At 65.4% G+C, this 115343-nt stretch carries 94 protein-coding genes and 1 CRISPR repeat array (2 of these 95 cut by a window edge); of the genes, 25 read left to right on the top strand and 69 right to left on the bottom strand.

Annotated features, from left to right (window positions below; genetic code table 11):
• The 6 genes from EXZ48_RS04740 to EXZ48_RS35745 form a co-directional block, all read right to left on the bottom strand.
• On the bottom strand, nt 1-1012 hold the 5' portion of the coding sequence (locus EXZ48_RS04740; protein WP_130514497.1) for an ABC transporter ATP-binding protein. The gene continues 125 nt to the left of window position 1, outside the view; 1012 of the gene's 1137 nt are visible here — the first part of the coding sequence; it begins with the start codon at nt 1010-1012; its stop codon lies beyond the left edge, outside the window.
• Nucleotides 1012-3048, bottom strand: a complete 2037-nt coding sequence (locus EXZ48_RS04735) for a DUF5107 domain-containing protein (protein ID WP_130514496.1) — start codon at nt 3046-3048, stop codon at nt 1012-1014. Before EXZ48_RS04735 ends, EXZ48_RS04740 begins: the two co-directional genes overlap by 1 nt.
• A complete protein-coding gene (locus tag EXZ48_RS04730) occupies nt 3045-3890 on the bottom strand; it encodes a carbohydrate ABC transporter permease (protein ID WP_130514495.1) in 846 nt (281 codons plus the stop codon). The genes EXZ48_RS04735 and EXZ48_RS04730 overlap by 4 nt, the downstream gene beginning before the upstream one ends.
• A gap of 1 nt (nt 3891) precedes the next feature.
• Nucleotides 3892-4776: a carbohydrate ABC transporter permease gene (locus EXZ48_RS04725; RefSeq protein ID WP_081870758.1), complete on the bottom strand. Its 885-nt coding sequence runs from the start codon at nt 4774-4776 to the stop codon at nt 3892-3894.
• A 94-nt stretch (nt 4777-4870) separates the two neighbouring features.
• A complete protein-coding gene (locus tag EXZ48_RS35750) occupies nt 4871-5281 on the bottom strand; it encodes an extracellular solute-binding protein (RefSeq protein ID WP_165909276.1) in 411 nt (136 codons plus the stop codon).
• Nucleotides 5233-6135 (bottom strand): ABC transporter substrate-binding protein, encoded by a 903-nt coding sequence (locus EXZ48_RS35745; protein ID WP_130514493.1) that lies wholly within the window; start codon nt 6133-6135, stop codon nt 5233-5235. Before EXZ48_RS35745 ends, EXZ48_RS35750 begins: the two co-directional genes overlap by 49 nt.
• A 241-nt stretch (nt 6136-6376) precedes the next feature.
• Between EXZ48_RS35745 and EXZ48_RS04710 the strand changes: the two genes are divergently transcribed.
• Complete coding sequence (locus tag EXZ48_RS04710) at nt 6377-8377, top strand: CocE/NonD family hydrolase (protein WP_130514492.1); 2001 nt, start codon at nt 6377-6379, stop codon at nt 8375-8377.
• Between the two features lie 56 nt (nt 8378-8433).
• Here the strand turns inward: EXZ48_RS04710 and EXZ48_RS04705 are convergent, their stop codons facing one another.
• Genes EXZ48_RS04705 through EXZ48_RS04695 form a run of 3 tightly spaced genes read right to left on the bottom strand, consistent with a single transcriptional unit; the run spans nt 8434 to nt 13821 of the window.
• Nucleotides 8434-11628 (bottom strand): error-prone DNA polymerase, encoded by a 3195-nt coding sequence (locus EXZ48_RS04705; protein WP_130514491.1) that lies wholly within the window; start codon nt 11626-11628, stop codon nt 8434-8436.
• Nucleotides 11625-13148, bottom strand: coding sequence for a DUF6504 family protein (locus EXZ48_RS04700; protein ID WP_130514490.1), 1524 nt, complete (start codon nt 13146-13148; stop codon nt 11625-11627). The genes EXZ48_RS04705 and EXZ48_RS04700 overlap by 4 nt, the downstream gene beginning before the upstream one ends.
• Nucleotides 13060-13821: an ImuA family protein gene (locus EXZ48_RS04695; RefSeq protein ID WP_130514489.1), complete on the bottom strand. Its 762-nt coding sequence runs from the start codon at nt 13819-13821 to the stop codon at nt 13060-13062. The genes EXZ48_RS04700 and EXZ48_RS04695 overlap by 89 nt, the downstream gene beginning before the upstream one ends.
• A gap of 174 nt (nt 13822-13995) precedes the next feature.
• Here EXZ48_RS04695 and EXZ48_RS04690 point away from each other — a divergent pair, with 174 nt between their 5' ends.
• Nucleotides 13996-14301: a hypothetical protein gene (locus EXZ48_RS04690; RefSeq protein ID WP_023514350.1), complete on the top strand. Its 306-nt coding sequence runs from the start codon at nt 13996-13998 to the stop codon at nt 14299-14301.
• Nucleotides 14302-14401: 100 nt separating this feature from the next.
• On the opposite strand, the gene EXZ48_RS04685 is transcribed toward EXZ48_RS04690, so the two are convergent.
• The 3 genes from EXZ48_RS04685 to EXZ48_RS04675 form a co-directional block, all read right to left on the bottom strand.
• On the bottom strand, nt 14402-14728 hold the full coding sequence (locus tag EXZ48_RS04685) for a hypothetical protein (RefSeq protein WP_023514351.1): 327 nt from the start codon (nt 14726-14728) through the stop codon (nt 14402-14404).
• An 88-nt stretch (nt 14729-14816) separates the two neighbouring features.
• The gene (locus EXZ48_RS04680; protein WP_023514352.1) at nt 14817-15836 is read right to left on the bottom strand and encodes a GlxA family transcriptional regulator; all 1020 of its coding nucleotides are present in this window, start codon (nt 15834-15836) and stop codon (nt 14817-14819) included.
• A gap of 130 nt (nt 15837-15966) precedes the next feature.
• Nucleotides 15967-16830: a DMT family transporter gene (locus EXZ48_RS04675; RefSeq protein ID WP_037409247.1), complete on the bottom strand. Its 864-nt coding sequence runs from the start codon at nt 16828-16830 to the stop codon at nt 15967-15969.
• Nucleotides 16831-17026: 196 nt separating this feature from the next.
• On the opposite strand from EXZ48_RS04675, the gene EXZ48_RS04670 reads away from it, so the two are divergent.
• Nucleotides 17027-18427 (top strand): PLP-dependent aminotransferase family protein, encoded by a 1401-nt coding sequence (locus EXZ48_RS04670; protein WP_130514488.1) that lies wholly within the window; start codon nt 17027-17029, stop codon nt 18425-18427.
• Here the strand turns inward: EXZ48_RS04670 and EXZ48_RS04665 are convergent.
• The 6 genes from EXZ48_RS04665 to EXZ48_RS04640 form a co-directional block, all read right to left on the bottom strand.
• A complete protein-coding gene (locus EXZ48_RS04665; protein ID WP_023514355.1) occupies nt 18424-19206 on the bottom strand; it encodes an ABC transporter permease in 783 nt (260 codons plus the stop codon). The two genes, EXZ48_RS04670 and EXZ48_RS04665, sit on opposite strands and share 4 nt — an antisense overlap.
• A gap of 3 nt (nt 19207-19209) precedes the next feature.
• A complete protein-coding gene (locus tag EXZ48_RS04660) occupies nt 19210-20388 on the bottom strand; it encodes an ABC transporter permease (RefSeq protein WP_130514487.1) in 1179 nt (392 codons plus the stop codon).
• Nucleotides 20385-21458, bottom strand: a complete 1074-nt coding sequence (locus tag EXZ48_RS04655) for an ABC transporter ATP-binding protein (RefSeq protein ID WP_051758796.1) — start codon at nt 21456-21458, stop codon at nt 20385-20387. Before EXZ48_RS04655 ends, EXZ48_RS04660 begins: the two co-directional genes overlap by 4 nt.
• Before the next feature lie 219 nt (nt 21459-21677).
• On the bottom strand, nt 21678-22706 hold the full coding sequence (locus EXZ48_RS04650) for an ABC transporter substrate-binding protein (RefSeq protein WP_245461950.1): 1029 nt from the start codon (nt 22704-22706) through the stop codon (nt 21678-21680).
• A gap of 231 nt (nt 22707-22937) precedes the next feature.
• On the bottom strand, nt 22938-23678 hold the full coding sequence (locus tag EXZ48_RS04645; protein ID WP_023514359.1) for an SDR family NAD(P)-dependent oxidoreductase: 741 nt from the start codon (nt 23676-23678) through the stop codon (nt 22938-22940).
• Between the two features lie 72 nt (nt 23679-23750).
• Nucleotides 23751-24431 (bottom strand): GntR family transcriptional regulator, encoded by a 681-nt coding sequence (locus EXZ48_RS04640; protein WP_130514485.1) that lies wholly within the window; start codon nt 24429-24431, stop codon nt 23751-23753.
• Between the two features lie 186 nt (nt 24432-24617).
• On the opposite strand from EXZ48_RS04640, the gene EXZ48_RS04635 reads away from it, so the two are divergent.
• Nucleotides 24618-25667, top strand: coding sequence for a phosphotransferase (locus EXZ48_RS04635; RefSeq protein ID WP_130514484.1), 1050 nt, complete (start codon nt 24618-24620; stop codon nt 25665-25667).
• Between the two features lie 2 nt (nt 25668-25669).
• Entirely contained in the window at nt 25670-26986 is a 1317-nt protein-coding gene (locus EXZ48_RS04630; protein WP_130514483.1) for an aspartate aminotransferase family protein, read from the top strand.
• Between the two features lie 86 nt (nt 26987-27072).
• Nucleotides 27073-31442: a CRISPR direct-repeat array (repeat unit 31 nt; unit sequence GTTTCAATCCACGCCTCCGCAAGGAGGCGAC).
• Between the two features lie 207 nt (nt 31443-31649).
• Here the strand turns inward: EXZ48_RS04630 and cas2 are convergent.
• From cas2 to EXZ48_RS04545, 17 genes are all read right to left on the bottom strand, one after another.
• Entirely contained in the window at nt 31650-31940 is a 291-nt protein-coding gene (cas2, locus tag EXZ48_RS04625; protein WP_130514482.1) for a CRISPR-associated endonuclease Cas2, read from the bottom strand.
• A 7-nt stretch (nt 31941-31947) separates the two neighbouring features.
• Complete coding sequence (cas1c, locus tag EXZ48_RS04620) at nt 31948-32982, bottom strand: type I-C CRISPR-associated endonuclease Cas1c (protein ID WP_130514481.1); 1035 nt, start codon at nt 32980-32982, stop codon at nt 31948-31950.
• Nucleotides 32979-33644 (bottom strand): CRISPR-associated protein Cas4, encoded by a 666-nt coding sequence (gene cas4 / locus EXZ48_RS04615; protein WP_130514480.1) that lies wholly within the window; start codon nt 33642-33644, stop codon nt 32979-32981. The genes cas1c and cas4 overlap by 4 nt, the downstream gene beginning before the upstream one ends.
• 3 nt (nt 33645-33647) lie before the next feature.
• A complete protein-coding gene (gene cas7c / locus EXZ48_RS04610; protein WP_130514479.1) occupies nt 33648-34598 on the bottom strand; it encodes a type I-C CRISPR-associated protein Cas7/Csd2 in 951 nt (316 codons plus the stop codon).
• The gene (gene cas8c / locus EXZ48_RS04605; protein ID WP_130514478.1) at nt 34595-36367 is read right to left on the bottom strand and encodes a type I-C CRISPR-associated protein Cas8c/Csd1; all 1773 of its coding nucleotides are present in this window, start codon (nt 36365-36367) and stop codon (nt 34595-34597) included. The genes cas7c and cas8c overlap by 4 nt, the downstream gene beginning before the upstream one ends.
• Nucleotides 36364-37032, bottom strand: coding sequence for a type I-C CRISPR-associated protein Cas5c (gene cas5c / locus EXZ48_RS04600; protein WP_130514477.1), 669 nt, complete (start codon nt 37030-37032; stop codon nt 36364-36366). Before cas5c ends, cas8c begins: the two co-directional genes overlap by 4 nt.
• 28 nt (nt 37033-37060) lie before the next feature.
• Nucleotides 37061-39331: a CRISPR-associated helicase Cas3' gene (gene cas3, locus EXZ48_RS04595; protein WP_305850225.1), complete on the bottom strand. Its 2271-nt coding sequence runs from the start codon at nt 39329-39331 to the stop codon at nt 37061-37063.
• Nucleotides 39332-39493: 162 nt separating this feature from the next.
• Complete coding sequence (locus EXZ48_RS04590) at nt 39494-39832, bottom strand: RidA family protein (protein WP_050744879.1); 339 nt, start codon at nt 39830-39832, stop codon at nt 39494-39496.
• 22 nt (nt 39833-39854) lie between these two features.
• A complete protein-coding gene (locus EXZ48_RS04585) occupies nt 39855-41648 on the bottom strand; it encodes an alanine racemase (RefSeq protein ID WP_130514475.1) in 1794 nt (597 codons plus the stop codon).
• Between the two features lie 57 nt (nt 41649-41705).
• Nucleotides 41706-42953, bottom strand: coding sequence for a D-amino acid dehydrogenase (locus EXZ48_RS04580; RefSeq protein WP_130514474.1), 1248 nt, complete (start codon nt 42951-42953; stop codon nt 41706-41708).
• Between the two features lie 123 nt (nt 42954-43076).
• Nucleotides 43077-44093, bottom strand: a complete 1017-nt coding sequence (locus EXZ48_RS04575; RefSeq protein ID WP_130514473.1) for a C45 family autoproteolytic acyltransferase/hydolase — start codon at nt 44091-44093, stop codon at nt 43077-43079.
• A 6-nt stretch (nt 44094-44099) separates the two neighbouring features.
• Nucleotides 44100-45554: a biotin carboxylase gene (locus EXZ48_RS04570; RefSeq protein WP_050744987.1), complete on the bottom strand. Its 1455-nt coding sequence runs from the start codon at nt 45552-45554 to the stop codon at nt 44100-44102.
• 118 nt (nt 45555-45672) lie between these two features.
• Nucleotides 45673-47118 carry an aldehyde dehydrogenase family protein gene (locus EXZ48_RS04565; RefSeq protein ID WP_130514472.1) on the bottom strand — a complete coding sequence of 482 codons (1446 nt, stop codon included), beginning with the start codon at nt 47116-47118 and terminating at the stop codon, nt 45673-45675.
• A gap of 10 nt (nt 47119-47128) precedes the next feature.
• Nucleotides 47129-48751, bottom strand: a complete 1623-nt coding sequence (locus EXZ48_RS04560; protein ID WP_130514471.1) for a 5-guanidino-2-oxopentanoate decarboxylase — start codon at nt 48749-48751, stop codon at nt 47129-47131.
• A gap of 2 nt (nt 48752-48753) precedes the next feature.
• Nucleotides 48754-49707: an agmatinase gene (gene speB / locus EXZ48_RS04555; protein ID WP_023517217.1), complete on the bottom strand. Its 954-nt coding sequence runs from the start codon at nt 49705-49707 to the stop codon at nt 48754-48756.
• A 97-nt stretch (nt 49708-49804) separates the two neighbouring features.
• The gene (locus tag EXZ48_RS04550) at nt 49805-50677 is read right to left on the bottom strand and encodes a universal stress protein (RefSeq protein ID WP_023517218.1); all 873 of its coding nucleotides are present in this window, start codon (nt 50675-50677) and stop codon (nt 49805-49807) included.
• Nucleotides 50674-52167, bottom strand: a complete 1494-nt coding sequence (locus EXZ48_RS04545) for an APC family permease (RefSeq protein ID WP_130514470.1) — start codon at nt 52165-52167, stop codon at nt 50674-50676. The genes EXZ48_RS04550 and EXZ48_RS04545 overlap by 4 nt, the downstream gene beginning before the upstream one ends.
• A gap of 279 nt (nt 52168-52446) precedes the next feature.
• Between EXZ48_RS04545 and EXZ48_RS04540 the strand changes: the two genes are divergently transcribed.
• Both EXZ48_RS04540 and EXZ48_RS04535 read left to right on the top strand, forming a co-directional pair.
• The gene (locus EXZ48_RS04540; protein ID WP_023515030.1) at nt 52447-52989 is read left to right on the top strand and encodes an Lrp/AsnC family transcriptional regulator; all 543 of its coding nucleotides are present in this window, start codon (nt 52447-52449) and stop codon (nt 52987-52989) included.
• Between the two features lie 20 nt (nt 52990-53009).
• Nucleotides 53010-53921 carry a carbon-nitrogen hydrolase family protein gene (locus EXZ48_RS04535; RefSeq protein ID WP_207900359.1) on the top strand — a complete coding sequence of 304 codons (912 nt, stop codon included), beginning with the start codon at nt 53010-53012 and terminating at the stop codon, nt 53919-53921.
• 27 nt (nt 53922-53948) lie between these two features.
• Here EXZ48_RS04535 and EXZ48_RS04530 read toward each other — a convergent pair whose 3' ends face one another.
• Genes EXZ48_RS04530 through EXZ48_RS04510 form a run of 5 tightly spaced genes read right to left on the bottom strand, consistent with a single transcriptional unit; the run spans nt 53949 to nt 59040 of the window.
• A complete protein-coding gene (locus tag EXZ48_RS04530; RefSeq protein ID WP_130514469.1) occupies nt 53949-54878 on the bottom strand; it encodes a phosphatidate cytidylyltransferase in 930 nt (309 codons plus the stop codon).
• The gene (locus tag EXZ48_RS04525) at nt 54878-55531 is read right to left on the bottom strand and encodes a lysophospholipid acyltransferase family protein (RefSeq protein ID WP_023515033.1); all 654 of its coding nucleotides are present in this window, start codon (nt 55529-55531) and stop codon (nt 54878-54880) included. The genes EXZ48_RS04530 and EXZ48_RS04525 overlap by 1 nt, the downstream gene beginning before the upstream one ends.
• Nucleotides 55528-55965 (bottom strand): hypothetical protein, encoded by a 438-nt coding sequence (locus tag EXZ48_RS04520; RefSeq protein ID WP_130514468.1) that lies wholly within the window; start codon nt 55963-55965, stop codon nt 55528-55530. Before EXZ48_RS04520 ends, EXZ48_RS04525 begins: the two co-directional genes overlap by 4 nt.
• Nucleotides 55962-57296: a phosphatase PAP2/dual specificity phosphatase family protein gene (locus EXZ48_RS04515; RefSeq protein WP_130514467.1), complete on the bottom strand. Its 1335-nt coding sequence runs from the start codon at nt 57294-57296 to the stop codon at nt 55962-55964. Before EXZ48_RS04515 ends, EXZ48_RS04520 begins: the two co-directional genes overlap by 4 nt.
• Nucleotides 57297-57303: 7 nt before the next feature.
• Nucleotides 57304-59040 carry a bifunctional alpha/beta hydrolase/class I SAM-dependent methyltransferase gene (locus EXZ48_RS04510; RefSeq protein ID WP_130514466.1) on the bottom strand — a complete coding sequence of 579 codons (1737 nt, stop codon included), beginning with the start codon at nt 59038-59040 and terminating at the stop codon, nt 57304-57306.
• A 119-nt stretch (nt 59041-59159) separates the two neighbouring features.
• On the opposite strand from EXZ48_RS04510, the gene EXZ48_RS04505 reads away from it, so the two are divergent.
• Nucleotides 59160-59756, top strand: a complete 597-nt coding sequence (locus tag EXZ48_RS04505; RefSeq protein ID WP_130514465.1) for a CDP-alcohol phosphatidyltransferase family protein — start codon at nt 59160-59162, stop codon at nt 59754-59756.
• A 3-nt stretch (nt 59757-59759) separates the two neighbouring features.
• Here EXZ48_RS04505 and EXZ48_RS04500 read toward each other — a convergent pair whose 3' ends face one another.
• From EXZ48_RS04500 to EXZ48_RS04415, 18 genes are all read right to left on the bottom strand, one after another.
• The gene (locus tag EXZ48_RS04500; protein WP_130514464.1) at nt 59760-61076 is read right to left on the bottom strand and encodes a replication-associated recombination protein A; all 1317 of its coding nucleotides are present in this window, start codon (nt 61074-61076) and stop codon (nt 59760-59762) included.
• A gap of 129 nt (nt 61077-61205) precedes the next feature.
• Nucleotides 61206-61976, bottom strand: a complete 771-nt coding sequence (locus EXZ48_RS04495) for an ABC transporter ATP-binding protein (protein ID WP_130514463.1) — start codon at nt 61974-61976, stop codon at nt 61206-61208.
• Between the two features lie 8 nt (nt 61977-61984).
• Nucleotides 61985-62959 (bottom strand): ABC transporter substrate-binding protein, encoded by a 975-nt coding sequence (locus tag EXZ48_RS04490; protein WP_130514462.1) that lies wholly within the window; start codon nt 62957-62959, stop codon nt 61985-61987.
• Nucleotides 62960-62994: 35 nt separating this feature from the next.
• A complete protein-coding gene (locus tag EXZ48_RS04485) occupies nt 62995-63846 on the bottom strand; it encodes an ABC transporter permease (protein ID WP_050744863.1) in 852 nt (283 codons plus the stop codon).
• A 9-nt stretch (nt 63847-63855) separates the two neighbouring features.
• Nucleotides 63856-65208 (bottom strand): LLM class flavin-dependent oxidoreductase, encoded by a 1353-nt coding sequence (locus EXZ48_RS04480; protein ID WP_130514618.1) that lies wholly within the window; start codon nt 65206-65208, stop codon nt 63856-63858.
• 123 nt (nt 65209-65331) lie between these two features.
• Nucleotides 65332-65871 (bottom strand): flavin reductase family protein, encoded by a 540-nt coding sequence (locus tag EXZ48_RS04475; RefSeq protein ID WP_130514461.1) that lies wholly within the window; start codon nt 65869-65871, stop codon nt 65332-65334.
• Nucleotides 65872-66070: 199 nt separating this feature from the next.
• Nucleotides 66071-66463 (bottom strand): RidA family protein, encoded by a 393-nt coding sequence (locus EXZ48_RS04470; RefSeq protein ID WP_023513952.1) that lies wholly within the window; start codon nt 66461-66463, stop codon nt 66071-66073.
• 73 nt (nt 66464-66536) lie between these two features.
• Nucleotides 66537-67625 (bottom strand): D-TA family PLP-dependent enzyme, encoded by a 1089-nt coding sequence (locus EXZ48_RS04465; protein ID WP_130514460.1) that lies wholly within the window; start codon nt 67623-67625, stop codon nt 66537-66539.
• A gap of 108 nt (nt 67626-67733) precedes the next feature.
• Nucleotides 67734-68483, bottom strand: coding sequence for an SDR family NAD(P)-dependent oxidoreductase (locus EXZ48_RS04460; RefSeq protein ID WP_130514459.1), 750 nt, complete (start codon nt 68481-68483; stop codon nt 67734-67736).
• Nucleotides 68484-68493: 10 nt separating this feature from the next.
• A complete protein-coding gene (locus tag EXZ48_RS04455; RefSeq protein ID WP_050744858.1) occupies nt 68494-69267 on the bottom strand; it encodes an SDR family NAD(P)-dependent oxidoreductase in 774 nt (257 codons plus the stop codon).
• Nucleotides 69268-69374: 107 nt separating this feature from the next.
• Complete coding sequence (locus EXZ48_RS04450) at nt 69375-70655, bottom strand: FAD-binding oxidoreductase (RefSeq protein ID WP_130514458.1); 1281 nt, start codon at nt 70653-70655, stop codon at nt 69375-69377.
• 66 nt (nt 70656-70721) lie between these two features.
• On the bottom strand, nt 70722-71480 hold the full coding sequence (locus tag EXZ48_RS04445; RefSeq protein ID WP_130514457.1) for an ABC transporter ATP-binding protein: 759 nt from the start codon (nt 71478-71480) through the stop codon (nt 70722-70724).
• A complete protein-coding gene (locus EXZ48_RS04440) occupies nt 71477-72418 on the bottom strand; it encodes an iron chelate uptake ABC transporter family permease subunit (protein WP_024271431.1) in 942 nt (313 codons plus the stop codon). The genes EXZ48_RS04445 and EXZ48_RS04440 overlap by 4 nt, the downstream gene beginning before the upstream one ends.
• Entirely contained in the window at nt 72411-73388 is a 978-nt protein-coding gene (locus EXZ48_RS04435; protein ID WP_130514456.1) for an ABC transporter permease, read from the bottom strand. Before EXZ48_RS04435 ends, EXZ48_RS04440 begins: the two co-directional genes overlap by 8 nt.
• Nucleotides 73385-74287, bottom strand: a complete 903-nt coding sequence (locus tag EXZ48_RS04430; protein ID WP_050744855.1) for a siderophore ABC transporter substrate-binding protein — start codon at nt 74285-74287, stop codon at nt 73385-73387. The genes EXZ48_RS04435 and EXZ48_RS04430 overlap by 4 nt, the downstream gene beginning before the upstream one ends.
• 33 nt (nt 74288-74320) lie before the next feature.
• On the bottom strand, nt 74321-74620 hold the full coding sequence (locus EXZ48_RS04425) for a DUF2218 domain-containing protein (RefSeq protein ID WP_130514455.1): 300 nt from the start codon (nt 74618-74620) through the stop codon (nt 74321-74323).
• Nucleotides 74621-74719: 99 nt separating this feature from the next.
• Entirely contained in the window at nt 74720-76327 is a 1608-nt protein-coding gene (locus EXZ48_RS04420) for an alpha/beta hydrolase-fold protein (protein ID WP_245461933.1), read from the bottom strand.
• Nucleotides 76327-78528 carry a TonB-dependent siderophore receptor gene (locus EXZ48_RS04415; RefSeq protein ID WP_130514453.1) on the bottom strand — a complete coding sequence of 734 codons (2202 nt, stop codon included), beginning with the start codon at nt 78526-78528 and terminating at the stop codon, nt 76327-76329. The genes EXZ48_RS04420 and EXZ48_RS04415 overlap by 1 nt, the downstream gene beginning before the upstream one ends.
• Before the next feature lie 189 nt (nt 78529-78717).
• On the opposite strand from EXZ48_RS04415, the gene EXZ48_RS04410 reads away from it, so the two are divergent.
• From EXZ48_RS04410 to EXZ48_RS04390, 5 genes are all read left to right on the top strand, one after another.
• Nucleotides 78718-79593 carry an AraC family transcriptional regulator gene (locus EXZ48_RS04410; RefSeq protein WP_081870759.1) on the top strand — a complete coding sequence of 292 codons (876 nt, stop codon included), beginning with the start codon at nt 78718-78720 and terminating at the stop codon, nt 79591-79593.
• Between the two features lie 229 nt (nt 79594-79822).
• Complete coding sequence (locus EXZ48_RS04405; protein ID WP_130514452.1) at nt 79823-80338, top strand: RNA polymerase sigma factor; 516 nt, start codon at nt 79823-79825, stop codon at nt 80336-80338.
• Nucleotides 80339-80431: 93 nt separating this feature from the next.
• Complete coding sequence (locus EXZ48_RS04400) at nt 80432-81409, top strand: FecR family protein (RefSeq protein ID WP_130514451.1); 978 nt, start codon at nt 80432-80434, stop codon at nt 81407-81409.
• Between the two features lie 133 nt (nt 81410-81542).
• The gene (locus EXZ48_RS04395; protein ID WP_245461932.1) at nt 81543-83852 is read left to right on the top strand and encodes a TonB-dependent receptor; all 2310 of its coding nucleotides are present in this window, start codon (nt 81543-81545) and stop codon (nt 83850-83852) included.
• 44 nt (nt 83853-83896) lie between these two features.
• On the top strand, nt 83897-84802 hold the full coding sequence (locus EXZ48_RS04390; protein ID WP_050744850.1) for a siderophore ABC transporter substrate-binding protein: 906 nt from the start codon (nt 83897-83899) through the stop codon (nt 84800-84802).
• Between the two features lie 3 nt (nt 84803-84805).
• Here the strand turns inward: EXZ48_RS04390 and EXZ48_RS04385 are convergent, their stop codons facing one another.
• From EXZ48_RS04385 to EXZ48_RS04360, 6 genes are all read right to left on the bottom strand, one after another.
• Nucleotides 84806-85870 (bottom strand): ABC transporter ATP-binding protein, encoded by a 1065-nt coding sequence (locus EXZ48_RS04385; protein WP_130514450.1) that lies wholly within the window; start codon nt 85868-85870, stop codon nt 84806-84808.
• A complete protein-coding gene (locus tag EXZ48_RS04380) occupies nt 85867-86790 on the bottom strand; it encodes a carbohydrate kinase family protein (protein WP_023516315.1) in 924 nt (307 codons plus the stop codon). The genes EXZ48_RS04385 and EXZ48_RS04380 overlap by 4 nt, the downstream gene beginning before the upstream one ends.
• On the bottom strand, nt 86791-87807 hold the full coding sequence (locus EXZ48_RS04375) for an SIS domain-containing protein (RefSeq protein ID WP_130514449.1): 1017 nt from the start codon (nt 87805-87807) through the stop codon (nt 86791-86793).
• 2 nt (nt 87808-87809) lie between these two features.
• Nucleotides 87810-88655, bottom strand: coding sequence for a carbohydrate ABC transporter permease (locus EXZ48_RS04370; protein WP_130514448.1), 846 nt, complete (start codon nt 88653-88655; stop codon nt 87810-87812).
• Nucleotides 88655-89539, bottom strand: a complete 885-nt coding sequence (locus EXZ48_RS04365; protein WP_130514447.1) for a carbohydrate ABC transporter permease — start codon at nt 89537-89539, stop codon at nt 88655-88657. The genes EXZ48_RS04370 and EXZ48_RS04365 overlap by 1 nt, the downstream gene beginning before the upstream one ends.
• Before the next feature lie 69 nt (nt 89540-89608).
• Nucleotides 89609-90847, bottom strand: coding sequence for an extracellular solute-binding protein (locus tag EXZ48_RS04360; RefSeq protein WP_130514446.1), 1239 nt, complete (start codon nt 90845-90847; stop codon nt 89609-89611).
• Between the two features lie 218 nt (nt 90848-91065).
• Between EXZ48_RS04360 and EXZ48_RS04355 the strand changes: the two genes are divergently transcribed.
• Nucleotides 91066-92271, top strand: coding sequence for an ROK family transcriptional regulator (locus tag EXZ48_RS04355; RefSeq protein ID WP_130514445.1), 1206 nt, complete (start codon nt 91066-91068; stop codon nt 92269-92271).
• A gap of 243 nt (nt 92272-92514) precedes the next feature.
• Here the strand turns inward: EXZ48_RS04355 and EXZ48_RS04350 are convergent, their stop codons facing one another.
• From EXZ48_RS04350 to EXZ48_RS04340, 3 genes are read right to left on the bottom strand one after another with little or no spacing between them, the layout of a single operon-like run.
• On the bottom strand, nt 92515-93291 hold the full coding sequence (locus EXZ48_RS04350; RefSeq protein ID WP_130514444.1) for an SDR family oxidoreductase: 777 nt from the start codon (nt 93289-93291) through the stop codon (nt 92515-92517).
• An 11-nt stretch (nt 93292-93302) separates the two neighbouring features.
• A complete protein-coding gene (gene dgoD / locus EXZ48_RS04345) occupies nt 93303-94451 on the bottom strand; it encodes a galactonate dehydratase (RefSeq protein WP_130514443.1) in 1149 nt (382 codons plus the stop codon).
• 34 nt (nt 94452-94485) lie between these two features.
• Nucleotides 94486-95256, bottom strand: a complete 771-nt coding sequence (locus EXZ48_RS04340; protein WP_130514442.1) for a FadR/GntR family transcriptional regulator — start codon at nt 95254-95256, stop codon at nt 94486-94488.
• Between the two features lie 188 nt (nt 95257-95444).
• On the opposite strand from EXZ48_RS04340, the gene EXZ48_RS04335 reads away from it, so the two are divergent.
• The 8 genes from EXZ48_RS04335 (at nt 95445) to EXZ48_RS04300 (ending at nt 107863) form a co-directional block, all read left to right on the top strand.
• Nucleotides 95445-96428 carry an arabinose ABC transporter substrate-binding protein gene (locus EXZ48_RS04335; RefSeq protein ID WP_130514441.1) on the top strand — a complete coding sequence of 328 codons (984 nt, stop codon included), beginning with the start codon at nt 95445-95447 and terminating at the stop codon, nt 96426-96428.
• An 80-nt stretch (nt 96429-96508) separates the two neighbouring features.
• Nucleotides 96509-98023, top strand: a complete 1515-nt coding sequence (araG, locus tag EXZ48_RS04330; protein ID WP_050744841.1) for an L-arabinose ABC transporter ATP-binding protein AraG — start codon at nt 96509-96511, stop codon at nt 98021-98023.
• Complete coding sequence (araH, locus tag EXZ48_RS04325; protein ID WP_023514737.1) at nt 98020-98970, top strand: L-arabinose ABC transporter permease AraH; 951 nt, start codon at nt 98020-98022, stop codon at nt 98968-98970. Before araG ends, araH begins: the two co-directional genes overlap by 4 nt.
• A 443-nt stretch (nt 98971-99413) precedes the next feature.
• Nucleotides 99414-101030, top strand: coding sequence for a heparinase II/III family protein (locus tag EXZ48_RS04320; RefSeq protein ID WP_165909275.1), 1617 nt, complete (start codon nt 99414-99416; stop codon nt 101028-101030).
• A 113-nt stretch (nt 101031-101143) separates the two neighbouring features.
• The gene (locus EXZ48_RS04315; RefSeq protein WP_130514439.1) at nt 101144-101584 is read left to right on the top strand and encodes a hypothetical protein; all 441 of its coding nucleotides are present in this window, start codon (nt 101144-101146) and stop codon (nt 101582-101584) included.
• Nucleotides 101581-103800, top strand: coding sequence for a glycosyltransferase (locus tag EXZ48_RS04310; protein WP_130514438.1), 2220 nt, complete (start codon nt 101581-101583; stop codon nt 103798-103800). Before EXZ48_RS04315 ends, EXZ48_RS04310 begins: the two co-directional genes overlap by 4 nt.
• Nucleotides 103801-103808: 8 nt before the next feature.
• A complete protein-coding gene (locus EXZ48_RS04305) occupies nt 103809-105686 on the top strand; it encodes a methyltransferase domain-containing protein (RefSeq protein ID WP_165909274.1) in 1878 nt (625 codons plus the stop codon).
• An 86-nt stretch (nt 105687-105772) separates the two neighbouring features.
• Nucleotides 105773-107863: a caspase family protein gene (locus EXZ48_RS04300; RefSeq protein ID WP_165909273.1), complete on the top strand. Its 2091-nt coding sequence runs from the start codon at nt 105773-105775 to the stop codon at nt 107861-107863.
• Here EXZ48_RS04300 and EXZ48_RS04295 read toward each other — a convergent pair.
• Nucleotides 107856-108143: a hypothetical protein gene (locus EXZ48_RS04295; protein ID WP_130514435.1), complete on the bottom strand. Its 288-nt coding sequence runs from the start codon at nt 108141-108143 to the stop codon at nt 107856-107858. The two genes, EXZ48_RS04300 and EXZ48_RS04295, sit on opposite strands and share 8 nt — an antisense overlap.
• Nucleotides 108140-110434, bottom strand: coding sequence for an FdhF/YdeP family oxidoreductase (locus EXZ48_RS04290; protein ID WP_130514434.1), 2295 nt, complete (start codon nt 110432-110434; stop codon nt 108140-108142). The genes EXZ48_RS04295 and EXZ48_RS04290 overlap by 4 nt, the downstream gene beginning before the upstream one ends.
• Before the next feature lie 163 nt (nt 110435-110597).
• On the opposite strand from EXZ48_RS04290, the gene EXZ48_RS04285 reads away from it, so the two are divergent.
• From EXZ48_RS04285 to EXZ48_RS04275, 3 genes are all read left to right on the top strand, one after another.
• Nucleotides 110598-111074, top strand: coding sequence for a GNAT family N-acetyltransferase (locus tag EXZ48_RS04285; protein WP_050744833.1), 477 nt, complete (start codon nt 110598-110600; stop codon nt 111072-111074).
• A gap of 5 nt (nt 111075-111079) precedes the next feature.
• Entirely contained in the window at nt 111080-113095 is a 2016-nt protein-coding gene (locus tag EXZ48_RS04280; RefSeq protein WP_245461929.1) for a beta-N-acetylhexosaminidase, read from the top strand.
• A gap of 187 nt (nt 113096-113282) precedes the next feature.
• Nucleotides 113283-115343, top strand: partial view of an S-layer family protein gene (locus EXZ48_RS04275; RefSeq protein ID WP_245461925.1) — the beginning only. It continues 4725 nt past the right edge of the window; the window shows 2061 of its 6786 coding nt (coding positions 1-2061); the start codon lies at nt 113283-113285; its stop codon lies beyond the right edge, outside the window.

The following is a 115343-nucleotide window of genomic DNA, read 5'->3' as shown; positions in this document are numbered from 1 at the left end:
GGTCGCCAGCCCTGACACCCGCCTGGCCGGCAAGCTTTGCCGTCAGGGCCTGGCCGTCCGCCAGCCGGCCGTAGACGATGGTCTCGCCGCCGAGCTGTTCCACCACCTCCACCGTCGCGCTCAGTTCGCCGCCGTCGGACACGGTCATATCCTCCGGGCGGACACCGAGCTCCAGCCCCTCCAGCGATGAAGGTATGGCCGAGGGCGGCAGGTCGAGGGCAACACGCCCGGCGCCGGGAAGCGTACCTGTCACCGCCTGCCCCTCATTTGCAGCCGAAGCGAAGCGGATGAAATTCATCGGCGGCTGCCCGAGGAAGCCGGCGACGAAACGGTTGATCGGGTTGTTGAAGAGTTCGAGCGGCGCGCCGACCTGTTCAATGATCCCCTGCCGCATCACCACCATGCGGTCGGCAAGCGTCATGGCCTCCACCTGGTCATGCGTCACGTAGATCATGGTGTTGCCGAGCTTGGCGTGGAGCTTGGCCAGCTCGACGCGCATCTCGCCCCTGAGCGAGGCATCGAGATTGGACAGCGGCTCATCGAACAGGAAGATGCGCGGATTGCGCGCCAGCGCCCGGCCGATCGCCACGCGCTGGCGCTGGCCGCCGGAAAGCGCCTTCGGCTTGCGGTCGAGCAGCGCCTCCAGCTTGAGGAGTTTTGCCACCTCGATCACGCGCGCCCGGATGTCCGGTTTCGGCGTGCCCGCGATCTTCAGGCCGAAACCGATGTTCTCGGCGACCGTCATGTGCGGATAGAGCGCGTAGGACTGGAAGACCATGGCGACGCCCCGTTTCACCGGATCGGCCGCGGTCATGTCCTCACCGTCGATGGCGAGGGTGCCGCCGCTGATCGGCTCCAGCCCGGCAATGCAGCGCAGCAGCGTGGACTTGCCGCAGCCCGACGGCCCGACCAGCACGACGAACTCGCCGCTCGAAATGGCAAGGTCGGCGCTGCGGATGATCTCCAGGCTGCCATAGGATTTGCGAAGCTCGCGGATCTCGACCGTCGTCATCAGTTCGTCCCGTCTTCGAGCACGACCCGCATGCGGAAATCGAGATGTTCCGGCAAAGGGTTGGCCCTGTTGTGCGTTTCCAGTTCGGCGGCAGTGGGCGCGCGGCCCAGCCGCTGTTCCAGCCGACCCGTCTGCAGGGCGTGCCAGAGGTCGGCCGAAAGATCCTCGCCTTCGCGGATGGTCGCGAACTCGACCGCCAGCAGCGCTTCCAGCGTATCGAGATCACCCTGCGTCGCCGCCACCGAGGCGCGGGCGAGCACGATGCGCTCCTGCGCTGCGACAGCCTCCGGAAGGTCGGCCAGGAAGATTTCAAGCGCGGCGGACCGGTCGGCACGCAGCAGGAATTGCACGATCTCGACAGCCAGCTCGGCCGGGGCATCCTCGGCCTTCCAGGCGGCAAGATAGAGCCGCTCGGCCTCCGCGCCGTTCTCCGTGATCAGAGCCTGCTGGCGCAGCCCCAGCCAGCTTGGGTGCACCGCCGTCGAGCGTGCGAACAGGTCGCGCGCCGTTGCCACGTTCTCGCGGTCGAGCGCGGCGATGCCGAGCAACAGCTCATGCAGCCATGTCTTCCCCTGTGCTTCGGCGCTGCGCTCCAGCGCCGCGACCCAGGCGTCCGAAACCGCAAGGTCGGCGGGAACACGGGTCAGGTTGGCTGCAGAGATCTTGCCGCTTTCTGCAAGGTCGTCCCAGAGGTCGGCGGGCCGGTCGACGGAGAAATCGAGGCCTGCGGCAAGCGGCTTGCCGGTGAGTTTTTCCTGCCGGCCGCCCCAGGGCGAGCCCGCGGCAAGGCGACGATCGACCGGCATCTGCGACAGGCGCGTCAGGAACCCGTCGACTTCCGTGAGGTCGGCCTGCGGGAAGCGCCGATCCACCGCCTCCGCCGTCGCGCGTTCAGCGATCGCATAGCTCTCGCAATGGGCTGCGGCCGGATCGACCGACAGGCCGCCATAGACCTCGGTCCAGCGCGTTTCGCTTTCCGCAGCCAGCACGAAGCGCTGGTTCTGCGTCGGCGTGATGCCGGCCTGAATCTCGATGTAGTCGCCCTCGTCCTTGCGCGCGAGATAGTCCATCCAGTGCTGCCCGCCGGCCGCCGTGCCGAAATAGAAGAACTTCCGGCCCTTCAGGCCCGATGTCGCCGTCTGCGCAAGGCCGGTGCCCGTCCTGTCGAGGGCGGCAATGAACAGGCGCTTTGCATCAGGCTTGCGGAAGAAGACCGATGTCGCCCCCTTCCAGAGGCCCGGATAGGAGCCATCGAAGCGCGCCGGATCGGGAAAAGCGAAGCGCGCAAGCTCGTTGCCCGGCAGGACATGTTCGATCGCATAATCCGCAGGGCTGATGACGCGCATGCCGGCACTCGCCGGTACGGCGACATTGGTCCACCAATAGGCGTGTTTTTCCACCGGCGCGGCATTGACGATGCGCCCGTGCACATAGAGCCGGTCCTCGCCCGCCGGCAGGAAGAGATCGATCTGCCAGGTGGCCTCGACGATACGGTCGAACTCGTAGATGCGCAGCACCGGGCCGCGCTCCGTTTCGACGACGCCGGCAAAGACCGGGGCCGCGGTGAAGGGCGTATGGCCGGGGATAAGCCCGTTCCATTCGATACCGCCGGAAAACCAGGCGTTCAGCGCAGCCAGATTGGCCGGCTGGAAGACGGGATTGCGGAAGACGAGATCGCGGCCGAGCGCGTAGTCGTAGAGCTGCATGATGCGCCCGCCATATTGCGGAGCGACAGCGATGCGCAGCCGGCCGTTGTCGAGCACGATCAGCGGCATGTCTGCGGGCTGCTGTGCGCGGTCGTAGTCGTCATAGACGCGGTAGGGCAGGATGGAATCCTTGCCCCAGTCGAAGGCGTTGGCGCTTTCTTCCGCGGTAAGGCCGCGCGACGGTGGTGTCGCCTTGTCCGGGATCGGCTGCTGCCAGCGCAGGCGCGGCAGTCGGCTCGGGTCGCCAAGATGGGACATCGGCAGGGTCACGACCGTTTGCTCGATTGTCGTGACGCCCTCGGCGCGGGGTTTCTGCAGGGTCCGGTTCACTTGACGCCTCCCATGGTGATACCGCTGATCATCCGCTCGGAGAGGATGATGAAGAGAATGATCGTCGGCACCATCACGATGGTGACGCCGGCGAAGAGGCCGGCCCAGTCGCCGCCCGAATATTGCATGGACGTGATCAGCGAATAGATGCCGAGCGAGAGCGTCCGGTTCTCCGGGCTGTTGAGGAGCACGAGCGAGAGCTGGTACTCGTTCCACAAGCCGACGAAGTTGAGGATCGCGACCGTGGCGATGCCGGGGCCGGCGAGCGGCAGCATGACGTGCCGGAACACCTGGAAATCCGAACAGCCGTCGATGATCGCCGCTGATTCCAGTTCGGATGGCAGCGAGGCGAAGAAGCCTTCCAGCACATAGATGCTGAACGGAATGGAAAGCGCCACATAGACGAGGGAGAGCCCCGTCAGGCTGTCGCCGAGCCTCAGCGTCGTCATGATGACGAAGAGCGGCACGAAGAGCAGCGGGATCGGCACACCCATGCCGAAGGCAAAGAAGTTCGACAGCGCCGCCCGCCCGGCAAAGCGCCCGCGGCTCAGCACATAGGCGGCCGGCACCGAGACGAGGAGAAGGGCGATGACCGAGACGGAGGTGACGATCAGGCTGTTGAGAAAATAGTCGCCGAAGCGGCTGTTCACCCAGGTCTTGGCGTAGTTGCCCCAGGCGGGATCAAGCGGGATCGACCAAGGTTTTCCGAAAAGGTCACGGTTGCGCTTCAGTGAGGCGAGAATGATCCAGAGCACGAAAAAGACAGAAAGGGCCGACCAGCCACCGATCACGAGATATGAAAACCCGCGTTTTGCGCCGCGCAGCGTCAGAAGCTTGCTCATCTCAATACTCCACACGTTCGCGCTTGAAGACGACGCGCAGCAGCACGATCGTGACGAGGGTCAGGAAGAAGAGCGCGACGCCGATGGCGGTCGAATAGCCGAGCGCATAGACCGGTTCACGCTGGCCGAAACCCATGATGTAGAGGTAGATCGCGGGCGTATAGAGGTTCTGGTCGATGTTCGGGCCACCGAAAGCGTAGGGGAACTCGACGATCTTGATGGCATGGATCGACCACAGCACCAGCGTGATCAGGATGACGTCCCAGATCATCGGCAGGGTGATGAGGCGGAAGATCTGAAAGGTGCTCGCACCCTCGAGCCGTGCGGCCTCATACATGTCGATCGGCACCTTGTCCGCACCGGCGAGGATGAGGATCGTGTAGAAGCCCGCCGAGATCCAAACGAGACCGACCATCATGGCGAAGAAGACGTTCTCCGGCGCCGTCCAGGAGATGGAGGCAAGTCCCGTGAGGCCGAGCGCCTTCAGGAGGCTGGTCAACAGGCCGTAGCGCGGCATGAAGACGAAGGACCAGAAGGTCGTGATCGCGACGACCGCGATGATGTTCGGCAGGAAGATCAGCGCGCGAAACAGTTTCTTGCCCCACAGCCCCGAATTCAGGAGCATGGTGAAGACAAAGGCGAGCCCGAAGGTGGCGATGCCACCCACGACCATGATCAGCGACATGTTGCGCAGCGCCTGCCAGAAGATCGGATCGGCGAGGAGACGCGTATAGTTGCCGAGCCCGACCCAGACCGGCGTGTCGCCGAAGCCTGATGTCTTGAACAGGCTGAGATAGAAGGCCTGCAGCGCCGGAAAGATCAGCAGGCCGAGATAGAGGATGAGGGCGGGCGCCAAAAACGCCACCACCATGCGTCGCCTCATCATCGCGTCGTCTCCATTGGGCAAGATGTTTGATCGTCACAAGGCCGGCCGGGGCGGCGCAGGCGCATCGCCCCGGCTTGCTGCAAGGGCCTTATTGCTAGCTTGCCCAATGAGCCTTGGTCCGCTCGACGAGGACCTTGACGAAATCCTCCGGCGTGGACTGGCCGAGGAACATCTTACTGAATTCAGGCGTCAGCACCGTCGCGTTGAATTCCGGATAGGAGACGCCGAGACCGCCGCCAAAGCCGGAAAGTGCCGTCGCGTTCTTCGCCGAGGCATAGGCATCCGCCAGCACCGGTGGCCATTCGACGCCATCACGCACCACGCCAACGCCGCCATCGGCAACGAGGATCGACTGCGCCTCCTCACTGAGGAGATAATTGACGAAACCGGCAGCCTCCTTGGCGTTCGGCGAATTCTTCAGAACCATCACTGACACGAGGCCGACCTCGATATCCGTCACCTTGCCGGCACCGCCCGCAACGGCCGGGAAATTGAAGGCACCCAAGGGAAATCGGCACCGGCCGTCTCCGTCAGCTCCGTCGGAAGCCAGGAGCCGACGAGTTCGCCCATCGTGTCACCGAGTGCGATCGTCTGCTGGCCGGCCGGATACTGGAAACCGCGCGCATCTTCCGCGATGCAGCCGGCATCCCAGAACTTGCGGGCCGTCTTTGCAGCCTCGAGCACGGCCGGATCGGACCAGCCCGAGCCGTCCTTGACCTCGAAGGCCTTGATCATGGCATCCGAGCCCTTGGCGCGCGACAGGAGATGCGAGAAGTACAGCACCTGATAGAAGCCGACATTGCCCTCGGTCACCAGCGCATGCTTGCCGCTTTCCTTCAGCTTGCCGCACAGGGTGAAGAGCTCGTCGAGGGTCTGCGGAACGCTACCGCCGGCCTCGGTCATCATCTCCTTGTTGTACCAGATGTTGACGGTGTTGTAGATGTAGGGAACCTGAACGATCTTGCCGCCGGTGGCGTAGAGATCGAGCACGCCGGGCAGGAGGGCTGCTTTCGTATCGCCAAGGTCCGCCGCGATCTCGTAGCCAAGCCCTTCCTTCTGCAAACCGCCAGCCAGCTGGTCGCCATCCTGGTCGGCAAAGTCGACCTGCGTGCCGGCCTGAAGTGCCGCGCGCAGCTTGGTCTGGTTCTGGCGACCGTTCCAGACAACCTTGAAGGTCGTGTCCGGGTTCGCCTTGGTATAGTTGTCCATGACCTTGCGCAGAGCGGCGGCCTGCGGCTCGGGCTCGTTCCACATCGACCAGAAGACCAGTTCGGCTGCATTGGCGGCGCCGATGCCCGCCATCATGCCGAGCGACAGCGCGGCAGCGGCGGCAGAGCGCCATAAGATCGTGTTCACCATTCACTCCTCCCAAATCGAAAGCGCGCCGGTTTGTCCTGCTATGCGCGGCTTCGTGGGCGCAGTTAGAGGGAGAATCTGAAATTTTGCAACATAAAAATCTCGCAAACTTTCAGTTTTGTAGTTTTACTACATTTGACGATTTGGCGGGGGCAAAGGTCGCATCCGGCTCGACGCCCCGCGTGAAAATCGGGCATGCTCGAGGCAATGCTTCTTGCCGCGCCCTCCTCAGAACGGACCGTCCATGACCGATCGCCCCTTCACCGTCATCGAAAACCAGTGGATCACGCTTACCGACGGCACCCGGCTGGCTGCACGCATCTGGATGCCGGACGGCGCGGAGGCGGATCCCGTACCCGCCGTCTTCGAATTCCTGCCCTACCGCAAGCGCGACGGCACGAGCCCGCGCGATGAATCGACCTATCCCGTCTTCGCCGCCGCCGGCATTGCCGGCGTGCGCGTCGATATCCGCGGCTCCGGCGAATCCGACGGCGTCATCGACGGCGAATATACCCCGCTGGAGCTCGCCAATGCCTGCGAACTGATCGCGTGGATTGCGGCGCAGCCCTGGTCGAACGGATCGGTCGGCATGATGGGCATCTCCTGGGGCGGCTTCAACTGCCTTCAGGTCGCCGCCCTGAAGCCGCCGGCGCTGAAGGCCGTCATCTCCATCGCCTCCACCGTAGATCGCTACAACGACGACATCCACTACAAGAACGGCACGCATCTTTCGGCCCAGCTTTCCTGGGCCGCCACCATGCTCGCCTATCAGTCCCGCTCGCCCGACCCTGCCATCGTCGGCGAACGCTGGAAGGCGATGTGGCTGGAGCGGCTGGAGAACGAACCCTTCTTCCTGGAGGAATGGCTGCAGCACCAGCGCCGCGACGCCTTCTGGAAGCACGGCTCCATTTGCGAGGATTTCGCCGGCTTCCCGGTGCCAGCCCTCGTCATCGCCGGCTGGGCGGACGGCTATCGCAGCACGCCGCTGAAGGCCGCCGAGGGTCTCGGCGACAAGGCCAAGGCGCTGATCGGCCCTTGGGTGCATAAATATCCGCACTTCGCCTGGCCGAAGCCGCGCATGGATTTCCATGCGGAAGCCATCGCCTGGTGGAACCGCTGGCTGCGCGGCGAAGAGAACGGGGCGGAGGAAACACCGCAGGTGCGCGCCTATATCCAGGACGCCGCCCGCCCGGCGCTCCGCCGCGAGGCCGACCCCGGCTTCTGGATCGCCAAGGATCGCTGGGAGGCGCCCGACATGGCGACCTTCTACGTCGAGCAATACGGCGCCCTCACCCCCGGCATGCCGATCGCCGGCGCCAGCGGCCACGACCGCGCGCTGAAATCCCCGCTCGACACCGGCATCATGGCCGGCGAATGGTTTACGCTGAAGCCGGATGCGGAGATGGCGCTCGACCAGCGCCTCGATGACGCCGGCTCGCTGGTGATCGAAACCGCGCCGCTCACGGTAGCCGAAGACTTCCTCGGCCAGCCCGTTCTGGAACTCGACATCGCAACGGACGCCGATATCGCCAATCTCTGCGCCCGCCTCGTCGATCTGCATCCGGACGGAACGGCGACGCGCGTCACCTTCGGCGTGCTCAACCTCGCCCACCGCGACGGCAACGCCGAACCGAAGGCGATGCCGAGGGGCAAAAAAGTCCATGTCCGTCTCATGCTCGACGCCATGGGCTACCGTTTCCGCGCCGGACATCGCATCCGCCTGTCGCTCTCGACCTCCTACTGGCCGATGGTGCTGCCGCCGCCGACGAATGCCGGCGTGACGATCGATCTCGCCTCGCTCGGCCTCGCCCTGCCGAAGCTCGGCGCCCACCGGGTCATCGCACTCCCCGAACCGGCCAATTCCGACCCGCTGCCGAAATATACCGAACTTGCCCCCGCCGAGACCGCCCGCGGGGTCGAGCGCGACCTGACGAACGGCCTCACCGAATATACGATCTACGAGGACACCGGCCTCTACGAGCACCCCGGCACGGGCCTTGCCACCCGCCAGCTGCGCGACGAACTCTGGTCGATCGCCGAAAACGATCCGCTTTCGATGACCGGCACCGCGGTCTGGACCTGCGACATGCAACGCCCCGGCTGGTTCGTGCGCACCCTCTCGACCGCGACCATCGCCTGCACGGCGACGGACTGGCTGATCTCGGCCAGCGTGCGCGCCTATGAGGGGGAGGTGCAGATCTTCGAGAAGACGTTCGAACGGGCGATCCCGCGCGACTTCATGTAGAGGAGCGACCACTTCCATCAAAAAATCCCTGTTTATCATCGGCTTGTGCGAGTTTCCTAATGAAAGTCGCGGGATTTGACGCGGATGGTCTGCACTGCCTCGCGGGTTTCCGGCTGGGCCGCATCGCCACGCCGGCCGATGGTGGCGAAGTCGGCCGAAAGATCGGTGAGGTGCTGCGCGACGATGTGCACCACCTCCCCCTCCCGCTGGATATATCCTTTGACGGCGATCATCGGCGCACTCATCACGATGGGACGATAGGCGAGGAAAACCTTGCGCCAGACAACCAGATTGGCAATGCCCGTCTCGTCCTCCATCGTCACGAAGATGACGCCCTTGGCCGAGCCCGGCTGCTGGCGGACGAGCACGATACCGGCCGTCTCGACTTTCTGGCGGTCGCGAAGCCGCGTCGCATCGGCGCAGGAAAGCAGGCGGCGGCGCGCAAGGCTCTCCCGCAGGAAGCTGACCGGATGGGCCCGGAGCGTCAGGCCGACGCGGCCATAGTCTTCCACCACCTCGCCGCCCGCCACCATGGGCCGCAGCGTCACCACCGGCTCCGTCAATTCCGGCACGACCGCGGCCTCCCGCTCGGCCGCCGCGGAAAACAGCGGGAGCGGCTCGTCCCGCAAACCACGAAGAGCCCAGAGCGCCTCGCGGCGGGAGAGCGCGAGCGACGGCCGGAAGGTATCCGCCTCGGCGAGCCGCACCAGCGTGTCGGATGCCAGCTTGGTGCGGCGCCACAGATCATCGACAGAGGCAAACGGCTCCTCACCTCTTTCCGCAACAAATCTGGCCATCTCCTTGTTATCAAGGCCCTTCACAAGCCGTAATCCGAGTCGAACAGCAAGGCGCCCCGCCTCTGCCGGCTCCAGCGTGCAATCCCAGCGGCTGGCATTGACACAGACCGGCCGCACCTCCACCCCATGCTCGCGTGCATCGCGCACGATCTGCGCCGGGGCGTAAAATCCCATCGGCTGGGAATTGAGCAGGGCCGCGCAGAAGATCTCCGGGTGATGGCACTTCATCCAGGCAGAGGCATAGGCGATGATCGCGAAACTGTAGGCATGGCTCTCCGGGAAACCATAGGAGCCGAACCCTTCGAGCTGGCGGCACATTCGTTCGGCAAAGTCACGGGTGTATCCTTTGCCAACCATGCCATTGGTCAATTCGTCCCGGAACTTGTCCACGCCACCCGTTTGCTTGAAGGTCGCCATAGCGCGGCGGAGTTGATCGGCCCGGCCTGGCTCGAAGCCGGCGCATTCGATCGCCACCTGCATCGCCTGCTCCTGAAACAGCGGCACGCCGAGGGTTCTTTTGAGGACCTTCTCGAAAGCAGCCTTGGGATATTCCACCTTCTCCAAACCCTGCCGCCGCCGCAGATAGGGATGCACCATGTCCCCCTGGATCGGCCCCGGCCGCACGATCGCCACCTGGATGACGATGTCATAAAATTCCTTCGGCTTGAGGCGCGGCAGCATGGACATCTGCGCCCGGCTCTCGATCTGAAAAGTGCCGATCGTGTCGGCCTTTGAAATCATCTCGTAGGTCGCGGCATCGCCCGCGGGGATGGTGGCCAGCGTATAGCTCTCGCCCTTGTGCTCTTGCAGGAAGTCGAAGGCGCGGCGCATGCAGGTGAGCATGCCGAGCGCCAGCACGTCCACCTTCATGAAGTTGAGATACTCGATGTCGTCCTTGTCCCACTCGATCACCTGGCGCGCATCCATCGCCGCCGGCTCGATCGGCACGAGATCATCCAGCCGGTCGCGGGTCAGCACGAAACCGCCGGGATGCTGCGAGAGGTGGCGCGGCGCGTTGAGCAACTGGCGGGCGAGCTCGAACAGCAGCCGGATACGGCGGTCATCCACATTGAGCCCGACCGCATTGGCATGGCCTTGCGGCAAGTCGTGCGACCAGCCCCAGACTTGCGAAGAGAGTGCCTTCAACACGTCCTCCGGCATGCCGAGCGCGCGTCCGACATCCCGCATGGCCGCGCGCGAGCGATAACGGATGACGGTGGCGCAGAGTGCGGAGCGGTCCGTACCGTAGGTATCGTAGATCCACTGGATCACTTCCTCCCGGCGCTCGTGCTCGAAATCCACGTCGATATCGGGCGGCTCGCCGCGCTGTTCCGAGACGAAGCGCTCGAAGAGAAGGCTGCCATTCTCCATCGGGTCGATCGCCGTGATCCCAAGGACGAAACAGACGGCGCTGTTTGCAGCCGATCCCCGACCCTGGCAGAGGATCGGGACCGGCAGGTTGCGGGCATGGTGGACGATGGAATTCACGGTGAGGAAATAGGGCGCGTATTCCATCTTCTCGATGAGCCGCAATTCGTAGAGAAGCTTGTCGCGCACCGTCTCCGGCACGCCGCCGGGATAGCGCCTGGCCGCCCCCTCCCAGGTATATTTCTCAAGCGCTTCCTGCGGCGTCAGATGCGAATATTCCTTCTCGTCCGGATACTGGTACTTCAGCTCGGCCAGCGAGAACCGGCAGCGTTCGACAATCTCCAGCGTCCGCCGCAGCGCCTCCGGATAGCGCTTGAAAAGCCGGTGCATTTCCTCCGGCGGCTTCAGATAGCGATCGGCATGACGTTCACGCAGGAAGCCGGCATTGTCGATGGCGACGTTGTGGCGGATGCAGGTGACGATGTCCTGCAGCATGCGCCGGGCGGGTTCGTGGTAGAGCACATCATTGGTGACGACGGTGGGAACGCCATGGCGGGCGGCGAGGTTGGAGAGGTCGAACAATCGCAGCTGGTCGTTCGGCCGGCGGCGGAGCGTGAGGGCGAGATAGCAGCGGCCCCTGAAATGCTCGCGCAGGCGACGCAGATGAAAGGCGGCGGTCTCGTCCGCCTCGTCGGGCACCAGCACGGCAAGAAGGCCCTCGTTCCAGTCGACGACGTCGGACCAGTCGAGATGGCACTTGCCCTTGCCGGCCTTCTTCTTGCCGATGGTGAGCAGGCGGCAGAGACGGCCATAGGCGGCGCGGTCGGTCGGGTAGACAAGCAGCGACATGCCATCGACAAGGTCGAGCCGGCACCCGACCACCAGCCGCACCGGCGGAACATCCTCCGGAAGCTCGCACGACGCCTTGAAGGCCTGGACGACGCCGGCAAGGCTGTTGCGATCGACGACGGCCAGCGCCTCGATACCGAGGGCGCTCGCCTGCGCGAACAGGTCCGCACAGCTGCTCGCCCCGCGCAGGAACGAGAAATGGGATGTAACCTGAAGCTCGGCATATCGCGGTTTCATGCGAAAATCCCGTGCAGGAACCAGCGACCGGCCCCGCTTGCCGCCTGCTCTTCATTGCCGGAGCGGAAGAGCCAGAAGCGCGCTCCCTCGGCGTCTTCCACCTGGAAATAATCCCGCACGGCCGCCAGTTCCGCATCGCGCTTCCACCATTCGCCGAAGATGCGCTCCGGCCCATCGGCCCGCTTGACCAGCCGCCGCACGCCCCGCCAGGTGAAGGAGGCGGGCGGATGGTCGGGCAGGAGCGCCATGACCTCGACCGGCTCCGGCCGGGCCAGAAGGCGCGCAGGACGCGGCCAGCGGCTTGGCCAGGTCACCCCGGTTTCGGGCGAAAGCGGCGGAATGCGGCGGAAGGAACGTTCCGGCACGTCGCTTTCGACCGGGGCGATGCGGTAGAGGCGCGCGGCACCGATGCGGTTGACGATCACGTCAACAAGGCCGGCAAGGTCCGCTTCCTCCGCCTCGATCAGGGAGGAGACGGCCTGCTGCAGGACGAGCGGTTCGGCCAGCGTCGCGGTCAGGTCCATGATCTCGATGCCGAAGCCGGGATCGATCGTCTCGAGACGGTCCGTCAGGAGACGGATGAGTTGTCTTTCGTCGCGCACGGCCCGTGCCGTGCCGATACGGATCGCCTGGAGAGAATTGTCGACACGATGGAAGAGGAGATCGAGCCGGCGGGCACCGAGACCGCGTTTTTCCAGCGCCGCACAGAGATCGTGCACGAGGCTGGCCGTGTAGCGCGCGATGGTTTCGGGTGCGCCGATCGGCTCGCCGAAAACCTTCCGGACGGTGACGAGCTCCGGGTCGCGCAGCGGATCGACGGGTTCCGAAATCCGGCCCTGGAGCTGGTCGAGCCGGCGGCCGAGAAGCGAGCCGAAGCGCAGGACGAGCGGCGCGCGCGGCACGGCCAGCACCTCACCGATCGTAGAGAAGCCGAGCACGTGGAGACCAGCCACCGTTTCCGGCGCTATCCGCAATCCCGTGACCGGCAGGGGCGACACGGCCTCACCTGCCCTGCCCGGCGGAATGATACAGACAGGATCGGCGAGGAAGCGGGCGGCGGCATGGGCCGCGCCCCAGCTGTCGGCGATGGCGGCGCGGGCAAAGATGCCGGAGGCGGCAAGACGATTGACGAGGCCGGTCAGCATGTGCGCTTCGCCGCCATGCAGGTGATCGGCACCGGTCGTATCGATAACGAGACCGTCGGGCGCGTCCGGGGCGACGATGGGTGCATAGTGCTGCATCGCCCAGAGCGCGAGGCGGCCCAAGGCGGCGGCATCGGCCACGGGGTCGGCCGGCATGGTGAGAACCCCGGGCAGCAGCGCATGGGCCTTGGTGAGCGGCATGCCGACGCGCAGGCCCGCCTGCTCGGCCGGCCGGCTCACCGCCGTCAGGATGCGGCGCGCCCCGTCACGGCCGACAAGCACGAGCCGGCTATCCGGCGGCGGCGCCGAAGTGCCGAGCGCCCGCCGCAGGCGATCGATCGGCCAGCCGGGAAGAAAAAGCGATACGACCCTCGGCATCGGTGGCCTCCACATCAAAGTCCGCCGCCTCGCCGGCCCGGCAACGGGCCAGTTTCAGCAGCCATTGCGCCCGGCCGATGCCGGGCACGGGAAGGGAAACGGAGGGCCGCATATAGACCCGCCAGCGCGTCACCGCGGCGGAGGGCTGCGCAAGGACCTCCGTCTCCTTGCGGTGGCGGAAGCGGCGCAGGGCAAGACCGAGCGTGCCGCCGGCCTCCGCGGCAAGCTGCAGGCGGCGCGAGGCGGTCATCGACAGGCGCGCCACCTCGGCAACGACGGCCCCGAGCCCGCCATGGCGCAGCCCCTCTTCGAAACAGAGGAGCAGGCTCTTCTCGTCACCCGCCTCCACATAGAGGACACGGCCCGGCGCAAGCCCCGCCTGCGCCAGCGCCGGCGCGAAAAGATCGGGCCGCGTCAGGCACCAGAGCACCTGCCCCTTGGTGCGCGCGGCGATGCCGGCGGCAAAGAGCATGGCGGCGCTGGCCTCGACGGCATCGTCACCGCCACCGCAGATCTCGTGCAGGCTGGCCAGCGCCAGCCCGCCGCCCGGCAGCCGCTCGTCGATTTCGGGCACACCGAAGGGCAGCACCGCCCGGTCGCGCTGGGCGCGGCCGTCGAACTGCCGGATGCGGTCGCGCAGGTCCGCGACAACGGCATGGGCGGAGGCGGACATCGGCTTGGCGGCTCCCGGTTGAAAGGCTATATGTTCTCTTTTTGTTCTCAAATTCTGTAAGAGTCAATCGCCTGATCGCGCCGGAAAGATCACAGTTTGAATCATCGGTGGGAACCAAGTGGCGCGGCAAAAGTTCTTCCTTTCGCCATTCCATCAAATCCAGGAGACATGTCCATGGCTGACGAAAAGAGCACCGGAAAGCGTACGCTCGGCGTCGTTGAGGGGCGCGACAGCATTTCGGAAGACGCCCGCGCGGCAGCGGCGGAAGCGACGGTGAACGAGCAGATCGAGGCCCTGAAGGCGGAAATCAGCCGGCTGAAGGAATCCGCAGGGCTGATCGCCGAAGGAACCGGCCAGCTGGCGGTCGCAAAGGCGGAATCGCTGCGTGACGAGGTGCGCCAGACCATTCAGGCCAACCCGCTCGCCGCGCTGGCCGGCGCCGCCTTCATCGGTTATCTCTTCGGTCTTCGCCACCGGTGACATGCGTGCCCGGGGATACGAGGAAAACCAGGGAAACCCGCGTCTTGCCCCCGTTTCCTCACAGCATGAAAAAGCCCGGCCAAGCCGGGCTTTTGTCGGCTCAGAACCAGCGCTGCCGGCGCGGCGGTTCGCTTTCAAGCGAGCCGAGCAGATAGCCGAGGACGACACCGGCAAGGCCTGCGGTCAAGACGACCGTGGAGAGTGCCGCGGGATGCTCGCGCGCCGCCTGCGCAACGGCAGCACCTTCGTTGCGCACATATTTCGTTGCCGAACGAACGGCCGGGCGAGCAGCCTCCACGGCATTCCCGGCGCGGTCGCGGATGGTCTCATAGGCTTCGCTGCCACGCTCGCCAAGGTCCTTCTGGAGCTGGGCGATCTCTGCGCGCAGGGCGGAAATCTGGGATTGGACGTCGTTGGTGCTTGCCATTGCGGTCTCCCGTTACAGTCTCTTGTCAGCAATAGAGACCGAACGGTTTTCGCGCGGCTTGGTTCCCGGCGGCCGGGCGTTTTGCCTCTCAGCCCGCCTGGCGGCGGCCGTCGCGGCGGATCTGCGAGGGCGTATCGCCGAAGGCGGCACGGAAGCGGCGGGTGAAGTGCGACAGGCTTTCGAAACCGGTCTCGAGCGCGATCTCGATCAATGGCTTGTTGGTGCGCATCACCATGGTGAGCGCGGCGGCCATGCGGATCTTCATATAGATCGCACTCGGCGAAGCCCCCATATCGCCCTCGAACAGCCGCTCGAGCTGGCGGCGGGAGACGCCCGTCATGGTGGCGATGCTGTCGATCGACAGGAGGTCCTCGGTGTGCTGTTCCATCATCATGATGGCGAGGTGAACGCGACGGTCGCGGGCTTCAAGGCCGAGCGGATTGCGCGGCTGCACGTCGGTCGCATCCCGCCGGTGGCGGATCTGCAGGATTTCCAGCGCATTGCGCTCGGCCGCCTCGCCGACGTGGTGGCGCACGAGCGTTGCGGCAAGATCGGCGACGCTGCTGCCGCCGGCACAGGTGGCAACCTTGCCGTCAAAACGGAAGATCTGCTCCGACGTCGCCTCGATATCGGGAAAACGGCCGCGGAAATCACGGTGGTGCAGCCAGCTGACGCAGGCCGTATGCCCCTTGAGGAGGCCCGCCTCGGCCAGGATGAAGCTGCCCGTACAGAGGCCGATCAGCCCGACGCCGGCCTGGGCCGCCTTGCGCAGATAGGCCTGGGCATAGCTGTCTATGGGCTCTTCCACCGACAGGAGACCGCCGACGACGGCAATGTAGTCGAAACAGGAGGGATCGGCGAAGGGCGCGGTCGGGGCGACCTGGATGCCGCTCGAGGAGGTGATGAAGTTGCGTGTGCTGCTCAAAACGTCCCAGTCACAATGGACGCGGCGCGAGCGATCCTCGCTGTCGCTGGCCAGCCGCAGCGTATCGACGAACAGCGCGAAGGCGGACAGGGTGAAACTTTTCGACAGGATGAAGCCGACGCGCAGCGCCTTCGGCGCCAGGGCACCGTTCATCTCCTTCGACGTCCGAACATCTGCCGCCATCCAGCTCTCCCAGGCCGTTCCGCCCGACACTATCGCCGAAGGCACGAGCCGCTGGCAAGAGCCATAGCAGATTTCGCCCGCCACCTCCATTCCCCGAACGCCGCGGGCTGCCGGTCCCGGGCAGCTTTCGCTACCGCGCGAATTTGCGCGCGCCGGCAACGCACAGCACGATGGCGAGCGTCGTGACCAGCATCAACGGGCTCACACGCTCATGCAGCAGGCCGGCGGCAAGCAGGAGACCGAAGAAGGGCTGGAGTAGCTGTAGCTGCCCCACGGCCGCGATGCCGCCAAGCGCAAGGCCCCGATACCAGAAGACGAAACCGATCAACATGCTGAAGACCGAGACATAGGCAAGCCCCGCCCAGGCGGCGCCGTCAATACCGGAGAATGTCGCGGGCAGCGAGAAGAGGGCGATCACCGCCATCAACGGCAGAGAGAGGATCAGCGCCCAGGAGATGACCTGCCAGCCGCCGAGCGTGCGCGAGAGTTTCGCCCCTTCCGCATAGCCCAGACCACAGGCGATGATGGCGGCGACCATCAGCAGGTCGCCGACGAGCGAGACGTCCCCGCCCGAACTCAGCGCGAAGCCCACCACCGTAGCGCTGCCGATGCCGGAGAACAGCCAGAACAGCGGCTTCGGCCGCTCTCCGCCACGCAGCACGCCGAAAAAGGCAGTCGCCAGCGGCAGCAGCCCGACGAAGACGATGGAATGGGCGGAGGTGACATATTGCAGCGCCAGCGCCGTCAGCAGCGGAAAACCGACGACGACGCCGAGCGCGACGATCGCCAGCGAAAAGAGCGTGTCGCGCGACGGCTTCCGCTGGCGCAGGGCAAGGAGCAGCGCCGCACCAAGAAGAGCCGCGATGACCGCGCGCGCCGATGTCAGGAACAGCGGCGAGAAATCCGCCACCGCCACGCGGGTCGCCGGCAGCGAACCGCTGAAAATGATGACGCCGGTCAGCCCGCTGCCCCAGCCTTCCATGGATGTTCTCATCGATCTCATGCCTTTCCTGTGCAGAGCTGTTGCCATGGAGCGTCAAACCTCTTCCTGACTGACATTGCGGAAACGGCTTTGTTCCAGAGGAACAATCCTGCTTTCCTACGCTTGCGAGGTTGGAAAAGACAGAAACAGTGCAGTACAATTTCTCCAAACTGTACCCGCATGAGAACCAGTACAAAAATGAGAAATCATGACTGACACAACAGCGCACACGCGCATTTCGGAGGTCATGGCGACCATTGGTCACCGCATCGCCAGCCGTGCGCTCACGCCGGGTGATCGGTTGCCTTCCATCCGCCGGTTCGCCGCGAGCATGGGTGTCTCGCCCTCCACCGTCGTGGAGGCCTATGACCGATTGGCGGCGGAAGGGTTGATCCGGGCGCAGCGCGGTTCCGGCTTCTACGTCTCGCAGAGCGCTCTGCCCCCACTGAAGCTGGCGGAAGCGGCGACACCGAAGGCGCGTGCGGTCGATCCGTTCTGGGTGTCGCGGCAATCGCTCGATGCCGACACAGTGGTGCTCAAGCCCGGCTGCGGCTGGCTGCCGGCGGACTGGATGCCGGACGAGGCGCTGCGCCGCGCGATCCGCAGCCTTGCGCGCGGCGACAGCGATCTCATCGCCTACTACGGCAGCACGCGCGGCTCTTCGTTCCTGCGCCGGCTGCTGCTCGGCCGGCTGACGGAGGAAGGCATTGCCGCAGGGCCGGATCAGCTGATGCTGACGAGCACGGGCACGCAGGCGCTCGACCTGATCGGCCGTTTCCTGCTGCGCCCGGGCGACACGGTGCTGGTGGACGACCCCTGCTATTTCAATTTCCAGGCACTGCTGAAGGCCCATCAGGTGACGGTCATCGGCGTGCCCTATACGCCGTCGGGCCCCGACATCGCCGCCTTCGAGGCCGTGCTCGCGGCAGAGCGGCCGCGCCTCTATGTGACCAATTCGGCGATCCACAATCCAACGGGCGCTACGCTGTCGCCACAGGTGGCGCACCGGCTGCTAAACGCTGCTGCCGGCAGCGAGACGATCATCGTCGAAGACGACATCTTTGCCGATTTCGAGCCGGAGCCCTCCACCCGGCTTGCCGCGCTCGACGGGCTCGACCGCGTCATCCGCATCGGCAGTTTCTCCAAGACACTCTCCGCCTCGGCGCGTTGCGGTTACATCGCCGCACGGCCGGACTGGATCGAGGGGCTGGTCGATCTGCAGATCGCCACCAATTTCGGCGGGCCGAGCCCGATGTCCAGCGAGATCATCGCCCATATGCTTGCCGGCGGTGGTTACCGCAAACACATGGAGGAGCTGCGCCGCAAGCTGGTGCGCGCCCGGCGCGAGGTGGCGGAACGGCTTTCGCGGCTCGGCATCACGCCCTGGCTCCAGCCGCGCGGCGGCTTCAACCTCTGGTGCCGGCTGCCGGAGGGGCTGGATTCCAGCGAGATCGCACAGGCAGCCGTTGCCGAGGGTGTCGTGCTGGCCCCCGGCAACGTCTTCAGCGTGTCGCAGAGCGCCGCCGGCTTCATGCGCTTCAATGTGGCGCACATGCTGGAACCGCGCATCTACCAGGTTCTGGCCAATACGCTGAAACGCACAGCCTAACGCCGTTTCGCCAGCATGGAGCGCGACAGCACCACGATGAGGCCGATCGCGACCGTCGCGGCGATGAAGAGGAAGGCCGCGGCGGCAATGGCCGGGCTGATATTCTCGCGGATGCTGGAGAACATCTGTCGGGCCAGCGTGCGCTGGTTGGGGCCGGCGACGAAGAGCGTCAGCACGACCTCGTCGAGCGAGGTCGCGAAGGCGAGCACCGCGCCGGAGAGCACGCCGGGCATAGCAAGTGGCAGCGTCACGCGCCGGAAGACGGTGGCGGGCGATGCGCCGAGGCTTTGCGCCGCCAGCTCCACCCGCTCGTCGATACCGGCGAGCGCGCCGGTGACGCTGACCACCACAAAGGGCACGGCGACGACCGTATGGGCGATGATGACGCCGGCATAGCTGTTCGTCAGGCCGAAACCCGCGAGCAGCACCTGCATGCCGACGCCGAGCACGACCGCCGGCACCACCATCGGCAACAGGAACAACGTGCGCATCGAGCCGCGGAAGAAGAGCAGACGGTTGCGCAGTCCGAGCGAGGCGGCCGTGCCGAGCACCGTGGCGAGCAGCGTCGTGCCCGTACCGATGATCAGGCTGTTGATGATCGCCCGCCGCCAGGCATCGGCGGTGAACAGTTCCTCGAACCAGCGCAGCGACCAGGACGGGATCGGATAGGTGAGGATGACGCTCGAGGTGAAGGCGAGCGGCAGGATGGCGATGAGCGGCGCGACGAGGAAGAGGATCGCCAGCGTGGCGAAGGTGATCTTGGCGAATTTCATCGACATGGCCTAGCGCCTCCCCGGTTCATCGGAGGAGAGCCGCGCATAGACGCTGTAGAGCAGCAGCGTCGCGACGAGCAAAACGACGCCGAGGGCGCCGGCCATGCCCCAGTTCGCCGAGCCTGTAGCGTAAAAGGCGATGATGGACGAGATCATCTGGTCGCCCGGCCCGCCGATCAGCGCCGGGGTGATGTAGTAGCCGATCGCCGAGATGAAGACGAGCAGGCTGCCGGAAGCGACACCACGCAGGCTCAGCGGCAGAAGCACGCGCAGGAACGCCCGCAAGGGCGGCGCGCCGAGCGAGGCGGCGGCCGGCATCAGGTTCTTCGGAATGGTGATCAGCACGGAATAGATCGGCAGCACCATGAAGGGCAGCAGCACATGGGTCATGGCGATGATGACACCGGTGCGGTTGAAGATCAGCGGCAGCGGCGCGTCGATGATGCGCAGCCAGCGCAGGAGATCGTTGATCAGCCCCTGCTCCTGCAGCAGGATGAACCAGGCCGCGGTACGTACGAGAAGCGAGGTCCAGAGCGGCAGCAGTACGGCGCCGAGCATCAGGTCACGCTTCCAGCCCGTCAGCGAGGCGGCGATGATCGCATAGGGAAAACCGATGCAGGCGCAGGCGAAGGTGACGAGCGCGGCGATCCAGAAGGTGCGCACGAGGATCACCCGGTTGACGGACTGGTCGGCCGGCAGGTGTTCTATGCTGCCTGCGGCATTGCGGCCGAGATCGACGGCGGCGAGCAGGTTTCGGTCGGTGTAGGGCGAGAGCGCATCGGCGATCGCCAGCCAGAATTCCGGTTTTTCCCAGCGTTTATCGATGGAGACAAGGTCGGCGGGCGGGTTGGCCGTGTCGCCCAGTGCGCTCGTCGTCTTCGCCATCAGCGTGCGGAAGCCGGAGCGGGCGCTGTTGAGGCGACGCACCATGTCGCCGAGTGCCTGGTCGTCGTCGACGGCCTTCAGGTCCTCCATCAGCGCCGCCTGCATGGGCATGGTCGGCGGCGAGGCGCGGTCCCAGTCGGCCAGCACTTCGGCACTGCGCGGCAGGAGGCGCAGCACGGCCGGATCCGACACGGCCTGCGACATCATGCTGATCAGCGGCCAGACGAAGAAGCCGACGAGGAAGAGAAGCAGCGGCGCCAGCAGAAGGAGCGACCGCCCGGTCCGGGAGGAGCCCGCGCTCATGGCGCGATGACCCGGCAATCGCCGGCCGAAAAACCCGCATAGACCCGCGTGCCCGGCGGGAATTCACGGGACCGGCGGCCAAGCTTGGCGATCAGCGGGTGGGCGGCGTTCTGCAATTGCACGCGCAGGTGATCGCCCTGATAGACGCTGTCGGTGACCTCGGTCTCCAGACAGTTGCGCGCATCGCCCCGGGTCTCGCTGAGATCGACCCGTTCCGGCCGGATGGAGAGGAAGACCGGCTGGCCGGAGGCGACACTGCCAGAGACCGCCGAAACGATCTGCGCGCCAGATGGCAGCCGCACGGTGGCTTCCGCCCCCTCGACTGCCTCGACGACGCCCTCGACCAGATTGGTCTCGCCGATGAATTCGGCGACGAAACGCGTCGCCGGCTCGTCATAGACCTGCCGCGGCGTGCCGATCTGCTCGATCTTGCCCTTGTTGAAGACGGCGACGCGATCCGACATGGTCAGCGCCTCCGACTGGTCGTGCGTGACGAAGACGATCGTCAGGCCGAGCCGGCGGTGCAGGTCGCGGATATCGAGCTGCATCTGCTCACGCAACTGCTTGTCGAGCGCGCCGAGCGGCTCGTCCATCAGCACGACGCGCGGCTCGAAGACCAGCGCGCGCGACAGCGCCACGCGCTGTTGCTGGCCGCCGGAAAGCTGCGAGGGACGACGGTCGGCGAAGGCCGACAGCTGCACCATGTCCAGCGCCCGCTTGACGCGCCCCTCGATCTCCGCCTTGCCCATGCCGCGCATCTGCAACGGAAAGGCGACGTTCTCGCCGACCGACATATGCGGGAAAAGCGCGTAGCTCTGGAAGACGACGCCCATGTCGCGCCTGTGGGTCGGCACGTCGTTGATCGCCGTGCCGTCGAGCAGGATGTTGCCCGATGTCGGCTGTTCGAAACCGGCGAGCATCATCAGCAGCGTCGTCTTGCCGGAGCCGGACGGGCCGAGCAGGCTGACGAACTCGCCTTTGTCGATGCCGAGATCGAGATTTTCGACCACGCAGAGCGGGCCGTAGAATTTGGTGATGCGGTCGAAACGGATGAATTCGGCCAAGATCATGACTCCATCACAACGGTCGCTGGCGGGCAAGCGCCCCTCATCCGCCTGCCGGCACCTTCTCCCTGCAAGCAGGGAGAAGGTGTACTGCACCGTTTTCCTCAACACATGTCTGCGGGGCTGTTTGTGCCCGGGCCTTGCGGGGATTGCGTTCTCCCCGCTTGCAGGGAGAAGGTCGCCGCAAGCGGGATGAGGGGCCGTTCCGCCCCGCAAACGGCAGCCTTACTGCGCCAGCCAGGCGTTGAAGCGCTGTGTCAGCGTTTCCGCATTGTCGATCCAGAAGTCGACATTGAGGGCGATCGAGTCCGTCATGTTGGCTGGGTCGGTCGGCAGGTCCTTGGCGAACTCGGCCGGAACCTTGGCCGCGGCCTCCTTGACCGGCAGGCCGTAAGCCACGAACTCCGGCAGCTTCGCCTGGTTGTCGGGCTCGCTGGCAAAGGCGATGAAGTCCTGCGCGGCGTCCTTGTTCTCCGCGTCCTTCAACACGACCCAGCTGTCGACCGCGTAGATGCTGCCGGGGAAGACGACCTTGAAGTTCTTGCCTTCCGTGCGGTTGATGCCGGTGATGCGGCCATTATAGGCCGAGGTCATCGCCACTTCGCCCGAAGCGAGGAACTGCAGCGGCTGGGCACCCGACTCCCACCAGACGATGTTCGCCTTCAATTCGTCGAGCTTCTTGAAGGCCCGCGTGACGCCCTCTTCCGTGCCGAGCACGTCATAGAGCTCGTCCTTGGAGACGCCATCGGCGAGCAGCGCGAATTCCAGCGTGTATTTCGGCCCCTTGCGCAGCGAGCGCTTGCCCGGGAACTTTTCGACGTTCCAGAAATCCGCCCAGTTGGCCGGGCCTTCCTTCAGCTTGTCGCCGTCATAGGCGATCGCCGTGGACCAGACGATCGCGCCGACGCCACAGTCGTTGACGGCGCTGTCGAGGAACTTGTCCTTGCCGCCCATCTTGTCCCAGTCGATCTTCTCGTAGAGGCCATCCGCACAGCCGAGCGCCAGCTCCTCCGCCTCCACCTGCACGGCGTCCCAGTTCGGCGCGCCGGCCTTGACCTTCGACTGGATGACGCCGATGCCGCCATCCCAGGCCTCGTCGAGCACCGGCTTGCCGGACTTTTCGGCGAACGGCTTGAAGTAGATGTTGCGCTGCGCGTCCTGATAGTTGCCACCCCAGGAGACAACGGTGAGGTCGCGTGCGAGGGACGGCGCGGCAAGGCCAGCCGACAGCACGATGGCGGCAGCCGTGAGCATTCCGGATTTAAAGACAGTCTTCATTGCACTCCCCTTTTCTTCATTTGTGAAGGAACCGGATGGCCCGGCCCCGATGACGATCTCCTGTCGGACTGCTGATCCGCCGCGGCCTTTGGCCTATCAGCGCTTGCAGCCTCTCCGGTCGTCGCACCCTTTCCCCTGGGCGTTACGGCCGATTGATGCATTCCGGGTCTCGCCGGTCAACGGGATATTTTCCCCGCTTGACGGTCGTCAGACGTGCTGCCCTCCGTTGATGTGGATTTCCGCACCGTTGATGTAGGACGATTGCTCGGTGCACAGGAAATGAATGGTCTCCGCGACTTCGCGCGGCTCACCCAGCCGCCCCATCGGCACCTCCGCCGCAACCAGTGCATCGGTGCCCGGCGAAAGGATCGAGGTCTCGATCTCGCCCGGCGCGATCGCATTGGCCCTTACGCCGCGGCGGCCGAACTCATGCGCCATCTCGCGCGTCAGCGCCGCAAGCGCCGCCTTTGAGGCCGCATAGGCAACGCCCGCGAAGGGATGCACGCGCGAACCCGCGATCGAGGTGACGTTGACGATCGAGCCCTTCGCCGCTTCGAGCTCGGGCATCAGTGCGCGGGCGATCAGCGCCGTCGAGACGATATTGACGTTGAGCACCTGCGTCCAGACGTCGGCATCCGTATCGAGCACACCGAGACGGCTGCGACCCGGCCCCTTCGGCGATATGCCGGCATTGTTGACGAGCGCATGCAGCCGGCCGTTCGGCAGCCGCTCGCGCACCGTCGCGGCCAGCCGGTCGATCTGCGTCAGGTCGGCAAGGTCCGCCTGGATATGGCTTTCACGCGCGGACGGCCAGGCGCACTCCTCGGAAAAGGGCTGGCGGGAGACGGTCAGGATGCGCCAGCCCTTCGCCTGGAAGAGCTTGACCGTCGCATGGCCGATGCCGCGGCTCGCCCCCGTCAGCAACATGTAGCGGCGTTCTTCGGTCATGCGCACTCTCCTTTGATGCTTGATACATCGTAATCGGCCATTTCCGAATTGCAAGCCCCTCCGCGTGAAAGGCTACGCCCGGCGCACTTCCCTCTCTCCGCCCCCCTCGATGCGCTCCAGGATCGGCTTGCCGCCGAGCAGGATATCGCCGACGATCGCCATCGAGGCGGATGCCGGATCGTGGCGTTTCAGCGCCTCCACGACCGGATAATGATGATCGATCATCGCCCGGCCACCGGCGATATAGGCATCGGAAATATGCGGGCCCATCTGCAGCCAAAGTCGCCTGAGGATGGTTGTCAGCACCGGGAGCCCGGCAATCTGCGGCAGCAGGAAGTGAAAGGCCTGGTTGAGCTGTGTGCCCTTGAGCCGGTCCCCGGCCGCGATTGCCTGCTCGTTTTCCCGCAAAATCTGCTCCAGCGCCTGGATATCCGCGCTCGTCGCCACCTGCGCGGCGGTTTCCGCCGCCAGCCCTTCCAGCCGGACGCGGATCGCCCGGATCTCCCGGTAGCGACTCTCGCTGAGGCCGGCGATGCGGATGTCGCGCGGCGAGCGGAAGGTGATCGCCTCGTCATTGGCCAGGCGCAGGATGGCGTCGCGGATCGGCGTGACGCTGGTGCCGAACTGCTCGGCAAGGTCACGGATCTTCAGCCGGTCGCCCGGCTGAAACCGCCCCTGCATCAGCGCGTCGCACAGCGCACCATAAACGACGCTGTTGAGGTTCTCATGTTCCAGTGTCGTGAATTCGGCCATGGCACTGATCCGCAAAATCGAGTAATAAGATACTTGATGCATCTTTTTTGATATGTTTCAAGTAGAACCCGTCACGGAGCATCCTTTGCCAAATGCCGGGCGACGGCAATCGCACCGGCACCGTCGTTGGCGGACGGCGCGCAAGGATCGAAAAAACCCGCGGGAAACCGCGCCTACGGAGCAAGCATGACGCAGCCAGCGCCGGCAAACAAGAAGACGGATTCGATGTCGGCAACCTGGAGCGCGACCGCGCTTCCCGACGCCGAGGCCGCCGTTGCGGCGATCTATGGCCTTGCTGGAACCGTGAAGCGGCTTTCCAGCGAGCGGGACGAGACTTTCCTCTTCACGCGAAACGACGGCACGAACTTCGTCCTGAAGATCGCCAACCCCGCCGAAGACCCTGCAGCTCTGGAATTCCAGGACGGCGCCCTGCTGCACCTTGCCGCCGCCGCCCCCGCCGTGCCGGTGCCGCGCCTCGTCCTGACGACGGAGGGCGGGCCGAGCCACACGCTTTCCACCGGCGACGGCCCGCGCATCGTGCGCCTCCTCACCTTCCTTGACGGTGAGCTGCAATATCGCACGCCGGCATCGGAAGCACAGAGCCGCAATGTCGGCCGCGCACTCGCGGAACTCGGCCTTGGCCTCGAAAACTACAATGGCCGCCCGCCGGCCGGAAAATTGATGTGGGACATTTCCCACACGCTGGACCTTTGCGCGGTCGTCGACCATGTCGCGCCCGAGCGCCGGGCGCGGGTGGAAACCATTCTCGCCGAATTCGAGCATGCGCTGCCCGCCATGAGCAGCCTCGCACGGCGGCAGATCATCCACAACGACTTCAACCCGCACAATATCCTGCTCGATCCGGCGGAACCGACGCGGGTGGTCGGCATCATCGATTTCGGCGACATGGTGCATGCGCCGCTGGTCAACGACCTCGCCGTCGCCCTCTCCTATCATCTGGCGACGGACAACTGGGCGGCGCGCACCGGCGCCTTCCTTGCCGGCTTCCTGTCGGCGCGCACGCTGGAACCCGGCGAGATCGAGCTGTTGCCACTCCTGACGCGCTGCCGCCTTGCCATGTCGATCATCATCGCCGAATGGCGTTCCGCCCGCTTTCCGGAAAACCGGGACTATATCATGCGCAACCACGCCACCGCCTGGCGCGGCCTGCAGAACGTAGGCGACCTTACCCCGGCCGGGCTGAAGCGGCTCGTGCCCAACCTTTCCGAGGCCTGACCATGTCGATGGTGAATGCATTTTCGCGCGAGGATTTCGAACGGCTCGACGAGAGCGAACGGGCGCTGGTCGCCCGCCGGGAGAAGGTGCTCGGCCCTGCCTACCGCCTGTTCTACGAAAAGCCGCTGCATCTCGTGCGCGGCGAAGGCGTCTTCCTCTATGACGCGGCCGGCGAAAGATATCTCGACGCCTACAACAACGTCGCTTCGGTCGGCCATTGCCACCCGCGCGTCGTCGAGGCGATCACCCGCCAGACCGCCGTGCTCAACACCCATACGCGCTATCTGCACGAAGGCATCATCGACTATGCCGAAGCGCTGACCGCCACCTTCCCGGACGATCTCAGCCAGGTGATGTTCACCTGTACCGGCAGCGAGGCGAACGACCTTGCCGTGCGCATCGCCCGTTTCGTCACCGGCGGGACCGGCATCATCGCGACGGAACTCGCCTATCACGGCCTGACAAGCGCGGTCGCCGAATTCTCGCCCTCGCTTGGAGAATCCGTGACGCTCGGCCCGCATGTGCGCACCGTACCGGCGCCGGACAGCTACCGCCACACGCCGGAAGAAATGATGGAAAAGTTCGGCCGCGACGTCAAAGCCGCCATTGCCGACCTGCAGCGTCACGGCATCAAGCCGGCCATGCTGATCACCGACACGATCTTTTCCAGCGACGGCATCTTCGCCGGCCCGAAAGGGTTTCTGCGACCGGCCGTGGACGCGATCCACGCAGCCGGCGGCCTCTTCGTCGCCGACGAGGTGCAACCCGGCTTCGGCCGCACCGGCGAAACCATGTGGGGCTTCGAGCGCCACGGCGTCTCCCCAGACATGGTGACGATCGGCAAGCCGATGGGCAACGGCTACCCGATGGCCGGCATCGTGCTGCGCCCGGAAGTCGTCGCCGACTTCGGCCCCCGTGCCCGCTACTTCAACACCTTCGGCGGCAACCCCATCGCCGCCGCGGCCGGTAAGGCCGTGCTGGAAACCATCCGGACGGAGGGCCTGCAGCAGAATGCCCTCGATGTCGGCCAACACCTGATGGACGGCCTCAAGGCGCTCTCTCGCCTCCACCCGGCCCTCGGCGACATCCGCGGCTCGGGCCTCTTCATCGGCGTCGAGATCGTCGCGGACCCCACGACGAAACAGCCCGACGCCACCCTGACGGCGCGCATCGTCAACGGCCTGCGCGCCCGCCGCATCCTGATCAGCGCCTCCGGCCCCAACGCCAACATCCTGAAAATCCGCCCCCCTCTCGTCTTCTCCCGCAAAAACGCCGACATGCTGGTGGACGCCCTTGCCGACGTACTGAAGGCCGGCTGACGGAAGGCACGCCGGAGCGGGCACTCCCCGCTCCGGCGCTGGGGCGCCCCCCAGACGGCGACCATCCAGCCCATGCCGGTGGCGTCGTTTCAATCCACGCCCCCGCGAGGAGGCGACAGCGGCCAGACCTTCGGCTCCACGGCTTTGGCGTGTTTAAATCCACGCCTCCGCAAGGAGGCGACCCCTTATCGACGAGATCAATCATCTGATCGGGCGTGTTTCAATCCACGCCTCCACAAGGAGGCGACTAGTCGTCCGTGCCAGTCTTTTGGGTTTTGAAGAGTTTCAATCCACGCCTCCGCAAGGAGGCGACCTGATCGCCAAGGCGGCGATCGCGGGGATGCTGAGTTTCAATCCACGCATCCGCAAGGAGGCGACGTGCGCGCCAAGAGCGGCGGCTTCAAGCTGTGGGGTTTCAATCCACGCCTCCGCAAGGAGGCGACGGCGCAGAGGGCGTCGGGTTTTCCACACCGAGCAGGTTTCAATCCACGCCTCCGCAAGGAGGCGACCCGTGCGCCGTCAGCCGGCTTTGGAGCCACTGGTTGTTTCAATCCACGCCTCCGCAAGGAGGTGACCTCGGCGGTGCGGCCCCCGCCGTGACTGGGCTTCAGTTTCAATCCACGCCTCCGCAAGGAGGTGACACGCCAACGTTTCCTTCGCGGAAAAGCTGGTGACCGTTTCAATCCACGCCTCCGCAAGGAGGTGACCCGTCCACAGGCTCCAGCTCGATATGACCGAGATGTTTCAATCCACGCCTCCGCAAGGAGGCGACCTCTTCGCACAACGGCGTGCTCAACCCGTTCAACGTTTCAATCCATGCCTCCGCAAGGAGGCGACGTTGCGACCGGAAAGCAGCCCCGTGCTGATCGCGAGTTTCAATCCATGCCTCCGCAAGGAGGCGACCCTCCTGCAAATCGTCGTCCTCGAACCCAGAAATGTTTCAATCCACGCCTCCGCAAGGAGGCGACTTCTCCGGTTCTGTTCGTCTCTCACATGACTGGAGGTTTCAATCCACGCCTCCGCAAGGAGGCGACAAACGTCCGCAGCCCCGGCGTCATCGAGCAGATTGTTTCAATCCACGCCTCCGCAAGGAGGCGACTGGAGCCCGCCGTCAACGTCTTCGTCATGTTGCGGTTTCAATCCACGCCTCCGCAAGGAGGCGACGCGCGCGGACCTCTCGACCTCGGCCTATGTCGTCGTTTCAATCCACGCCTCCGCAAGGAGGCGACTGCCCCGCCTTGTCGGTGACCTCGATTTCAGAAAGGTTTCAATCCACGCCTCCGCAAGGAGGCGACACTTCACCCTCGAAGACCACCTCGTCATGTGGGAGGTTTCAATCCACGCCTCCGCAAGGAGGCGACCGCGCACCTTCAGGCGCAGCTCGCCCATATCGGGTTTCAATCCACGCCTCCGCAAGGAGGCGACTTGCCGCCATGGTAAAAGCCCTGCACGGACACGATGTTTCAATCCACGCCTCCGCAAGGAGGCGACATGGCCACGTCCATCGCGAAGGCGCCTGGTTGCGTGTTTCAATCCACGCCTCCGCAAGGAGGCGACCCTACATCAAGAGCCAAGCCGGCGAAGGGTGGCGAGTTTCAATCCACGCCTCCGCAAGGAGGCGACCATTACTCGTCGTTCACGCGGCACAACACACGGGTGTTTCAATCCACGCCTCCGCAAGGAGGCGACCATGAGCAGCTTGATATCTTCCGGGTCGGGTACCGGGTTTCAATCCACGCCTCCGCAAGGAGGCGACGTCTCAGCGCCAGCACTCGCGGGCGACTGCTACGTGTTTCAATCCACGCCTCCGCAAGGAGGCGACTTGCGGGTGCGGCCATCGACGCGCGGCGACTTGCGGGTTTCAATCCACGCCTCCGCAAGGAGGCGACTCTGGCCGTGGCTTGCCGGCCGCGATGCGCTGGAGTTTCAATCCACGCCTCCGCAAGGAGGCGACGCAACCACCGACGCCGCCCAGGTGACCGCGTCACGGTTTCAATCCACGCCTCCGCAAGGAGGCGACCCCTTCGTAGCTGCGCCCAGCGATCGAGATGTCGTTTCAATCCACGCCTCCGCAAGGAGGCGACATTGCGGTTGTCGTCGACGACGAGCGTGAAGCCGCGTTTCAATCCACGCCTCCGCAAGGAGGCGACTTTGCCGACTTCCAGTCGATGATCGAGGAGGGCGAGTTTCAATCCACGCCTCCGCAAGGAGGCGACACCATCACGCCCGGGGCGGTGATGTCCTCGACATCGTTTCAATCCACGCCTCCGCAAGGAGGCGACGCGATCGGCTCGACCTCGCCCGTGAAGCGGTTCGGTTTCAATCCACGCCTCCGCAAGGAGGCGACACCGGGCAAGGCCGGTGCGCACATACTGCGACCCGTTTCAATCCACGCCTCCGCAAGGAGGCGACAGTGAGCCCCGATGCCGGTTCGGTGACGTCGGGGTTTCAATCCACGCCTCCGCAAGGAGGCGACTACCGGCCTGTGACGACGCATGGAAGCTCGTGTAGGTTTCAATCCACGCCTCCGCAAGGAGGCGACATCTCCATCCGATCATTGCGCTCGACAAGTTTGCCGTTTCAATCCACGCCTCCGCAAGGAGGCGACGCCGAATTTGTCGGCGGACTGGCTGAACTTGGCATAGTTTCAACCCACGCCTCCGCAAGGAGGCGACCGATGCGATGGCCGGGAATGTGGGGGCTGCGCGGGTTTCAATCCACGCCTCCGCAAGGAGGCGACCCGGCCCATCCGAATGGCGTCATCCGCCATCCGGGCGTTTCAATCCACGCCTCCGCAAGGAGGCGACTGCCTGCCGAGTCCGAAAACTGGGCGCTGTTCTCCCGTTTCAATCCACGCCTCCGCAAGGAGGCGACGAGAGGCAGAGGTAGAGGAAGCGCCCATCAAGGGAGTTTCAATCCACGCCTCCGCAAGGAGGCGACCGCTCGACATCGGCCTCGCACCAGGGGAGCGTGGGGTTTCAATCCACGCCTCCGCAAGGAGGCGACATACCTGTGGTCGTCATGGTCATGTCTCCATGTTGTTTCAATCCACGCCTCCGCAAGGAGGCGACCCGGGCTGTCATGGCGCCCCTCGGCATCGGGCGTGTTTCAATCCACGCCTCCGCAAGGAGGCGACCGGCTTTCTGGTCACGCGGCTTGCTCCTGACGATCGTTTCAATCCACGCCTCCGCAAGGAGGCGACGGACGATTGAGCACCCGGTCCGCAAGGTGAAAATGTTTCAATCCACGCCTCCGCAAGGAGGCGACTTCGGCGGCGGATTGCTCGCTCAACGCCAGTACCTGTTTCAATCCACGCCTCCGCAAGGAGGCGACGAGCTCTTGGCAAGCTCGTCCTGAGCAGAGGCGACAGTTTCAATCCACGCCTCCGCAAGGAGGCGACCTGCCCGCTCATGAAGAGCTGCCAGCGCCAGTCGGCTGTTTCAATCCACGCCTCCGCAAGGAGGCGACCTCTTGCCGAACAGCCAGAGTTCCTCGATCAGGACGTTTCAATCCACGCCTCCGCAAGGAGGCGACTCTTCGCTGCGGTGTTCTCGGCAACCGTCTTCACTGTTTCAATCCACGCCTCCGCAAGGAGGCGACCACCTTCTTGAAGTGATCCCACTGCTCGTTGGTGTTTCAATCCACGCCTCCGCAAGGAGGCGACTATCTTTGGAGTTGGCATCGAGGACGATGTGGTCGTTTCAATCCACGCCTCCGCAAGGAGGCGACCTCGGCGTGCGGCCGCGTGACGACAAGCCGGCAGAGGTTTCAATCCACGCCTCCGCAAGGAGGCGACCGCGGCGGTCACGAAGTTGCAGACCGACACCGAAAGTTTCAATCCACGCCTCCGCAAGGAGGCGACATGGACCCGGACAAGCCGAGCGATGTGCTGAACAAGTTTCAATCCACGCCTCCGCAAGGAGGCGACCGAGACGTAGAGGCCGTTCACCAGCTCAAGTACGCGTTTCAATCCACGCCTCCGCAAGGAGGCGACTGTTGAAGGGCCCCGCTGGTGCAGCAGGGTTAGGCGTTTCAATCCACGCCTCCGCAAGGAGGCGACCGCGCAACGTCCACGTCATTGCCGCCAATCACGGCGTTTCAATCCACGCCTCCGCAAGGAGGCGACCGTCCGCGACGGCGCGCTCTGGGGCAAGGCGGACTGGTTTCAATCCACGCCTCCGCAAGGAGGCGACCTGAGCGACAGTGCGAGCTTCACGGCCGCCAACACGGTTTCAATCCACGCCTCCGCAAGGAGGCGACGAGGGCCGCCTGCCCGGCCCTATCAAGTTCGGCGGTTTCAATCCACGCCTCCGCAAGGAGGCGACGATCTGGACCGTAACCGGCTTCGGTCCAATGGACCGTTTCAATCCACGCCTCCGCAAGGAGGCGACAGGGAGAAGAGGGAAAGGAGAAGAGGAGGAGAGAGTTTCAATCCACGCCTCCGCAAGGAGGCGACTGGCTGGTTGTAGACCATGGATTTTGCTCGGCGGGAAGGGCTGGATGTGCGGAACGAGGGGAACCGGGACGGGTTCCTCCGGGTCTCCCCAAGGGCTGGAGAGGAAGAGCGTGGAATTTCAACGTCTGGGAGGCGGTGCGAACGTCGCGGGATTTCGCGGCACGCTTGGGGTTCGCACGGGCAGGCCGGGTGAGATCGCCAGGGCCGTCAGATGATCAGCGGGCCGTTGAGATCCGTGGCGGGCTTGGCGCCAACATGCTCTACCCGGCGCTGCCAGTTGGCGCCGAGATGATAGTAGCGCAGGCTGTCCACCGCCGGATCGATGACACCCTCCAGCCGCGCCTTCAGACGGGCCCATTGGGCGGGGTCGACCTCGATCTCGAAGACGGAATACTGCACGCGCTGGCCGAAATCCCGGCAGGCTTTTGCCACAGCCCGCAGCCGGGCTGCGCCCTTTCCTTCGCTCACACGCACATCATAGGTCACCAGAACCAGCATCGGACACCTACTTCCAGAACCACGGAGGATAGGCATCGAGATCGCCCCGCAAATGACGGGCGAGCATCTGGGCCTGCACGTGAGGGACGAGGCCGAATGGCACTTTTTCCTCCAGGAACGGGTGCAGGCGCTCCTCCCGCTTGCGCTCCTGCCAGGCGGTCAGCACAGTCCTGCGCGCCTCCTCGCCCATCATCACCGCCCCGCCATCGCGGGTTTCGAAATCACGGGCCCGCAGCTGACGGCGGTTGATCAGCGATAGCGCCAGCCGGTCGGCAAGCACCGGCCGCAGCTCCTCCATCAGATCCAAGGCAAGGCTCGGGCGACCGGGCCGGTCGCGGTGCAGGAAACCGGCGGCGGGATCAAGCCCGACACCCTCCAGCGCCGACCGGCAATCGTGGGCAAGCAGCGTGTAGAGAAAAGACAGGAGCGCATTGACCGGATCGAGCGGCGGCCGGCGGGATCGGCCGGTCCAGCGCATCGCCTCGTCCGGCGCGCGGATCAGCTGGCCGAAGACGGAGAAATAGAGCTGCGCCGCCTCCCCTTCCGACCCGCGCAGCTGGTCCAGCGTCTCGTCCGCCCGCTCCACCCGGCGCAGGATATGGGCGAGGCGGTCCGTAACCCTGTCGAGAGCGCCCCGGTCCTCCGGCGCCTGCTCCGCGCCATAGTCGCGCAGCGAACGCATCAGCACCGCGCGCTGATTGGCGACCTTGCCGATGACGATCGAGCGCACGATCTCCTCAGGCCGGTCGCAGGCACGGTACTGCGCGCGCCGCAGCAGGATATTCCCGGCCACCGGCCCCTCCAGCCGGGCCTGGAAGCGGCCGTTGCGGTCGAGGAAGGTCAGCGTGATGCCCGCCCCGGCCAACGCTACCATCAGCGGCGGCGAAACATGGATCGCGCCGAAGACGACGACCGCCGACAGCATGTGCAGCGGCACGCGGCTGCGTTCCGCCCCCCCCACCTCCGCAACGAGGTTTTCGCCATCCTTGCGCAGCGCTGCCCCTTCGCTCGTCACATAGACCGTGTTGAGCAGCTTCTTCATGGCGTCTCTCCGAGACAGCGCTCCACCATGCGGCTGCGCCACGCCTTGACCGGACGGGCGACCGTATCGGGGCGACAGAGGTCGAGCAGCGAACAGGCACGGCAGCGCTCGCGCCGTGGCGTGGGCGGCGGCGTCCTTCCGGACGCCAGCGCCGCGGCAAGCGCTGCCAGCGTCTCCTCGGCAAGGTTCCGAAGCTCCGCATCGAAGGGTACGACCACGCGCCGCTTCGTCTCGGCATAGAACAGCGCGCCTTCGGGCACGGGCCGGCCGGTCATCTCCTCCAGGCACAGCGCCTGGGCGCAGAGCTGCACCTCGTCCGCCCGGTGCAACTTCGGCTTGCCGCGCTTGTATTCGATCGGAAAGGCCGTCTCGCCATCCGCTCCGGGAAGAAACTCCACGACGTCGGCAACCCCCGTCACGTTCAGGCGGCGCGAGGCGAGCGGAAGCGCCATGACGCGCCGCAGCCCCCGCGCCTTCCGGCTGCCGGCCTTGTCCGCCACGGCATGCAGCACATGCCCCTCCGCCGTGAAACGGTTGTCAGCCCAGACCCGCTCGACATGGATCAAGGCCGCCTGTCGCAGGCAGTAGACGGCGTGTTGCAGGGCCGAAAGGGGGATGGGGTCATCACTCGGCTCACTTGGAAAAGTGTCGATGCCGCCCATCGCTCAGAGCAACTCCATCACCTCCACTCCCGCCGGCAGACCATCGCGATCGATCGTGACGACATAGTCGGAAAAGGCGCGGGCGGGGGGCAGGTTGTCGAGCCGGCTGTCGATCACGCGGAATTCACCGTCGACATTGCGGCCGATGCGCACGCGGTCGAACAGGGTGTGGGCGGGGGCGTTGCCAAGCGCATTCTCGTGTTTGAAGACAATCAGCTTGCGGGTTGCCATTTCACCGCGGGCAGCCGACCGGTCATGCTCGAACATGGTCGTAAGTGCCTGAAAGAGAAGGGCCAGGTCTTCTTCGGAAAAGCCGGTGCGCTCGGCGAACTTCGCCGAGATGAAGCCGTGCGCGACATAAAGGCCGTAGGGCACGATGTGCTTGCGGCCCATGGTGCGGTTGTCGGTGCGCTCGTTCGTATCGTCGCCTTCGGCCTTCTGCTTCTTTTCCGCCTCGTTGGTGGCGGCCATGCGGGTGATGGAGATTTCGAGCGGCAGGATGGGCTCCACCGAGCGGGCGAAGCTCATCTGCACTGGTCCCTTCACCTGGCCGCAATTGACCCCCGTGGACATGACCGCGCCGAAGGTGCGCACGTCGAAGAAGTTGCGGCACATGAAGGCAGTGAGCGCCTTTGCCTCCGCATCGTCCTTCGGGTTCAGCTTGGCGTCCTTGGCGGCCTTGGCGTCATCCGGCCGCAGGGCCTTGTAGGCCTGGCGGTGCTTGTCGTTGAGGATCGCGCCCTCCTCTACATAGATGTGGAACCCGTCCTCGCCATGGCGGGCGAGATCGACATAGTTGCGGATCTTGCGCTTGAGGCTGACATCCGTCACCAGGCCGCGATTGGTTTCCGGATCCAGCCGCGGCATGTTGCCGGCATCGGGATCGCCGTTCGGATTGCCGTTGACGACCTCGAAGATCAGGGCGAAATCATAGCGGTTGGCAAGAATGGTCATGCTTCGGTCTCCCCGGCGGATGCGGTTTCGGATGCTTTCTTGAAGAAATCGCTGCGTTGATGGTGGTAGCCGAGGCCGAAATAGGCCTGCTCCTGCGCCGTCAGCGAGACAGGAAAGGGGTCGAGCGCCGGATCGTCGGACGGCGACATGAGGTCCATCAGCGCCTGCAACTGCCTTTGCAGGTTCACCTCGCGCCCGATGTTCAGCTTGCGGATTTTTGCCAGGTGATTGGCCGAGCCACCATCCAGCACGGCAAAAACCTTGCGCGGCGTGGCCGAGGCGGAACCGTAGAACTTGTCCTTGATCGTCGCATTCACCCGCCCGCCCAAAGCCGCGCGCTGAATTTCCTCATAGAGCGCAAACAGTCTCCCTAGCACATAGCCCCTGTTCGTGTTTGCCGGATCGAGTGCCACGGGTGTTGCCTCCTTCTTGAAATTGCGAATGAGCAGGGCCTTGAGAATGCCGACGCGCAAGGCGTTGACCTCACCGTCCGCGCGGATGCGTGTCAGCACGGAAGCCATCAGCGACAGGGGATACGGGGTTCCGGAGAGAATGGCACGCATCCAGTCGCCGGCAAGATTGGGGGTGACGTTCTCGCGCTTGCCGAGCACCGCCGTTTCGAGCAGGTAGCGCCAGAGCGGCGGATATCCGTCGCGCGGGGGCGGCTCGATCCGCATGTCCGACACGAATTTCTGGTAGTTGCGGGTGATATCGCCGAAGCTGCCGGCATAGGAGAAACGAACGGACAACCGGGCGGCATTCGGCGCAAGGCCGAGCACGTAGAAATCGACGCCGTCAGCGAGATCCGGCTCGATGTCTTCAAGATGGTCCCCAGCACGGATGCGGGCCAATTGCCCTCGAATGTGCTCGGCGGAGATCTTCTCCTCGGCCCGCGCGTCGCCCACGTCGTCGAGATAGGCGGCAAAGAGCGCTTCCGCCTCCTCCGCCCCCCTGCCCGAGGCATCCGCCCAGAATACCGTGGAGGCGTCGCCGATCTGGAGGCGATGGCCGCTGTCGCGCTCCAGGAAACGATTGAGCATGGTGGTATAGGCGAAAGCGGCGGCCTCGGAGACGGGGGCATTGGCGCCCTGCTCGCGGCCATAGGAGGTGAAGGCGTCGAGATTGAAGGAGACGAGCGCGGCACCAGAGGACTGCGCGCCCCAGACGCCCTTGATCGAGGGATGCAGGCGCGCAACGGGGCCAGGCTCACCGGTCACCAGGCAGATTTCGGCCGCATCGCCTACCGCGCCGGCAGCGCGGTTCCATAGGGCTTTCGCGGCCGGCCGATCGTGCAGGTTCGTGCCGCTCCGCCGCTCGCTTTCAAGGGCGAAGACAACGTTCTGGTCCTTCAGTTCGTCTGTCCAGAGTGGCTCGGCGAACTGGTCCGGCGTCCACGCCTCCAGGAAGCGTTTCAAGGCGCGAAGGCCAACATCTTCACTGTCGCCGATGTCGGCAAGATGGCGTTCCACGAAGGCGCGATGCTCCTCCGCCGTGCGCTTGCCCTCGCCCGCCGTCACGCCGAGCACATAGGCCGTCTTGTCCCACAGAAAATTCGGCGCGATGCCCGCCGTGCGCTTCACCGCCTGCGGCACCAGCATGGGACGTGGCTTGCGCTTGCGGCCCTCGCCCTCCAGCCAGGGCGTCACGGTGGCGACGGTGCCGTCCTCGTTCAGCCCGACCACGACGCCGACCTTTTCCGTCGAGTAACCGAAGGGCGGAGCATCCGGCAGGCGTTCGTAGGCCGCCATCAGGGAGGACAGGATGTTCATCGCCGCACCTCCGGGGAGGCCGGGTGTGGCACCTTGATGACACCCTCCTGCATGACCGCGCGATAGAACATCGCCGGGCGGCCCGGCGCCTGGTGATCGATGTCGAACAGCATGAAACCGAGGTCGCGGCTTTCGGGAATGGCGGCCGGCGTCGGGGCAACCGGATCGAGCAGCTCGAAACGCGCGGAAAACTCACGCGTGCCGAGGCAGGGTTGGTGAAAACACTGTCCCCGCGCCGCACGGCGGTTGAACGTATCGAGATGCTTGCCCTCGTTGTCGTCGGGGCCGGCCTTCGCCGTCATTTCGAAATGCGCCTCGATGACATAGGCAGGCGCAACAAGCACGATCGAGGCGCGCTGCTGGCGATCCTCGTCGACGAGCAGGTTCAGGCCTTCCAGGTCGCCGCGCTTCATGGCCGACTTGATCTTGCCGGCCGGCGCCTTGTGCCCCACCTCGTTGCGCCGGATGGTCTGGAAGCGGATGGGGGAAAGCACATGGATCGCATCGACCACCCAGCGGATCGCCGGCTTCCAGTGGATCGCTTCGAGAATACCCCGCGCTGCCGACGGCGTCAGCACGTCATAGGAGACGCGCTCGACCTTCATTTCCGGGCGCGTGAAACAGCCATAGTCACCCGAGACCTTGAGACGAATTCCGTACCCCACAACTCCCCCTTGCCGCCCTTCATTTTCCTCAGATCAGCATGTCTTCCGCCGCCAGATAGTCGGCATTCTCCCAGATCAAACCGACATCGGGCCGATAAAACTCCATCTTGTGGAGAACCACGAACTGATCGCCGCGCAAAGCCGGTGCAGCAAACGCCGCATGCCCGTTTCGAATGAGCACATCGCGTGCTTTCGGCGGCACCTGCACCACGAAGGGTTGCAGGTTCCGTGCAAGCTTTCCAGAGGGGATCCCCTCAATCGAAAGTTGATCCACCGCTTTCTGCGCCTCCGCTTCGCTGGCTATGATCAACGGGGCCATGCCGCTTTCGATCATGCGAAACGTATCGCCCACCGTGCGGAAGGCAAAATTGCTGCCCTGTCGGCTGAGGGTGAAGCGGTCGAGGATGCCTTTGGCATCGAGCCCCTTCGCCCCGAAACGCCAATAGACCTCGCCAAAATAATCCTCGATCGCGGCGGTCGAGGTGAGGTCGTCATGCCTGTCGATGATCCGCTTCATATCGCCGACGAGCCCGCGGATTTCGGCCGGCGGTGGATAGTCGGGCGCCTTGAAGACGGTCACGATGCTCTCGTCCCGGCGGCGGCGCCCCTCGCGGTTCACGCGGCCGGCCGCCTGGATGATCTGGTCCAGTCCTGCCTCCGCGCGAAAGGCGACGGGGAAATCCACATCCACCCCCGCCTCGATCAGGCTGGTGGCGATCAGCCGGCAGGGCGCATGTGCCTTCAGCCGGGCGCGGATATCCTCCAGGATACGGCGGCGATCAGCCGCATGATGCCGCGTGGTGAGGTGAACGAGACCGCCAAGCCCCTCCCTCTGCGCCGGCTGGAAAAGCTCCAGCGCATGGCGCCTGCTGTTGACGATGACAAGCACTTGCTCGCGGTCCCGCAGGGCAGCGATCAATGCATCATTGTCCATGTCCCCGCCATGCCGGATGCGCACGCGGGCGAATTTTTGCGCAGGCCCCTGTGGATCGGGCGCCAGCTCCCGACCGGCTAGTGGAAGGCCTTTTGGAAAAGCCTCGCGCCGCTCCAGGGCAGGCTGGGTCGCCGTGCAGAGAACCACGGTGCAGCCGTAGTGCGTGGCCAACTCCTCCAGGGCGCGCAGGATCGGCAGGAGCAGCCCGCGCGGCAAGGTCTGCGCCTCATCGAGAATGATGACGGCGTTGGCAATGTTGTGCAGTTTGCGCGCCTTGGAAGGGCGGGCGGAAAACAGGCTTTCGAACAGTTGCACCGTGGTGGTCACCACCACCGGCGCCGCCCAGTCTTCCATGGCAAGGCGCAACTTTTCCTTAGCCTCCTTTTCTTTGCGCTCCTTCGGGTCAAGGTGTTCCTCGTCGATGGCGGCGTGGTGCTCGAGAATGTTCTCCTCGCCCAGGACATCGCGAAAGATCGCCGCTGTCTGGTCGATGATGGATGTGAAAGGGATCGCGTAGATGATGCGGGTATGCCCATGCCGCCGCGCGTGGTCCAGCGCGAAGGCAAGTGAGGCCAGGGTCTTGCCGCCACCGGTCGGCACGGTCAGCGTGAACAGCCCCGGCTGCCGTTCCGCTCCCGCGCGAACATGGGCGAGGATTGCGGCACGCAGATCGTTGAGTTCACTGCCGCCTGCATTCAACTTCGCCATATGCACCTCGAAACGCGAGAGGAAATCGTCGAGACGATCCTGCAAGGCGGGCCAATCGCGGTCCGGGACGACATCACCGCATGCGCTGTAATACCTTTCCGTATCCTTGAAATCCGCGTCCACCAGACACGAGAAAATCATCCGCGTCATGAAGGCGAAGGCGAAAGCCTGCTCCGGCGGGGTTTTCGGGAGCTGCGCCACCATGTCCGGCAACAGGTCGGAGACTTCCGGCCTCAACTCATCCTGCCACGCGGGATCAAGCGCAAGGGGCCGCTTCAGGCGCATGTTGCAGCAGGCATCCGTCTCGTTCAGCCAGTCCGGCAGGCCGGCATGGTGGCCGAGAATGGCATAGGCAAGGAGATGCGCCACCAGCTTGTCCGAACCCTGCGCAAGGCCGGACAGCACCTGGGCGCCTGCGGTCGAGTGATCGACCGGCACATCCCTGCCTTCGAGGCGCAGCTGGAAATCGATGCAGTATTTGCCGAGGTCGTGGAACAGACCGGCGAAGAAGGCCGCGCGTTCGAGGCCCAGCGGTTTGGCCATTTCGGCGGCAAGGACGGCGACGCCGAAGCAATGCTCCGAGAGCAACTGCCAGTCCACCTTGCTCTGGTCTGCCGTGCTATGCGCGTACCAGGACACGATCACCCCCACAACCAGTGAGAGAATACCGCTTCAAGAAAATGGGGAAAGTGCCGTGCGGGCCGATCCGGATGTTTTCCACAGGGCCAAACCGGGGCCGACCTGATGAATATCAAGGATTGCAAGGGCCGCATGCATGCGGCCCCGCTTCGTCACCCGGCAAGCGGGTCGTCAAAGGGCTCAGACGAGCGCGGTGACCTGGATTTCGACCAGCAGTTCCGGGGCGGCAAGGCGCGCCTCGACCGTGGCACGGACCGGCAGGTTGTTCGGGTCGACCCACTGGTCCCAGACTTCGTTCATCTGGGCGAAATGGGCAATGTCGCGCAGCCAGATGTTGGCGCTGATCAGCTTGGCCTTGGAGGTGCCGGCTTCGGCCAGCAGGCCGTCGATGGTCGCGAGGATGTCGCGGGTCTGGGCGACGGTGTCGGCACCATCGCCGGTGACGCCGGCCGTGGTGACGACGCCGTTGACGACGACGGCTTCGCAGAACCGCTTGCCGGGCTTGATACGCTTGATCATCGGAAATCTCCCATATTGTTGATCAAAGAATGGTTTTGCCGAAAGCCGACAGGATGAAATTGGCGCATTCCGCGCCAATCGGCGATGGCAGCGCGGCATCAATGCCGGAAATGCTGAGCGAGCGCAACTTGCCGCTGAGCGCCGCCATTTCCATTGCCGAATGGGTCTCGCGCACCGTGATGCCGCCGATGCCGCCGCTCCAGCCGGACATGTCGGTGGCGGTCGGCGCATAACACAGGTGAAAGCCGCGCGTGCCGGCCGAGGCGAGCGTGATCGCGTCGCGCATCGCCTGGCGCAGGCCTACCGCATCGATTTCTGCCATGGTAAAGACACGCAGGCACGAGGCCTTCAGAACGGCCGCCTCCTCCGGCGCCGCATTGCGCAGGCCGATCAGGACGATGTTTTCCGGCGCGATATGAGGCGGCAGGCGGGTGAGCATACGGCTGAGCACGGCGTTTTCCGGCGGCGGCAGACCGGCCTCGCCATCCGGCATCATCGCTGCATCGGAATCGATCCAGATGAGGCCGAGTGCATCATGCCGACGGCCAGCCTCCTCCACGAATGGCAGCACATCCCGCTTGCGTGCGCGGATGGAGAGCGTGAGCGTCTTGTCCGCATCCTCCGCCCCCCGCTCGAAGCCGAGATGCTCGATACGCTGGGCAACATCCTGCACCACCACGAGCGCACCGCCGATCGCGTCCGTCTCGATCGCATAGGTCTTCGCCTCGCCCGTCTCGCGCACATCCCGCATCGGAACCTTCTCCACATATTCTGATGTCATGACCGTGAGCAGCGCACCGTAGTTCATGCGGAAGCTGACATTTTCGCCGACGGCAAGGGGTGGGTCGGCCTCGGTGAGATCGAGCACCAGATGGTCACTGGAAGCACCGAGCACCCGCACGCCCGGCCGCGTCGGGATCAACCCCTCGGCGATGACGTCCTCACGGCCGATATTGGCGATGCCGCGCAGCCGGTCTCCCTCGTCGACAAAGACGGGAACGTTGCCGAAGGCGTCGATGCCGGACTGGCCGATCGGCAGGGAGGGCTTCGTCTTCACCTCCAGAAGCTCGCCGGTGAGCTCGAAAGCGTCGCGGTCGAGCGCCTGCCAGGGTTCTGTGAGGAACGTGTCACGGCCGCCCTGCAGGATCGCCTCGCCGACACGCAGGTTGTTGATGCCGGACGGCATGCCGCCGGCCAGCAGCAGGGGCAGCGAGGAAGAGTTGCCGCCGGAAACCCAATCGAGCGGCCGGCCGGTCATGGTCTCCACCGTCTGCGCATGGGCGACGAGCTGTGTCAGGTTCTCCCGGGTCGGAATGATGGCGCCGAAGCAGGTGAGGTTCGTGCCGACGCCGGCAATGCGCACGCCGGGCAGCTCCAGTATGGCCTCCACGGTGGGCTCCAGATCGTTCGGCCAGATGCCCTCACGCAGATCCCCGAGGTCGATCATCAGGATGATGTCGTGCACCCGGCCCAGCCGCTCGGCGACACGCGAAATCTCGCGCATCAATTGAAGCTCCGACTGCAGACTGATGTCGACGGTGCGCACCAGCTCTTCCACACGCGTCAGCGGGGGGCTGCGCAACAGCATGATCGGGCAGTCGATACCCGCATCGCGCAGGCGGCGGATGTTCTCGAAGCGGGATTCGGCAATGCCCCTGACGCCGCCGCGCAGCATGGCACGCGCCACCTGCGGCATGCCGCAGGTGCCCTTGGTGACGCCGAAGGGCGTGATGCCGGAGGCGCGGCAGAGGTCAACGACGGTGCGGGCATTGTGCTCGATGCGGGCGAGGTCGATGGAGATTTGCGGATCGGACATGGCAATCCCTTGTTGTCGCATTTCCGGACGAAACCGAGTCCACTTTCCGGTAAAGGCTCAATTCCGATAGAGCAGCCCCGCCGTGTCGATGTCGGGCCTGCGGCCGGAGACGAGGTCGGAGACAAGCTTTCCCGAGCCGCAGGCCATGGTCCAGCCGACATGGCCGTGGCCGGTATTCAGGAAGAGGTTTTCGTAGCGTGCCCGACCATGCACCGGCACGGAGCCCGGCATCATGGGCCTGAGGCCCGACCAGAGCACGGCCTTCGTCTCGTCGATGGCGCCGGGGAAGAGGTCGTGCGCCGTCCGGAACATGGTTTTGAAGTCGGCGGGCTCGAACGAGCGGTCGTAGCCGGCGAATTCGGCGGTGGAGGCAAGACGCAGACGGTTGCCGAGGCGCGAATAGGCGATCAGCCGGTCCTCGTCGACGCCGCCCATGGTCGGGCCCTTGTCCGCATCGATCGGGAGCGTCGCGGTATACCCTTTGACGGGATAGACGGGCACGTCGATCCCGATCTTGCGGGCGAGCAGTGAACTCTCGGGGCCAAGCGACAACACGACCGCGTCGCAGGCGACCGGCCCCTTGTCGGTCAGCACGGCCCCGACCCTGTTGCCCTGCACATCCAGTCCGGTGACAACCGTGTTGAAGCGAAAGTCGACGCCATGGCGCACCCGCGCCTGCTCGGCAAGGCTGCAGGTGAAGAGCGAGGAGTCGCCCGTCTGGTCCATCGACGAATAGACGCCGCCGGCAAGCTGGTGTTTGACGGCGGCAAGGCCGGGCTCCAGCGCCACCAGCCGCTCGCGATCGACCACTTCGATCGCAAGGCCGCGGTCGGCGATGTATTGCATGTGTTTTGCGCCGGCATCCATGCTCTGCTGCGAGCGGTAGAAATAGAGGATGCCCTTGCGCCGGTCGTCGTAGGAGATACCGGTTTCCTGCTGCAGCGCGTTGATGCACTCGCGGGCATAGAAGGCCAGCCGCAGCTTGACTTCGGTATTGGCATGGGCGCGCGATTGCGTGCACTGCATGAGGAAGCGCAGGCACCAGGAGATGAACTGCGGATCGAGGCTGAAGCGCACCTTGATGCCGAGATCGGAGCGGAACAGCGATTTGATGAAGGTGGTGAGCGCGGCGGGCGAGGCCCAGGCGGTGGAATCGCCCGGCGAAACGAGGCCGGCATTGCTCTGGCTGGTGCCGCGCGCCACGTCCTCGTGGCGCTCCAGCACGGTCACGTCATGGCCGTCCTTCGACAGATACCATGCCGCCGCCGTGCCGACGACGCCGGCCCCCAGAACGACTACTTTCATGATGCTCCCCTCAACCCGAGAACGTTCCGCTTTTCCTCGTCTTGCGAAACGGGTCCGGCCTTTTGTTCTTGTTTCCACGCAATTCCGGACGCAAAACCGCTCACACTTTTGCTGAAATTGCTCCTAACTGCTGACCGCGCCCTGCTTGAAGGTTGGCGCGAAGCCGCCGGAATCCCCGTCGTTGAAACGGATGATGCGCACCTCGTCGTGGAATTCGGCGCAGGATTGCCGCCAGACCGCGCCGGGCCAGACCAGCTCCACCGAAGCATCGAGCGGCCGGTAGACGGCCGTGTAGAGCGTGCCGTAGCCGCGCCCGTAGGACGTCTGGTAGACCGGCGGGCGCAGGAAGCCGGACAGCACCTTTTCGACATCCGCCGATCCCGCCAGCGACTTTTCCAGCGCCGCCTCGCGCTCCACCGATTTGGTGGTCTCGGCATGGCGGGCCCATTCGACGCCGTGCTGGTGATTGGTGCTGACGCGCCGCTCCACCACTTCGGCCGGGCGATCCGGATTGACATAGACCGTCGCGTGGTTGTCCTGCCGGTCGATGACGGCGATCGAATAGGACATGTGCACGGGAATGCGCTGGAGCATCGCCACCGCTTCCGCCGTGGTGCTGGCGAATTCCAGGACGTAGCGCAGCACGACCGGGATGCCGAAACCCTGCCCCGCGGCGGTGCGCCCGCCGAAGGAGAGCGAGACCGCCAACCCATCCTCGTTGATGCCGTCGAGCACGCCCCACAGGCAATCGACCACCGCCACCACCCGCTTGTTGTAGCGGGAGGCGAGCCAGGTGCCTTCGAGCAGGCGCGGGCTGTAGTCGTAGTTGCGGATCAGCGCCGGTTCCTGACCGGTGACGATCGCCTGCGAACAGCCGCCGACATAGAAGGGCGGGCACCACATGGAGAGGAACCGCGCCTCAAGGTCGCCGCCGCCGGCCGCCTCAACGATCGCCTCGTAGGTCGGCAGCAGCTCCGGCATGTGGCTGCGCAGCGCCTTGAGGCTCATGAAGTAGGTCGGGCGCGAACGAACCCCGTCGCGCACGAACCAGCGGCTGTAGGCGTGCCAATGACGATCGAACACCCGGCGCCATTTCGGGCCGGGCCTGTCTTCGTCGATGGCTTCAAACTGGAGGTCCATGGCACCCTACAGGATCTTGAACGAGCCGGCTTCCGGCGCTTCGTCCCGCTGGATCTCGGTGAGCGGCTTGCTGGCATAAAGGCGCTTGATGCCCTTGATCCAGTTGCTGGCGCGTTCGTTCAGCTCGAACTCGTCGTTCATCACCCGCCCGCGCGTGATGAGGATGCCGAGGTCGGCGCCCTCGTAGCGGTAGTCGCCGGGACCGGTGATGCGCAGGAAGAACGCCTCCTCGTCGCTCTCGATCGCCTGGCGGTGATAGTCGAAGCGATCATAGGACACGCTGCCGTCCGGCGCCATGCGGTAGATGCCCGACGACGGCGCATGGGTGACGATGTCGACAAGGTCTTCGGTGGATTTGATCACCACCTGTGCCCAGGAATCGATGAACTCTTTCCGCGCCCACCGGTCGTTCAGCTCCTCGACGTCGATCTTGTAGTCGATGCCCGAAAACTCCATCAGGTGGAACAGGAAGAGCGGCGCATCGGCATAGGCGAAGGCGGCGTGGTTGGTCATGGAGCTGGCGCCGCAGATGCGCGGGTTGAGTTCGCCGAGATAGACCTCGTTGTCCTCGACGTCGATGAGGAAATCGAGGTCGAAATAGCCGCGATAGCCTTCCTCGCGAAGCTGGTTGCCGAAGCGGTAGGCCATGTCGCGCGCCTTGGCCCGGATTTTTTCCGAAAACGCGCCCGGAAAGATCTCGTTGCCGCACCAGCCGCCCTTGTAGGGCGTCAGCGCCGGCTGGCCGACGACTTCCGTCAGGAGCGGGCCGACGAGCGTGCCGGATGCCGTCGTGCAGGCCTCCATGGTCGCGCCGCGGCACTTGATGCGCTTCATGATCTTGACTTCGTCTTCCGCCGAGATCTCCGCGGCGTGACGGTTGTAGTCCTCCTCGCTCGCGATGAAGAAGGTGGTGTGGCCGCTGTCACCGAAAGCGGTCTGCACGACGAGGTCTTTGCCGATGCCGGCTTTCTTCGCTGACTCCAGCAGCTCCTCATAGGTGCGCGCGGGGGCGAGCGTGTTCGGCACGGAGGGCACGTCGGCCTTGTTGCCGATGCGCACGGTCTCCATCTTGTTGTCGCAGCGCTGGCGCAGTTTTGCCCTGGGGAACCAGATCTCGATGCCGAGTTCCTTGCAGATTTCTTCCGTCGTCTCGTCGAACATCAGGAAGGTGGCGACGGCACGGCCACCGCGTTTCGTGATGTAGTCGATGACTTCCTTGTGCTGCAGCAGGTAGTTGTTGATGTCCTCGATGCTCTCGAATTCGGCATGTGGGATTTCGGAGGGGACGAAGACGTTCGGATGGCGGCCGTCGAAGCAGTCGATATAGCTGACGAACTTGAAGTTCCGCACCCATTCGTCGATGCCGATCAGGTTGAAGTTCGTCGCCGAGATGAAATAGATCGGACGTTCATTGCGATGCATGACGACGCGCAGGTCGGCAACGTTGCGAATGGTTTCCATGATGTACCCCTCATGTTTCCTGGAACGTTTTTGGCGCTTGTCGCGCTTCTTTTGTTTCTTCTCGTCTTTCTTCCGATCTTTCTTCTTTTTCGACATGCCCCCCGGTCCGTCGTTGCGGTTAACGTTTCAAGCGTGACGTGACGTGTTTGACTTCAAGGTAGGACGACATGCCCCAGGGCCCGAGCTCGCGGCCGATGCCGCTCGCCTTGAAACCGCCCCAGGACGTTTGCACGAAAATCGCCTGCGGGCTGTTGATCCAGACGTGACCGGCCTCGATGGCGTTTGCCACGCGGTTCGCCTGCACGTCGTCGCCGCTGACAACGGTGGCGACGAGGCCGAAGTCGCAGTCGTTGGCGAGTGCGATCGCCTCCTCTTCGCTCTCGAAAGTGCGGATGCAGAGCACCGGCCCGAATATCTCCTCGCGCCAGAGCGCGCTGGTCGTCGGCACGTCGCCGAAAATCGTCGGCTCGACGAACCAGCCGTCACCGGCCGCGGCCGGCTTTCCGCCGCCCGCAAGCAATGTCAGGCCCTCGGCCTTGCCGCGTTCGATGTAGGAAAGCACCTTGTCGTGCTGCGCCTTCATGGTGATCGGACCGATCGTCGTCCCCTCGTCCAGCGGATCTCCGGGGTTCAGCGCCCAGCTTCCGGCGATTATGGCGTCTATTAGCTTCGGCGCAATCGATCTTTCCACCAGAAGGCGCGATGTCGCCGAGCACACCTGCCCGGCATTGAAAAAGATGCCGCCGAGCACGCAGTCCACCGCCTCGTCGAAATCCGCATTGGCGAAGACCACGATGGGCGATTTGCCGCCGAGCTCCAGGCTGACCGATTTGACGCCCGGCGCGCCGGCCGCCATGACGCGGGCGCCGACGGCGTTCGAACCGGTGAAGGATATTTTGGCGACATCCGGATGCGTCGTCATCGGCGCGCCGACGCGCTCGCCGGTGCCGGTGATGATGTTGAGCACGCCGGGCGGCAGGCCCACGTCCTCGGCAATCGCGCCGAGTTCCAGCTCCACGACAGGCGTGATCTCCGAGGGTTTCAGCACCACCGTGCAGCCTGCGGCAAGCGCCGGCGCGACCTTCCAGGAGGTCGTCACGAGGGGAAAATTCCACGGCACGATGAGGCTTGCCACACCCGCCGGCTCCTGCCGCAGCCGGGCGTGAAAACCGTCGTCGGGCAGCGCGACATCCGCGTCCTGCCTCTCCTGCAAGGCGATGGCCTGCTCGGCATAATAGGCGAAGGAGGCGGCCGCATCGGCCATGTCGATGCGCGCCTCGCCAAGCGGCTTGCCGTTGTTGCGGGAGGAAAGGCGCGTCAGCTCTTCGGCGCGCTCGGTCAACCGTGCGGCGATGGCCGCGAGATAACGGGCACGTCCCCGCCCGCCGGCATCGCGCCAGGCGGGGAACGCGGCCTTCGCGGCGGCAACAGCCTTGTCCACATCCGCCGGACCACCGGCGGAGACCTCATGATAGACGGTGCCGCGGTAGGGATCGAAGACGGGAATGCGGCCTGGCTCGACGGGATCCTGCCAGCGACCGTCGATGAAGAGCTGGTGCCGCATCGTCGTCACCTCACGCCGTCAGGGCTGCGGCAAGCGGGGAGCCCGCCTGGATTTCGATCACGGTCGGCACCTTGCGCTTTGCCGAGGCGACAAGCTCGCTTTCCAGCTCCGCGAGCGAGGCCGGGCGCGAGGCTTCGCAGCCGAGGGCCCTGGCGAGGCCCACGAAATCGGGCGTGAAAATGTCGACGCCGATCTGCGGGATGTCGCGTTCGGCCATGAAGGCCTTGATCTCGCCGTAGCTGGTGTTGTTCCAGATGACCACGGCGGTCGCGATGCCCGCCTCCACGGCGCTCGCCAGCTCCTGCACGGAGAATTGCAGGCCGCCGTCGCCGATCAGGCAGACGGAGGGCCGGTTCGGCGCGCCGAGTTTTGCGCCGAAGGCGGCGGGCAGGCCGTAGCCGAGCGTGCCGTAGCCGGTGGAGGAATTGAAGAACGAGCGCGGCTGCGGCGCCTGGTAGAACTGGTTGACGGCATAGACCGGCTCGGTCTGGTCGCCCGCGACGGTGGCGTCGGGCAATGCCCGGGTGATGACCTCCATCAGCTTGCCATGGGTGCGGCAGGCGGGCCACAGGAAGGCCGCGACCTTGTCGCGCACGGCCTTGGCGCGCGCCGCGCTTTCGCCGGCCGGCCGCGCATCGCCGAGGGCGGCGTTGAGGCTCGCGGCGGCGAGTTTCGCATCGGCGGCGATCGGCACGTCCGCGCGCAGGCCGGTGACGATCTGCGCCGGGTCGATATCGATGCGGATCAGCGGGCCGCCGAAGGTCAGCGGTTTCGGCTCGGGATACATTTCCGTCTCGCCGAATTCCGTGCCGATGGCGAGGACCGCGTCGCTGGCGGCCAGCTCTTCCAGCAGCGGCGGCATGCTGAGATTGCCGGTCATGGTGCGCGGGTCACCCGGCTTCAGGATGCCGCGGCCGTTGATGGTCATGAAGACCGGCGCATCGAGCTTTTCGGCAATAGCGGCAATCTCGGCCGCCGCATCGGCAGCCCCGCCGCCGGCAACGATCATCGGGCGCTTTGCGGCCTTGAGGATCGCGGCGGCCTTTTCAATGGCCGCGGGATCAGCGGCGGCGCGGCCGGGCAGCGGCCATGCGTCTGCCGAAAGGTGCCGCGCCTCCGCGACGATGACGTCGAGCGGGATTTCGATATGGACCGGGCGCGGGCGCGCGGAGTTGAAGACGGTGAAAGCACGCGCCATCACCTCGGGAAGCTGCGCGGGGTCGAGCAGCGTGTGGCTGAAGGCGGCAACGCCGGAAACGAGGTTGCGCTGAGAGGGCAGCTCGTGCAGGCGGCCCTGGCCCATGGCGAGTTCGCCACGGGAATTGACCGCCGAGATGACCAGCATCGGCACGGAGTCGGCGTAAGCCTGGCCCATGGCGGTGGCGATGTTGGTCATGCCGGGGCCGGTGACGATGAAGCAGACACCCGGCTTGCCGGTCACGCGGGCATAGCCGTCGGCCATGAAGCCTGCGCCCTGCTCGTGGCGGGGCGTGATATGGCGGATGTTGGTCGCGGGCAGGCCGCGATAGAGTTCGACCGTGTGAACCCCCGGAATGCCGAAGATCAATTCAACGCCGTAGGATTCCAGGAGACGGACGAGGTATTCGCCAGTGGTCAATCGGGTGTCTGCCATTTTTATCGCCTCTGCACGCCCGGAAGGACGCAAAGCATTTCGAAGAGAAGGTTCGCCGCCGTGATCGCCGTATTGCCGGAGGGGTCATAGGGCGGAGAGACCTCGACAAGGTCGCAGCCGACAAGGTTGAGCCCCCAGCAGCCGCGGATGATTTCGAGCGCCTGGATGGTGTTGAGGCCGGCGATTTCAGGCGTACCGGTGCCGGGCGCGATCGACGGGTCGAGGCTGTCGATGTCGAAGGAGAGGTAGACCGGCCGGTCGCCCATCTGTGCGCGGACTTCCTCCATCAGCGGCGTCAGCGACTTGTGCCAGCACTCCTCCACCTGCACCACGCGGAAACCCTGTTCGCGGGACCAGTCGAAGTCGTCGGCCGCATAGCCGGTGCCACGCACGCCGATCTGGATGCAGCGCTTGGTGTCGAGCACGCCGGCTTCGACGGCGCGACGGAACGGGGTGCCATGGGCGATAGGTTCGCCGAACATGTGCTCGTTGATATCCGAATGGGCATCGACATGGATGAGGCCGACGGGGCCGTATTTTTCCGCCATCGCCCGCAGGATCGGATAGGAAAGCGTGTGATCGCCGCCGAGCGTCAGCGGGATGCAGCCGTCCTTGATGATGCCGCGATAGGCATCGGTGATGATGTCGACGCATTTCGGCAGGTTGAAGGTGTCGATGGCCACGTCGCCGATATCGGCCACCTGCAGGCTTTCGAAGGGGGCGGCACGCGAGGCCATGTTGTAGGGGCGGATCATGCAGCTCTCGGTGCGAATCTGCCGCGGCCCGAAGCGCGTGCCCGGACGGTTGGAGGTGCCGATATCCATGGGGATGCCGACGAAGCAGGCATCAAGCCCCTCGGCGGTCGGCTGCGTCGGCAGGCGCATCATGGTGGCGGGGCCGCCGAAGCGCGGCATTTCGTTGCCGCCGAGCGGCTGGTTGAAGGTTCTTGTCGTCATTTTTCTTCCTCCGGCGGGGCGTGTGTACGGGTCTTTTGCCCCACCCTGCATGGCACTCTACGAGACTTGTCCGAGCGGCTAAAATACCTCTTTTCAATTATTCTTCGCCGCGCGGCAGGATAAGGCAGGGCACCGGTGCATTGTGCACGATCTTTCGGGCATTCGAGCCGAGGAAGACGCGCAGCAGCGGCCCGAGCTTACTGGAGCCGAGCACGAGAACTTCGCCATCCTGCCAGTCGAGCGACTCGAACGCCGCCTTCCAGCTCGCCCCATCCGCGATCTCCGCGGAGAGCCCCGCCTGCCCGGCAAGCAAGGCCGTCTGCGCATCGCGCGCCTGCTCGCGCAGCACGTTGGAAACGAACTGTTCCGCATCGTAGCCGGCACCCGTCGGATACATCTGCTTGTCGCGCACCACGAAGGTGACGAGACGCAGCGGCACCGAATAGTCGTGGGCGAGCGCCGCACTGCGGGCGACGATGTCGGGCGCGGAGGACGAACCCGAATAGGCGGCGCTGAGGCGACGGATGCGGGTCTCGGGCCCGGCCGAATAGCCGTGCGGCGCCACCATGATCGGCAGATGCGCCGAACGCAGCAGTTCCGTCGTAACGCCCCCTTCGCCGAAACGGCCCAGCGGAGCCTCGCGCGCCGAGCCGAGCACGAGGCAGTCCGCACCGGTTTCCGAGGCGGCCCGGATCAGGCCCTCGCGGGCCGAGGAGGCGGAAACGGCAAGGAACTCCGCCGTGACATCGGCAGGAAGCGATGCCTTCGCTTCGGCTTGCAGCGTGGCGGTGTGCCGGGCAAGGAAGCTGCCATATTCGCCGTCGACGCGCGCCGGCGAGGGATGCCCCCAGGTATCGGGCGTCACCGTGCAGGCGACGAGCGAGGCGTTGCAGGAGCGGGCCAGCACCGCGCCGAGCGCGAGCGCCTCCTGCCCGCCCTGGTCGGCGGAAAGTCCGACGAGGATCTTCATTCCGCCGCCTCGCCGAGACCTTCAGGCTTTTCGAGCCGCGAATTGCGGGCGGAGTAGCCGAAATAGACAAGGGCGGCGATCCCCACCCAGACGCCGGTGATGGCATAGACCATCCAGCTCAGCTTGAAGATGAGATAGAGGCAGGCGGCGATGGACAGGACCGGCAGGACCGGCCCGAAGGGCACTCGGTAGCCACGCGGCATGTCCGGTTGCGTGTAACGCAGGATCAGCACGCCGGCCGACACCACCGTGAAGGCGGTGAGCGTGCCCATGCTCGTCAGGTCCCAGAGCAGGCCAGACGGCACGAAGGCGGCGATCAGCGAGACGAAGACGGCGACGATGATCGTGCAGGCGACCGGCGTCATGCTGCGCGGATCGACCCGGTGGAAGATCGAGGGCAGAAGGCCGTCGCGCGAGACCGCAAAGAGAATGCGCGACTGGCCGTAGAGCACGATCAGCGTCACCGAGAAGATCGAGATGACGGCGCCGGCGGCCAGAAGATTCGCCGGCCAGGTGGAGCCGGTGATGTTCTGCAGGATCGTGGCAAGGCCCGCTTCCTGTCCCTCGAAGGCGCTTGCCGGCTGCACGCCGAGCGCGGCGAAGGCGACGAGCACATAGAAGGCGGTGACGATGACGAGCGCCGAGATGATGGCGATCGGCAGGTTGCGCCGCGGATTGACCACCTCCTCGCCCGCCGTCGAGACGGCGTCGAGGCCGACGAAGGTGAAGAAGATCGACGCCGCCGCCGCCTGCACCCCGTTGAAACCGCTGTCGTTGAAGAAGGGCGTGAAGTTCGCGCTGTTGAAGGCGCTGCCGGCGATCACAATGAAGAGCGTGAGCACGGCAAGCTTGACCAGCACCATGATGGCGTTGGCGCGGGCCGATTCCTTGGCGCCGCGCAAAAGCAGGATGCAGCACAGCATGACGAGGATGACGGCCGGCAGGTTGATGAGGCCGAAGCCTTCGGCAAAGAAGGCCATGGCAAAGGGATGGTCGCCGTCGACGACGGTGATCGGCCCCTTGATCATCCAGCCCGGCAGCACGATGCCAGTGACGTTGGCGAGCAGCTTTTCGACATATTCGGCCCAGCCCACCGCCACCGCGGCAGCGGAAATGCCGTACTCCAGCACAAGACAGGCGGCGACGAAGAAGGCGATGCCCTCGCCGAGCGTCGCATAGGCGTAGGAGTAGGACGAGCCCGAGACCGGGATCATCGAACTCATCTCCGCATAGCAGAGCGCCGAAAGCCCGGCCGCGACCGCCGCGATGACGAAAGCAATGACGACGGCGGGGCCTGCCACCGGCACCTGCTCGCTCAGCACGAAGAAGATACCCGTGCCGATCGTCGCGCCGACGCCGAACATGATCAACTGGAACAGCGTGATCGAGCGGCCGAGATGGCCATGCCCGTCGCCCCCGCCCGACGTATCCGCTACAAGCCGATCGACCGGCTTCTTGCGCGTGATCTGCTCAAAGATAGATGATGCCATCGTCCTCCCCTCCGATGTCTCCTCACATGCCAGAACTGTAGCGGCGGATGCGGCAAAGGTGCTGCCGTATTTCGATCCTCTTGCGACACTTGCTGCTGCCTGGCCCATCCCTGGCGACAGTTTTTATCGCGTGGCCGGAGCAAGGTTTGCCGGCCGGGAAATGCGCGCACGGGGGCCAGCTTGACAGGGTCGGGCCAAAAGTATCCATATGGCCAGGGCCGCCAGGCCACGCTCATCATGAGACAGCATGGCCCGGTCCGTGCAGCAGGGGGCGAATGAATGAAGGACGAAGACGGGTCGATCCGGCTCGATCAGATCGACTTGCGGATTCTGGCCTGTCTGCAGGCCAATGCACGCATGACCAACCAGGAACTGGCCGATGAGGTGGGGCTATCGCCAAGCCCCTGCCTGCAGCGGGTAAAGCGGCTGGAGAAGGCCGGCGTCATCAACAGCTACCATGCCAGCATCGACCTAGCAAAAGTGTGCCGGCATGTGGACGTCATCGCCGCGGTCACCCTGAACAGCCACGGGCTCGAGGATTTCCAGATCTTCGAACAGATGGTCGAGGACATGCGCTACGTGGTGGAATGCACCAAGGTCAGCGGCCCGATCGATTATCTCGTGCGCTTCGTCTGCCCCGACATCGCCTCCTACCAGATGCTGTCGGACGAGCTTTTGCGGCTCGGCCCCAAGATCGGCAATCTTTCCAGCTATATCGTGCTGAAATCCAGCAAGCCCTACCGCGGCGTGGCCTTCGACGACCTGGTGTCGCCCTCGCCGCGCGGCGTGACGACGCGGCCGGCCGCGCGCACGGGCAAGTAGTTCAAGCGAGATCGTCCCCCATGTCAGCCTCTTCCCTCGAAGCCAATGCAATGCTGCCGTCCGGCGGCCGGCGGGACAATTCCCGTTTCCTGATATCCGGCATCCAGATGCCGGTGCCGATCGGCGGCCGCAACATTCCGGCCATGACGATCCAGGTGGAAAAGACCATGGCGCTCTATCCGGGCACCGACATGATCGTCTTTTCGGAACTCGCCATGCACGGGCCGCTGCATGCCTGCGCGGCGGAGGATCCTGCCGTCGACGAAGCCGCCTTCCAGGCGCTTGCCGCCAAGCACCGTGTCTGGATCATACCGGGCAGCTACTTCGCGCACCGCGAAGGCCGGACCTACAACCATTCCATCGTGATCAACCCGGATGGGGAGATCGTCGGGCGCTACGACAAGATGTTCCCCTTCATGCCTTTCGAGGCTGGGGTCACGGGCGGCACCGACTTCCTGATCTTCGACGTGCCCGATGTCGGCCGCTTCGGCCTGTCCATCTGCTACGATATCTGGTTCCCGGAAACGACGCGCACGCTGACCTCGGCAGGCGTGGAAGTGCTCCTCCATCCTGTCCTCACGGGCACGACCGACCGCAAGGCGGAGCTGGCCATCGTGCAGGCCACGGCAGTGATGTTCTCCTGCTACGTGATCGACGTGAACGGGCTCGATGCCGGCGGCGTCGGCCGTTCGCTGGTCGCCGACCCGACAGGCAATGTCGTGCACCAGTGCGGGCAGGTCGCGGAGATCTTTCCGATCAATGTCGATCTCGGCCTGGTGCGCCAGGTGCGCGCCGAAGGCGCCAACGGGCTCGGCCAGGTGCTGAAATCCTACCGCGACCGCAATGTCGCCTTCGGCACCTATGAGAACGGCGGCGCCTCGGCCTATCTCGACAGCCTCGGCCCGCTGACCCCTATGGCAAAACGGCGGTAACCGCCGCGCCCTTTTGCCGGGATCGTTTCAGGTCCACGCGTACCGGACAATGTGGAAGAAGACCGGCGCGGCGAAGACGAGGCTGTCGGCGCGGTCGAGCATGCCGCCATGGCCCTCGATCATGTGGCCCCAGTCCTTCACCCCGCGGTCGCGCTTGATGGCGGAAGCGACGAGGCCGCCGAAGAAGCCCATGATGCAGGCGAGCGCGGCGAGCGCCCCCGCTTCGAGCGGCGAGAACGGCGTCAGCCAGTAGAGCCCGGCCCCGAGCAGCGAGGCGCTGCCAATGCCGCCGATCAGCCCCTCCCAGGTCTTTGACGGCGAGATGCTCGGCGCGACCTTGTGCCGACCGAAAAGCTTCCCAAAAATGTACTGCAGCACGTCGCTGCCCTGCACGGTAGCGATGAGGAAGGCGATGAGCAGCAGGCCCCGGCCCTCGTTGCCGGGAATGGGCAGCGTCACCAGCGCCGGCACATGGCTGATGCAGTAGACCGAGAGCATGATGCCCCATTGCTGTTCGCTGACCCGTTCGAGGAAGCGGGACGTATCACCACGCAGGGCCGTCAGCGCCGGCATGGCGAGGAAGCAGTAGACGGGGACGAAGATCGAATAGAGCCCGTACCAGTCGATCCAGATCAGGTAATACTGCACCGGCACGATGATCAGGAACATGCCGAGCAGCGTCCACCGATCGGCATGGCGGGTGTTGGTAAGCGTGACGTATTCGCGCAGCGCCGCGAAGGAAACGAAGGCGAAGAGCAGGATCACGCCGCCCGTGCCGAACAGGAAGGCGACGCTGATACCCGCGACCATGATCCACCAGGCCTTGATGCGTGCATTGAGGTTTTCGAGCGTCGCCGGCAGCGGCTTTTCACTGCGCCAGGAGAGCACGCCCGCAACGAGGCTCGCAATGACGAGCACGGAGACGAGGCCGAGGAAAAGACGCGTGTCGTCGCTCATCAACGGGTTCCATCCTTTCGGGGCGCAAGGGCGAGAAGCGCTTCGCGGGCGCGATCAAGGAAAACTTTCCGCTCCTCCCCCGCCTGAAGCACCAGCGGGGCGCCGAAGACGACGCGGCAGAGCAGCGGAACCGGCAGGAGCGCGCCCTTCGGCAGGACACGCGACATGTTCTCGATCCAGCAGGGTACCAGTTCGATATCCGGGCGAAGCGCCGCAAGATTGTAGAGGCCCGAGCGGAAGCGCAGCAGCGGCTCCTCCGTCATGTTGCGCGTGCCCTCGGGGAAGAAGATCAGGGATTGCCCCTTGTCCAGGGCGGCGAGCATCACCTGCATCGGGTCGGCGGTGCGTTCCACCCAGTTGCGCTCCACGAGCACCGTGCGCAGCATCTTGCCCGAAATGAAGCGGCGGACCGGGCCGGCATTCCAGTAGTCCGCCCCCGCAACCGCGGCGGTTCGGCGTCGTTCGGCAAAGGGCAGGCAGGTGGAGATCAGGATGAAATCGCCGTGGCTTGCATGGTTGGCGAAATAGATGCGCTGCCGGCCATAGGGCGCCGAGCCCGCCCAGATCGGCCGCACGCCGGTGACCGCCCGCGAAAGCCCCGCAAGCGCCGCCCCGGACACGCTCTGCAAAAGCGATACGCCGCTCACGCTCATGCCCCGCCTCCCTCCATCCCGTCGAGGAGCAGGACGAAGTAGAGTGTGATGGCGATCAGCAATGCGATCCGCTGCAGCCAGAGGAGCCGTCGGCATCCCTGCAGACGCTCCGGCAGCGTTGCCGAAACGCTCCCCCTGGCGCGAAGCCCCATGCGCGCCAGCACGTCGTCGATGGCAGCAAGCCCTGCCGTTTCCCCGTCATGGGAGGCGGCGAGCCGGAAGAGCGCGGCGTCGAACAGAAGATGCACCGAAAGTGCCAGCGGCACGAGGCAGAAGGCGAGCAGCAGCCCCCAGGCGAGCGGCCCGGTAAAACCGTGGGCGCCGGCCGTCGGCGGCGCCACGGCGAGGATCAGCAAAGCCGTTGCCCCGCCGGCAAGGCCGTTGCGCCGAAGGCGCCGGACGGCATCTGCAACAACCGTCTGCCAGTCCGTCATCGCGCCGCCTCCTCGATCGCGGCATAGGTTTCCAGCGCAAGATGCACCGGCCGGCCCTTCGCCCGGATCTGGGCGACCGCCGCCGCTGCCGTGGTGGCAAAGCCGGTCCGCATCAGGATACAGGCAGCGACGAGCGCGCTGCGCTGGAAGCCGAGCGCGCAGCAGACAAGGACCGGCCCATGCCGCCCCGCCTCCTCGACGGCGAGCGCCGCCTCGCGGATCCGGGCGGCGGAGACGGGCAGCAGGTCGAGCGTCGGGAAAGCACGCCAGGAAAGGCCGGGAACGACAAGGCCCGGCCTTTCCGCCGTCATATCCACAACGGCGGCATAAGTGGAAAGTGAGCGTTGCGACGGCACCCGGCCGAGGAAAACGCCGTCGGCGATCTCGACGGCATCGGGCAGGCGCCGCGTCCACCACCAGACATTCGCCCGCACGCCCAGCCTGTAGGGCATCAGCAGCCAGCGGCTCGCCAGGCTGATGTGGCCATCGGCCCGCTTCTGGAACACATCCGGCCCCGCACCGGCATAGGCGAGCGCGACGAGGGCGAGCGCAAGTGCCGGCCAGAGCAGCAGCAGGCCCGCCCCTGAATCGAACGTCGTCCACACGGCGAGGAACAGGAAAACGAGCGCGCCGGCGGCATAACAGACGGCGAGTCGCCGCGCCTTCGTATCGAGCGTCAGGCGGAACCCTGCCAGCGGCGACGGCCGGCCGGCCGGGAACAGCCAGAGGGCAAAGAGGCCGAGCAGCGCACCCGTCGGGATATCGATGCTGTGATGTTGCCAGGTCGTGAGAACGGAGATGCCGATCAGGAAGCTCCAGACGTGCCAGAGTGCCAGCATCGCCCCGCGCAACCGCAGGCGCCAATGTTCCCAGATGATCACCAGCAGGGCGATATGCAGCGAGGGCGCCTGGTTGAACGGCTTGTCGAAGCCGCCGAGCACGTCGAACAGGAAACCCGGCAGCCCCTGCGTCTCCGGCCGCACGAAGATCGCCTGTAGCGGAAAGGCGATGAAGCAGAGGACGGCGACGACCTGCGCCGTAAGATAACGCCGCGCCAGCCGGCCGACCTCCGCCGGCGTCTCGTTGACGAAGAGCGAGAGCGCATAAAAGGCGTTGATCGACCAATAGGGCAGGATCGTCCAGGCGAGGAAGGGGATGTGCCGCTCCCAGCCGAAAGCGAGATTTGGCACATCCGCCTGCTGCGCGGCCAGCCAGTTGGAGAAACCGTAGGTCAGGTAGAAGAACGGTGCCAGGAAGGCGAGCCACAGCGCCGCAGCGCGAAAAACCGCGCGGCGATCGACGGCAACGACAGATGCGACGCCCTCCCCCATGATCGCCTCAGATACGCTCGGCCAGCGAGACGGTGAAGATGCCCCACTTGTCGATGCGTTGCTCGACCTTGCGGAAACCCGCCGCGGCCACCAGCTGGTCCATTTCCTGCTGGGTGCGCCGCCGCATGATCCACGCCTCGCCGCCGCGATGCGAGGTCAGCGCCCGGGCGATCATCTCGAGCTGCGGATGCCAGGGCTGGCCGGTATAGAGGAGCAGCGCCCCCGGCTCCATCGCCCGGGCGAGCCCGGCCAGCGAGGCCTCGATCAGGGCATTGTCCGGGAAGAGCTCGTAGAGGCCGGAGACGATCGCGAGCGTCGGCTGCGGGGTGATCGCGGCAAGCCCTTCGGTGTCGAAGGCATCGGCCCGGTGGAATTCCGCCACCTCCCTCAGGTCGCGCTCGGCGATCAGCGCCGCGCCCTTGTCCACGTTGATCGGCGAATAGTCCTGCAGGCGGATGCTCTCCGGCTTGGCTTCGGATCCCGCAACCGCGTCGAGCACGTAGCGCCCGTGGCCGGCGGCGATGTCGAGCACACGCAGCGGCCGCCCCTCGGCCTTCAGGCGTGCCAGCGCCTTGCCGATCAGCTCTTCCAGATGGACCTTGCGCTGGCGGATGCCGCGCCAGCCGATCGCATCGAGGAATTGCCGGTCGATCAGCCGCCCGCCGGGGCCGAGACCGCGGGCCTCGTCCTCATAGACATAGTCGAGCGTGGAACCGGAATCGAAGCCGGTGCGCACGCCCGTCTCTATGCCCTTGGAAAAAAGGCTCCCGAGGCGGATCGAGCCCCGCGTCAGTGCCCAGTAGAGCCCGCGCGGGGAGAGCAGCGACAAGGGTGTCGCCAGCCGGTCGGCCTCGTCGCGGGTGTAGCCGGAAAGATGCGCACGCCGCAGGTCGGCCACCACGGGCGGTTCGGCGAAACGCTGGAGGAGGAAGATCCGCACCTTTTCAAGCGCCTTGGCCCGGTCCCGCTCGCCGAGCGTGTCGTGGTAGAAGCCGGGCAGCACATGGCGCTTCTTGATCGTGCTGCCGAGATTTTCGAAGAAGCGGTGCTGCGGCGCATGGCGCACGACGAAATCGCTGCCGGAAACGAGAAGCTGCGTCGGCACCGTGATGGCACGCGCATCGCCGACCACCCGGTCCGCCGCCTCGTAGAGCTCCAGGAGGATGTTGGAGGCGATGGGACGGGTGATCAGCGGATCGGCCTCGAAGGAAGCAATGCGCGCAGGATCGTGCGTCAGGAAGCGGGCCTTGACGTAGGAGTTGACGAAGAACGTGCCCTTGAGCTTCTGCCAGAGCGCGATGCCCTCCCTGGCGAAGGGCACGTAGAGTTTCACGTCGAAGGCGGGCGACGCCAGCACCAGCGCGCGGATATCCGGCGCATAGTCATGCACCCAGGTGGAAGCGAGCACCGCACCGACGCTCTGGGCGACGACGGCAATCTGGTCCATGGCAAAGCCGCCGGTCTCGCGGATGTGGCGGACGAAGCAGTCGAGATCGCGCACCGAATGGGCGAAGGACGGCGAATGGCCGCGCTCGCCGGGGGACCGGCCATGGCCACGCGCATCCCACGCGTAGAAGGCGAAGTCGTCGAGCCCGAGCTCCTCGGCGATATGCGCCACCCGGCCGCTGTGCTCATGGCCGCGGTGCAAAAGCACGATCGCGCCTTTCGCCGTGCCGGAACGGGCGGGCCAGGCACGGTAGAAAAGCTCCACGCCGTCATGGCTCGCAAAGGCGGATTCGATCATGCTGTCATCTCTCCTGTAGAAACCTCAGCACCTATACGGATGAGGACGCATGTTTGCAGTTGATTTCATACGATTTGCATCCTCTTTTGTGGCACGCAATCGAGCGGATTCGAGCTGACATGTCGATCTATAAACTGAAATCGTCCTTCCAGAACCTGCTTCGCCCCCTGGTGGGACGGCTGGCGGCCATGGGCGTCACGGCAAATCAGGTAACACTGATCACCGCGATCGTCTCGGTGGGGATCGGCGCGCTGCTTCTCGTCAATCCGGCACCCGCCCTTTTCGCGCTCGTTCCGGTCTGGATGCTGTTGCGCATGGGGCTCAACGCCATCGACGGCATGCTCGCGCGCGAACACGGCCAGAAGAGCCCGCTCGGCGGCTATCTCAACGAGATCACCGATGTCGTCTCCGATGCCGCGCTGTACGTGCCCTTCGCGCTGGTCGCGCCCTTTTCCCTGCCGTGGTTCACCGCCATCGTCTTTCTCGCCGCACTGACGGAGTTCGCCGGCGTGCTCGGCGTCGCCCATGGCAACGGACGCAGCTACGAGGGGCCGATGGGCAAGAGCGACCGGGCCGTCCTCTTCGGGGCGCTCGGCGCGCTCGTCGCCGGTTTCGGCACGTTGCCCGCCTGGACATGGCATATCCAGCCGATGGCCTGCGTGCTGCTCGCCTGGACGGTCGTCAACCGGGTCCGGGCCGGCCTCACCGCCCCGTAGCCGTCAGCGCTTCTCGCCGAAGCGGCGTGGTGTCGGCCGGCCGGTGATCTGGTCCCAGTGCTCGTCGGCGCGCCGTTCGAAGGTTCCTGCCTCGCGGGCGTCGCTCTGGTAGAAGGCGCCGCGCGGCACCTCCGGCGCGTAAACCTGCTCGCTCCAGCCCCGTCCGTCATCATGCGGAAAGGCATAACCGACATGGCCGAGCGCCGCCGCACCCTTGTAGTGGGCGTCACGCAGGTGAAGCGGCACCGACGACGGCGCTTCCTTTGCCACATGGGCAAGTGCCAGCGAGATGCCGCGGCAGGCGGAATTCGATTTCGGCGCGCGGGCGACGTGGAGAGCGGCATGGGAGAGGATAATCTGCGCCTCGGGATAACCGATCTTCTCCACCGCATGCAACGCCGCCACCGCCGTCTGCAGCGCCGTATTGTCGGCAAGGCCGACATCCTCGGAGGCGTGGATCATGATGCGGCGCGCAATGTAGCGCGGATCCTCGCCGCCGTGGATCAGCCGGGCAAGCCAGTAGAGCGTCGCATCGGGATCGGAACCGCGCATCGACTTCACGAAGGCCGAGACGACGTCGTAGTGCGCATCGCCCGACCGGTCGTGGTTGACCGGCGCGGCGGCATAGGCCTCCTCGACCATCGCCTCGGTGATGACGACAGGTATTCCCGGAGCGTGCCCGACGGCAAGGCTTTCGAGCACCGTCAGCGCCCGCCGCGCATCGCCGCCGGACCGGCCGGCGATGCGGCGCAGCTGGGCGGGCTCCAGGCGCACCTCGATGCCGCGCGCCGCAAGATGGCGAAGACCCCGCCGCACCACCTCTTCCATCTCCTCGAGCGTCAGCGGCTCCAGTTTCAAGATGGTCGAACGGGAGATGAGTGCAGGCGTCAGCGTGTGGTAGGGATTGCCGGTCGTTGCGCCGATGAAGTCGGCGACGCCCTCTTCGCAGAGCGCGAGGAGATGGTCCTGCTGCGTCGCGCTGAAACGATGCACCTCGTCCGCAAAGAGCAGGGTCGGCCGCATGCGCGCCTCGTCGGCGATCTTGCGGATGTCGGCCACGTTGTTGTGCGCGGCGTGCAGCGGGCGGAAACTCTTGCCGAGCATGTTGCCGATGGCACGGGCGATCGACGTCTTGCCGAGGCCGGGCGGACCGTAGAGCACGATGCTGCCGAGCCTTCCGGCGGCGATGCGCCGGCGCAGCATGGTGCCCTCGCCGATGATCTTCTCCTGGCCGATCACGTCGTCCAGCGTCGCCGGGCGCAGTTCCGCGGCAAGCGGCATGACGCCGGAGCGCGGCGCAGCGTCGAAAAGATCGGTCATGGCATCCTCCGGTCTCGAACGGTCCTGTCCAACCCGGCGGCCTGACGCAAAAGCCCGCCTGCCCGGCCGGATGACGTTCGTCTATCGGCCGGAGCAGGCGGGGTCAAAGGCAATCGTGCGCGATGGCGCTCAGTGCAGGCCGAAGAGGGTCAGCAGCTCCTCGCGGTGACGGACGAATTCCGGCGCGCTGCGGTCGCGGGGACGCGGCAGGTCGATCTCGATCAGCCGCGGCGCGGCGTTCTTCTCGCGCGGCAGGATGAGGATGCGGTCGGCAAGGTAGATGGCCTCCTCCAGGTCGTGTGTCACAAGGATGGTCGTGACGTCCTCATCGCGCCAGATGCGCGTCAGCTCCTGCTGCATGCCGATCTTCGTCATGGCGTCGAGCGCGCCGAGCGGTTCGTCCAGCAACAGGATCTCCGGCTGCACGGCAAGCGCCCGGGCGATGCCGACGCGTTGCGCCATGCCGCCGGAAAGCTGGCGCGGATAGGCGTTCTCGAAGGATTGCAGGCCGACGAGCTGGACATAGCGCCGCGCACGGGCCTTCGCTTCCTCGCGGGAGGCCCCACGCGTATCGAGACCGAAGGCGACGTTTTCGAGCACGGTCAGCCAGGGCAGCAGGCGCGGCTCCTGAAAGATCACGGCGCGTTCCGCGCCGACGCCCGAAACGGCCTTGCCGTCGATCAGCACCTCGCCGCCATCGGCATCCTCCAACCCGGCAAGGATACGCAGCAGCGTCGTCTTGCCGGAGCCGCTGGCACCGACGATGGCAAGGCTCTCCCCGGAGTGTATCTTCAGGTTGATGTTATCGAGGACCGGCAGCGGCCGGCCATCGAGCGTGTAGGATTTCGAGAGGTGACGGATCGTCACCTCTCCGCGGATCGTTGCAGGGGCAAGGCTCATGGGAGACCTCAGTTCGTTGCCGCGTCGGGCGAATAGAGCACGTCCTTGGCCGCGAGCTGGCCTTCCTTCAGCTTGCCTTCGCGGACCAGAACGTCGATCCAGAACTGCACGTCCCGCTCGACCGGAAGGCCGCCGGCACGAACGCCATAGCCGCGGAAATATTGCGCGATATCAGGGTTCTCGCCGCGTTCCTGCAAGGCCTTTGCGAGGATCTTGCGGGTCTCCTCGGGGTGCTCGCGGGCATAATCGAGCGCACGGGCCGACTGTTCGACGAAGATTTTTGCCACCTCGGGATGCGTCTTGACGAAATCACGGCGCAGCACCACGAAGCCGCCGGCGATCTCGCCGAGCACGTCCGTATCGTCGAAGATCGCACGCAGGCCGCCATTCTTGCTGGCCGCACCCTCGAAGGTCGTCTGCCAGTATCCGAACGCCGAGATGTCCACCTGGCCGGAGCGCAGCACCTGCTCGAGCTGCGGGCCAGGCACGACGACCTGGTTGGCTGCATCCGTCGGCAGGCCGACCGAATGCAGCGCCTCGCGGATCGTATAGTCGAGATGGGCGCCCAGCGTGTTGACGGCGATGCTCTTGCCGGCAATGTCCTTGATATCCTTGATCGGGCTGTCTTCCAGCACGTAGAAGATCGACTGGACTTCGGCATTGATGCCGTTCGAGGGATAGGCGGCGACGAAATCGTTGCCGCCGATGATCGAGTTCAGAACGGCGGAGGTGGCCGCACTGCCGAGCTCCACATCACCGGAGGCGAGCGCGATCAGCGAGGCCGGGCCGCCGGCGGCATAACCGACATTTTCGATCGTGATGCCGGTTCCCTTGAAATAGCCGAGTTCGGCGGCAAGCTCATGGGCGGAAAGACCGCCCTGGCTGGCGAGGTACCGCAGGTTCACATCCTCGGCGAAGGCCGCGCCGGCAAGGCCCAGGAAGAGGGTGGTGGAGAGGAGAAGTTTTCGCGAGTGGAAGGTCATGGCGGTGTCCTTTGACAAAGAGAAATGCGGAAGGTTCAGGCGTTCGGCTGCGACCAGCGGCAGAGTTTCTTCTGGAGGAGGACCAGCACCGCATTGGCGAGGAGGCCGAGCAGCGCCAGAAGCAGGATGGCGGCGAACATCAGCGGGACCTGGAAATTGTACTGGGCGTTCATCACCTGGAAGCCGATGCCCTTGTTGGCGCCGATCATCTCGGCGGCGATGAGGAGCAGTAGCGCCGTGGTGGCGGAGAGGCGCAGGCCGACAAAGATCGCAGGAACCGAGGCCGGCAGGATGACGCGGCGGAAGATCGTCAAACGCCCTGCGCCATAGGTCCGCGCCATCTCGATCAACTTGCTGTCGACCTCCTTCACGCCGCCGATCGTGGCAAGCAGGATCGGGAAGAGCGTCGCCCAGAAAATGACGAAGACTTTTGACGTTTCACCGAGCCCGAGCAGCAGGATGAAGACGGGATAGAGCGCCAGCGCCGAGGTCTGGCGGAAGAACTGCAGCAGCGGATCGAGCGCCTGCTCGACGATCTTCGCCTGCCCCATGACAAGGCCGAGCGGGATGCCGATCGCGACGGCGGCGACAAAGGCGATACCGGAGCGCTGGAGGCTGATGGCGATGTCATCGAGAAGCGCGCCGCTGGCAAGGCTGTCCCAGAGAGCCGAGACGATGATGTGGAGCGGCGGGAAGACGGAGGGATTGACCCAGCCCTGCGTGCTCGAAATCTGCCAGAGCGCCAGGAAGGCCAGAACCAGTCCGTAGCGGGCGAGGAACGACGGCAAGAGCGCATTCAACCGTGTCGCAAGACCGGGCGCCGCCGGTGGCCGGTTCGCAAGGCGAAAATCCGCACCGAGGGTGGAGTTCACGTTTTCATAGGACATCGTCGTCTCCTATTCGGCGGCCTGGACGGCGGCGCGTGCGCCGGCCCAGCGGTTGACGGGGAACGGCAGACCGAGGTTTTCACGTAACGTCGTGCCCTCGTAGGCGGTACGGAACAGGCCACGGCGCTGGAGTTCGGGGATGACCAGATCGACAAAGTCGTCGAGCGCCGTCGGCAGCCAGGGCGGCAGGATGTTGAAACCGTCGGCGGCCTCGTTCTCGAACCATTCCTGCAGCGTATCGACGATCGTCTCTGGCGTACCGACGACGGTGTAATGGCCGCGGGCGGAAGCGATCCACTGGTAGAGCTGGCGGATGGTGAAATTGTTCTCGTCGGCGATCTGGCGGATCAGCGCCTGACGGCTCTTCATGCCCTCGGTCGGCGGTGCGGGCGGCAGCGGACCATCGAGGTCGTAACCACGAAGATCGAGCGTGCCGCCGGTGAGCCCGTTGAGGAGGCCGACGCCATCCGCTTCGACGATCAGCGCGGTCAGGCGGTCGTATTTTTCGCGCGCCTCCTCCAGCGTTCGGCCGACAAAGGGCGAGACGCCAGGCATGATGAGGATATGGTCCGGATTGCGGCCAAGGCCGCGGGCGCGCGCCTTGATGTCGCGGTAGAATTCCTGTGCCGTCCCGATATGCTGGTGGGCGGTGAAGATCACTTCCGCCGTCGCGGCGGCAAGCCCGCGGCCGTCATCCGACTGGCCGGCCTGCACGATGACAGGATGGCCCTGCGGCGAACGGGCGACGTTGAGCGGCCCGCGCACCTGAAAATGTTCGCCGCGATGGTCGCTCTCGTGCAGCTTCTCCGGATCGTAGAAGACGCCACTCTCCTTGTCGCGCAGGAAGGCGTCATCCTCGAAACTGTCCCAGAGCTTCTTGACCACATCGACATGCTCGGCAGCGCGGCGATAGCGCGCGGCATGGGGCAACTGGGTCTCGCGGTTGAAGTTCTGCGCGGTCGGATCACCCGTCGTGGTGACGACGTTCCAGCCGGCACGCCCGCCGGAAATGAGGTCGAGCGAGGCGAATTTGCGGGCCGTGTTGTAGGGCTCCTCGTAGGTCGTCGAGGCGGTGGCGATGAAACCGAGATTTTTCGTGAAGGGCGCAAGCGCCGAAAACAGCGTCACCGGCTCGAAGCCAGCGACGCGGGCATTGCCCCCTTCCCGCGCCCCGCCGAACCCGATGGCAAGGTTTTCCGCCAGGAAATAAGCGTCGAACAGGCCGCGCTCCGCAGTCTGGGCGAGTTGCTTGTGGAACTCGAAGCTGGTGGCGCCGTCCGCCGGCTGGTCCGGGTGCCGCCAGGAGGCGACGTGCTGGCCGCCGCCGGGAAGGAATGCGCCAAGCCTGATCTTGCGTGTCATCATGTTTCCTTTCATCGCATCTGGAGAGGGCCGCGTCGGCCACAGGGGTCCGATCCCGCCCGCGGCGGGGTACGGCAGTGCTCGGATGTGGATGTCGGTGCGGCGGGCGCCGCTCAGCAGGCGTCAGGACAGGGCATGATAGCGGCCGTCCTGATAGAGCAGCGAATGGCCGGCGCCGAGGCGGATCGCCAGAACCTTGCCGATGATGATGACGTGGCTGTGCCGTTCGATGGCTTCCTCGACAACGCAGTCGATTGCCGCGACGGCATCGACCAGGAGCGGCGCGCCGCTGACGGCGGTGGTCCAGTCCGCGCCGTGGTAGCGATCGGCGCCACGAAGACCACCGCGGCCGGCAAACTGGTTGGCAAGGGCCTCATGGGCGCTGCCGACGATGTTGATGCCGAGATGGCCGTAGCGTTCGACGACGGGCCAGGTGGACGAGGTGCGATTGAGGGAGACCAGCATGCGCGCCGGCTCGACCGAGAGCGCCGTCGCCGACGTGACGGTCGCGCCGGTGCGGGTTTCGCCCTCGCCGGCCGTGATGATGCTGACGCCGCCGCCGAGCGTGCGCAGCGCCGCCTTCAGCGTGTCGGCGTCGGCCGGCTGCTCGATCAGCGACGTGCCGTGAAGGTTGAAACGTGTGTTTTCGACATGGGCGTTCATCGTTCCCGCTCCGCTTGAGACCCTTGATGGTGATAGGGATAACAAGCGGAAGCCCGGGATAGCAGGCACGCCATTTCTTATTTCACTATTTTTATAGAAAATATGAATTTCAATTGCGCATCGCCCGTGGATGCACGCGCCGACCGGCGAGAGCAGAGCCAGACGCACCGCAAAACCAGGCGATGCGTCCGGCATGGGCTCAGGCGCGCCCGCGCCGCGCCGCCATCGCCGTCACCTCGACGCGCATATCGGGATCAGCGAGCGCGGCGACCCCGACGGCGCAACGCACCGGATAGGGCTTCTTGAAATAGGCGCAATAGACCTCGTTGAAGGCCGGGCGCTCGTTGATGTCGGTGAGGTAGATTGTCAGATGGATCACGTCGGCAAGGCTGCTTCCGGCCTTTTCCAGCGACGCCTTCAGGCTCTCCAGCGTCGCGATGCTCTGCGTCCTGATATCGCCAGTCTCCAGCGATCCGTCGGCGCGCAGCGGGATATGCGTGGTGACGAGGAGGTTGCCGAGGCCGGCGGTGTCGGAGGAGATCTCCGTCTCGTCGGTATCCTCGATGAAGAAGGGGGCGTCGTTGTCAGCCATGGCGATTCTCCTTGAATGCGTTTGCCGGCCAGCACGAGCGGCTTTGCCGCGCGCCGTCAACCGAAATCCGGCCTCACCAGACCGTGCTGCGTGCGGCGACTGCCTCGACCCGCGTCACGATGCCACCGCGGTGGAAGACCATACGGTCGAACAGGTTGCTGACGACACAGGTGTGGTTCGGCACGATGCGCACCACGCTGCCGATGGCGGGAAACTCTCCCCGGCAATCCTTGAGATCGACCACCGCATGCTCCTCCGAGAGCGAGACGATGCGGGCACCTTCGTGGCCCTCGATCTCGCCGTAGTCGCTGAAACCGAGCAGGTCCGAGGTCAGCGCCTTGGAACCGGCATCCAGCACCGCACGATCCTCTGCCGGGCGCGAGACGACGGTCGCAAGGATATGCATGGCAAGATCCTGCCGCGTGCAATGGCCGGCGCGCACCATGCTCCGGTCGTTGTAGACATAGGTTCCCGCGCGGTGTTCGGTGGCGGAAGGCACGAGATGGGCCTTCCAGAGGTCCGGCGAACCACCGCTGGAGCGCACCGGGCAATCCAGCCCCCTTGCCGCCAGCAGCGCCATGGTCCCGGCGATGAAAGCCTCCACGGCGCTTGCGCCGTCGGTTGCAGGGTAGGTGAGGATGCCGCCGAAGCGGAGGGCCGGTGCGGCGGCGATGCGGGCCGCCAGATCCGTTGCCGCCTCCGGTGTCTGCACGCCGCATCGGCGCCCGCCCGTATCGCACTCCACAAGCACGGTCAACGGACGGGCGGCATCGAAGGCGCGGGCAAGACCGTCCACGGTCGTGGCGCTGTCGGCGACCACGGCAAGGCGCGGCACCCGCTCATGCAGCCCGCGCAGGCGCCCGAGCTTCGCCGCACCGAGGATGTTGTAGGTGATCAGGATGTCCTCGAAACCGGCATCGGCGAAAACCTCGGCCTCGCTGATCTTCTGGCAATTGAGACCGACGGCGCCGGCCGCGCGCTGCGCCTCGGCGACGGCGACGATCTTGTGGGTCTTGATATGCGGGCGGAAGGCCTTGCCGTGCCCGTCGAAATAGGCCTGCGCGCGGGCGATGTTGGCGGCCAGCCGGTCCTCGTCGATGACGGGCATCGGGGTGAGGACATCGTCGAGCGGCGTGCCGGCAGTGGGCCAGGGATCGGTCATGGGAAGCCTTCCAGTCTTGGCGCCTGCAGCGCCTGTTGGGGTGTGGTCACTATGATGAAAACAGTGGCGGGGCAAAACCGAAATCCCCGCGCCTGCCTCGGTAACATCTCAGGCCTTGCGCTCCTGAAGAATGTTTCCGCCATCGACCACCAGCACGGCACCGTTGATATAGCTCGCCTTGGGTGAGGCAAGGAAGGCGACGGCGGCCGCCACTTCGTCTGGCCGGCCTGCGCGGCCACAGGGTGTCGCCATGGCGGCGCGGCGCTCCTCCTCCGTCGACGCGCCGGTATCGATCCAGCCTGGCGCCACGGCATTGATCGTGACGCCATGCGGGCCGGCTTCGAGCGCCAGTGCATGGGTGAGGCCGACCATGCCGGCCTTGGCGGCGGAATAGGCCGTCTCGCCGGGATTGGCGACATAGGGGCCCGTCACCGACGCCACATTGACGATGCGGCCGTAGCCGTCCGCCAGCATGTCCGGCAAATAGAGGCGTGTCGAAAGGAACGTCGTCTTGAGCGTGACGGAGATGCCGCGGTCCCAATCCGCCTCCTCCAGCATCGCAAAGTCGCGCTGCAGTGCCGGCTGCGCGAGGCTGCCCATGCCGGCATTGTTGACGAGCACCGCGGCCGGCCCCGTCGCTTGCCGCAGGCGCTCGACATCGGCCTTGACGGTGAGGTCGCAAATGTGGCCCGTCGCGGAGAACCCGTTACGCCTCAACTCCGCGGCACGGGTGAAAATCCGATCGCTCGTTGCTACGAGGTGGACGGCATAGCCCTCCTCCGCCAGGCTCCGTGCGCAGGCAAAGCCGATGCCGTCCTCGGCCCCTGCTCCGGTGATGATCGCCGTCTTGCGCTGCATCCGTCCCTCCTCAGTAGCCGGCCGTCACGCCGAAATCTATGGAAAGCGCGGCCCCGGTGATGGGCGCGGCATCCGGCTCGCAGAGATAGGCGACCATGCGGGCGATCTCCTCCGGCCGGATGAAGCGGGCGGCTTCCTGCTGGGGATAGTTGGACAGGAGTTTCGCCTTGTAGCCGTCCGGGTCGCCTCCGCCATAGCGTTCCGCCTGGAACTCGATCATCGGCGTTGCGACGTCGCCAGGGCAGACCGCGTTGACGCGGATGCGGCGCGGCGCAAGTTCCAGCGCCAGCGCCTTGGTCAGCAGAACCAGCCCGCCCTTCGAGGCACAGTAGATCGACGCGCCGTTGTTGCCGACGAGGCCGGCATCCGAGGCGATGTTGACGATGGAAGCGCCGTTCTCCAGATGCGGAATGGCCGCCTGGATGAGGAAGAACGCTCCCTTGAGATTGACGTCGAGCACGATGTCCCAGTCCTCTTCCGTCATCGTTCCGGCCGCACCCTCGCGCCAGACACCCGCGGCATTGACGAGGGCGTCGAGGCGCCCGCGCCAGGCGAGCGTCTTCTCCACGGCAGCGGCACAGGAGGCGACCTTGCGCATGTCGAGCGGCACCGCAAGCGCGGCACCGCCCCCGACTTGCACTGCCTCCGCCGCGGCCGTCAGGCGTTCGGATTCAAGGTCTGCGAGAACGACAGCGTAACCGTCGGCGGCAAGCCGCGTGGCAATCGCCGCTCCCATGCCGCCGGCCCCACCGGCTATGAGCGCTACTCGGGTCTGGTCGGTCATGGGTGTCTCTGCTCCAATGCGATATCCTCCCGGAAGAAGAATGGGCGACGGCGTCGATAGTCAACACCGCAATTCAGGCAACCCAGCGCTCAGTGGCGGCCGTCGTCTCAGGCCGCGCGTTCGCGCCACCAGTCCTGTGCCTGCAGTTTCCAGTAGGTCAGCTGTGCCACCGCCAGCCCTGCAAGGCCGCCGGCCCAGACAAGGCCGAAGGGCGCAAAGAGCCTGTAGCGCTCGCTTTCGCCGAGAATGCCCTCCGCAATGACCTTGCCGCCGATCGCCGTCGTGTTGAGGCCGTGGCCGCCGAAGGCGGTGCAATGCCAGACGCCCGGTGCCATGCGTCCGATCTGGGGCATCAGGTGGCGGGCATAGGACATCAGACCCGACCAGGCGAGCTCCGTCCCGAGACCGGCAAGCTGCGGATAGGTGCCGACCATTTCGGCGCGCAGTTCGCGCACCAGCCCGGCTGTCGAAGCGGCGCGGGTGGTGATACGCCCGCCCCAGAGCAGCCGCCGGCCGCCATCGACGAGGCGGTAATAGTCGCCCGCCCGGCGGTTGTCGCCGATGGCGTCGCGGGTGGCGATTGCCGAGGCGAGAAGGTCGGGCGCCTCCTCGCTGACCATCACATAGGTGGCGATCGGCAGGAAGGCACGCCGGAGCCGCGCATTCAGCGACGCGGTATAACCACCCGTCGCAAAGACGACGTCGCGCGCCGTCACCATGCCGCCCGCCGTCCTCACTCGCTTTTCCGCCTCGTCCAGTTCGCTGCCTGTCGCCGTAGACTGCTCGAAGATGCGCCCGCCGAGGCGCTCGATTTCGCGGACAATGCCGCGCAGATAGTTCAGCGGGTGCATGTGGAAGGCAGCCCCGTGGCGCACCGCCTGATGGTAGCGATCCGATTTCAGCACCGCGCGCACGGCGTCGCGATCCATGTAGGCGATGTCTTCGCCATAGCGCCGGCGCGCCTCCTCCACATCGGCCCTGAGACGCGCGCCGTCATCGTAGCGCAGCACGCTCACCAGGCCGGGCCGGAGATCTGCATCGGAAAGGCCGAGGGTCCGGATGTTGTCGCGGACGAACTCCACACCCTCCATCGACAGGCGATACAGGTCGTGCGCCACGGCCGGGCCGGCCATGCGGGCAATATTGTCCTCCCCCGTCGCATAACCGGCGCTGACGAAGCCGCCATTGCGCCCGGAGGCGCCGAAGCCGATGCTTTCCGCTTCCAGCACCACGACGCTCCGCCCCGCCCGCGCGAGCTGGAGAGCCGTCGAAAGACCGGCAAGACCGCCGCCGATGATCACCGCGTCGCACTCGACGGTGCCGGAGAGCGCCGGACGCACCACCTGATCCGTCATGGTGCGGCGATAATAGGTATCCGGATAGACCATGCTGCTCCCCCTCGGCCTGCGACAGGAGGGACTGATGCGCATCCCGTGCCCGTTCGTCAATCAGCCCTAAAGCTGATGCAGCACGAAGGGCTTGCCCTCGATCGTCTCCACCCGCATGCGGAAGCCGAAGACGGTTTCAAGCATTTCCGGCGTCAGGATCTCCGTCGGTGCGCCGTCCGCAACGATACGGCCGCCCTTCATCGCGACGATACGGTCGGCATGGGCGCTCGCCTGGTTGATGTCGTGCAGCACGATGACGACCGTCTTGCCCTTGCCGTCGGCGGCGCTGCGCAGCGAGCGCATCAGCTCACGGGCATAGTACATATCGAGATTGTTCAGCGGCTCGTCGAGCAGGAGGTAGTCCGTACCCTGCGCGAAGGCCATGGCGACCAGTGCGCGCTGGCGCTGGCCGCCGGACAGCGTCTCGATGAAGCGGTCGGCAAGGTCGGCGAGGTCGAACTGGGCAATGGCCGCGGCGATGATGGCGTGGTCGGCCTCGGTAAGGCGTCCACGGCCGTGGGGAAAGCGGCCGAAGCCGACGAGCTCGCGCACCTTGAGGCGGCTTGCCACCGTTGTGTCCTGCCGCAGGATGGCGATGACGCGGGCAAGTTCCCGGCCGGGCGTCGTGTCCACCGGCAGGCCGTCGATGTCGATGGTACCCGTCTGGAGCGCTTGCAGGCGGGCAACGAGCGAAAGAAGCGAGGATTTTCCCGCGCCGTTAGGTCCGATCAGCGCCACGACGCCGCCCTTCGGGATCGTCAGGCTGACATCCGTGAGGATCGGCGTTGTCCGGTGTTTGAAGGAGACGTTTTCGATCCGGATCATTTTCGGCTCCCGAGAACCAGCAGCAGGAGGAAGACAAGCCCGCCGACGAATTCGATGACGACGCCGAGTGCTGTGGCATTGCCGAGCGCGTGCTGGAACAACGTCTGCCCGCCGACAAGCACGGCGATGCCGGCAAGGGCTGCTGCCGGCAGCAGCACGCCGTGACGGCGGGTATCGACGATGCGCTCGGCGAGCGCCGCCACCAGAAGACCGAAGAAGGCGACCGGCCCGACGAGCGCCGTGGAGACGGCGACCAGCGCGGAGACGAGCAGCAGCAGGCCCGTCACCGTGCCCGCCCAGCCGACGCCGAGCCCCGTCGCCGTATCCGGCCCGAGCGAGATGACGTCGAGCACGTGGCGCGCGCGCCAGGCGATGACGGCGGCGACGACCGTGACGATGGCGGCAAAGACCAGGAGGTCGGTACGCACGGCATTGAAGTTGGCAAAGCTCGCCGATTGCACGACGGAGAATTCGTTGGGGTCGATGAGGCGCGCGAGCAGCGAATGCAGACTGCGGAACAGGACGCCGAAGACGACGCCGGCCAGCAGCATCAGCCCCATGTCGAGGCGGCTCTTAAGCATGGGCAGCAGCAGCGCCGAGGCGAGCGCCATCAGCACCAGCACCTCCAGGCCGAATTTCAGCTGCGGATCGAGCGTCACGTAACCGACCCCGCCGAGCAGGAAGACCATCAGCATCTGGCCGAAGAGGTAGAGGGCATCGAGGCCCATGATCGATGGTGTCAGGATGCGGTTGCCGGTGACCGTCTGGAAGATCACGGTGGAAATGGCGATCGCCACGCCCACCTGCACCAGAGCCGCAAGCTTCAGCAGCCGCAGTTCCAGCACGAAGGCGATGTTGCCCTTGAGGCCGATTGCCAGGAACGCGGCGGCGGCGGCAAGGGCTGCCGCGGCAAGAGCGAGAAGACGACGGTCAGGCATGGGCGCCACGCCGGAAGAGCAGCCAGAGGAAGATCGCGCCGCCGACCACGCCCATCACCGTGCCGACCGGGATTTCGTAGGGATAGCGGATGAGGCGCCCGACGATGTCGCAGGCGAGAACCAGTCCCGCTCCACCGGCGGCGACCCAGCCCAGCGTGCCGCGCACATTGTCGCCCATCAGGCGCGAGACGATGTTGGGCACGGCAAGCCCGACGAAGGGGATCATGCCGACGACGGCAACGGCCAGCGCGGTGATGACGGAGACGAGGACGAGGCCGATCTGCATCATGCGGGCATAGTCGATGCCAAGCCCGATGCTCGCCTCCCGCCCGAGTGCCATGATGCTCAGCCGGTCGGCCACCACCCAGGCGATGGCGACCATCACGGCAGCGATCCACAGGAGCTCGTAGCGCCCGCGCAGCACGCCGGAAAAGTCCCCGTTGGTCCAGACGGCGAGGAACTGCAGGAGATCCGCCTGCCAGGCTGCATAGGTCGCCGCCGCGCCGATGACCCCGCCATAGACGATGCCGAAGAGCGGCACGAGAAAGGGCTGGGCGGGCGGCAGGCGATGGGCGGTCGCCAGGAAGATCGAGGTACCGAGAAGGGCCGCGCCGCTGGCGACGAGCGTCTTCACGGGCAGCGCGGCGGCGGGAAAGAGCAGCGTGACGAGGAGGATGCCGAGTTCGGCGCTCTGCGCCGTGCCTGCGGTCGCTGGCTCGACGAAACGGTTGCGTACCAGCGTCTGCATGATGAGCCCGGCGATCGCCAGCCCGGCGCCACACAGGACCGCGGCAAGCGTGCGCGGCAGGCGGCTGACGAGGAGGAGCTGGAGCGCTTCGGGATCGCTCAGCACCCGGCCGAGCGGCAGCGGACTGACGCCGACGGCAAGGCTCAGCACAAAGAGGACCGCGAGCCCGAGGCCCGCGATCGTTCCGGTCCGCAAGGATGGGTGCAGGGCGCTGGCGCTCATTTCGCGGCGGAAAAGGCCTCCGTGACCGTCGCAAGCACGCGTTCGAGCGACTGTACGCCGCCGGCCGCGATGTAGAAATCCGGTGCCGGCAGGTAGACGACCTGGCCCTTCTTCCACGCCGTCGTTTCCGCGACAAGCTCGTTGTCGAGCGTCACCCTCGCGGCCTGCTCGTTGGAGCCGACGGCGGCGGCACGGTCGAGCACCAGCAGCCAGTCGGGGTTCGCCTCGCGGATGAACTCGAAGGACACCGCCTCGCCGTGGGTCGCCGTCTCGATCTCGGCGATTGCCGGCGGCAGGTCGAGCGCCGCATGCACCCAGCCGAAGCGCGAGCCGGGGCCATAGGTAGAGACCTTGGGCCCGTTGGTCATGACGATCAGCGCCTTACCCTTGCCGGCAACAGCAGCCTTGGCAGCAGCAAGCTTCGTGTCCAGCTCGCCGGCAATCGCCTTTGCCTCAGCCGCCTTGCCGAACAGGGCACCATAGGCCTGAAGGCGCAGCTTGGCCTGCCCGACCAGATCGTCGCCATCGATCGTCATGTCGATCGTCGGCGCGACCTTGGCCACAACATCCGCCTTTGCGGCGGACCGGCTGCCGACGATGATGAGATCGGGACCGAGCGCGCTCAGCGCCTCGAGATCGGGCTCGAAAAGGGTGCCGACCGTGGTCGCACCCGCCTTGATCGGCTCCAGCGCGGGAACGTAAAGCTTGTCCGGCACGCCCGCCGGGCGGATGCCGAGACGGTCGAGCGTATCGAGCGCAGCCATGTCATAGACGGCGATGGTCTTCGGCACGCCGTCCACCGCGACCGTTCCCCGCGCCGTCGTCACGTCCATGGCGCTGGCGGGCAGGATGGAAAGGGCAAGCGCGGCGAAAGCTGCGAGCGGGCGGAACTGTTTCATGGTCTACCTGTCATGCTGGATGGATGCGAGCGCTCAGCCGGCCTTGTTCTGCCACTGCCAGTCGAGCGGCTGAAGCTCTTCGCGGAAGGCGAAGCGCGCGAGGTGGGATTCGATCACCGACTGGGTCTGGGCGAGATCCTCGCCGTTTTCCGCCCGGGCGGTCATGCGCAGGCCATAGTCATCGGCATCGAGAATGCCGAGGCCGCAAGCGAAGTGACATTCACCGTGGTTTTCCGAAGCAGTGACCTCGATCTTGTGGGCGAAGTGCTTGCACAGCTGGGCCAGGTATTTCCGGCCGTGGGCGGTTTCCAGATAGGCGGCGGATTCGAGCATGGCCTTCCCTTTCATTCTTGTCCGGCGGTCGGCTCTCCTGCCGAGGCACCGAAAACATAACGTCTTTACTCATGTTTTCTCAACAAGGGAAGCCGGCCGTCAGGGCCGGTCCCCACCGAAAAGCGCGATCAGCCCGTCCGAGATGACGCCCTGCCAGACGAGGTAGTCGTGGCCGCCGGCATAGTCGCGATAGATGACGGAAATGCCCTTGGCCTGCAGCACGTCCCGCAGATGCCGGCTGGTTTCGAGGATGCCCGCGGTGCCCTGCGCACCCGTTTCGAAAAGCCCGGCCGAAAGAAAGAAGCGCAACGGCAGCGCCGGGCCTGCGGCAATCAGCCCCGCCACATGCTCCCGGCGGTCCTCCGGCGTACCCGGCGGGCTCCACCAGAAAGAGCCGGACATGGCGAGCACGTTGCCGAAGACCTCCGGATGCCGCATGGCGACGGTGGCCGAAGCCAACCCGCCATAGCTGGAACCGGCCAGCACCGTACGCGCGGCCGGAACCACCAGCCCCGTTTCCTTTGCGACAAGCGGGTGGAGCTCGGTGGCCATGAAATCCGCAAAGGCCAGATTGGCCGGGAGCTCCCGCGCCCGCGCCGCCCGGTCGGGATTGGCGACGAAGACGGCGACCACCGGCGGGACGGCGCCGGCGGCGATCATGTTATCGAGGATGCGCGGCACCGGCACGCGGCCGAGATACTGGTCGGCGTCGAAGACGAAGAGCAGGATCGTGTCCTTGCGCGCCGGGTCGAAACCGGGCGGGTAGTAGAACGTGATGTCGCGGCGGTTGCCGAGCAAACGGCTTTCGACCGACAGCGTGTTCAGCCGGCCCTGCGGGTTGCCTTTCTCCGCCAGAAACGGCTGCGGCGGGGCACCGGCCAGTTCCAGCACGGAATCCTGATTGTAGGCGTCTTTCGCTTCCGCCGGCCAGCCGTGCCGGTTCAGTGGATCGGCCTTGGCCGTCGAAAGGACAGCAACGCGCCGGTCGCGCGCGGTGCCCGGCACATAAGGCACATCGAAAGCCAGCTGATAGGACAGCCGCGTGTCGTCGGGCACCTCGAAGCTCTTGAACCAGATGTCCGAGCCGCCAAGGCGCTGCAACTCCTCGTGATCGCCGCTCGGTGCGCCGAACAGGCGGATGTTGCGCTTTGCACCGCGCCCCAGGAAGGTGACGACCTTGCGCCCGTCCTGCCCGTCCTCGACGAGTGGCGTGCCGCGGTCCGTGACCATCGCCCAGAAGGCCTCCGTCGTTCCACCCGTCGCGACCACGGCGGCGATCCCGGCAATGGCAGGGCTCAGATAGGCGGTCGGCGCCGGCCGCTGATCGGCGACGCCGACCTTGCGCTCGATGCCGAGCACATAGGTGCCCTCGCGGTCAGCCGTGGCGACCAGCCGCACGCCAGAACCTTCGGCAACGAACTGGAACTCCGCGACGCCCCCCGCCCCTTCCGCGAGGCGGCGCAGGTGCCGGCCTTCGCTGTCGACGAGATCGAGATCGAACACGCCAGCCTCGACGCGAAGCGTCCCCTTGACATAGTCGCCCGCAGCCGCCTCGGGATCGAAGACCTGCCTTGTCCCGGCCGCCACAGCCTTCCCCATCACCGCCGCGCCGACCGCGAGCGGCACGGCGTGTGTCGTTTCCGCGGCGAGCAGCGGTGTCACCGAGAGGATCAGGGCCACGACGCCCGATCCTACTATCCTGCGCATCACCATTCCTTCTTCAGCGTCGCGACGATGCTGCGGCCTTCGCCATAGAAGCAGGCATAGGCGCTGGCGCAAGAGGCGACATAGCGCTCGTCGCCGATGTTCTTGACGTTGAGCTGGAGCGAGAGCCCCTTCAGGTCCGGGCTCTTCGCGCCGAAATCGTAGGAAGCCATGGCGTCGAACAGCGTGACGGCGCCGACCTTGAACGAATTGCCGCCGTCACCCCAGCTCGTGCCGATGTAGCGCAGCCCCCCGCCGACGGTCAGCCCCTCCAGTGCACCCTCATCGGCCGTGTAGGTCGCCCAGAGCGAGGCCTGGTGCTGCGGAATGCGCGACGGCATCTTGCCGACTTCGCTGGTGTTGACGGATTCCTTGACGATCGAGTCGATGTAGCTGTAGCCTGCGATCAGCGAGAGGTTGTTCGTCACCTCCGCCCGGGCGGAAAGCTCGATGCCGCGGTTGTGGATCTTGCCGACCTGCGAATAGACCGTCTGGCCGAGGTCCGGGTCCCAGGCACCGGCCACCACGTCCTTCTGCCTGAGATCGTAATAGGCGGCCGTCAGCAGCAGGCCGGAGCCTTCCGGCGCATATTTGACGCCGACTTCGAATTGCTCGGCCGTCGTGGGCGAGAAGGCCGACGCCCCGGCAGGCGGCATGTAGAGCGCCGGCTCGAAGGAGGTCGCATAGCTGACATAGGGCGAGAGACCGTTATCGAAGACGTAGAGCGCGCCGGCCCGCCAGGTGAAGGCACCGTCCTTATAGGACTGGTCGTTGGTGCCCAGCCGGTCGTCGATCTCGGTCTTGGCGCGGTCGTAGCGGATGCCGGCGAGGAGGTTGAGCGCGCCGATCTCCACCTGGTCCTGCAGGTAGACGCCGGCCTGACGGGCCGTCAGGTCCTGAAGATCAGTGGTTGCGAGCACCAGCGACGAGAAGTCGAAATCACCGTAGCGCGGATCGGCAAGGTCGATGCTCGGCCCTGCGGCACGGCCCCACTTGTAGTCGCGGGTGCGATACTGGAAATCCACACCGCCGAGCAGCGTGTGTTCTGCCGCCCCCGTCGAGAATGTCGCCTCGAGCTGGTTATCGACGGTGAACTGGTTCCAGGTGTCCGTGCCGCCGCTCGCCGAGCGGCTGACGATCGTGTTGTTGCCGGTCACCGGATCGGGGCCGGCACTGCCATAGACCAGCGTGTGGTGCAGCCAGTCGACATGGTGGTAGCGCGCATTCTGGCGGAAGGTGAGATTGTCGTTGAACTCGTGCTTGAATTCGTAGCCGATCCAGGCCTGCTTGCGCTCCGAGCGCTCGAAATCCGGATCGGACACGAAGAAATCGCGCGGCACGAAGCCGAAACCCGGGATCGGCGTGACGGTGCCGGCAGCATCGAGAAAGTTGCGATAGCCGGCATCCGGTTCGTTCTGGTAGCCGCCAAGGATCGTCAGCGACGTACCCTCGTCCGGCGACCAGGTGAAGGATGGCGCGATGGCGAAGGAGCGGTTCGCGGCGTAATCTTCCTGCAGGTCGCGCCCAAGCCCCTTCGCGGCGATGCGGTAACCGAAAGCATCGTCGAAGGTGTCGGAGATATCGAAGCCGGCGGAAAGATACTTGTCCGTGCCGACCGAAAGCTCCACCGCGCGCAGCGGCGTATCGGTCGGCTTCTTGCTGACCATGTTGACGATACCGCCGGGATTGGCCTGCCCGTATAGGACGGAAGCAGGCCCCGAGATCAGTTCCACCCGCTCCAGAAGATAGGGATCGATCTTCGCATAGGAGAGGTCGCCGCCAAGAAAGAGACCGTCGAGATATTTCGGCACATAGTAGAAACCGCGCACGAAAAGCTCGTCGCGCAGGTTGGAGGCGCCGCGGTAGTCGGTCAGCACGCCCGGCGTGTAACGCAGCGCCTCGGCGACAGACTGGGCGCTCTGGTCCTCGATCTGCTCCTTGGAAACGACGCTGACGGTCTGCGGCGTTTTGGAAACGGGCGTGTCCGTCTTGGTACCGGCGAGGCTCTTCTTGGCGACGTAGCCGTCAACCGGTCCATCGCCCCGCTCGCCGGCGCCGCCCTCCACAACGACCGCTTCCAGCGCGGTGCTGCCCTGGCCGGTCCCTTGATCCTGCGCGACGGCTGCGTTCAGTGCCAGGGCGCTGGCCGCGGCAAGCAGCATGATACGACGGTGTCCGATCGACGGCGAAAGAGTGCCCCACATTTCCTGAATCCACATACGACAAGGCCGGCATGGCGGCCGGCAATTAAACTTGATTAACAAAGTCAACTATGCCAGTAGCTTGGATCGGCTGTCGACCGCAAAGACTTTCGCGGAGGCCGCAGAAAACTTTGCGGAAGCGGCAACCGAGGTCAGCTCGCGCGGAAAAAGGCGATGCAAGAGGGCGGCGTCTTGAACATCAGGATCAAACCGGAAGTTCCCCAACACCTGTTCGTCGGCGCCATGGATGGCCCGGCGAGCTGCACGCCGGACGACAATCTCTATGACGTCTGGCCGAAATTCCTCATCATGGTGCTTCTGCAAGGCCAGCAGCATTTCGTGATGGACGGGGAGCACTTCCGCATCGATGCCGGCGATGCGGCAACCCCGGAACCGACCGTCTTCATGCTGAATGTCGGGCGGGACTGCAAGCTGCAGTTCGTTAATGAAAGCACGACGCCGCTGCGCAAGGTCATGATCTCCGCGCCCCTGCCCTGGATCGACCGGCTGATGCGCTCGCAGCCGACGAGCATGCCGAAGCTGCGCGCCTTCTTCGCCCGGCACCTCGCCGAATTCAGCTTTGCCCCGAACCGTCACCTCATCCAGATCGCCGAACACATCCTCAAACCGCCAGGCACCATGGCGGGCGAACTCCTGACACTCTACCGCAACTCGCACGCCTTCGACATCATGTGCCAGGCCTGCACGGTTCTGGTCGAGGCCGACGCGGCCGCGCCGCACCAGCCGACGGCCTTGAGCCGCCGGCAGAGCGAGAAGGTGCGCGACTACATCCTCGCCCATGTTTGCGAGGACCTGACGCTCGACCGCATCGCGCGCGAAGTCGGCATCAGCACATCCTCCATCCAGCGCCATTTCAAGGAGCATTTCGGCACGACCGTTTCAGACTTCATCCGGCAGGAGCGGCTGGAGACGGCACGCGCCGCGCTGGAGCGGGACGGCATTCCGATCTCGCAGGCCGCCTACCTCGCCGGCTATCGCAACCCATCGAGCTTCACCACCGCCTTCAAGAAGGCCTATGGCGTGACGCCGAAGCATCGGCGGGCATGACGGGCCGCCGCGCTCCCGAGACAAACTTGACCTTATAAATCAAGTTAAGATATGTCTCATGGACATACGGCTGCCGCCTGAGGCGCGGCGATTCTGAAGGATTGGCAATGGCGGCGACGTGCGGCGATGCCGGAAAACGAGCGGGAAAGGTTCTGGCGCGCGGCTTGACGTGCCGGGTCGGACTCCTGCCGACGGCCGCCCGCTGGACCCGCCTCGAAAAGGCTGTGCCGTGAAGAAGGAGGGAGATGCCACCTCGCTGCTCTACGCCGCCCACCGCCCTGCCCTCGTGCGTTATGCGGCGCGGATCCTGGGCTCGCGCGAGGCGGCGGAGGATATCGTGCAGGACGCCTTCCTGCGCTTCTCTCCGGCCAACACCTATGGCGCTTCCGCCAGCCAGACACTCGCCTATCTCTATCGCATCGTGCGCAATCTCTGCCTCGATCTCATCAAGCGGCGCAAGATCGAGATGAGGGAACAGGACAGCGAGCCGCCGTTCTGGTCCCTACCACGCGCCGTCGAGACGCCGGAGGAGACCGTGCTCGTCTCCGACGAAGTGCGGACCATCACCGGGATTCTTGACCGGTTTCCGCTGGATGTCCGCGTTGCACTCGAAATGCACCGCTTCGGCGGCTACACGCTGGAGGAGGTCGCCGCCCATCTCGGGATCTCTGTCGCCACTGCTCATCGCCATGTCCGCGCCGCGCTGGTGGAGATCGCGCTTCGGCTCGGCAATGATGCCCCGTGAAAAAAATCCGCGCGCAAATCGTCCCTACGCAGCAATTTGATATTCGGCTAGAACGCCAGGCATGGCGTGGGGAGCCGGGGCACGGGTAAGAACTTGATTCAGGACGACAGCGAAAAGCGCCGCGCGATCGAAGAAGCCATGGATTGGCTGCTGCGGCTGAAGGCCGATCCCGATTGTCCGCAGGCCGCCCGGGATGTGGAGGACTGGCTTGCGCGGGCGGAAACCAACCGTTCCGCCTGGCGCGATGCACTGAAGGCGTGGGATGCCCTCGGCGAGATACGGCCGCGCCACGCCGACCTGTGGCCGGCCCGCCCGGTCGTGCCCCTGCCCCTGCCCCGCCGCAGCCGCCGGCCCCTTGCGACGGGCATCGCCCTGGCCCTTGCCGCCGCACTCCTCGTCGTGCTGGCCGCGCCGGCCCTGATGATCTGGCTCAAGGCCGATTTCCGCACCAGCACGGGCGAAAGCCGCATGGTGACGCTCGCCGACGGCAGCGCCGTCAACCTTTCCGCCGACAGCGCCATCGATGTCGAGCTGACGCCGGAGGGCCGCCATGTGCGCCTCCTCGCCGGCCAGGCCTTCTTCGACGTGACGCATGACGGCAAGCGCCCCTTCACCGTGGAGGCCGGCAATGCCCGGGTGGTCGTGCTCGGGACCGCCTTCGACGTGGCGCTCGACGATACCGCAACCACGGTGCAGCTTGCCCGCGGCGTGGTCGGTATTTCAGGCGAAGGCGACAGGCAGGCCGTTGCCGAAATGGCGCCCGGCGACATGGCGACGGTCGACAGCGCGACCGGCGCGATCCGCCACGCGGTCGTTCCATTGGAGGAGATCGGCGCCTGGCGGAGCGGCCTGCTCTTCGTCAATGACGTCACCGTGGACAGCGTCGTTGCACGCCTGCAGCGTTACCATCCCGCCTGGATCAGCGTGCCGGATCGCACGCTCGGCCGCCAGCGCGTGACCGGCCTCTACGACCTTCGCGACCCGGACCGGGCACTGACAGCCCTGGTCAAACCCTATGGCGGCAAGGTGCGCGCGATTTCCTCCTATACCCGGATCGTCTCGCGTTATTGAGCCTTTCGGAAAGTTTTCCGAAAAATTCAGGAAATTTGCCGGAAGCGTGAAAAAGATTCCCGAGGCGATCGTTTCTGCACCGGGAATGCGCGCTTCAGGAGCAGCGCATCCCGAGGATGATACCGGGGGTACAATGCGTTTGCATATCGATCGATCGACCACGTCGCGCGCCAAGGCGCGCACGCGCACCGTCTTCATGACCAGGCTGATGGTCTCCACGGCGGCGGCGCTCGTCTTCAGCCTGCCGCAGGCCGCCCTACAGCCGGCAGCAGCCCAGGCGAAATCCGCCCGCATCGGCACCATGGCGTTCGACATTCCCGCACAGCCTCTGGCGAGCGCCCTCAACAGCTTCGGCCGGCAATCCGGCCTGCAGGTCTCGCTCGCCGCCGCCACCTCGCGCGGGCTGACCTCCCGCCCGGTCAAGGGCACGTTCACGCCGCAGGAAGCGCTTGCCCGGCTTCTCGAGGGCACCGACACGCGCCATTCGGTCACCACCGACGGCACGGCGATCGTCACAGCCTCGCATCTCTCCCCGCTCGTGACCGGTTCCGTGGAAAACGGCTCGACGACGCTCGACCGGATCACGGTGGAGGGCGAACAGGTCGGTGAGGGCGACGTCAGCGAACTGAACATTTCCGCCAAGGATCTCGAGCGCAAGAACCCCGCCACAATCCAGGACGTTTTCCGCGAAGAGCCGAGCGTCAAGGTGGGCTCCTCGCTGCCCATGTCGCAGAAGGTTTATGTCAACGGCATCGAGGAAACCAACCTCGCAATCTCCATCGACGGCAGCCGCCAGAACAACAAGGTATTCCACCACAATGCAACGACACTGATCGACCCGACGCTGCTGAAGGCCGTCAGCGTCGACGAGGGCGTGGCGCCGGCCGATGCCGGCCCGGGCGCGCTCGCGGGCTCCATCGTCTACGAAACCAAGGATGTCGGCGATTTCCTCCAGGGCAACGGCTACGGCGGCTTCGTCAATTCCGGCTTCAACACCAACGGCAACATTTTCAGCACCGGCCTTTCGACCTTCGGCAAGCAGGACGGGTTCGAATATCTCGGCTACTTCAACATTGGCCGCGGCAGCGAATTCTCCGCCGGCAACGGTGACGAGGTGCTGGGCACCCGGACGCACTTCCAGAGCGGCCTCGGCAAGCTTGCCTATGAATTCGAAAGCGGCGACCGCATCGAACTCAGCCACGAGGCGATCAAGGACAACGCACCGCGCCCGTTCCGCGCCAACATGGGCACGACGACGGGGGCCAAACCGTGGGAGCCGCTGGTGCGCGACTACGCGCTCGACCGCACCAACACGGTCCTGACCTATACGGACGCCACACCCGAGGGCTGGTGGGATCCGAAGCTTGTGCTCGCCTACGGCCAGACGGAGGTCGGCACGACCGTCTACCTGAAACCCGGCAGCGCACCGGAAACCTATCCGGTCACCGGCATCACCGGCACCTTCAACGGCAAGTTCGAAAACCGCTTCCATTTCGACCTTGGCACGGTGACGGCCGGCGTCGACTTCTACAGCGACAAGGCGGAGGTGGAAGACCTCTACGAGCCCGCCACAGAAAAGGCGCGCAATATCGGTGCCTATGTCCAGACGCGCCTCGAGCCCTTCGAGCGTGCCCGCCTGTCCTTCGGCGGCCGCGCGGACCGGCAATGGTTCACCGGCACGACCGGCGAGGAATGGGACAATGCCGGCCTTAGCGGCAACATTTCCGGCGAGTACGACCTCATCCCGGATTTCCTGACCGCCAAGGCCGGGTACTCCCATGTCTGGGCCGGCATTCCGCTCGCCGAGAACTTCATCATGAACCCCGCCTGGGTCTATTCGCCCGAGCCGGAGCCGACGACCTCCGACAACTACACGGTCGGCCTCGTCGCGAAATATGCCGGCTTTTCGCTGGAAGGCTCGGTGTTCCGCACGGAAATGGAGAATGCCCGCGCGGCGCGCTACAAATATGCCTTCGAGGGACGGCATGTGGAATCGGAAGGTTTTTCGATCGGGGCCGGCTATGACTGGACCGACGGCTACATCCGCGTGAAATATGCCAATATCGACACGCTGATCGACGGGAAGCCGGCCGATTCCGATACCGGCACTTACCTCACGACACCGGTCGGTGAGATCATCACGGTCTCCGCCGCGCACACCTTCGCCGATTGGGGCCTCACCGTCGGCGGCGATATCGAGATCGCGCCGAAATATGACAAGGTGCCGGATGGAAGCCCTGCCTTCAAGGCGTATCAGGTCGTCAACAGCTTCGTCGAGTACAAGCCGCCGAGCCACCAGAACCTGACGCTGCGTGCCGAGGTGAAGAACATCTTCAACGAGACCTATGCCGACCGCGCCACCTATGGCCAGGAGTTCGGCGAGGTGAAGCCGCTTTATCAGCCCGGACGCGCGTTCCTCCTCAGCGTGCGCGCCACGTTCTGACGTCATGGCCCCGGCCGACCGCCGGGGCCTTACCGGAGACAGACATGAAACGCCTGAAGTCCCTCGCCCTTGCGGCAGTCCTCCTTGCCACCGGCACTGCCGGCGCCGCCGATATCTCGATCGACACGGCGGCCGGCCGGAAGACCGTTGCAACCCCTGTCGCCACCGTCGCCGTCTTCGACATCGCCGCCATCGACACGCTGGACAAACTCGGCATCAGGCCGGCAGGCCTGCCGTCCAATCTCTACCTGAAGGAACTGTCGCGCCTGAGCGACGGTGCGACTGTGGTCGGCGACATCTTCGAACCCGATCTCGAAGCACTGAGCGCGCTCGCACCCGATCTCATCATTCTCGGTGGCCGCTCCTCCACCAAGGTGGGCGCCACGGCCAAGGTGGCTCCGACGATCGACATGACGATGGACGGGGACGACCTCATCGACCAGGCCCGCGCGCGGATCGCCACCTACGGACGCCTGTTCGGCAAGGAAACCGAGGCCGAGGCCGCGCGCAAGGAACTCGACGGCGCCATCGAAACGGCCCGTGCCGCGGTTGCCGGCAAGGGCAAGGCGCTGATCGTCATGACCAACGGGCCCAAAGTCACCGCCTATGGCCCCGGCTCGCGCTTCGGCTGGCTGCACCGCTCGCTCGATCTTCCGCCGGCGATCACCGAGGTAGAGGCGGCAACGCACGGCGAGGCGGTCTCGTTCGAATTCATCCGCGAGGCCAACCCGGATTGGCTGATCGTGCTCGACCGCGCCGCCGCGATCGGCTCCAACGAGCAGAACGCCAGGATCACGCTCGACAACGAGCTGGTCGCCGAGACGGTGGCGTGGAAGAAGGGTCAGGTCGTCTATCTGCCGTCCGGCGATTTCTACATCGCCGCCGGTGGTGCGCAGGCGATGATCCGCGTCTATTCCGCCATCGCCGAAGCCTTCGCCGCGGCGAAGTAACCGTCAGTTCAGCCGCTGCTCCGTCTCAGCGTCGAAGACATGGAAGGCAGTGGGCGCAACGACAAGGGCGATCTCGTCGCCGGCGGCGATGCGGGCGGTGGCCGGCAGGGCGGCGACGAGGCGCTGGCGGCCCATGACCGCCGTGACGACCAGTTCCGGCCCGGTCAACTCCGCGACCTCGCAACGCGCCGTAAGCGGCACGCCTTCGCCCGTCCGCTCGACCGCCTCCGGCCGGATGCCGAGGACGAGCCGGCGCCCGGACGACACGCCGTTGAGACCGGGCACAGGCACGGCGATGTCCGTGCCGTCGATCCGCACGCCGTCCTCGGCCGCGGTAGCGGCCAGAAGGTTCATCGGCGGCGCGCCGACGAAGGTCGCGACATAGAGCGTCGCCGGCCGGTTGTAGATGGCCTCCGGCGTATCGAGCTGTTCGATCCGGCCACCGCGCATGACGGCAATGCGGGTGGCGAGCGTCATCGCCTCGATCTGGTCATGCGTGACATAGACGACGGTCGTCTTCGTCATCTGGTGCAGGCGTTTCAGCTCGGTGCGCATTTCCATGCGCAGCTTCGCATCGAGGTTGGACAGCGGCTCGTCGAAAAGGAAGATTTTCGGATTGCGCACCAGCGCGCGGCCGATGGCGACGCGCTGACGCTGGCCACCCGAGAGCTGGCCGGGCTTGCGCTCCAGAAGGTTCTCGATCTGCAGGAGCTTCGCCGTCTCATGCACGGCCCTATCGCGTTCCGTCTTGTCCACCTTGCGCATTTCGAGGCCGAAGCCGATGTTCCGGTGCACGGTGAGATTGGGATAGAGCGCGTAGGACTGGAACACCATGGCGATGTCCCGGTCCTTCGGGTGCACCCCGACAATCGAGCGGTCCCCGATGCGGATGTCGCCGCTCGTCGGCTCGGCAAGGCCGGCGATGATGTTGAGCAGCGTGGACTTGCCGCAGCCGGAGGCGCCGAGCAGCACGAGGAACTCCCCGCTTTCGAGCGCGATGTCGATGCCCTTCAGCGTCTCGACGGCGCCGTAGCTCTTGCGGATGGCGTCAATGGTCAGCGTGCTCATGCCGTAGTGTCCTGCCCGGTCGGTGTGTAGCTTCGGGGATGGGTGGAAATAGCGCGCGAGGCCACCGCCGTGCCGGCGGCAAGGCTTGCCTCAAGCCCTCCGCCGACTGCGTGGGAAGCAAGGAAAGCTGCGTTGAACACGTCGCCCGCGCCGATCGTATCGACGACCTGCACGAAAGGCGCAGCGACGTGAAAAACCCGCTCGTCGGGATCCACGGCGATGGCCCCCTTCGGGCCGCACTTCACGATGACGAAGCTTCCCTCCGGCATGCCCTGCCGCAAGATACGTGCCGCCTCCGCGGGATCGGCAACACCAGCAAGACTGGTCGTCTCCACCTCGTTGAACAGCGCGATCCGGCAGCGCGACAGCCAGCGTTTCGCCGCCCGCCTGTTCGCCTCCGTCCAGCCGTCCAGCGGCCAGCCGGTATCGAGGGCGACGGCGATATCATGCCGATCGGCCCAGTCGAAAAACCGGTCGTAGTCCTCCACCAGCCGCTCCGTCAGGAACGAGCCGCAAAGGAGCGCAATGCCGCCGGAAAGCCTCGGTCCGTCGAGCACCGAAAGGACGTCCTCCAGGCTGAACAGCGGCAGGTGCCCGCGCGTCGTGAAGAAGGTCCGCTCACCGTCCGGATGGGTGATGCCCACGGAGAGCGTCGTGCTGTCGCCGTGCACCGGCCAGGTGCTTGCGCGTGCGCCGAAACTTTCCGCCAGCCAGCGGCCGAACTGGTCGCGGCCGATGCTGGCGGCGATCTCGAAGGGCGTGCCGAGCGCCATCCAGGCGAGCGCGGCATTGCCCGCCGAACCGCCGACGCGCAACTCGTCGTGATCGACGATGCTTTCCGTGCCCGGCTGCGGCCAGGGCGCAGCCGGTCCCATGATCAGGTCGACATTGACGTTTCCGATGACGGCAAGCGGCTTCACTCATTCACTCCGGGTAATCTTGGTCGTGCGCACCGGCGTTCCGGCATCGGTGACACGCTCCGCAGCAAAGGCGATCATCAGCCGCTGCGCCGTCGGCAGCATGGCGAAGACGGCAGCAAGCCCGGTCAGCGGCGAGAAGGCGATCGTCGCCGCGCCCTCGACCGGCGGCCGGCCGGATGCGTCGAACATGACGAGCCTTGCGCCCGCCTCGACGACCGAAGTCGCCATCGCCGTCACGAGATCCGTCGTCGCGTCGTCACCGCGGAAGAGGACCACGCCCACCTCTGGCGAGAGCATCTCCATCGGCCCGTGGCGCAGCTGGCCACCTTCCAGCGAAAAACACGGCAGACGCGACAGTTCCGTGAAACCGAGCGCGATGGCCTCGGCAAGCCCCTGCAGCCGCCGCCCGGACGTCACGACGGAGCGCACGTCGCGCAACATGGCCAGCGCCGCATCGATGGAAGGCTCCTGCGGGGTTTCCAGGACATCGACCGCCGACGCGCCGTCTTCGCCGAGGGCAGCGAGGATCGCAAGGTGGAGCGCGAAGCTCACGGTCAGGCTGCGGGTCGCGGCGAAGGCCTGCTCCGTGCCGCCGTGGCCGACGAGGCAGGGCGCCGTGCGCGCAAGGAAGGAGCCGCCTTCGAGCGTGAATCCGAATGTGTCCTCATTGCCACCGGTCTCCCCGAACCAGCGCAGCACCTCCGCGCTTTCCCCCGACTGCGAGGTGACGAAGACCGTGCGCCCGTCGAGGGCGAGCGGCGCGCCGAGCTGCTCGGAAAGCGGCAAGGCAATCGCGTCGATGCCGAGGCGGCGGTAAAGCGGCTCGACGGCGCGACCGACCGCCTGCGAGCCGCCCATGCCGAGGAGCAGCAGCCGGCCGGTGCGCTTCAGGCTGGCAGCGGCCCTTTCAGCCATTGCGCCGTTGTTGCGGAACGAGGCGAGCGCATCGGCATGCTGGCGCGCCATTTCGCGATCGATCGCCTTGAGACCTTCCGGCCGGGATGCAGTCGTGTCCATCATCATCCTTTCACACCGCCGCTGGTAAGGCCCGAAATCAGGGCCCGTTGCATGAGGAGGCCGACCAGAACCGGCGGCAGCGCGGCCAGAACGCCGGCCGTCGCGATCAGCCCGTAGTCGGAGACCCGGCCGCCCGCGAGGTCGGCAATGGCGACTGTCAGCGTGCGGGCGCGCTGGTCCGAAGTGAAGAGCAGCGCATAGAAGAACTCGTCCCAGCCGAGCAGGAAGGCAAAGAGCGCCGAGGTCGCGACGATGGGCATGGCAAGCGGCAGGGTGATGATACGCAGCGTCGCAAAAAGACTTGCCCCGTCCATCATCGCCGCCTGCTCGATTTCCCGCGGAATGCCGTCGAAGCCGGATTTCATCAGCCAGGTGGTGAAGGGTGCCAGGATGGTGAGGTAGACGAGCGCCAGGCCGAAGACAGAATTGAGCAGGCCGAAGGCGGCGAGCGCCATGTAGAGCGGCACGGCGAGTGCGACGGGCGGCAGCATGTAGGTGGCGATGACCAGCGAGAGCGACCAACCGACCGAAGGTGTGCGCGAGACCGCCCAGCCCGCCGGCACGGCAAGCAGTACGGCGGCAACCGTCGCCATGCCCGCCACGAGGATGCTGTTGACGAGCGAGGCGACGAAGGTTGCACCCGCACTGTTCGGGATGGTCGAAAGCAGCGTGGCGTAACGCGAGAAATCGACCGTGCTCGGCCACCAGCGCAGCGGGCGCGCCACGAGGTCGGCCGCCGGCGATATGCTCATCACGAAGAGCCAGAAGATCGGCGCGACGATGACCGCGGCCAGCAGCAGCGCGGCGGCATGGATGAGGATCGAGGCGAGAAGGCTGCGGCGTTCCATCAGGCGGCACTCCCCGCCGTGCGCCGCACGAGCATGCCGTAGCCGATTGCCAGCACCGTCACGATGAGGGTGACGACGAGGGCGAGCGAGGCGCCGGAGCCGGCACGCTGGAAGGAGAAGGCCTCCTGATAGACGAGGATCGACAGGGTGCGCGTCGAATTGGCCGGGCCGCCGCGCGTCATCACCCAGATCAGATCGAACACCTTGAAGGCCTCGATGGTGCGCAGGACCAGCGCCACCATCAGGGGGCCGGCGAGATAGGGCAGGATGACGAAACGGAAGCGCGCGAAGGGGCCTGCGCCATCGACCAGCGATGCGGAGGTAATGTCGCGCGGCACGGCCTGGAGGGCGGCAAGTGCGATGAGGGCGACGAGCGGAAAGTTCTTCCAGCAGTCGGCGACGATCAGCGCTGTCATGGCGGTGCCGGGCTCGCCGAGCCAGGAGCGGTAGCTGTCGAGAAGGCCGACCTGTGTCAGCGCCGCGTTCAGCGCGCCGTATTCCGGATTGTAGATGAGCCGCCAGAGCGTCGCATTGACCACCGTCGGCAAAGCCCAGGGCAGGATCAGCAGGGCGCGCAGCACGGTGCGGCCGTAGAACCGCTGGTTCAGCAGGAGAGCGGCCAGAACGCCGATCACCATCTCCGCCGTCACGGAGACCACGGCAAACCAGGTCGTCGCATAGAGCGCGCGCTGAAAATTGCTGTTCGACAGCATTTTCAGGTAGTTGTCGAAACCGATGAAAGCACCGCCGGAACCGATCAACTTGGCATCTGTAAAGGAGAGCCGCACGGTATCGACCATCGGCCAGCCGATCACGGCGAGCATGATCACCAGCAGCGGCAGCATGAGAAGCCATGCCCGGGTCGTCATCCAGGTGCCGGACATAGCGTCCTCTTCATCGATTGCAGGAAAGGGGAGTGTGCGGGCGGCCGAAGCCGCCCGCAAGGCCGAAGGTCAAAGACCGCTGTTGTCGGCTGCCGATTTCAGCGCATCTTCCGGCGATGCCTGGTCGAGCAGGGCTTCCTGAATGGCCTGCTGGAGGGCCGTGGAAAGCTCCTGGTACTTCGGCGTGGTCGGCCGCGGATACATGGCGGCAAGACCGAGCTTGGCGGCCGCGATCAGCTCTTCCTGACCGGCAGTGACGGCGGCATCCTCGTAGGACGACGCCCAGATCGGCAGGCTGAGCTTGGCATAGGCGTTCTGCGTCTCCTGCGAGGTCATGTGCACGATGTACTTCCAGGCCTCGTCCGGGCTCTTGCTGGTCGTGGTGATGCCGAGGCCCATCGAGCCGTTGACGGCCGAGACCTCGCTCTTGCCTTCGACGCCCGGTGCAGGCACGACACCGACCTTGCCGGCGACCTTGCTGTCCTTGCCGCCATTGGCCATGTTGTACATATAGGTCCAGTTGAGTGCGAAGGCCGCCTCGCCGTTCTGGAAGAGGTTGCGCACGTCCTCTTCGAGGAACTCCTTGGAGTTCGGGTTGGTGAGGCCGGACTTGTAGCTGTCGACCATGTACTTCAGGGCATCGAGACCGCCACCTTCCGTAAAGGCCGGCTTGCCGTCCTTCAGAAATTCACCGCCATAGGCGCTGACAAGCGTGGTGTAGTCGCAGATCGCGGCCTCGGCCTGCGACCAGCTCCAGGCGATCGGGGTCGCCAGCAGACCCTTGTCCTTGATGACCTTTGCCTGTTCGTTGAGTTCGGCCCAGGTCTGAGGCGGCGTCTTGATGCCGGCCTTCTCAAGGATTTCCTTGTTGTAGAACAGGTACTTGGTGTCGAGGATCCACGGCATGCCGTAGGACTTGCCGTCATAATTGACGGTCGTCCAGGCGCCCGGCAGCACGCCCTTCTTCATCTCGTCGGTGATACGGGACGAGACGTCGACCAGCACGTTGTTGGTCGCATATTCGGCCGGCCAGATCACGTCGAAAAGCACGACGTCGTAGCCGCTGCCGGAACCCTGCGCGAGCACCGCCTTGTCGTGCAGGCCCTCGTAGGGAACGAATTCCAGGTTCACCTTGATGTCGGGGTTCGCCTTGGTGAAGGCGTCCGTCATGGCGCGCACGTCCGCCTCGCTATAGGCGGCCTGCGCCATGAAGAGCGCGTTGAGCGTCGTTTCCGCAAAGGCATGCGGAACGGAAACGCCGGCAACCAGCACCGCGCCGAGCAAGGTCTTCTTTATCGATTTCAACATGATTGCGTCCTCCTTTTTGGTTCATGCATCCGAGGGCACCCTATGGGCACCCCTGGTCGTTTCGGGCCGCCTCGGCCCCTGAGGACCATTGACAGCTCCTTGTCGGATCAAGGCGGGAGACCCGCCGCCGTTCCCCGGAGCTCTTCGGCTCCTTATTAAGTCAAATCTCTTGACTTAAGTGTTCTGTATTATTCAAATGGTGTCAAGAGGGGGTATCGATGAACGAACTGCGGACGATCCGCGCCAAGAGCGGAACCAACCAGGAAGGCACCAGCGCCCATAACCGGCGCGTCATCATCGAGGCCATCCGGCTGAACGGACCCCTGTCGCGCGCCGATCTTTCCCGCGCCACGCGACTGACCAAGCAGACCATCTCCAATCTCGTCGAAAGCCTCGAGGTGGACGGGCTCGTCGCGTCGGAGGAGGTGGTGCGCGGTGGGCGCGGCCAGCCTTCGACGCCCTATCGCCTTGTTCCGGAAGGCGCCTTTGCCCTCGGCGTGCAGATCGACCGGCACCTCACGCGCCTCGTCGCCGTCGACCTCATGGGGCGGGAAGTCGCCCGCGCCGTCGCCAACCTTCCGCCGGGCGGCCCGGTGGAGGGCTGCAAGCTGATCCTTCGCCTCATCGAGACCATGCGCAGCGACCTGGCACGGCGCATCCCCGAATCGACACACCGGCTTGCCGGGCTCGGCCTTGCAATGCCCGGGCCTTTCGGCCTTCCGCCGTCCGAGGACAATGCCTGGATGATGGCGCCGTGGCAGAGCTTCCCGCTCGTCGAAACGCTGGCCGCCGGCACGGGACTGGCCACAAGCCTGCAGAACGACGCCACCGCCTGCGCGGCAGCCGAGCGGATGAACGGCTCGGCGGACGGCCTCGACCATGCCGTCTGCATCTATTTCGGCTACGGTATCGGGGCGGGGCTGATCCTCGGCGGGGAGCTCTATACGGGCAGCAACCGCAATGCTGGCGAGATCGGCATGGTGCTGTTCTCGCGCGGCGGCAGCCAGTCACCGCTCGAACACCGCTCGTCGCTCGCTTCGCTGTTCCAGCATCTCGGCCTCGATTCGGCGACCACGGAGGCCTATGCCGAGGTCGAGCGGCGGACGCTTGCGGACGATCCGCGCATTCTCGACTGGCTGGCGGGCGCGGCGGCCGACATGCGCCAGGCCGTGCACACGGTCGAGACCATCTTCGATCCCCAGACCGTCATTCTCTCGGGCAGCGCACCGGAGCCGCTGGCAAAGCGGCTGTTCGATGCCATGTTCCCGCTCATCTCCTCCAATGCCGACCGACCTGACCGCATGCTGCCGCGCCTGCAGCTCGGCATGATCGGCCCGTGGGCGGTCGCGCTGGGTGCCGCGGCCGAGCCGATCCGCCGGGCTTTCGATCCCCGCTTCTCCGCGATCCTGAAAACGGCGTCCTGACGGCTGCCTGTTTCGCGGGCATTTCCCGTCCGCAACCCGGCCAAAACCGCTGCATCTGCAGTTTATTTGCACGAGCGTACCGGAATCGCCGAATCAGACCTTCCCTGTGTCCCAGCAAAACCCTACTCAGATATCACTCGCGCAACCCGCGAGCTTCCCCGCGTCATTGGGAGCCAACCGTGGCGCTCGCTGCCCCGCTTCGTGCGGGGCCTCTTTTTTTCCGCTGTCGAAAATCCCATCCGCTCAGGGGTGATGCAGCACGCTCATCCCGCCATCCACCGTCAGGCAGGTGGCGTTCATGAAGGGGCATTCGTCCGAAACCATGAAGAGCGCGGCTTTGGCGATCTCCTCCGGCGAGGCGATACGCCCGCCGGGATGAAGCTTCATCGTTTCAGCCTCTGCCGCGACGGGATCTGGAAAGCTGTTCCAGTATTCCACCGCCTTCTGCGTGCGCACATAGCCGGGCGCCAGCGCGTTCACACGAACGTCCTGCCCCGCATATTCGAGGCCGAGCGCCTTGGTCATGCCGAGCAGCGCGTGCTTGGCCACCGGATAGGGAAAAGTGTGCGGGATGATGGTGAAGGCGTGGGTCGAGGCGATGTTGAGAATGACCCCGCCCCCCTCTTCGATCATGCCAGGCAGAACGGCCTTGCTGCAATTCCAGGCGCCCTTGAGGTTGATGTCGAAGCAGCGCTGCCAGTCGGCATCCGAGAGCTTCAGCGGCTCGAAGAAGACATTGACCCCGGCATTGTTGACCAGCGCATTCGGCCGGCCAATCTCGGCTGTCGCGGCAGCCACCGCCCGCGCGATGGCATCGGCATCGGTGATGTCAGCCGCCGCAAGGCCAACCTTGCCGCCAGCGGCACGAAGCCGGCCGGCTTCCGCGGCCAGCAGATCGCCGTCACGATCGATGAGGAAGAGACTTGCCCCCTCGGCAAGGAAGCATTCGGCCATGGCAAGGCCGATACCCTGCGCCGCACCGGTGACGACGATCCGTTTTCCGTCAAGACGTCCGGCCATGTCTGCCCTCCTCACCATTCGGCGACGCTACCGTCTTCATGCCGCCAGACGGGGTTGCGCCAGCGATGGCCCTCCTTTGCCCGTTCGATGACATAGGCCTCGTCCACCTCGATGCCGAGCCCGGCTCCCTGCGGGATCGAGACGAAACCATCGGCATAGTGGAACACCTCCTTGTTGGAGATGTAGTCGAGAATGTCGTTGGCCTTGTTGTAGTGGATGCCGAGGCTCTGTTCCTGGATGAAGGCATTGTAGGAGACCGCATCCACCTGCAGGCAGGCGGCGAGCGCGATCGGGCCCAGCGGGCAATGCGGCGCGAGCGCCACGTCATAGGCCTCCGCCATCGCCGCGATCTTGCGGCATTCCGTGATGCCGCCGGCATGCGAAAGATCCGGCTGGAGGATGTCGACATAGCCGTCCGAAAGCACGGACTTGAAATCCCAGCGCGAATAGAGCCGTTCGCCCAGCGCGATCGGCGTCGAGCAATGGTTGGCGATCTCCTTCAAGGCCTCGCGGTTTTCCGAAAGCACAGGTTCCTCAATGAACATCAGATTATAGGGCTGGAGCTCCTTTGCGAGCACCTTGGCCATGGGCCGGTGCACGCGGCCATGGAAATCGACGCCGATGCCGACATGCGGGCCGATCGCCTCGCGGATGATGGCGACGGTCTCCACCGCCTTTTCCACCTTGTCCCAGCTGTCGACGATCTGCATTTCTTCGCAGCCGTTGAGCTTGATCGCCTTGAAGCCGCGGGCGACGACCTCGCGGGCATTGTTGGCGACATCGGCAGGGCGGTCGCCGCCAATCCAGCTGTAGACCTTGATCTTGTCGCGCACCTGGCCGCCGAGCAGAGCGTGAATGGGCTGGCCATAAGCTTTGCCCTTGATGTCCCAGAGCGCCTGGTCGATGCCGGCCAGCGCCGACATGTGCACCGACCCGCCGCGGTAGAAGCCGCCACGATACATGACCTGCCAATGGTCTTCGATCAGAAGCGGATCCTTGCCGACGAGGTAGTCGGAGAGCTCGTGCACCGCCGCCTCCACCGTCAGCGCGCGACCTTCCACGACGGGTTCGCCCCAGCCGACGATGCCCTCGTCCGTCTCCACCTTGAGGAAGAGCCAGCGAGGCGGAACGATATAGGTCGTGAGCTTGGTGATCTTCATAGGGACACTCGTCTGGAAACAGAAAGGGATTGGATCAGGCGCCCGCAGGCGTCGGATGATTCTTGACGGCAATCGCCAGATCGCGCGCGGCAAGATCAAGCAGGCGGTGCGAACATTTACGCGCCGTCGCTTTGTCGCGCATGCGCAGCGCATCCACGAGGCGCTTGTGGACCTCCAGCGCTTCGTCCCGGGCATCCGCCGCTTCGGCGGAGGCATGCAGCGAGAATTCGAGCGCGGCCTGGATGATGCTGGCGAGCTGCATGAAAACCTGGTTGTGGCTGGCCTTGAGCAGCGCCGCATGGAAAGCGAAGTCCGCCTGCGAGAAGGCATCGAGATCGCTCTCTGCATCACGCATGCGTTCCCAGGCGCGCTCGATTTCCGCGACGTCTTGCACCGTCGCGCGCTCGGCGGCGAGTTCGGCGGCAAAGGGCTCGATGGCACGGCGCGCGTCGAGCACGCAGGTGAGAAGGTCGAATTCGAAGATGCGCGGGCCGATCCATTCCAGCACCTGCTGGTCGAGGATGTTCCACTCCTCCTTGGGGCAGACGATCGTGCCGACCCGGGAGCGGCCGCGCACCAGGCCCTTCGATTCGAGGATCTTCAGCGATTCGCGGATGACGGTGCGGCTGACGCCGTAGCGCAGGCACAGCTCGTTCTCCGTCGGCAGGAACCCGCCGACCGGGAAGATGTCGGCGCAGATATCCGAGGCAATCGCCCGCGTGATGTTCTTCTGCACCCGGGGACGCCGTACGCCGCCCTCGCCATCGGCCACGCCCGAGCGCCCGTCCTGTTCCTGCACGATCATTCTCCACCCCATTTCCGTCCGCGATGCATATCCCGTTTCGCGCCCGATGGCGACGGCCCGCTTCGCATCATCGCGACGTTACTATCATACACTGTTATTTAATTCATCATACAAACGCAATTGACGAATATGATGAAAGACACTACACCAAGGCACACTGCAGGCGCAGTTAACTTGGGAGAGAGACAATGGGCCTTATCAAAGCAGCCATCCTGGCTGGCACCGTCGCCGTATTCGCCGCAACCTCCGCCTTCGCTGCCGATGTGAAGATCGGCTTCATCGTGAAGCAGCCGGAAGAGCCGTGGTTCCAGGACGAATGGAAGTTCGCAGACATCGCCGCCAAGGAGAAGGGCTTCACCCTCGTCAAGATCGGCGCCGAGGACGGCGAGAAGGTTCAGTCGGCCATCGACAATCTCGGCGCCCAGGGCGCCCAGGGCTTCATCATCTGCACGCCGGACGTGAAGCTTGGGCCCGGCATCGTCGCCAAGGCCGCCGCCAACGATCTCAAGCTGATGACCGTCGACGACCGCCTGGTCAATGCCGATGGCAGCCCGATCGAAGACGTGCCGCATATGGGCATCTCGGCCACCAAGATCGGTGAGGCCGTCGGCGAGACCATTGTCGCGGAAATCAAGAAGCGCGGCTGGGACATGAAGGACGTCGGCGCGATCCGCGTCTCCTACGACCAGCTGCCGACCGCCGTCGACCGTGTCGAAGGTGCGCTCTCCGTGCTGAAGGCCGCCGGCTTCCCGGAAGCCAACATCTTCGACGCCCCGCAAGCCAAGACCGACACGGAAGCGGCACTCAACGCTTCGACCGTCGTGCTCAACAAGAATGCCGGCATCAAGCACTGGGTCGCCGTCGGCCTCAATGACGAAGCCGTGCTTGGCGCGGTGCGCGCCACCGAAAGCGTCGGCATTGCCGCCGACAGCATGATCGGCGTCGGCATCGGCGGTGCGGATTCGGCGATCAACGAGTTCAAGAAGCCCACGGCAACCGGCTTCTTCGGCACCGTGATCATCTCGCCGAAGCGTCACGGCTACGAGACCGCGCTCAACATGTTCGAGTGGGTCGCCAACGGCAAGGAACCGGAAAAGCTGACCCTGACAGCCGGCCAGGTCGCTCTGCGCGACAACTATGAGACCGTCCGCAAGGACCTTGGCATCGAATAATCATCCTCCCAAGATGATATCACCCCGGCGGCGCAGTTGAAGACTTTTGGGCCGCCGGGCTTCTTTTCGGGGGTGGAGAGATGCAGGACTTCCTTCAATTCAACGCGATATCCAAGGGATATCCCGGCGTGCAGGCGCTCGCCGACGTCTCCTTCTCCGTGAAGAAGGGCGCCGTGCACGGCCTGATGGGCGAAAATGGCGCGGGAAAATCGACGCTTATCCGCGTTCTCTCGGGTGATCAGTCCGCCGATACCGGAGAGATCCTGATCGACGGCAAGGCGCAGCACTACCGCTCGGTGCGCGACGCCTTCGAAGCCGGCGTCATCGTCATTCACCAGGAACTGCAGCTCGTGCCCGAGCTGACAGTCGCCGAGAACCTCTGGCTCGGGCGCTTTCCCGGCAAGGCCGGCGTCATCGACCGCACGCGCCTCCTCGGCGTGGTGAAGGCGAAGCTCAAGGATATCGGCATCGACATCGATCCCGCCGCCAAGGTCGCGTCGCTGTCGATCGGCGAACGCCAGATGGTCGAGATCGCCAAGGCCGTGATGGCCGACGCGCGCGTCATCGCGCTCGACGAACCGACCTCTTCCCTCTCCTCGCGCGAAAGCGAAATCCTCTTCTCCCTCATCGACCGCCTTCGCGCGCAGGGCAAGGTCATCCTCTACGTCTCGCATCGCCTCGACGAGATTTTTCGCCTGTGCGACAGCCTCACGGTCTTGCGCGACGGCAAGCTGGCGGCCCATCACCCCGATATCGCCGCCGTGACGCGCGACCAGATCATTTCCGAGATGGTCGGCCGCGAGATCGCCAACATCTGGGGTTTTCGCCCCCGCGAGCGCGGCGCCGTGCGGCTGGAGGTTAAGGACCTCGCCGGGCGCAAGCTGCGTACGCCGATCAATTTCTCCGTGCGCCAGGGTGAAATCCTCGGCTTCTTCGGTCTCATCGGCGCCGGCCGCAGCGAAATGGCACGTCTCGTCTACGGCGCCGACAGCCGTTCGCAAGGCACGGTGGCCGTCGACGGCAGGGCCGTTGCACCGGACAGTCCACCGCAATCGATCCGCTCCGGCATCGTGCTCTGCCCGGAAGACCGCAAGTTCGACGGCATCGTGCAGGGCCGCAACATCGAGGAGAACATGGCGATCTCCTCGCGCCGGCACTTTTCCCCCTTCGGCATCCTCCAGCCGAAGAAGGAGGCCGAGCTTGCCGACCGCTTCATCGCCAAACTGCGCGTGCGCACGCCCTCCCGCAAACAGGAGATCGTCAACCTCTCGGGCGGCAACCAGCAGAAGGTCATTCTCGGCCGCTGGCTGTCGGAGCAAGGCGTCAAGGTCCTCATCATCGACGAACCGACACGCGGCATCGACGTCGGCGCCAAATCCGAGATCTACGAGATCCTCTACGAGCTCGCCGGCCAGGGCATGGCGATCATCGTCATCTCCAGCGAACTGCCCGAGGTGATGGGCATCACCGACCGCATCATGGTCATGTGCGAAGGCCGTGTCGCCGCGGACATCGAGCGGGCCGATTTCGACGAACGCCGCATCCTCGCCGCCGCCCTTCCCGATGTTCCCAACCAGCAGGTCAAGTCCCGATGACGTCCTTGAAAAAACTCCTCCTCGGCGAACAGGGTCTGGTCGTCATCTTCGCCGTCGCCTTCGCCATCGTGGCCCTGACGGTGCCCAACTTCCTGACCGAGCGCAACATGCTCGGCCTCTTGCAATCGGTGGTCACCATCGGCATCGTCGCCTGCACGATGATGTTCTGCCTCGCCTCGCGTGACTTCGACCTGTCGGTCGGCTCCACCGTCGCCTTTTCCGGCATGGTCGCCGTCATGGCGTCCAATGCCTCGGGGTCGATCCTCGTCGGCCTTATCGCCGCACTGATCTGCGGCGGTGCGGTTGGCCTCGTCAACGGCGTGGTGATCGCCCGCTTCCGCATCAACGCGCTGATCACGACGCTCGCCACCATGCAGATCGTGCGCGGCTTCGCGCTGATCGCCTCGGACGGCCGCGCCGTCGGCATCAACGATCCGGGCTTCTACCAGCTCGCCCTGTCGAAATTCCTCGGCATCCCGACGCCGATCTGGGTCATGGCCGCCTTCTTCATCGTCTTCGGCTTCGTGCTGAACCGCACGGTCTTCGGCAAGAACACGCTGGCGATCGGCGGCAATCCCGAGGCCTCGCGCCTTGCCGGCGTCAACGTCTCGAACATGCGCATCTGGATCTTCGCACTGCAGGGCCTCGTCTGCGCGGTTGCCGGCGTGCTGCTGGCCTCGCGCATCACCTCCGGCCAGCCGAATGCCGCGACAGGCCTAGAACTCTCGGTCATCTCAGCCTGCGTGCTCGGCGGGGTGTCGCTTGCCGGCGGCCGGGCGGCCATGACGGGCGTCATCGTCGGCGTGCTGATCATGGGCATTGCGGAAAACGTCATGAACCTCCTCAACATCCAGGCGTTCTACCAGTATGTCGTGCGCGGCCTGATCCTCCTGCTCGCCGTTTTGCTCGACAACCTGCGCTCGGCCGCAGCCGGCCGGCGCACCTGACTGCACCTTCCGCAGCGCGGCAGTGCCGGGTTCATCCTTTGCAGGTCACTGTAGCCTGGGTGGCCGGGATTAAATTCCGGCCACCCCTGTCGCCCAGTCGCAGGAAACACCCTGTTTTGGGCAGCGGGGATATTGACTTTACCCGTCTTGTCGCTTTCCATGAAGACTTGCTAATTTCGGGTGGACAGGACCATGACCAGATTCGTAATAGCAAGGTGGACTTCGCTGGCAGCACTTCTGTCGGCATCCGTTTTACTGAGCGGCTGCGAGACGAGCGCAGGTAAACCGACAGTCTGTACCGTCAAGGGCAAGCAGGTGCCCTGCAAGGTCGCCAAGAAGGCACATATCGATACGTCAAGCGCCACGCGCGGGGCCAGGAATTATTGATCCTTTCTCTGGATGCGGGGCAGATCCGGTCTTCGGCCCGGTCGTCCGCTGCTGGCATGCGCTATTCCGACTGGGTCCTGCAGACCGCGGGCGATATCCACACCGCCCCCCTGCTTGAACTGGAACGGGAGGATGGACGCGACGTCATTCTACCGACGAGCCGCAAGCTTTTCGACCGCATCGCAACGCTGGCCGTTGCCGATTGCCTTGTCGGCGGCAGCGCCTTTCGCCGGCGGGCGATCCGCGAACTGCTGAACGCTGCCGTATTCACCGACTGGAACCCGACCCATTTCCTCGACACCGCGGAGATGACGACCGGCATGGCGCTCGGCCTTTGCTGGACGAGGCCGCTGTTGACCCGTGCCGACCATGACACGATCGCCACGGCCATCGCCACCAAGGGGCTTGCCCCAGGCCTTGCCGCCGCGGCAGCCGGGGCGTCCTGGATGACGGTCAGCAACAACTGGAATATCGTCTGCTGCACCGGCATGATCGCCGGTGCAGCCGCCATGGCCGACACGGACGCCACCCTCTCCGGGGACGTGCTGGCGTGTTTCCGGCCCGCCCTGCGATATGGACTGTCCGCCTTCGGCGCCGATGGCAGCTATGAAGAGGGGCCGGACTACTGGGAATATGCCACGCGCTACGCCGTGCTCGCCCACGCCCTTCTCGACGATCTCGGCCTTGCGACGGATATGCCGGACGCAATCACGCGCACCTGGCGATATGGCCGCGACCTCACCGGCCCCAGCGGCCGGGTGTTCAATTTCGGCGACGCGACGGAGCAGCCGCGCCGCGCGCCCGTGCTCGGCTGGCTCGCCGGCCGCGCGAGCGAACCGGCCGCAACGGCCTGGCAACACACCGCTCCCGGCGATCCGCACCCTTTCGACCTCCTGTGGTGCGCACCGGAGGCCGGGCCCCAGCCGGCCGATGACGCACCGACCGCCTACGAGCCGGCAGGTGTTGCGGTTCTGCGGACCGGCACGACCTGGCTCGCCCTGAAAGGCGGGCGCAACGACGTCAACCACGCCCATCTCGACCTCGGCACCTTCGTGCTGGAGATAGCCGGCCGGCGTTTCGCCAGCGAACTCGGCCGGGAAAACTATGCCCTTCCCGGCTATTTCGAGCCCGCGCGTCGGTTCGACTATTTTCGCACGCAGACCGCGGCTCACAGCACCGTGCTGATCGACGGCGCACCGCAATCGACCACGGCCTTTGCAAGGCTCCTCGGTGTGGGACAGCGGGACGGCCGCCGCTTTGCCGCCTATGCCATGGGCGATGACGGCTGGCCGGTCGATTGGCGCCGAGGCGTGGCCCTTGACGGTACCGACACCGCCTTCATCGTCGATGAGCTGGAGCAGGAGGGCGCCGCCACCCCGGCCGGCCTCTGGCAATTCTACAGCGAAGCCACCGTCGATCTCGATGGCGCCTGCGCCCGGCTCACCCTCGACGGCGTGACAGTGACGGCTGAGATCCTGGCACCGGTCAGCCTCGTCTGGTCGTTCGAGCCCGCCCCTTCCCCCACCGGCGAGAGCAGCAATGCCGCCTTCGGCCGGTTGTTTTTCCCCGTTCCTGCGACCACCGGAACGCAATCGGTCGTCGTGCGTCTCGCCGCCGGCCGACCGTCGCTATGGCGCCCCGCTGCCATTGCCGCTTGGCCGCTCGCCTCCTGATCCCTCACCCCGCTTTTTCCATTCGCCCTTCGTTGACAGCGCCGGGTCCCGGCAATAGCCTTCATCCAGAGGCGCTTTCAGGCCCGCCCCGGCGGGATCGAGGGGGAGGCGAAATGGGGATCTTCGGCTGGTTGCCGCAACGCGGCCCTAAGCCTGCCACACCGGACGAAGTGCCGGCGCAAACCCTCGCCATCTACGCCTCGCAACCGGCGCTCAGCACGATCATTGTTACGCTCATCGGCGTCGAGGCGGAGCAGATCGACGAGATCATCGACGTGACGGCCCGTCGCTTCGGCACGAAGCACAAGATCGTCTATCTCACCGACAGCCTCGACTTCATGCGGTTCCGCGACAGGAACGCCATCTTCGAATACCTGCCCTCCGTCCTCGAACAGAAGCTGCACGCCGCCGAAATCTCCTGGAACGCCTATCTGGCCAAACGCTGGCGTCTCCTCATGTCGAAATGGCAGCCGGTGCATGTCATCAGCTACGGCCAGAACATCGACGCCTTCCTTGCCGCAGCCCCTGCAATGACGGCGCGGACCAATCGATGAGCACGGCGCTCGACGTCCTCTTCGTTGCGGATGTTCGCTTCGAGGGAGGGACGTCGACGGCACTCGCCGTGGAAATCCGTACCGCCGCACGCGCAGGCCTGCGCACAGGGTTGCTCGCCGTCAAAGGACCGCTGCTCGGTCTGCCCTTCCCCATGCACCCGGACCTGCGGCGCCTGATCGATGAAGGATTGACCGAGCGCATCGACCCCGACATGCGCCTCCACGCCCGCCTCGTGCTGATCCATCACCCGACGATCGTCGAGAACCGCCCGACGCGCCCGCTGTCGATCACCACGGACAAACTGCTGATCGTCCTGCACCACCCGATGTATGACGGAGACGTCCGCCAGCAGTACGACCTCGAACGCGTCGTTGCTCATGCCTGCGACGCCTTCGGCAGCGATGTGTTCCTGGCGCCGGTCAGCGCCGTCGTGCGCGACAGCCTTCCGCGCCGCCTGCCGCCCTATGCGCATATGCTGGAGGAGGACTGGGGCAATCTCATCGACCTTGACGACTGGGCGGCAAAACCGGCCCGAGAGCCCGCCTATCCCGTCGTCATCGGGCGACACTCACGCCCCGACCCGTTGAAGTGGCCGACCGCCGAGGACGTGCTGCTCGCCTACCCGGCCGACGGCGCACGGTTTCGCGTGCGCGCGCTCGGCGCCGATACTTTCCTCACTGAAAAATACGGCGCGATCCCGCCGAACTGGGAGCTGGTGCCCTTCACCTGGGACGGTGTTCCGGCCTTCCTCGGCACGCTCGATTTCTATGTCTACTTCCATGATCCGGCCTGGTCGGAGGCCTTCGGGCGGACGATCCTCGAAGCGCTCGCGACCGGTCTTGTCGTCATCCTGCCCCCGCATTTCGCGCTGCTGTTCGGAAAGGCAGCGATCTACGGCGAACCTCAAGATGTCGAGCGCCTCATCGATGGCTTCGTGAACGACCCGGAGCGCTACCGGTCGCAATGTATGCAGGCCCGCCGCTTCGTCGAAAACAACCACGACGCGGCTATCTATGCCGACCGTCTCACCCGCATCATGGGGACGCCGGAAGAGGCGCCATCCTTCGGCGGCAGGCTCTTTCCGGCCCTGCCGCAACGCAATGTGCTCTTTGCCTCCAGCAACGGCATCGGCGTCGGACACCTCACCCAGCAGCTCGCCGTCGCGCAGCGGCTGCCGTCGGGTCTGACACCGGTCTTCGCCACCATGTCCTATTCCATGAATGCGGCCGTACAGCAGGGCTACCAGGCGCATTTCCTGCCGCATCACCGCATCCTCGATGCCGACCCCGAGGACTGGAATACCTGCCTTGCCGAGGAGCTGTTCGAACTCGTCGCCCATTTGCGCCCCGTTGTCTTCGCCTATGATGCGACGGCGGTTTTCGAAGGCGTCACCCGGGCGCTCGGCGCGTTTCCCGATCTCTTCAAGATCTGGGTGCGGCGACCGCTCTGGCGGGAATCCCACCGGGTGTTCCTCGACTTCACCGACCATTTCGATGCGGTGATCGAACCCGGCGAGCTGGCGGAAACCTTCGATCACGGCCCAACCGCAGCCTGCCGCAGGGAAACCTTCCTCGTGCCGCCCGTCCTGCAGCTCGACCCGGCCGACCGCATGGCACGCGAAAGCGCGCGGGCCGCGCTGGGCCTGCCCGAAGGCATAACCGTCGTCGCCTTCCAGCTCGGCTCGGGCGCCAATTTCGACATGCGGGATATTCGCAGCGCGCTGCTCGCCGAAGTGCTGCGCCGCCCCGACACGATCGCGCTCGAGATCCGCTCGCCGATCACGCCCGACGCCGCCGGCCTCGAAAGGCTGGGCGAGCGGCACCGGGTGGTCGAGCTCTTCCCGAGCTTCCGCTTCAGCAACGCCTTCGACGCGGCGATCACCGCGGCCGGCTACAACACCTTTCACGAACAGGTGCTCGGCGCCGTCCCGACACTGTTCGTGCCCAACGAAGCCGACGAGATGGACCTGCAGGCAAGCCGCGCCCGCTGGGCGGAACTCACCGGCCGCGGCTGGCTGATGCGCCGCGACTACGACCTCGGCTTTGCCGCGGCCCATGTCGAGCGCCTGCTGGACCCGGTGGAACGAGAGAGCGTGGTGCGCCGCTGCCGGTCTATCACCTGGACGAACGGCGCCCGCGACATCGCCCGTTACGTGGAGGACCATGCCCGGATCGTCCGGACCGACTGGGACATCACCAAGCTCGACAGCCTGTGAGGACGACGGTGGCCTCGCCAACCTGCAACATCTGCGGCAGTCCGGTCTTCGGGGATACCTATGGCGAGAAGGACAGCGCCTTCCTGCGCCGAAACGTGCGCTGCGAGGGTTGCGGTTCGCTGGAGCGTCACCGGCTGATCTTCGAGGTGCTGCGCCTGCGCGGCCTCCTGTCGGGAAATCGCCGCATCCTGCACCTCGCTCCCGAAGAGTGCCTCGCCACCCCCTTTCGAAACCGCTTCGGCAGCAGCTATCTCAGCGCCGACATCGACCCGGGCCAATTCCCTTTCGCCGTCACCCGTCTCGATCTCTGCCGCGATCTTCCAACCCTTGCCCCGGCTTCCTTCGATATCGTGCTGCACAACCATGTGCTCGAACACGTCGCCTGCGACTATCGCGCCGTCGCCGCCGGCCTCCACCGTTTGGTGAAACCCGGCGGCCTGCATATTTCCAGCATCCCCTTCCTCGAAGGCGGGTTCCGCGAGGCGCTGGAGGGGCACACCGGGGCCGAGCGCACAGCACGCTTCGGTCAGTCGGATCACATGCGCATCTTCTCCCCGGAGGATCTCGCCGATACGCTCGGCGCGGTCCTGCCGCTGCCAGCGGACTACGACGCGACCCGCCTCGTTCCCGCAGAACGGCTTCTCGCCATCAACGTCCCGGAAACGGCCTGGCGCGGCTTCAACAACAGTGCCGTCTTCTTCATCGAAAGGCTGGAGGATCGGCCGATCCTCGATGAGCGGGCGGCAACGGCGCAGCCGGCAAGCCCTGTCCCTCTCTCTGATCGTCCCGACGGCATCCTGTTCGTCTCGGCGAACGGCATCGGCCAGGGCCATCTCACTCGCCAGCTTGCGGTCGCAAGACGGCTGAAACACCGCCCGGCCGCCTTCCTGACCATGAGCTACAGCGCAGGCATCGTGCGCGATCTCGGCTTTTCCGTGCATTTCGTGCCGCATCATGGGCTGACCGGCGAGGAGCCCGCCGCCTGGAACGACCGGCTCGCCGCGGAAATCGGTCTGCTGCTCGAAGCCCATCACGCCACTACCCTCGTCTACGACGTCAATTTCGTCTTCGACGGCGTCATCAAGGCCCTCGGCCATCATCCCGGCGTGCAGGCCATCTGGATCCGGCGCGGAATGTGGCCGGCACACCATGAGAGCTATATCGGTGCCAGCGCGCATTTCCCCATCATCATCGAACCGGACGACTATGCCGGCGAATGCGATGGCGGGCCGACCGCCGCCGACCGAGCAAAGACCCGGCTGGTGCATCCGATGCTGCTGATCGACCCGTCGGAGCGCCTGGCGCGTGATGTGGCCCGACAAACACTCGGCCTGCCACAGACAGCCACCGTCGTCCTTCTCGACCTCTCCCGTTCCGCCAATCCCGATCTCATGCGTCTTCACACCCGGCTGCTGGACGACCTCCTTGCGAGGGCCGACCTGCATGTGCTGGAACTACAATCCCCCCTGACCGGAAAGACCGCGCCCCGCCATCCCGAACGCCACCACCGGCTCATGCGCCACCCCGCCTATGCCGTAAGCCGCGCCTGGGACGCCGCGATCGTGCGGGCAGGCTACAACACGTTCCATGAGAACATTGCAGGTGGCATTCCCACCCTCTTCGTTCCGGACGAAAGCCCGGACATGGACCGGCAGGTCGATCGCGCGCGCTGGGCCGAGAGCCGCGGTGCCGCCTTGCTGCATCGCGTTGCGGACGACGAGGCGCACCTCTCCGCCGCCCTCGGCAGACTGCTTCGTCCCGACGTGCAAGCTAATTTGGTAGCGGCGTGCGCAAGCATCGCCGAGGCCAGAGATGGCTGGCGGAACGGCGCTGAAACGCTGGCGCGCATGCTGGAAGGCAGTTTTGAGGACGGGGACGCAGAATAACGCCGGGCTGCATCCCGTCTTGTCCAGTATCGGGCCGGAGGACTATGCTAGCCTCCTGCCAGGATCTTCATGGGGTGGCGATGCTCATGCAAAGATTGTGTCTTCTTCTCGTTCTGTTTTTCTCGATGGCGACCGCGGCGTTCGCCGCCGCAGACAACCGCGTCGCGCTGGTGATCGGCAACGGCAAATATACCGATCTTCCGCGCCTGCCCAATGCGCAGAGCGACGCTAAGCTGATGGAGAAGGCGCTCTCCGCCGCCGGCTTCAAGATCGTCTCGGTCATCGACGGCGACCGCCAGCAGATGGTTCGCGCGCTGAAGAGCCTGACCGAGGCGCTGACGCCGGAAACCAATCTCGTCGTCTACTATGCCGGCCACGGCATCCAGTTCGCCGACGAGAACTATCTGATCCCGACGGACAGCCAGCTCACCTCCTCTTCCGACCTGCCGCTCGAAGCCTTCAGCCTGAAGATGATCACCGAGCAGATCGAGCGCGCCCGCCCACGCATCGCCGTGTTCATCGTCGATGCCTGCCGCAACAATCCGCTGGAGACCAACCGCTCGGCGGGCACGGCGGCCAATGACGGCGCAACACGCGGCCTTGCGCGTGCCACCGGGCCGCTGGGCACCTTCATCGCCTTCGCTACCGCACCGGGAAAGGTCGCGACGGACGGCACGAAGGGTAACAGTCCCTTCACGCGGGCACTCGCCGACTTCATCACCGCGCCGGGCCTGCCCATCGAGCAGGTCTTCAAGCGGGTGCGCGAGCGGGTTGTCGAGGAGACCGGCGGCGAGCAGGTACCGTGGGACAATTCCTCGCTGACCAAGGACTTCTTCTTCACCGACGCCCTGCCGGAAGTGCCGAAGTTCTCCGCGGAAGCAACCAAGGATGCCGAAGCCTGGCAGGCAGCCGCCGACGGCGACACGACCAAAAGCTACCAATCCTACCTCGCCGCTTTCCCCCAGGGCCTCTTTGCCGACATCGCCGAAATGCGCGTCGATACGCTCGCCGAAGCGAGCAAGCCGAAGGAGGAGAAGGAACAGGAGGTTGCGGCTCTGCCGGTCGATCGCAGCATCAATGCGGCCGAGGACCTTCTGATGTGGAACGGCATCCAGGCGAACGGCACCGCCGACCAGTATCGCGGCTATCTCGAAAAATTCCCCGAGGGCGTCTTCGCCAAGCTCGCCCGGCTGCGGCTGGAAGATGCGACGAAGGGCTCCGACGAGACCGTGCCGGCGATCTCAGGCCGCGTCACGGCGAATTACGAGGAATTCGCCCAGAACCCGCTCTACCCCGAGATCACCGATTGCGACCGCGAGGCCGGCCATGTGCAGGAGATCGCCGACCCCGCCGTCGGCGTCTATTTCAAGCAGATCAAGCCGGAAACCGCGGTGCCGGCCTGCATGACGGCGCTCAAGCAGTTTCCCGACAGCCTGCGCATCCTCATGAACTACGGCCGCGCCATCGATGCCGCCGGCCGACATGACGAGGCCCGGGAAATCTACCGGACCGGCGCCAGTGCCGGCTTTCCGATCGCCTATCGTTCGCTGGGCGACGTCTATCGCGACGGCCGCGGCATCGAGAAGAACCTGACGGAAGCCCGCTACTGGTATGTGCTGGGGGCGGCAAAGAAGAACGTCTTCGCCGAATTCAACCTTGCCTTGATCTACGAGAACGGCCTCGGCGTGACGGCCGATCCGCAGAAGGCGGCCTACTGGCTCTGGCGGGCGGCAAAACAGGGATTCGCTCCGGCCATGGAGAAGCTCTCGGCCTACTACCTCGACGGCAAGGCCGTGCCGAAGGACGTCGCCCAGGCGGAGATCCTGCTGACAGGCGCCGCGGAAATGGGCCATATCTATGCCGAGCTCCGGCTCGGGGACCTCTATCTCGACGGCAGCGCCTTGAAAAAGAATCCCGCCGCCGGCGCCGAATGGGTCGGCAAAGCGGCAAGACAGGGCTACAACGAGGCACAGTTCCGGCTTGCCACGCTCTATCTCGACGGCACCGGCCTCAAGAAAGATGCCGGGCAGGCACTCAACTGGTTCACGCTGGCAAAGGCCAACGGCGTCGAACGGGCCGGCGAAATGGTGGCGGCGCTCGGCGAAAAGCTCGGAGGAAAGGCCGTCAGGAAGGCTGAAAAATTCGCGGCCGGCTTCCAGCCCACGGCCGTCAAATAGGCCCGACTGCGGCCGGTCCGAGGCAATAGCGGGTCCGCATCGTGCGCGCATCCCGCCCGTCGATACGGACCACACCGCGCTCGGCCAACGCGTTCAATTCCCTCAGCACGAGGGCGTGGGCAAGGCCGAGGCGGTTGGCGAACGTGCGGCTGTCGCTCGCGACGCCCATGCGAGCGGCCGCGACGAGCGCGGCCTGGATGCCCGTCAGCCGAGGATCCTCGCCCTGCACGCGGGCGACAAGCGCCAGGAAATCCCAGGCCTCCCTCGCCTCGCCGCTCACGCGGCCTCGCACCTGCGGAAGGAGACCATGATCGACTTGGAGGTCGGCGTGTCGCTTTCCTCCCCGGCGCTGGAGAGCGGCACCAGCACATTCAGCTCCGGATAGTAGCCCGCGATGCTGCCGCGCGGCACGTCATAGGGCACGAAGCGGAAATCGCGCGCCACGCGTTCGATCCCGTCGTTGTGAGCGCCGACGACGTCCACCCGGTCGCCGGCTTCCGCCTCCATGGCCTTCAGGTCCTCGGGATGGATGAAGATGACCTGCCGTTCGCCGTAGACGCCGCGGTAGCGGTCGTCGAGGCCGTAGACGGTCGTATTGTACTGGTCGTGCGAGCGGAACGTCTGCAGCGCGAAGCGCCCGCCGGCCTTGCGCGCCCGTTGGTGCACCGTCTCCTCCGGCAGCGGGCCGGAGAAGAAGGAGGCCTTGCCGGCAGGCGTATCCCATTCCCGGTGCGACGCCGCATTGCGCAGGAGGAAGCCGCGCGGCTTGCGCAGGCGCGTGTTGTAATCCGTAAAACCCGGAATGGTCGCCTCGATATGGTCGCGGATGCGGTCATAGTCTTCCGCAAGCGCACTCCAGCGCACAATGCCGCTGCCGACCGTCGCCTCGGCGATGCCGGCGATAATCGCCACTTCCGATTTCAGATGCGGCGAGGCGGGCCGGTTGATACCGGCCGAGCCATGCACCATGCTCATCGAATCCTCGACGCTGATCAGCTGGGAACTGCCGTTGGGCGCAAGGTCCATCTCGGTGCGGCCAAGGCAGGGCAGGATGAAGGACACCTCTCCCGGCATCAGGTGCGAGTGGTTGGGCTTCGTGGCGATGTTCACCGTCAGTTTGAGCCGGCGCAGCGCCGTTTCCACCAGCGTGCTATCCGGCGTCGCGCGGGCGAAATTGCCGCCGAGGCCGATGAAGGCCTCCGCCGAGCTATCCAGCATGGCACCGATTGCCGACAGCACATTGTGCCCGTGTTGGCGCGGTGGGGAAAAGCCGAACTCCCGCTCCAGCGCATCGAGGAAAGCTTCCGGCGGCTTCTCGTTGATGCCGACCGTGCGGTCGCCCTGCACGTTGGAATGACCGCGCACCGGGCAGAGACCTGCTCCCGGCCGGCCGATATTGCCGCGCAGGAACATGAAGTTGGCGATCTCGCGGATCGTCGCGACGGAATGCACATGCTGCGTCACGCCCATCGCCCAGGTGCAGATGACGCGCTCGGCCTGCATGTAGACCGCCGCCGCACGCTCGATCTCGGCCCGTGTCAGGCCGGACTGATCCTCGATCTCGGACCAGCCGGTCGCCTCGACCGCGGCACGATAGGCGGAAAAATCCACGCAATGTTCGGCAAGGAAAGCATGGTCGAGCACCGGCGGCAGGCCCGCCGCAATCGCCGCGTCCTCCGCTGCAAGCACCGCCTTTGCCATGCCGCGCACGGCCGCCATGTCACCGCCGAGCTGCGGCTGGAAATAGTGGCTGGCAATGTCGGTCGAGCCGCCGCGCAGCATCTCGATCTTGTCCTGCGGATCGGAGAAACGCTCCAGGCCCCGCTCGCGGATCGGATTGAAGACGACGATGCGCGCACCGCGCAGGGCCGCCCGGCGCAGGTCGCCCAGCATGCGCGGATGATTGGTACCGGGGTTCTGGCCGATCACGAAGATCGCGTCCGCCGCCTCGAAATCCTCGAGCAACACCGTTCCCTTACCGACGCCGATCGCCTGGCGCAGCGCAACGCCGCTCGCCTCGTGGCACATGTTCGAGCAATCGGGAAAATTGTTCGTGCCGTAGAGGCGGACGAAGAGCTGATAGAGATAGGCCGCTTCGTTGCTGGCGCGGCCGGAAGTGTAGAACTCCGCACGATCAGGATTGTCGAGGCTCTTCAGGATGTTGCCGATTTCTGTGAAAGCATCGTCCCAGGCGACCGGCAGATAGCGGTCGCTCGCCGCGTCATAGCGCATCGGATGGGTGAGGCGGCCATGGAGTTCCAGCTCGTAGTCGCTCAGCTTGCGCAGGTCCGAGACCGTATGGGCGGCGAAGAAGGCGGGCGTGGCCCGCTTTTCCGTCGCCTCCCAGGCAACCGCCTTCACGCCGTTCTCGCAGAATTCGAAGGAGGAGCCGTGCTCGGGATCCCCCCAGGCACAGCCCGGGCAATCGAACCCGTCCGGCTGGTTCGCCTTCAGCATGGCCCTGGCGCCCGACAGCGGCGTGCCGCTTTCAAGCAGTCGCTTGCCACAGCTTTTCAACGCCCCCCAGCCACCGGCCGCGGAGGATTTCTTTCCGATAAAACGAGTATCCATAAATCAGGTATTTGCCATTCGTCAGGATTGATCAAGGGGCCAGTTCGAATGGCTTGATAGGGAATTCCTATCGCCATCGGCCACACAAAATCTGGCAGTTTGCCTGAATCACGGCGATTGACTACCAATCCTCTAAGGGGATCACCGAACCGGAGGCGTGGCCTTGGACTATCTCGTCAATCTCTCGCGTCTTGATCCCGACCCGGCGCTCGATGCCCGGATGACGCAGGCCGGCGTGACGATCCGCAGGGCCCTTGCGCCCGAAGCCAGGCTCGTCACCGACTGGGTGGCGGATACGTTCGGCAATGGCTGGGCCAGCGAGACCGCGGTCGCGCTGACGCGCCAGCCACCCACCGTCTTCATCGCAACCCGCGAGCGCCGGCTCGTCGGTTTCGCCTGTCATGAAGCGATCGCCCGCGGCTTTTTCGGGCCGACGGGGGTGGAAGCGGACGCGCGCGGGCTCGGCATCGGCCACGCCCTGTTGCTTGCCAGCCTCTTCGACCTGAAGGCGATGGGATACGGCTACGCGATCATCGGCGATGTCGGACCTTCGGCCTTCTACGAGAAGACGGTCAATGCCATGCCGATCCCGGACTCGGCGCCCGGTATCTATGCCGGCATGCTGCCGGTCCAGGGATGATTGCCATGCCGGCGCATGACCTCTACGGCCTTACGCTCGAAACCGTCTGGATCCCGGCCGCGGGAGAGCAGGCGATGGCCTACCGGCTCACGTTGCACAACGACGGGGCGACCGCCATCGACAATTTCCGCCTGTGCTTCAGCGGCCCCTGTCAGGTCGATGCCACGGCAACCGCGGAGGGCGGCCATATCGGCCGGCGGCTTTCAACCTTCACGGAGCTGCTGCCGCCGGAGGGGCTGGAGCTTGGCGCCGGCGCGAGCTGGACCGTCACCATCCATGGCCTGTCCTGGCCATTCCAGCACTGGACGGATGGTGCACGGGGCGCCTATCTGCTCTTTCCCGACGGCAGCACGCGCCAGGTCGCCACCACGCCGACGAAGCGCATGGGCGGCAACGCTGCGCCGAAACGGGGCATGGAGCCCTATCCCGTGCCCGCCAGACCACCGGCACCGGTTTCGGTCATCCCCTGGCCGAACCATGTCGCGCTCACCCGCCTCGGCCCCGTCCCCGCCGGCCTGACGCTTCTTGCGGAAGATGCCATGGCAACGGCGGCGGCGGCAGCATTCCGGCGGCTGACCGAATCGCTTTTCGCCGTCGAAGGCATCGTCCGCGCTGCCGAGGAGGGCGGACTGCCGGTGCATTTCCACATACGGCAAACGCTCGCCGCCGAGGCGCATGAACTGGTCTTCACACCCGGCTCCGTCGCCATCCACGCCTCCGGGCAGACCGGATTCCTCTATGGGCTCATCACGCTCGGCCAGATCTGGCGCGGCGCGCATCATTATCCGCACACCTTCGGGTTTCCGGCAGAAGGACAGATCGCCGATGCGCCGGCGATGGGCTGGCGCGGGCTGCATCTCGACGTGGCACGCCGGTTCTACGGCGCAGCGGAAATCCGGCGGCTGCTTTCCATTCTCGCCTGGAACAAGCTCAACCGCTTCCACTGGCACCTCTCCGACGACGAGGCCTGGCGGGTCGAGATCGATGCCTATCCGGCACTGACGGCAACAAGCGCCTGGCGCGGCGAAGGTCTTGCCATTCCGCCTTTGCTCGGTACCGGCGCGGAACGCAGCGGCGGCTACTACAGCAAGGCTGCCATCCGCGACATCGTCGGACATGCCCAGGAGTACGGTATCGAGATCGTGCCGGAAATCGACATGCCCGGCCATTGCCACGCCCTTCAAATAGCCATCCCCGAGCTCCGCGATCCCGACGAGCGGGGCAGCTATCATTCAGTCCAGGGCTTTGCCGACAATTGCCTCAACCCCGCACGCGAGACGACCTACCGTGTCGTGGAAACGATCCTTGCGGAACTGATCGCGCTTTTCCCCTTCCGAACCATCCACATCGGCGCAGACGAAGTCCCGATCGGCGCGTGGTCCGGCTCGCCGGAGGCGCTCGCGAAACTGTCCGAAATCGCCGGAAGGGACATGAGCGAAGCCCATGCGAAACGGCTCAACGTGATCACCAACACGCACGGCGCCGATGCCATCGAAGGGTCCGGCGCGGCGGCGTTGCAGGCGATCTTCCTCAGGCGCATCCAGGCATTCCTCACCGCACAGGGCTGCACCACCGGCGGCTGGCAGGAAGCCGCGCACGGCAACGTCATCGACAAGGACACGACCTATCTCTGCGGCTGGCGGGACGTCGCGGCCTCGGCGGCACTTGCCGACGAGGGCTACACGATGGTCGTCTGCCCGGGCCAGGCCTATTATCTCGACATGGCGCATTCGGCCGACTGGGACGAGCCGGGAGCAAGCTGGGCTGGCGCCTCGACGCCAGAAATGACCTACGCCTTCGATCCCGTCTCCGGCTGGAACGAGGCGCAGAAGGCCAGGCTGCTCGGTGTGCAGGCCTGCATCTGGTCAGAGCCGATGCTCGACCGCGCCGTCTTCGACCGTCTCGTCTTCCCCCGCCTCTCGGCCGTCGCCGAAACCGGCTGGACCCGACCGGAACACAAATCCTGGCGGCGTTTCCAGGCTTCCGCAGGCCTCATGCCGGTGCTTTACGGCGCCGCGTAGAACACCGGCCGGCAGGCGCACCCTTCGGCCGTCCCGCGCGGGCAGGAAAGCCCGCAAACTCCCGGCAATTCAGGCATTCCGCCCCGCAACCTCCACGTACAGGTTCAGGCAAGCTCGCGATTGTATCGAAAATCAGCCGAATGGTGAATTTGCTGTTCTTTCGATTCCATATTTCAGGACTTTGCCCATGACGTCGATCGTGCCCACCCTGAGCATCGCCCAGATCAAGCAACTCTCCACTTCGGCAATCCTGGCCTGGACGACGGAGGACGTCGCCTCGCTCTCCACGAGCCAGCTCAATGCCTTCTCTTCCAAGCAGATCGCAGCGCTGGAAGTGGAGGACATCGAGACCCTCAACACCCGACAGCTGAGCGCCATTTCGCAAAGCGCCATCATCGGCCTGTCGCTCGACCAGCTCAGCGCTCTCGACAAAATCGCCATCGAGAACCTTGCACCCTCCCAGGTCGCCGCCCTCACCGCGACCCAGATGAGAGGCCTGTCGTCCGAGCAGGCGGAGGCGCTGACGGTCTCGCAGGTCCGCATGCTGAGCGCCGCCCAGCTCGCCGCCCTCGACCCCGCGGATATCGCGACCTTCTCCACCGACGACATGGCGGCCATCAGCTACAAGGCCGTGCAGCTTCTCGGCACCGCGGCCATCGCCGCCCTTTCCTCCGAACAGATCAGCGCCCTGACGCCGCTCGCCATCGCGGGATTCACGCCGGCGCAGACCACGTCGCTGACCCCGGAACAGATCGCAGCGCTCACGACGGCGCAGGTCGCACTCCTCAAGCCGACGCAGATCGCGGCACTCAGCGCCGAAGCGGTTGCCGCCTTCAGCGAGACACAGATCGCAGCGCTCAGCACCAGCGCGCTGACAGGTCTCCGATCGACCCAGATCAGCGCCATGAACACCGCGCAGATCGAGGCATTGACCCCGGCGCAGGTCCGCGCGCTTAGCGGCCAGCAGCTTACGGCCATGGGATCGTCCGGCCTTGCCACCTTCTCCAGCCAGGATATCGCGGCGATCTCCAGCCGTGCCGTTCCCAGCCTCAGCATCGGCGTCATCGCCGCACTCTCCGCCGACCAGATCGAGGCCCTCAGCCCGTCCGCCATCCAGGCCCTGACGGTGATGCAGATCAATGCCCTCAGCCCGGCCCAGATCGAGCTCTTCACGTCCACCCAGGTGCGCGGGATGAACATGGCGCAGATCGGCGCGCTCGGTGCCGACGATATCGCCGCGCTCTCCAGCGACGCCCTCGCCGCCATCAACAACACCGCGCTGAAGGGGCTCAACACCGCCGCCGTCGCCGCCCTTTCGCAGGCGCAGATCGAGGCACTGTCGACGGCGCAGATCAACGCGCTTTCCGCAAGACAGATCGCCGCGCTCGGCACCGCCGGCATCGCGCTGTTCTCCACGCTCCAGATCGCCGCCGTCAACAGCAGCGCCATCCCCGGCTTGACGACCGCCCAGATCGCCGTCCTCGCCAGCGACCAGGTCGAAGCCCTCTCGCCGGTGCAGGCCAAGGCGCTCACCGCAACCCAGATCGCCGCGCTCGAAGCCGATGACCTTGCGGTGTTCTCGACCGCCGACATCGCCGCCCTCTCGGCGAGCGCCGTAACGGGCCTTTCCACCGGCACGATTGCCAGCCTTTCCACCGACCAGATCGCCGCGCTCAGCGTGAAATCGATCCCCGGCCTCTCGACGCAGCAGATCGCCGCGCTCGAAGTCGCACAGGCCAAAGCCCTCACGGTCGCGCAGGTCAAGGCGCTGACGGCCCGGCAGGTCGGCGTTCTCTCTCCCGAGGCGCTGGAAACCTTCTCGACCGCCGATATCGCCGCGCTTTCGGTCAACGCGCTTTCCAGCCTCGGCAGCGACTCCATCTCCCGCCTCACCCCCGAGCAGATCGCGGCACTGACGACCGGCCAGATTACGGCCCTCAAATCGTCGCAGCTCGCCGCGCTCACCACCGAGCAGGTCGAGGCCTTCACGCCCAATCAGGTCCGCGCCATGAGCGCCGTCCAGCTCGCCGCACTGACGCCGGACGCCATCGCCACCTTCTCGACCGCGGACATGGCGGCCATCAGCAATCGCGGCATTTCCGGCCTCAGCACGGCCGCCGTCGCGACCCTCACCACCGACCAGATCGCCGCGCTCAGCGGCGGCGCGCTCGGCAGCCTCACGGGTGCGCAGATCCGCGCCCTCGAAGCCGAACAGATCGAAGCGCTTTCCACCGCCCAGGTCGCGGCA

Origin of the sequence: Shinella sp. JR1-6, assembly GCF_004284735.1 — a bacterium.
GTDB lineage: Bacteria > Pseudomonadota > Alphaproteobacteria > Rhizobiales > Rhizobiaceae > Shinella.
Note: the sequence above shows the minus strand (reverse complement) of the source record. Positions and strands in the feature narration are given on the sequence as shown.

Bases quoted from the DNA above. Each gene is read 5' to 3' on its own strand.
- EXZ48_RS04730 (WP_130514495.1), bottom strand. From the start codon at position 3,890: ATGAGCAAGCTTCTGACGCTGCGCGGCGCAAAACGCGGGTTTTCATAT.
- EXZ48_RS04725 (WP_081870758.1), bottom strand. From the start codon at position 4,776: ATGATGAGGCGACGCATGGTGGTGGCGTTTTTGGCGCCCGCCCTCATC.
- EXZ48_RS35745 (WP_130514493.1), bottom strand. From the start codon at position 6,135: ATGGTGAACACGATCTTATGGCGCTCTGCCGCCGCTGCCGCGCTGTCG.
- EXZ48_RS04710 (WP_130514492.1), top strand. From the start codon at position 6,377: ATGACCGATCGCCCCTTCACCGTCATCGAAAACCAGTGGATCACGCTT.
- EXZ48_RS04705 (WP_130514491.1), bottom strand. From the start codon at position 11,628: ATGAAACCGCGATATGCCGAGCTTCAGGTTACATCCCATTTCTCGTTC.
- EXZ48_RS04700 (WP_130514490.1), bottom strand. From the start codon at position 13,148: ATGCCGAGGGTCGTATCGCTTTTTCTTCCCGGCTGGCCGATCGATCGC.
- EXZ48_RS04695 (WP_130514489.1), bottom strand. From the start codon at position 13,821: ATGTCCGCCTCCGCCCATGCCGTTGTCGCGGACCTGCGCGACCGCATC.
- EXZ48_RS04690 (WP_023514350.1), top strand. From the start codon at position 13,996: ATGGCTGACGAAAAGAGCACCGGAAAGCGTACGCTCGGCGTCGTTGAG.
- EXZ48_RS04685 (WP_023514351.1), bottom strand. From the start codon at position 14,728: ATGGCAAGCACCAACGACGTCCAATCCCAGATTTCCGCCCTGCGCGCA.
- EXZ48_RS04680 (WP_023514352.1), bottom strand. From the start codon at position 15,836: ATGGCGGCAGATGTTCGGACGTCGAAGGAGATGAACGGTGCCCTGGCG.
- EXZ48_RS04675 (WP_037409247.1), bottom strand. From the start codon at position 16,830: ATGAGAACATCCATGGAAGGCTGGGGCAGCGGGCTGACCGGCGTCATC.
- EXZ48_RS04670 (WP_130514488.1), top strand. From the start codon at position 17,027: ATGACTGACACAACAGCGCACACGCGCATTTCGGAGGTCATGGCGACC.
- EXZ48_RS04665 (WP_023514355.1), bottom strand. From the start codon at position 19,206: ATGTCGATGAAATTCGCCAAGATCACCTTCGCCACGCTGGCGATCCTC.
- EXZ48_RS04660 (WP_130514487.1), bottom strand. From the start codon at position 20,388: ATGAGCGCGGGCTCCTCCCGGACCGGGCGGTCGCTCCTTCTGCTGGCG.
- EXZ48_RS04655 (WP_051758796.1), bottom strand. From the start codon at position 21,458: ATGATCTTGGCCGAATTCATCCGTTTCGACCGCATCACCAAATTCTAC.
- EXZ48_RS04650 (WP_245461950.1), bottom strand. From the start codon at position 22,706: ATGCTCACGGCTGCCGCCATCGTGCTGTCGGCTGGCCTTGCCGCGCCG.
- EXZ48_RS04645 (WP_023514359.1), bottom strand. From the start codon at position 23,678: ATGACCGAAGAACGCCGCTACATGTTGCTGACGGGGGCGAGCCGCGGC.
- EXZ48_RS04640 (WP_130514485.1), bottom strand. From the start codon at position 24,431: ATGGCCGAATTCACGACACTGGAACATGAGAACCTCAACAGCGTCGTT.
- EXZ48_RS04635 (WP_130514484.1), top strand. From the start codon at position 24,618: ATGACGCAGCCAGCGCCGGCAAACAAGAAGACGGATTCGATGTCGGCA.
- EXZ48_RS04630 (WP_130514483.1), top strand. From the start codon at position 25,670: ATGTCGATGGTGAATGCATTTTCGCGCGAGGATTTCGAACGGCTCGAC.
- cas2 (WP_130514482.1), bottom strand. From the start codon at position 31,940: ATGCTGGTTCTGGTGACCTATGATGTGCGTGTGAGCGAAGGAAAGGGC.
- cas1c (WP_130514481.1), bottom strand. From the start codon at position 32,982: ATGAAGAAGCTGCTCAACACGGTCTATGTGACGAGCGAAGGGGCAGCG.
- cas4 (WP_130514480.1), bottom strand. From the start codon at position 33,644: ATGGGCGGCATCGACACTTTTCCAAGTGAGCCGAGTGATGACCCCATC.
- cas7c (WP_130514479.1), bottom strand. From the start codon at position 34,598: ATGACCATTCTTGCCAACCGCTATGATTTCGCCCTGATCTTCGAGGTC.
- cas8c (WP_130514478.1), bottom strand. From the start codon at position 36,367: ATGAACATCCTGTCCTCCCTGATGGCGGCCTACGAACGCCTGCCGGAT.
- EXZ48_RS04590 (WP_050744879.1), bottom strand. From the start codon at position 39,832: ATGATCAAGCGTATCAAGCCCGGCAAGCGGTTCTGCGAAGCCGTCGTC.
- EXZ48_RS04585 (WP_130514475.1), bottom strand. From the start codon at position 41,648: ATGTCCGATCCGCAAATCTCCATCGACCTCGCCCGCATCGAGCACAAT.
- EXZ48_RS04580 (WP_130514474.1), bottom strand. From the start codon at position 42,953: ATGAAAGTAGTCGTTCTGGGGGCCGGCGTCGTCGGCACGGCGGCGGCA.
- EXZ48_RS04575 (WP_130514473.1), bottom strand. From the start codon at position 44,093: ATGGACCTCCAGTTTGAAGCCATCGACGAAGACAGGCCCGGCCCGAAA.
- EXZ48_RS04570 (WP_050744987.1), bottom strand. From the start codon at position 45,554: ATGGAAACCATTCGCAACGTTGCCGACCTGCGCGTCGTCATGCATCGC.
- EXZ48_RS04565 (WP_130514472.1), bottom strand. From the start codon at position 47,118: ATGCGGCACCAGCTCTTCATCGACGGTCGCTGGCAGGATCCCGTCGAG.
- EXZ48_RS04560 (WP_130514471.1), bottom strand. From the start codon at position 48,751: ATGGCAGACACCCGATTGACCACTGGCGAATACCTCGTCCGTCTCCTG.
- speB (WP_023517217.1), bottom strand. From the start codon at position 49,707: ATGACGACAAGAACCTTCAACCAGCCGCTCGGCGGCAACGAAATGCCG.
- EXZ48_RS04550 (WP_023517218.1), bottom strand. From the start codon at position 50,677: ATGAAGATCCTCGTCGGACTTTCCGCCGACCAGGGCGGGCAGGAGGCG.
- EXZ48_RS04545 (WP_130514470.1), bottom strand. From the start codon at position 52,167: ATGGCATCATCTATCTTTGAGCAGATCACGCGCAAGAAGCCGGTCGAT.
- EXZ48_RS04540 (WP_023515030.1), top strand. From the start codon at position 52,447: ATGAAGGACGAAGACGGGTCGATCCGGCTCGATCAGATCGACTTGCGG.
- EXZ48_RS04535 (WP_207900359.1), top strand. From the start codon at position 53,010: ATGTCAGCCTCTTCCCTCGAAGCCAATGCAATGCTGCCGTCCGGCGGC.
- EXZ48_RS04530 (WP_130514469.1), bottom strand. From the start codon at position 54,878: ATGAGCGACGACACGCGTCTTTTCCTCGGCCTCGTCTCCGTGCTCGTC.
- EXZ48_RS04525 (WP_023515033.1), bottom strand. From the start codon at position 55,531: ATGAGCGTGAGCGGCGTATCGCTTTTGCAGAGCGTGTCCGGGGCGGCG.
- EXZ48_RS04520 (WP_130514468.1), bottom strand. From the start codon at position 55,965: ATGACGGACTGGCAGACGGTTGTTGCAGATGCCGTCCGGCGCCTTCGG.
- EXZ48_RS04515 (WP_130514467.1), bottom strand. From the start codon at position 57,296: ATGGGGGAGGGCGTCGCATCTGTCGTTGCCGTCGATCGCCGCGCGGTT.
- EXZ48_RS04510 (WP_130514466.1), bottom strand. From the start codon at position 59,040: ATGATCGAATCCGCCTTTGCGAGCCATGACGGCGTGGAGCTTTTCTAC.
- EXZ48_RS04505 (WP_130514465.1), top strand. From the start codon at position 59,160: ATGTCGATCTATAAACTGAAATCGTCCTTCCAGAACCTGCTTCGCCCC.
- EXZ48_RS04500 (WP_130514464.1), bottom strand. From the start codon at position 61,076: ATGACCGATCTTTTCGACGCTGCGCCGCGCTCCGGCGTCATGCCGCTT.
- EXZ48_RS04495 (WP_130514463.1), bottom strand. From the start codon at position 61,976: ATGAGCCTTGCCCCTGCAACGATCCGCGGAGAGGTGACGATCCGTCAC.
- EXZ48_RS04490 (WP_130514462.1), bottom strand. From the start codon at position 62,959: ATGACCTTCCACTCGCGAAAACTTCTCCTCTCCACCACCCTCTTCCTG.
- EXZ48_RS04485 (WP_050744863.1), bottom strand. From the start codon at position 63,846: ATGTCCTATGAAAACGTGAACTCCACCCTCGGTGCGGATTTTCGCCTT.
- EXZ48_RS04480 (WP_130514618.1), bottom strand. From the start codon at position 65,208: ATGACACGCAAGATCAGGCTTGGCGCATTCCTTCCCGGCGGCGGCCAG.
- EXZ48_RS04475 (WP_130514461.1), bottom strand. From the start codon at position 65,871: ATGAACGCCCATGTCGAAAACACACGTTTCAACCTTCACGGCACGTCG.
- EXZ48_RS04470 (WP_023513952.1), bottom strand. From the start codon at position 66,463: ATGGCTGACAACGACGCCCCCTTCTTCATCGAGGATACCGACGAGACG.
- EXZ48_RS04465 (WP_130514460.1), bottom strand. From the start codon at position 67,625: ATGACCGATCCCTGGCCCACTGCCGGCACGCCGCTCGACGATGTCCTC.
- EXZ48_RS04460 (WP_130514459.1), bottom strand. From the start codon at position 68,483: ATGCAGCGCAAGACGGCGATCATCACCGGAGCAGGGGCCGAGGACGGC.
- EXZ48_RS04455 (WP_050744858.1), bottom strand. From the start codon at position 69,267: ATGACCGACCAGACCCGAGTAGCGCTCATAGCCGGTGGGGCCGGCGGC.
- EXZ48_RS04450 (WP_130514458.1), bottom strand. From the start codon at position 70,655: ATGGTCTATCCGGATACCTATTATCGCCGCACCATGACGGATCAGGTG.
- EXZ48_RS04445 (WP_130514457.1), bottom strand. From the start codon at position 71,480: ATGATCCGGATCGAAAACGTCTCCTTCAAACACCGGACAACGCCGATC.
- EXZ48_RS04440 (WP_024271431.1), bottom strand. From the start codon at position 72,418: ATGCCTGACCGTCGTCTTCTCGCTCTTGCCGCGGCAGCCCTTGCCGCC.
- EXZ48_RS04435 (WP_130514456.1), bottom strand. From the start codon at position 73,388: ATGAGCGCCAGCGCCCTGCACCCATCCTTGCGGACCGGAACGATCGCG.
- EXZ48_RS04430 (WP_050744855.1), bottom strand. From the start codon at position 74,287: ATGAAACAGTTCCGCCCGCTCGCAGCTTTCGCCGCGCTTGCCCTTTCC.
- EXZ48_RS04425 (WP_130514455.1), bottom strand. From the start codon at position 74,620: ATGCTCGAATCCGCCGCCTATCTGGAAACCGCCCACGGCCGGAAATAC.
- EXZ48_RS04420 (WP_245461933.1), bottom strand. From the start codon at position 76,327: ATGCGCAGGATAGTAGGATCGGGCGTCGTGGCCCTGATCCTCTCGGTG.
- EXZ48_RS04415 (WP_130514453.1), bottom strand. From the start codon at position 78,528: ATGTGGGGCACTCTTTCGCCGTCGATCGGACACCGTCGTATCATGCTG.
- EXZ48_RS04395 (WP_245461932.1), top strand. From the start codon at position 81,543: ATGCGTTTGCATATCGATCGATCGACCACGTCGCGCGCCAAGGCGCGC.
- EXZ48_RS04390 (WP_050744850.1), top strand. From the start codon at position 83,897: ATGAAACGCCTGAAGTCCCTCGCCCTTGCGGCAGTCCTCCTTGCCACC.
- EXZ48_RS04385 (WP_130514450.1), bottom strand. From the start codon at position 85,870: ATGAGCACGCTGACCATTGACGCCATCCGCAAGAGCTACGGCGCCGTC.
- EXZ48_RS04375 (WP_130514449.1), bottom strand. From the start codon at position 87,807: ATGGACACGACTGCATCCCGGCCGGAAGGTCTCAAGGCGATCGATCGC.
- EXZ48_RS04370 (WP_130514448.1), bottom strand. From the start codon at position 88,655: ATGGAACGCCGCAGCCTTCTCGCCTCGATCCTCATCCATGCCGCCGCG.
- EXZ48_RS04365 (WP_130514447.1), bottom strand. From the start codon at position 89,539: ATGTCCGGCACCTGGATGACGACCCGGGCATGGCTTCTCATGCTGCCG.
- EXZ48_RS04360 (WP_130514446.1), bottom strand. From the start codon at position 90,847: ATGTTGAAATCGATAAAGAAGACCTTGCTCGGCGCGGTGCTGGTTGCC.
- EXZ48_RS04355 (WP_130514445.1), top strand. From the start codon at position 91,066: ATGAACGAACTGCGGACGATCCGCGCCAAGAGCGGAACCAACCAGGAA.
- EXZ48_RS04350 (WP_130514444.1), bottom strand. From the start codon at position 93,291: ATGGCCGGACGTCTTGACGGAAAACGGATCGTCGTCACCGGTGCGGCG.
- dgoD (WP_130514443.1), bottom strand. From the start codon at position 94,451: ATGAAGATCACCAAGCTCACGACCTATATCGTTCCGCCTCGCTGGCTC.
- EXZ48_RS04340 (WP_130514442.1), bottom strand. From the start codon at position 95,256: ATGATCGTGCAGGAACAGGACGGGCGCTCGGGCGTGGCCGATGGCGAG.
- EXZ48_RS04335 (WP_130514441.1), top strand. From the start codon at position 95,445: ATGGGCCTTATCAAAGCAGCCATCCTGGCTGGCACCGTCGCCGTATTC.
- araG (WP_050744841.1), top strand. From the start codon at position 96,509: ATGCAGGACTTCCTTCAATTCAACGCGATATCCAAGGGATATCCCGGC.
- araH (WP_023514737.1), top strand. From the start codon at position 98,020: ATGACGTCCTTGAAAAAACTCCTCCTCGGCGAACAGGGTCTGGTCGTC.
- EXZ48_RS04320 (WP_165909275.1), top strand. From the start codon at position 99,414: ATGCGCTATTCCGACTGGGTCCTGCAGACCGCGGGCGATATCCACACC.
- EXZ48_RS04315 (WP_130514439.1), top strand. From the start codon at position 101,144: ATGGGGATCTTCGGCTGGTTGCCGCAACGCGGCCCTAAGCCTGCCACA.
- EXZ48_RS04310 (WP_130514438.1), top strand. From the start codon at position 101,581: ATGAGCACGGCGCTCGACGTCCTCTTCGTTGCGGATGTTCGCTTCGAG.
- EXZ48_RS04300 (WP_165909273.1), top strand. From the start codon at position 105,773: ATGCAAAGATTGTGTCTTCTTCTCGTTCTGTTTTTCTCGATGGCGACC.
- EXZ48_RS04290 (WP_130514434.1), bottom strand. From the start codon at position 110,434: ATGGATACTCGTTTTATCGGAAAGAAATCCTCCGCGGCCGGTGGCTGG.
- EXZ48_RS04280 (WP_245461929.1), top strand. From the start codon at position 111,080: ATGCCGGCGCATGACCTCTACGGCCTTACGCTCGAAACCGTCTGGATC.